This window comes from Clostridium sp. AM43-3BH (genome assembly GCF_003479985.1).
Lineage (GTDB): Bacteria > Bacillota > Clostridia > Lachnospirales > Lachnospiraceae > Otoolea > Otoolea fessa.
Map to the genome: position 1 here is coordinate 1 of NZ_QUIH01000010.1, position 108,976 is coordinate 108,976.

Genomic DNA, 108,976 nt, shown 5'->3' on the forward strand with positions numbered 1-108,976 from the left:
TAGCCGGTAAGATACAGGATACTCCACAGATTATCTTCGGAGGAATGGAGGTAATCATACGTCAGATTTTCTTCCACATGCTGAAGAATATAGCCTCCGGAAAGAAGCGCCTCCAGCTTCATCGTGATATTGCTTCCGGCATAGTCGATAAACGAACGGATGATCGCGTTATCGCTGGTATTTTTCCAGTAACCGATGGGTCTTGCATCTGGCTTTTTCTGGCAGTCGAGAAGATAATTCATTACATCCCACGGACAGTAGACATCCGAAGCACCGAAGTGATAGCCGTCATACCACGCCTTGATTTGCGAAGCCCGATCAAGCATATCAGCATCCAGAAGAAGCTTTTCCATGTCAGCCTGGGTAAATCCAAAATATTCATCCAGTGAAGAAGAGGAAATAGTGTCGGAAACAAAATTGTTGGTTCCCGTAAAGATACTTTCCTTTGCGATTTTCAGACAGCCGGTAATAGTGGCAAAACGCAGGGTACTGTTATCTTTCAGTGCTGTACTCATGAGAGATTTCATCAGTTCCAGCATCTGTGGATAATAACCATTTGCGCTGGCTTTGGCAAGCGGCACATCATATTCATCCAGAAGCAGAATGACGGGTTTCTGGAAATGTGCCTGCATCATACGCATCAAGAGCAGAATGCTGGTTTTTAACATAGTATCTGTCGGCTTTCCATCGACAATATCGGCAAGCTGTATAAATTCTTTTCGATCATTTTCATTAACTGAAGGGCTGTCTGCCAGATAGCTGTGTTCATTGCAGAGACGGGCAATCTGGGAGCGGAGCATATCCCTGGCAGAAGCATAATCCAGTCCGTCTACATCCTTAAAGGTCAGAAAGAGCGTTGGAAATTGATTCATCCATGCCTGGCATAGATCTGGGCGAGATTCGATTTGAAGTCCGGTAAAAAGATTCTGGCTTTTTTTTCGAATATCAAAAAAATTGGCAAGCATACTCATCGCCAGTGTTTTTCCAAAACGACGCGGGCGGGTAATCAGGGTGACTTCCGAGTTATTCGTCAGAAGATCAGCGATCAGCCCGCTTTTGTCAATATAATAATAGCCGTTTTCGCGCAGCTTTTTAAAATCAGAAATACCAACAGGGATTTTTAAGGGTGTCATCGACGATGCTCCTTTCGGAAGATACGGAATTGTTACGAATAACTTTATCATATCATGGGGGGAGGTGGTTGGCAAGATTTTAAAAGAAAGCGGGATGCGCTCATGTTCGGAAGAGGTGTATGGGTTTGGAAAATAGCTACTGACCCATTTGCTTCTCCCCCAGCTCCTCCGGCAGTGCCTCAAAGAAAATATCCTTCCAGGCACGTTTCAGCTGTTTTTCATGAACTACATAGGGCTGCACTCCAATATATTTAGGAACGTTATCACTGACCAGGGATTTGGCGACTGCAAGAGCGGCCGCTTTTCCCTGGTCATATGGTCTCTGGGTGCTGAGTCCTTTTACAAATCCTTGATTCATTTCTTCTGCAATCTCAAAATCCAGATCTGTGGTAAAGACAGCAATATCTGTCCGGTTCAAAGCTTTTAGGGCCTTGATGGCGAGCAGGGCGGGGCGGTCCCAGCTCACATAGAGCGCCTGAATATCCGGGTGCTCGTTTATCATCTCATAGCATACCTTGTAGGCATTTTCAATTTGAATAAATCCCTTTCTGGCAGTGATTTCAATGTCGGGATAGGATTCCCTTAATATTTTTTCGGCACAGTTATCACGCTCGGTAGTGCCATAAAACATGGCACCGTGGATGATGAAGCCGACTTTGGCGTGCGGTTTTTCTTTCAGATATTCACCGATCATGCGCCCTGTATTGGTGCCATTTTCCCGCTCATTGACGGAGATACAGGAGACGTAATTGTTCCGGCTGAAATTCTGCGGGACATTGCTTAAAAAGACCAGCCGCGTCATTTTGGACAATTCCTGAAATGCCGGACCCGTCTGGACATCGTCGGTGGGGATGGCGATGACGGCGTCTGGGTGCTGCATTTTGATGCTTTCGAGCTGCATATTCTGGAGGGCAGGATCAAAATGGGCGTCCATGGTGGAAATAATATCGATTCCGTACTGTTCCAGTTCATCCCGGATGCCTTTCTGATGCAGGGCAGCCCAGGCGGTTCCAGTGTAGTGGAAGGAGATGGCGACGCGGTAATTTCCAGTTCGCAAAAGCTGTTTTTCCTCCTTGGAGAGGCGGATGCTGTCCGGGGAGACGGCGTGTTCACCGAGCGGACCGTTGTCGATGATCCGGGTGGAATCACGCAAAATCAGCTCTACATCTGCATAGCGGGTCAAAGGCGCGCCGGAGAGGTGGTTGATCTCGTCAAAGAGTGCCTGCGAGGCGAGTTCTGCCATCTGGTCGATGTCCCGGTGGATGCAGGATAGCGGTGGGGCGGTCAGCTCGCACCAGAGCATATCGTCAAATCCGATGATGGAAATATCGCGCGGACAGTCTTTTCCCAGCTCCCGCAGCGCCTTGAGAAGAAACATAGTCAGCCGGTTTCCACCGGCGATGATAGCGGTGGGGAGATACCGGGTGATGCTTTTCTGAATATTCAGGCTGATGGTATCACTGGACTGATACAGATTGATCTCCGCGATGCAGGAACTGCTCAGGGTATGGTTGGCGGAGAGAAGCGCCCGCTCATATCCGGCAATCTTGTCCTGTTTGGCGAGGCTGTCTGTTTTTTCTACCAGAAACAGCACATTTTCGTGTCCGCTCTCAAAAAAATAGGAAGTAGCGGAGTGAAATGCTTTGGTGTAATCAAAAAGGATCCGTGGAGTGACATCGTCATCGATGAATCGTTCGACACAGACAAACGGGATACCGGATTCATAGAGAAATGAATAGGTAGCCGGATTGCTGCTTGCCGGGGAGAGAAAGATGCCGATGGTCTTGGCACTGGAGATTAAGTTTTGCAGGATGCTTTTCTCCTCTTCCAGGTTGTCGTTGGTGACGGCGGTGTAAAACTGATAGCCCTGGCTGGTCGCGTAGGACTGCAGCTGATTGCACAGATCGCAGTAGAGCGCGCTCTTGATATTTGGAAAGACAGCGACAATCTGTGAACTGCGTCCGCTGCGGATTTTACGCACCTTTTTTTTGATTTTTTCAGAATATCCACTTTCTTCAATAATAGCTTCGATTTTATCCACCAGTTCCGGGCTGACATAGCGCGTATGGTTGATAACATGGGAAACGGTGGCGATGGAGACGCCTGCCTTTGCGGCGATTTCTTTGATGGTCATAAAACTCCCCCTTGCTGGTACGGATTTAGTCCGGCTGTTCCTGCGCGGCTGGATTTGAATTTGCCGCAGTTTTGTGTTTCTTTTTTTGATTATAGCACAAAAATAGGAGCAAAACGATAAGGTAAATAAAATTTACGTAAAAAATTAGAAAGAGCGGTAGAAGTGCATAAATATCAATAAAACAGGATGAATATATCGCTGAAATTAGTGCAATATGCCAAAAGAGTATTGACGAAAGGGCATGGGATAGAGTAATATCTAGATATCAGACAGGGAGACTCCTTCCAGAGAGAAAAATTTTTACGTAAAAATAAAAAGAAAACTATAACAATCCGTTTGAAATGCACTAAACAGTGATGAAGTAAGAGGAGGATCAGATTTATGAAAAAAAGTCTTAGATTTACAGCAGCAGGTCTTTCAGTTTGCATGATGGCAGCAATGCTGGCAGGATGCAGCTCTTCCAGCAGTACCGATACAACAGCGGCAGCTGATGCTTCTGAGGCAGCGGCAGATACGCAGGAAGCTGAGGCAAAGACCAGCGATTTATCGTTTGCATTCTGTACGAATACTTTAAATAATACTTTCCAGAGTTCCATTGATGCAAAGCTCAGCGAGCTGTGCAAGGAAAACGGCATTTCCTACACCTGCCTGGATCCAGATTATGATTTAAACAAGCAGCTCAGCCAGTTATCTGACTGTGCAAACAGCGGTTACGATGCAGTGTTTGTTATCCCGGTTGACTCCGCAGGTATTACCTCCGGACTGGCTGAGATTGCAGACGCAGGCATTCCGATTTTCAACGTAGATACCGCAGTCATCGATGATGATATCGAACAGTTCGTGACACAGTTCGTTGGAACCAACGCATACATGGCAGGTCAGTTAGTGGGCGAGCAGATGACGAAAGATTATCCGGATGGCGCAAAGATTGCAGTTCTGGATTTCCCGTCCAATGAAAGCTGCGTGGATCGTGTCAATGGTTTCCTTGAGGGTCTTGGCGATCAGAAAGATAAATTTGAGATTGTAGCACAGCAGGATGGCGGTGCAGCGCTCGATCAGTCGATGGGACTGGCTGAGGATATCATCACAGCAAACCCGGATCTGGAAGCATTCTTCTGTATCAATGACCCGTCTGCCCTGGGTGCGGCAGCAGCTATCAAGGCAGCAAACAAGACCGGCGAGATCGGTGTATATAGCATCGATGCATCCCCGGATGGAAAACAGGCACTCTTAGACGGCGAGTTCACCGCAGTTGCATGCCAGGTTCCGCTTCAGATTGCAGAATATGCATTTGACGCAGCTGAGAAATATGTAGGCGGCGATACCGCAATCGATGAGAAGAAAGTATATCTGGATTCCCATCTGGTAGAGAAAGAAGAGGCAGAGAAGACTCTGAACGACTGGCAGTAATGAACTGCGAGGAAGCTTAACAGTTACGTGAAATAAAATAAAACATGGAAAATGCGGCGATGGGGTTCATTGCCGCATTTCTAAAAAACGGAGGGTTCTATGGGAAAAACAATTCTGGAAATGATAGATATCAAGAAAAGTTTTTCCGGGATCTATGCATTGTCAGGGATCAATTTTTCCCTGGAAATGGGCGAGGTTCATGCGCTTCTGGGAGAAAATGGAGCGGGTAAATCAACGCTTATCAAGGTCCTTGGAGGAATTTATAAACCGGACAGCGGGACAATCGAGATTAATGGTCAGGAAGTTGAGATAAATGGTGTTTCGGACGCCCAGGAGAAAGGAATCGGAATCATACATCAGGAGATCGTCCTGGTTCCGTATCTGACGGTCGCGCAGAACCTGTTCCTGGGACGGGAAATCAAGACGAAATTCGGCACCGTGGATATGCGGGAGACGAACCGCCGGGCAGGCGAGATGCTGGCAAACCTCGGGGTCAATATCCACCCGGATACGCTGGTAGAATCTTTGACGATCGCCCAGCAGCAGATGGTTGAGATTGTAAAGGCGGTATCCTTCGACGGACGGATCATCGTCATGGACGAGCCGACGTCCTCCCTTTCCAATGACGAGGTAGAACAGTTATTTGGAATCATTGAGAGATTAAAAGCAAAACAGGTAAGCATTATATATATTTCCCACCGTATGGAAGAACTGTTCCGGATCTCGGATCGGGTTACCATCATCCGCGATGGCGCCTATGTGGGAACGAAAAAAACATCGGAGACGAATGCGAACGAGCTGGTAGCCATGATGGTAGGACGGGAGTTAGAGAGCTTCTATGCCAGAGATTACAACGATCTGGGACATGCAGAAACGGCGTTGGAAGTGAAGAATTTAACCTGTGAGGGTGTGTTCTCAGATATCAGCTTCCGGGTAAGAAAGGGAGAGATCCTGGGATTTGCGGGTCTGGTCGGAGCCGGACGAAGCGAGATCATGGAATGTATCTTTGGAGCCAGAAAATACCAGAGCGGAACCATTCTTTTAAATGGAAAGGAAGTCCGCTTCACGACACCGATCCAGGCAATCAAGGCGGGCATCGGACTGGTGCCGGAGGATCGGAAAAAACAGGGACTTGTCCTTGGCAATACGGTCGGTTTTAACCTCACGCTGGCATCGATTGACTCTTATATTAACGGAATTGCCATCAGCGACCGGAAATGTCAGGAAGTGATTGATTATTATAAAGAAAAGCTTCATATCAAAGCAGTGGCAGACCGGGTGGAACTGGTGGAAGCGGGAAGTCTTTCCGGCGGAAACCAGCAGAAGATTGTCCTTGGAAAATGGCTGGCAATCAAGCCGGATGTCCTGATTCTGGACGAGCCGACGAGAGGTGTCGATGTCAATGCGAAGTTTGAGATTTATTCCGTTATTAATGAGCTGGCGAAAGCGGGTATCGCCGTTATCATGGTATCCAGCGAGCTGCCGGAGATCATCAATATGTGCGATAACGTATGTGTCATCAAGGCGGGAAGAATGACGGGAATACTCGGAAGAGAAGAACTGGATCAGGAGAGAATCATGCAGTATGCAGCAGGAGGCGAAGAGTGATGAACGGAAAGAAAAGTACAGCAGGCAATTCGGTACTCTCGGTATTTACCGGAAATACAGGAATTATTGGAGTGCTGGTTATCTTATGTGTGGTAGTCGCACTGGCAACCGATAAATTTTTGACACCGAGCAATATCATTTCAGTGCTCAGACAGATTTCCATTAATACATACATTGCACTGGGAATGACGTTGATTATTATTCTCGGACACATCGATCTGGCAGTTGGCGCGATCGTAGCGATGAGCGGAACTCTGACGGTAGGATTTGTAGTTAATCAGGGACTTCCGATTGGCGTAGCGATTGCGGCTGGCATCATCATCGGTGTTGTGGCTGGTCTGATTGATGGTATGGTTGTATCGAAATTCCGTGTTCCGGCATTTATCATTACGATGGCAATGATGAATGTCTGCAACGGTATCGCGTATGTATATTCGGGCGGACAGTCCACCCGTATTACGGATAAGTTTTTCATTGCAATCGGAACGGGTTATCTGTTTAACATTATTCCGCTGCCGGTTGTCTATATGATTATTTTAATTATCGTATTTAGTTTTCTGCTTTCTAAAACAAAATTTGGTACCTATGTGTATGCAATCGGCGGAAACCGTGAGGCGGCGCGTCTCTCAGGTGTTCCGATCAAGAAAGTCGAGATCATCGTGTTTACATTGTCGGGCGCTCTGGCGGCGTTTGCAGGTCTGGTTCTGGCATCGAGAATGTATTCCGGACAGCCGTCCGTCGGAAGTGGCTATGAGATGGATGCGATCGCAGCCTGTGTCCTCGGCGGAACCTCGATGGCAGGTGGACGCGGACGTATCAGCGGCACAGTATTCGGTGCGATGGTAATCGGTATTATTTCCAATGGTCTGAATCTGATCGGTGTCAGCTCCTACTGGCAGCTGATTGTAAAGGGTCTGATCATTGCCTGCGCGGTTGTACTGGATTCCCAGAAGGGCAATCTGGCACTCCTCAGAAAAAAGAAATGATTCCAAGAGCACATTTAGAAAGGCAAGGAGAGAAGAATGGACTTTTTCAGAAAAATGTCATTTGCGGATTCGACCGGTGACGCGATTCCGTTTTATCATGAAGGTAAATATCATATTTTTTCACTGACATCCCCGCCAGGAACCACGGTATATCCGGCGAGACTGCGTACTACATGGAGCCACTCTGTTTCGGAGGATCTGGTGCACTGGGAGGAGCTGCCGACAGCCCTGTATCCGGGCGAGGGCGATGAGCCGGATGCGTCCGGCGTGTGGACGGGCTCGGTTATCTACGGCGAAGGAAAATATCACGCATTCTATACGGGTTACTGCCTGACGGCAGAATATCAGCAGACGATCTGCCATGCGACGAGCGAGGATGGTATCACCTGGACGAAGGATGCGGCAAACCCGGTTATCACGCCGATGATAGAGTTATATGAAAAGCTGGACTGGCGTGATCCGTATGTATTTTATAATGAGGAAGATAAATGCTACTGGATTCTGATCTCGGCGAGACGGCTTGATATGCCGGTGACAAGACGCGGCTGTATTGTCCTGTACCGCTCGAAGGATCTGGTGAACTGGGAGTATTATGGTCCGTTGTATTCGGCAGGCAATACGAATTGTCCGGAATGCAGCGAGATGTACAAGATAGGCGATACCTGGTATCTTTCCTATTCCCGCTTTTCCGAGTTTGTCAACACGATTTACCGCACTTCCAAATCTCCGTTTGGACCGTGGAAAAAGCCGAAGAAAGACGGCATCGGCGGACGCCGCTTCTATGCAGCTAAATCCATGCAGGATGACAACGGGCGCCGTTTCTACTTTGCCTGGGCGCATGACCGTGCAGAAAACAGCGACCGCGGCGAGTGGTACTGGGGCGGCACGTTCTGTATTCCGCATGAGGTCGTTGCAACGGCAGATGGACAGCTGGACGTGAAGCTTCCGGAAGAATATGTAAACTGCTTTAAAGAGAAAGTTGACTGGAAATACCTTCCGGTCATGGGAGAATACAAGCTGTATGGAGATACAACGGTTGAGCTGGATGGATGCGGGACAACCGCGTATGGTTTCCTGGAGCAGCCGGAAGAAAAGTTCCTGTTTACCGGCACGGTGATCCCGAAAGAAGCGAATGATTCCTTCGGAATCCTGTTGAAATCCGACTGGGAGGCAAGCGGCTGCCTGTTCTTAGAGTTTGATGTGGCGATGCAGCGAGTGTCCCTTCTGTCCCTGCCGATGGGAGTTGACCCGTTCTGGGAGCAGTCCTGCCAGGCAGTTCCGAAGGCAACCGAACCGGGACCGGATGGCGTTCGGGTGGCTGAGAAGACCTTTGAGATTAAAGATGGACAGGCAATTGATGTAAAGATTTCGGTGGATCATGATATGGTTGAGGTGTTCGTGGGCGAGCAGGTGGCATTTACCTATCGTATTTTCCGGAAACCGGAGTACGAGATCGGTCTGCTGGCGCAGGACGCGAAAGTAGAATTTGCAAATATCGCGATTCGGAAGTAAAATTCCTTGTGAGAGACGAACGGATGTGGCTGTCCGCCTGTGAGAGGGCTGGATGGCGGCACCATTGATATAACTTGTAATACGGAGGATGATTCGTATGAGAATAAAAACAGACATCACAGCGCTGGGAGAGCTTCTGATTGATTTTACTCCAGCAGGTGTTTCACAGCAGGGAATGCGTCTGTTTGAGCAGAATCCGGGAGGTGCGCCGGCCAATCTGCTGGCGGCTGCTGCGAAATTTGGAAGGAAGACAGCATTTATTGGCAAGGTGGGTAAGGATATGCACGGCGATTTCCTGAAGGAAACCCTGATCCGGGCAGGTATCAATACGGACAACCTGATTCAGGATGAGAAGTATTTTACCACGCTTGCATTTGTAAGCCTGAAAGAAAACGGGGAGCGCGAATTTGCCTTTGCGAGAAAGCCGGGGGCAGATACGAATCTGTGCATGAAAGAGATCGATCCGGAGATCCTGGAAAATACGAGAGTATTTCATGTCGGTTCCCTGTCGCTGACCGATGATCCATCCCGGACGGCAACATATGAGGCGATCAATATTGCTAGAAACAGCGGTGCGGTGATTTCCTACGATCCGAACTACCGGGCGGCGCTCTGGAGTGATCCGGAGACCGCACAGCTTCGGATGCAGTCGCTGATTCCCTATGTAGATATGATGAAGATTTCGGATGAAGAAACCTCGCTTCTGACCCCGTATCAGGACCCGGAGGAAGCGATTCAGTATCTGCTCCGTCAGGGCGTGCACCTGGTGGCAGTGACGCTCGGAAGAGATGGCGCCCTGATCGGCAATGAAAATGGAATCATAAAAGCGGAGGGCTTTTCCTCCCATGCGGTCGATACAACCGGCGCTGGTGATTCCTTCTGGGGAGGTTTTCTCGCCTCCTATCTGCAGGAAGAAACCTCACCGGAACACCTGACCCGGGCGCAGATGATTCAGTTTGGCAGGGTCGGCAACGCAGTGGCAAGCCTGTGCGTCGAACGCCGCGGCGGAATCTCGGCAATTCCGGAGATGGAGGAGATTGAAGAGCGGCTGAGAGGCTAGAAGAAAAGATGGAGTAAGTAGTTGGTAACTAGCCTCAGATTGTTCATCTGTGAATGACACAAAACCCCAGAGAGTGGCAACTCTCTGGGGTTTTGTTGTGTGACCGTTTGGATATATTAATATTCCTCCACATGCAGCAAATGATGTGCACGATCGGATAACGGAGCTTCAAGATACTCGTCATACAGTGTCTGAACGGCCTGGTTTTCATGGCTGAAGCGGATTGCGCTGTTTACATCATAAGCACGCAGGCACTGGTCGCGGTCTGCGCAGTCCTTCGGCTTATTCTGGAAGGATGGGCGGATCGGCTGACCGCCGCCGTTGATGCATCCGCCCGGACATGCCATGACTTCAACGAAATCATAGTGGCATTCGCCGCGTTTCATCGCCTGAATGAGGCGTCTGGCTTCTCCTAGGCTGCTGAGTGCTGCACAGTGCAGTTTCACACCCTTGATATCGATTTCCAGTTCCTTAAAGGAACCGATCTGACGCAGAACCTTCAGCGGACTCTGTTCGCCGATCTCCGGATTTTCACCGGTTACGGTGTGGTAAGCGGTACGAAGCGCTGCTTCCAGTACGCCGCCGCTGGCACCGAAGATCACACCGGCTCCGGTTGCTTCACCGAGAGGATCGTCAAAATCACACTCCGGAAGTCTGGATACATCGATATGATCGGCCTTGATGAGACGGCATATCTCACGGGTGGTCAGAACATAATCAATATCTTGTCCGGTTCCGGCGCTGTCCATGCCCGGAAGAGTCAGTTCGCGCTTCTTGGACATACACGGCATGATGGAAACACAGGTGATATTTTTCGGTGCAAGGCCTTTTTTCTGTGCAAAATAAGTTTTGATGACAGCACCGAACATCTGCTGCGGGGACTTGGCAGTGGAAAGCTGCGGCAGAAGCTCCGGATACTGGCTCTTTGCAAAGCTGACCCAGCCAGGGCAGCAGGAGGTGAACATTGGCCAGCTGTATTTATCCGGCTGCTGTAAGCGGGCTAAAAGCTCGTTGCTTTCCTCCATGATGGTCAGATCGGCTGCAAAGTCAACATCGAATACATAGTCAAATCCAACGGATTTTAAGGTGGATACGAAACGTCTGTCAGTAGCAAATTCCGGGGAAAGACCAAATTCTTCACCCCATGCGGCCCGGACAGCCGGAGCGACAACCGCTACGGTTACCTTGTCATCATTTGCCAGTTCACCGTGGATACCATTGATGGCTTCCACATCATCCCGCTCCTGGAGAGCGGCAGTCGGGCAGTGGGTAACGCACTGTCCGCAGAGAGAACAGTCGGATTCTTTGATTTCCAGATTGTGGGAAACATCGACGGTTGTATGGGAACCGGTTCCGGACACATCCCAGATATTTAAGGTCTGGAGCTTGTCGCAGATCTGGACGCAGCGCATGCATTTGATACATTTTCCTGCATCACGGATCAGTGGGAAAGTAGAAGTCCAGATCATTTCCGGATATTCGTTTTTATAACGGTCAACGGTCAGGTTCAGATCACTTGCCACCTGTTTTAATTCACAGTTGGAACTGCGCACACAGGTGGGACAATTGGTGTGATGCTGGGAAAGAAGCAGTTCCACGTTGATCTTGCGGGCTTCGCGGACCCGCGGGGAGTTTGTGAGAATCTCCATGCCTTCCTGAACCTGGTTGTTGCAGGAGGTAACGAGATGGTGGATTCCCTTCACTTCTACAACGCAGACACGGCAGGCACCGATCTCATTGATATCTTTCAGATAGCAAAGATAAGGAACGTGAAAACCGTTGTCGCGACAGGCGTCCAGAATCCGGGTTCCTTCTGGAACCTGCAGTGGTATATTATTAATTTTGATGGATACAAGATTCGTATTTACCATGATGTGGTCCGCCCTCCTTTGAAGTTTCCATAACCGAAGTGATCACAGCGCAGGCAGCGTCTGGCTTCCTGGCCAGCCTCCTTGAGGCTCATGCCGCATTCGGTAAGTGTAAAGTCACATTTGCGTTCTCCGGCAGGACGCTCTGTCAGGTTGACACGTCCGCAAGGAGTACGGTCGGAGAGATCCGGTTCCGGAATCTTCACATCGCAGGTAATCTCGTGGTTGTAGCCGAGATACTGGTCGATGTTGGCTGCGGCTACCTTGCCGGCAGCGATTGCACGGATCACGGTTGCCGGTCCGGTTGCACAGTCGCCTCCGGCGAAAATACCCGGCATATTCTGAATGGAGGTCCATCCGGTTGCCTGGATGATGCCCCATTTTGCGTCGATACCCTGTTCTACGAAGTAACGGCTTTCGATGCCCTGCCCCACAGCTGCGATGACGATATCACATTCAACCGGGATAGAGTCGGTGCCGATAGCCTTCGGTGAAGGACGTCCGCCGCGGATTTCTCCCGGCATCTGCTGGCTTACCCAGAGAGCTTTTACCTGGCCGTCCTCGTCTGCTTCAATCCGCTCCGGTGCGTAAAGTTCCATGATCTCTACGCCTTCAGCCATGGCACTTTCAACCTCTTCCGGAAGAGCTGTCATATCAGCTTTGCGGCGTCTGTAGGCAACTGCCACCTTGTCTGCACCCAGGCGGACAGAAGAACGGGCTACGTCCATGGCTACGTTGCCGCCGCCGATGACACAGACCTTCTTTCCGGTAAGATCCGGATATTTGCCGTCGCCGATAGCACGGAGGAATTCGACAGCGGAGATAACACCGCCGGCATCTTCTCCCTCAATACCAATCTTTTTATCACTATGAGCGCCGATGGCGATGTAGATAGCATCATATTCTTTGCGGAGTTCATCCAGAGACAGCTGTCCTGGATCGTTTCCGACCGAAGTTTCAAGACGGACTTCCACACCGGTTTCCAGAATGACATTGATATCATCCTGCAGGCGCTCTCGTGGCAGGCGGTAGCTTGGAATTCCGTACAGCAGCATGCCGCCGAGTTTCTTGCGTTTTTCAAATACAGTGGTCTGATGTCCCATCAGCTGCAGATAATAAGCAGCGCTCAGGCCGCTGGGGCCGCCGCCGATGATCGCGATGCGCTTGCCGGTGGAGGTTGGACAGACCGGTGCCGGTACATATCCTGCCATATCCACAGCTACACGCTTGATACCGCGGATATTGATAGAATTATCCAGCATGTTGCGGCGGCAGCGGGACTCACATGGATGTTCGCATACCAGCGCACAGGCGGTTGGGAATGGGTTATCCTTGCGGATCAGGCGGACTGCATCGGCATAGCGTCCTTCACCGGTCAGGGCGATGTAACCCGGAATATCAACTCCGGCCGGGCACAGAGCTACACAGGGAACCGGCTGATCAAGATTACTGCGGCAGCGGTTGTGTAAGATATGTTCCATAAAATCCTCTTTGAAGCCGTCCAGTCCTTTTAAAACCATCTGGGCAGCGGTATAGCCGATGGCACAGTCAGCCGTGCTTTCGATGACACGGGCTGTTTCCTCCAGCATGGTTAAATGCTTCATGGTTCCTTTTCCGTTCAGGATGTCTTCCAGAAGATTGGAGAGCTGCGCGAGACCGATTCGGCAGGGAACACATTTGCCGCAGGTTTGTGCATGGCACATTTTTAAAAATGCAGCGGTCAGATCGACAGGACACAGGCCCGGCGGGCTGGCGATGATACGCCGCTCCAGATCCTTATAAAGTCCCTCTACGACATTCTGAGCCTCGCTGTTGGTTGGAATGACGAGTCTGCTCATAGGGTGTGTAACTCCTTTCATAAGTGTGAAAAAATAAACGATATATTTTCGATAAAATATTGGTTTTAGTATAACATAAATAAGAGATTAGATACAAGGGTTATGATAAATTATCTAAAAAGATACAATTCATAGTGAGAAAAACAGAAAAAATAGACAAGAAAACAGAGGCAGGGAGGGAGAAAAAGAAGAAAAAACGGAAAAGTAGAAAAATGAAATGATTTCATAATAGAAAAATAGAAGTTCATTTGCATATAAAAAATTAAATTAAAAATCATAAAAGTGAAAATGTTTTTTGACTGATGAAATGTCCAGGCGGGAAACGCGGGTGCAGCTTGGAATAGGTGTGCCTGCAAATTGAGAAATTCAAGTCGAACGTCCGTGAGACGTGGCGCGTGATTCTGGTCAGCGAAGCTGACATATTCCTATCAGAATCACTGCGCATCCTCGCGGAGCGTTTATCTCAGTCGGAGACCCAACTCCCACTGAGACAAATTTGCTATTACTTACCACCTGAAGAGGTGGGAGTCTTCTCGACTGAGATAAAAACGGCAGGAGCCGTCAAGCTGCGCTCCTGCCGTTATGTCCGCCGTGACCATTTTTATCCAGTCCACAGGCGTGTTCAAATTCGCGAAGTTTCTGTTCTGCCTCAGGGGTCAGATGGTTCGGAACATCGATCTGAACTGTCACGTACTGATCACCATGGATGGACGGATTCTTCATGGAAACAACGCCTTTTCCCTTTAATTTAATCTTGGTTCCCGACTGCGTCCCGGCTGCGATCTTGCACAGGACATTGCCGTACAGGGTGGAAACCAGCGCCTCACCGCCGAAGACTGCGGTGGTAAACGGAATGCGGACGGTCGAGTAAACGTCCATCTCCTTGCGCTCCCATCCCGGTTTTGCGGTGACGGTGATATTTAAAAGAAGATCGCCCGCCTCGCCGCCGCCCGTTCCCGGCATGCCCTTTCCTTTCAGACGGATAGATTTACCGGTATCGATGCCCGCTGGGATGTGAACCTGTAAAGACTGGCGCTTGCCGGTCTGTGGGTTCTGCAGGGTAATGATTTTCTCACAGCCGGATACTGCTTCATCGAAACTTACGGTTACTTCGGACGTGAGGTCAGAACCTTTCTCCTGAAAGCCAGCACCGTAAAAGCTCTGGCTGCCGCCGAAGCTAGAACCGCCGCCAAAATGAGCGCTGGAACCACCAAAATCGGAACCGCTGGTAAAATGAGCCCCAGATCCGCCCGTAAAATGGCGGCTGCGGGAGCTGCCACCCGAACTCTTGCCGCGGAACATACCGCCAAACATATCTCCGAAAATGTCACCCATATCGCCCATGTCATCCCCAGTGAAATGGTACTCTGCGTAACCGCCTGGACCACTCTGGTAATGCCAGGCACCACCTTGACCGGCACCGCCGAAGCCAGAGCCAAATGGATCTCCAGAAGCGCCGGAACCGCCAGTTGTGCCGTATGCGGCACTGTTCGGGTCAAACGCAGCGTGACCGAAGCGATCGTAGAGTTTTCGCTTCTCCGGATCACTTAAGATGGAGTAGGCTTCGTTGACATCCTTAAACATCTGCTCTGCCTGGGGATTACCGGCATTGGAATCCGGGTGATACTTTTTGGCAAGTTTCCGGAATGCTTTTTTGATCGTCTCCGCACTGGCATCCCGTTTTATCCCCAGTATGTCATAATAGTCTCTTTTCTCTGCCATCGATTATCACCTCCGTATGTGCAGTGATTTAGGTTTCAATTATTTAGGTTATGATAAAAGATTGGGTATGATAGAAGCTGCCGCATTCCTGCGACAGCTTCTAAACTGGCTGCTGATATTATCAGGTGTGAGCCACAGCCGTTTTTATATTAACCTTCGATGGAAACGAAATGTTTCTCTTCAGCTGCTTTCTTTTTCAGCTCTTTCGGGAAGGTCAGGGTCAGAGTGCCATTTTCAAATTTGGCATGGATATCCTTTTCCTCTAGGTTCTCGCCGACGTAGAAGCTTCTGCTTACGTTTCCGCTGTAACGTTCCTGACGGATGTATTTAACCGGCTTCTGCTCGGCTTTATCATCTTTCTTGGAAGCATCCGACTCTGTGGTTTTGGCATCCTTCTGATTTTCCTTCGGCTCTTCCGTGGAAGAAACTTCCTTCGAACCGCTGACGGTCAGATAACCATCTTTTAGTTCAATCTGGAGCTCTTCTTTCTTAAAGCCCGGCAGGTCGATGGAAACTTCATAATCCTTATCGGTTTCCTTGACATCCGTCTTCATCAGCTGGGAAGAGGAAGCACCATACAGTCTCTGGTTAAAGCTTGGGAAGGAAAAATCCATCCAGTTATCAAAGTTATCAAATACACTATTATTAAAAATACTCGGCATATACATAAGTCATCTCTCCTTTTCGTATTATCTTAACGTTACTGTTCACGCATACGTGCCCAGTAACATCTTAACATCTATGTGAAAACATCGGCGGCAACAAGCTTGTTCTCATTTCCTTGTTCCTCTCCTTTGTTCTAGCTGTAATATAACACACATAATTAGCACTGTCAAGAGGTGAGTGCTAATTTTCTGTGAAGATTTTGTGAACAGCGCAATTATTCAAGGATAGGCACTTTTGAAACCGAAAGTGCCGTGACGATAACAGGCAGACACCTTCGCTCTGAAAGTGCCTGCCTGTTACGGAGCAGTTCCTGTGTTTTTATATGATTTCTTCTACTGGCGGGTGCTGCTGTTTCCGGGTCCAGTAGATATAATATCCGATATTTAGTACAATGCCGACGATCGTAGAAACGGGGGCTGCGAGACCGATCTTGGTCAGGCTGGCATCCGGCTGGATACTCATGAAATACGCTAGCGGGAGACGCACCAGAAGTGTCTGGATGAGTCCCTGTGTCATAACCCAAAGTGTCTGGTTATTTCCGTTGAAATATCCGATCATGCTGAACAGAACCGCGGTCACGATGGACTCGAGTGCGAATCCTTTCAGGTAATCATAGCTGTTCTGGATGACCGCCGCATCCGTCGAGAAGAAGCCGGACAGGACATCGCCTTTTAGGAGAACCAGGGTAAAGACGATACAGCCGACGCACAGACCGACGCCGATTCCCGTAAAAAGGGTGTGCCTGGCACGTTTGACTTTCCCTGCCCCCACGTTTTGGGAGACGAAGGAAGCCATCGACTGCATCAGGGCGCTCGGGACAAGCATGGCGAAATTGACGATTTTGCATGCTACACCGTAACCGGAGGACGCTTCCAGTCCCAGTCGATTGACAAAGGCGCACAGGGCTAAGAAGGAAAGCTGGGTTAAAAATTCCTGAAGCGCCAGCGGCAGTCCGATGGAAAGAAATTTCGGACACTGGGTGTTGAAGCGGAAATCGTGCCGGGTGATCGTAAATGGCAGAGTTTTCTTAATTAAAAGAATAATCGCGAAAATAACGCTGAGCGCCTGCGCGGAGACGGTCGCGATGGCGGCACCGGCGGCGTCCATATGAAGACCAGCTACCAGTGCGAGGTCGCCGATCACATTGACGATGCAGGCAACCAGGACAAAGAGAAGCGGTGACTGGCTGTCACCGAGCCCGCGGAAGATGGAGGACAGCAGGTTGTAGGCGACGATGAAGAAAATGCCGCCTCCGCAGATGCGGATGTAGCTGGCGGTCTGATCCACCGCCGCCTCGGGTGCCTGCATGAGAATGGCGATCGGGCGGGCAAAAAAGACCATGACGACGAATAAAACGGCGGAAATGATCGTAAATACAATCGAAGCTCCGCCGACAACTGCGCCGATCTGCTGCGGTTTCTTTTCACCGAGATAGCGGGCGATCAAAACGGTGATACCCATAGCGAACTGAATTACGACGAAGGTGACGAGGTTTAAGACCTGGCTGCCCGTCGAAACGGCGGAAAGACCGGAGGTCGAACCGAACCGTCCAACCACCAGCAGATCGACCGCGCCGTATGCCGCCTGCAGAATCAGTGCACCGAGCACCGGAATCATGAAAGCGATCAGTTTTTTCAGGATACTGCCCTGTGTAAAATCAGCTTTATCATTATTCATGGGAATCCCTCCGTTTGCACATAATCTGATAAAATGTCTCCATCGTCTGAATCATCTGGCGGGCGTCCTCCTCAGTAATGGTGTCTAAAGACGGGGCGAGCGCGCTGAAGTATTCGGTGTCGTACGTCTGTGAGAGCGTCCTGCCCGCTTCGGTGATGGAAATGTAGGTAACACGCCCGTCGTTCTGCGAGGTTTTCTTTTGGAGATAACCGCCCGCTTCCATCTCCTTGACAGTCCGGGTCACGCCTGGGCGAGGCAGGTTCAGCGCATCGCTGATGTCCGATATTTTTACATGGATGCCGTTTCGCTCCAGCGACTGGATGACATCCAGATATTGAATATAGGAGGAAGTGACTCCCTTCGGCAGCGGCGGAAGCATATCCCGGATTCGTTTGCCCTGATAACAGGCGTCCAACATCCGCTTGATTGTTTCGATGGTCATATGGAAAGTCTCCTTATCAAATAGTTGCTTGCGATAATTACCATAGATAATTATATAGGGAAATGAGAAGTTGTCAAGAAAAAAATACCGCCAGCTCCCGGGATGGGCGCTGACGGCGCGTGTTGTTATAATGTAAGGGCAGTTGTGTTGCTGTTTGTATGTAGGTGGGCAGCAACACAGAATGCAGCGGCGTGGCATTTTATGAAGTATGAAAAATTTCCATAGCCGCAATGTGTTTGGATAGTACGTTCACTTTCCATGGTATTTACCATAAATTATATATGTCTTTTTGACTATCTTTTTATATCTTCTTAAATGTCCGCAAAGCCTTATTTTATCGGCTCTACGGGCATTTTTCTTTTGTGGTAAACCTCACATATCTAGGTCTATCTTCTTATATTTTCTCTATCAAACGTGGTTAAAATCGTGGTAAATACTTCTATGCAATTAGACGCTGAACCTCTGATTTTGCGGTATCTATGGACGCATGAGCGTACCAATTCATTGTGATACTAATGTTTGAATGCCCCATGATATACTGTAAATCTTTTGGGTTCATGTTCTTGCTTGCCAGCCTTGTGCAGAACGTATGGCGTAGCGTATGCGGTGTGATATGTGGCAAGGGATTGTCCTTGTGGTGCTTGTTGTATTTCTTTACCATACGGATAAATAAGGCGTTATAATCAATCGCAACTTTGGGCTTGCCTTTATGATTGACAAATAGGAAATTGCTCCGTCCGTCTATCACAAATGGTTCTGCCTTTGGGCGTTTTTTCATAACCCGTTGAAATGCCTGTATCGTTTCTCTGCTTAATGGTACTTGCCTTATTCCGCTTTTCGTCTTAGGCGTTTCAATATAATAGCCTTGTTCCTTGCTCTTTAGTAACTGGTGGTCGATAATCACAACTTCATTCTTGAAATCAATATCGGCTACTGTCAGTCCGCACAGTTCCGAGATACGAAGTCCTGTTTTTAACAGTATCAGCACATCATCATAATGCTTGTGATACACATTGTCCGTCTTAATAAATGACAATAAGGCTTGTTCCTGTTCCTCTGTCAATGCGACTTTCTCTTTGGTATCATTTTCTAGGACTTCATTTAACTTGAAATCAAAAGGGTTCTTCCTTACGCAATCGTCTTGTATAGCGATATAGAATGACGCTTTTAACGAGCGTTTATGGTTGTTAATGGTATTGTAGGAAAAGCCTTTGTCTTTCATGCGTAATGCCCATTCCTTAGCGTCAGAGGGCTTGATTGTATCAATGCTCCTAGCACCTAACTTATCCTCTTTCAATAACCGCATGAGTTGTTCCCGTTGTTTCATTGTGCTTTTCTTCACATTTGCCCTCTGTGCGTTCTGTTTGGCATAGAGTTGGCAAAGCGTCATTTTCTTGCCTGTGCTGTCGATACCGTCCTCAATATCCCGTCTTATCTGCTGTTCCAGTTCTCGAAGTGAGGGTTTTTCCCGTTTTCCCTTTGGTGTCGGGTCTGTGGGTGTCAATCTCCAAGCATACACATATTTTGTGTTTCCAAATGCGTCCACATATTTATATAAGTATTTTCCGTCTGTTCGTTGGCTCTCTCCAGTATGCAGGATACGTCCTTTGTTATCCCGTCTTTTTTCTTTCATGCTGTCTGCTCCTTTCCTTGTTGGAAAGAGCCTTGATATGACTTGTGTTCATCATAACACATACAAGGCTCATTTGCACTAGATAGCGTCCAATTTGTCAATGACCTGTTCAAACTGTCGGCGTTTAATCTGTATGCGGTTGCCATTCATAATGAGCCAGCCAGCGTCCTTGTTTTCCTCTGCCAATCGTCTTAACTTGTTTTCTCCGATACGGAAATACTTTGACGCTTCTTCAATGGTAAGGGTGTATTTTTCCCATACGGGAATATCGTTGTTATTCATCAGATACCCCCTTTCCCATGTTTCGTGTCATACTGGATATAGGGGATAAGGTCGGTGCGGTTTATCCTCTGTAAATGGGCGGTTAATTTACTGGAAAGGGAATTGCTGTATCTTGCCTTATCAAGCATAGTTCCTACTTTTTCCAGTCCACCTAATGCGTCATGTTCTTCTAAGAAATAAAAACTTTTGACAGCGGAAATCACGCCACCCTCTGTGAGCCATTGCTGTGTTTCCTCAAGGGAATTTTGCTGTTTTGGTACTTGCAGTTTCAAGACTTCCACAGCCCCTAAAAAGCGTTCCCAAAACCGACACGTTTTCCATCTGCTCTTATTACTTTCGTTTCTGTTTGGCACGACAAAGCGTAGGTTGTTTGCCAATAGCCCGAAAGCCAGTTCTCCAAGTTCCAGCGGTCTGTCCTTAAATGTCATGGCAAAAACATGAGCCTTATCATCACGCAGTTGCATTTCTGTTCGTTTCCAACTGCCGACTTCCTCAAGCGTCTTATTATGTTTTGAACAGACTTCCTTATCCTTATCATAAAAGCGGTAGGATAATCCAGATTTTCCAGCACCGATATAAACAGTCTTTGCGGTGTCGAAATCGTCAAACTTGCTTTCATCAAAGTGGTAGCCATCACTATTGGAGATAAATTCCTCTTTTTCGCATTTCTTCTTTATCTGCTCTATGGTAAAGAATGGCTTTTCGTTCCTATCATCAATGGCAATATCAAGTCTTGTGAAATGGAAATTATCCAGTCCGTATCTTCGCTCGCAACGTCGGAACATATCCCCAAAGGTATAATTCCTACTGTCGAGAATACGGAAAATATCATCACAACCTCTGCCAGTCATAACAAGATAACAGCCTAACCCTTGTGGGTTGTCCTCTGTTTTTCTTGCGTCCCCCGATACATAAATATCTCCAATCTGCCAGCGTGCTTGATAGGTCTTGAATTTAACGCTTGCCGAATAGACATTGAAAATGTCAGTCGGTAAACCTAAAATGTGCATGATAACATCTTCTGCGGTTGCAGTATCAAATACAATGCTGATGTAATCAATCTTAACGGATAAATTTTTGTGTGTAGTTATAGTGCATTACTCCTTTCGTATGCCCCGTTTTTTGCGGGGTAAAAATTGTGTTTTTTCCTTTATTTATCACAGTTTCTAGGTACTATGACATGTATGCGCAGGGCGGTGTTACATATACGCCCTTTACGAACGCCTAAAGGCGTTCCCTTTCTTCCTGTGTCTGTCCGTTCTTAACGCTCACGAGCCTTGTAAGGCTCGTGGCTAAACGGAACAGCCCCAGTCAGAAACCTTATTTTCGGTCTGATAGTCTATGCTTATTCATGCTATCAAAATGAAAATACATCTTTTCTTTGCTTGCTCAAGCGTGTGATTGACCCTAGCGTGCTTAATCACTCTATATGATACGATAATAACGCCATTAGAATTACTTGTCAAGAAGTTTTTGTTGACTTTTAGATATATATTAAGTATGATATGCTTATAAATACCAAGAAAAGCAATGAAAGGAGTGTTTATACTAAGTCATGGAGCATTACGAAAAGAAAATCAGTTTCTTAGGAGAGAACATACAGACCATAAGAAAGCATAGAGGAATGAAACAACAAGAACTTGCGGACAAAATCGGTATCAATATGCAGAGCCTTTCCAAGATTGAACGTGGCGTGAATTATCCTACCTTTGATACGCTGGAAAAGATAATGGACGTGCTGGGAGTAACACCCAATGAATTATTGTCGGGAGAATGGAAGTATATTGACCACACCGAGCCCTATATCATGGATATTATCAAACGGGAACAAGACTTCAATGTTTCCTTAGATTACCTGTCTGAAAATGAATTTTTCGATGATGAAAAAGAATGCACATTTTACAAGGCATATAAACTCATACAGTATATCCATAACTACATTACCAATGAGGTTACGGAGTTGGAAGAACTTATGGAAATCAAGCAGTTGATACAGCGTCAAAAACTGGAACGCATGATAAAAGTACATAAGGAAATGCGAGGGTTAGACCGATACAGAGAACAGCCCAAAGAGTATAAATACCATGACCCTTATGATGATTGGATATTTCGTCAGCTTGCGGATATAGACAACAGAAACAACATTCCCGACACTTCTCCACAAGTAGACTTCAATGAAGCAGACTATGAAGATTATCTAAAGGCGAAATGGAACAGAGGTCTTTAATTTCCTCTTGCATGGAAGATACAGCAAACAAAAAGCCCAGTAAAGAGTGCAAAGCACCACCAATGGTGGCAAGGCTCTTGACAGGGCTTTTTCTTTTCTGTTGTGGGGTAATCAAGAGGAAGAAAGAAAAAGTGTGCATTTTTGTTCCATAAATGCTAAGGGTATGCTGATTTTTATTGTGGCGGATATATGGAACTGTTATAATATGGATATGAAGAAAGCGACAAATTTGAAAGTGTTAATAATTTTCAAACAGCCTCATTGCATGGAAATAAGAAACAGACTATCCTTAAAGTAGGAGGTGGCACAAATGGCAAATGAAGATAAAAAAGATTTTAATGCTATGTTGCATGATAGTAAGGATATGCCAAAATTTCAAATTATCATAGACCAGAAAAGTATTGAGAAATATGGTGGAAACAAAATGTATTTTGCTCCCCCGATTGACTATGACAAAGTAATGAAAAAAGTTCCGTATGGTAAAGTGATTACGGTTGGAAAAATACGAGAACACTTTGCAAAATTGAGTGGTGCAGATTTTACAGAGCCGATTACAGCGGGTATATTTGTTTCTATTGTAGCGTGGGCGAGTTATCAGCGTTCCGAAGATGAAACACCCTATTGGAGAACATTAAAAGCAAACGGAGAATTAAATGCTAAATATCCAAATGGTATTGAAGCACAGAAAGAAAAATTAGAAGCAGAGGGACATACCATTATTCAAAAGGGGCGTAAAAATATACGATACTATGTAAAGGACTATGAAAATTCTCTTTTTGATTTGAAATAGGCAAATTCTATTTCACAATTTCATATCTCTATACACAAAGCAGTTAGTCTTAGGATTGACTGCTTTTTTCATACCTAAATTTCAGATTGGAGTGATGAAATGGTGTTTGTTAGAGCTGTTCAATAAGATTATCGGTGCATAAAATTTTATTGTGGTGCAGATATGAAAATGATATAATGTGGATATGAAGAAAGCGACAAACTTGAATTTATTTAGAGGTGTTAGACAATGGAATTAAAGAACATTTTAATTGTTGTTAAAGATATTGAGAAATCAAAACAATTTTACAATGACCTGTTCGGTCTTGATTTGGTACTTGACAATGACGGTAACATGATTTTAACGGAAGGACTTGTGCTTCAAGACGAAAAAATTTGGAAAAAGTTTTTAGGAAAGGATATTATCCCTAAAAGTAATTCTTGTGAATTATATTTTGAAGAACGAGATATAGAAGCATTTGTTGAAAAGTTGGAACGGTCTTATCCTTCAATTCAGTATGCTAATAAACTTATGACACATAGTTGGGGACAAAAAGTAGTTCGTTTTTATGATTTAGACGGTAATTTGATTGAAGTAGGAACACCGATGTAACACCAGAAATTTCAGTTTGAAAAGGGGAAATGAAAAAGTGGCAATTTCAAATATAAATACAATTATTAGTAATGATATTCAAAAAGTTTGGAACATTGTTTTAGCTGTTGATAAATATAACTCATGGCGAAGTGATTTGAGCAAAACAGAAATAATAAATGACAAACAATTTATTGAATACACAAAAAATGGATATGCTACTACATTTACCGTTACCGTTGCAGAACCATATAAACGCTGGGAATTTGATATGGAGAATAGCAACATGAAAGGTCATTGGATTGGTGTTTTTATAGACAAAGGGAATGAAACACAAATAGACTTTACAGAAAATGTGATACCTAAAAAGTGGTTTATGAAACCTTTTGTAAAAACCTATTTGAAAAAACAACAAAAGCAATTTGTTCTGGACTTAAAGAAAGCATTGGAATAATAAAATTCAAGATTGGAGGGTTGGAAATGGCTTCAAGTAAAGATTATTTACAATTTGTTTTAGAACAATTATCAGAATTACAAGAAATAACATATCGTGCAATGATGGGAGAATTTATTATTTATTATCGTGGAAAAATCGTTGGCGGTATATATGATGATAGGTTACTTGTAAAACCAACAAAGTCTGCAATTTCTTATATGCCGACAGTTACTTATGAAATTCCATACGAAAACGCCAAAGAAATGTTATTGGTGGAAGAAGTTGATAATAAAGATTTTCTGACGGGGTTATTTGATGTGATGTATGATGAACTACCAACGCCAAAACCTAAAAAGAAAAAATAAACAGCTTCTAGTTTACAATTTCATATCCATATACACAAAGCAGTTAGTTTTAGGATTGACTGCTTTTTAAAAAGACACCATTTAGGTGTAATGATGTCTTTTGGGTGTTATTTTATAGGTCATATCAAGGCTCATTCAATCGTGGTAAATTCGTGGTAAAATGAGTTTTTTCTATACTTCAAAATACTTGAAAGTATAGTGTTTATGCGGATAATCGAAAATTAGATATAAAATTTCCTATAAATAATAGTAATTACTTTACTTCAACTAATTCGATCTTGAAGTTCAGCTCCTTACCAGCCATCTCATGATTGGCGTCAAACGTGATATTTACCTCATCCTTTGCGATAACCTTTACCGGGAACGGCTGTCCCATCTGGTTGGTTAAGTAAACCTGCTGACCTACCTGCAGTTCCTCGGAACCCGGCAGTTTGGCAATCTCAAGCTCCAGAATTGCGTTCGGATCCGGCATGCCGTAAGCTTCCTCCGGTATCAGGTGGATCTCCTTTACCTCGCCGACTTCCATATCAGCGACAGCGGCGTCGAAGCCCTTGATCATCTGACCGGCGCCGCAGACAAACTCCAGCGGTTCGCCGCGATCGTAGGAAGAATCGAACTGTGTGCCATCGTTAAAAGTACCTCTGTAATGTGTGCGGCAGGTTTTGCCGACGTTGCGTCCTGTGATTTCAGACATTTTAAAATCCTCCAAATGATATTGATATGCGGTAATGGACAATCTTCCTCAAACGGACAATTTCCAGTGATTTCAGATGCATATTTATCAGTATACTAGAAAACAAGGCGAATGGAAAGAGAAAAGTTGTCTCTCCGGTACCGATATTGTCGTTTTTTTGCAACGAGGATGGGGCAAGTTGGAAGCAGAGAAGATCAGTTCTCCCATCGAATCTGCTCCCCCTGTACCAGCGGAAATCTTGAAAGAGTCTCCCCGTCCAGGTTCTCCCGGTTCATATCCACTGCCGTGATCTGATGGTTTTCATATGTCGTGTAGTAGTAAATCCCCTTATCCGCGTTGCAGCAGGAGGTGTAGAGTGTGATTTCATATTTTCCATCGGAGACCTCGCAGCATCCGCGCTGCTGGTCAACCGAACCTAGGATATGGAAAAACTGGCTGACACTTTCTAGTTCGGATGCGCCGGAGCGGGCATTTGATTTTGTAAAAGCGACCCGTGCAAACCGGGAAGCGGAGGAGAGGTCTCCCGGAAGTCCGAGAGCGCCCATGCCGCGGCTGTAGGTTGTAAGCGGCAGATCGGCAGAAAATGTATTCTGCGGCTGCTTCGGGGACAGGTTCATGTAATTGTTGAGGGAGAACAGCTGCTGCGGGAACGGCGGATTGTTTGTCAGGACACCCACCGGATTGTCGTAGATATGCAGTCCGTCCGCCATCGGCTCGATGACGATGCATTCATTTTTATCGGCAAGAATCCAGTGAAGCTGCGCCGGGACAAACTGCTCGTTGAATGGAGTGTCGGTCAGTACCATCTGGGCGAGGCGGACGCGAGCCTCTTTCACGGACGCGCACTGGCTGAGAATCCAGGGGATGAACTCAAACTGTGCGATGTTGTCATGATCCTCCTGCGGCTTCTGGTAGGAGGCATTGCCGACGAAATTTAGTCCCGCCATGCAAAGCCCCTTCTCATTAAAAGCATCATAATAAAGCGGATAATCCCCCGCCACATGTGCCATGCCGATGATGGCATAGTGGGTCGAAACCGCGCTTGCGTGGCGGAAAGTAAGTGGATAGTTGCGAGGTGTGACGGTTACTTCGTCCCCGTAAGAAAATTCATAATCTAAGGTTCGGCCGAAGTAGAAATCGGCAGTTTTGTAAATTGCAGCTGTACACATGGTCATTTCTCCTTTTTCTGTTTCAAAGTGTGTGGGGCAGATTGCGCCGGCCTATTTGTTGCATACTCTATATTCAACTGTATTACTGTAAAAGTGAAAGTGAATCTTGCTGTTTTTTAGTATATTTAGTATATCAAATTTTTGAGAAAAATATAGAAAAATTAAAAGTAAAATTAATCCGCTTCACAGATGTTTTGTCCGGGTATATAATAAGGGATAAAAACAGATAGAAATGATAGGCATATAAATTTTTCACAGGAGGATTCACTCATGACTGATACAGATAGAATCCAGATAAACGAAGCCCGCATCCGCGCTGAATTTGATGAGCTGGCGCGGATCGACTCAGAAAGTTTCGGGGAACGCGAGATGGCGGATCGCTTGAAGGAAAAGCTCGCAGAGCTGGGAATCCAGGCAAAGGAAGATGACACAGCCGAGAAAATCGGAGGCAATGCGGGAAATCTGTTTGGAACGTTAAAGGGCGGGATGTCTGGCACGCCGATCCTGCTGTCCGGGCATATGGACACGGTCGCGCCGGGAATCGGAAAGAAGCCGGTTTTTCATGAGGACGGAACCATCACTTCGGATGGAACCACCGTGCTTGGCGCGGACGATCTAACCGGGGTAATCGCCATCTTAGAAGGCATCCGTGCCGTGCAGGAGGCAGAAATCCCGCACCGGGATATCGAGATCCTCTTTGCGGCGGCGGAAGAGCCGTTTACAAGAGGAAGCTCGGAGTTCGATTTCAGCCAGATGAAAGCGAAGGAATCTTACGTTTTGGATGTAACTGGACCAGTCGGGACAGCGATCCTGCAGGCACCGACGATCCTTTCCTTTGAGGCGGCAGTCAAAGGGCGTGCAGCACACGCCGGATTCGAGCCGGAGAAAGGCATCCACGCGATTCAGACGGCGGCCCGCGCGATTGCCGCATTAAAGCTGGGGCACGTGGATGAGGAAACAACCCTGAATGTGGGCTTGATTTCGGGCGGTTCGGTTGTGAATGCCGTGCCGGAACTCTGCACCTGCCGGGGCGAGATCCGCAGCTACAGCCATGAAAAGGCAATGGAGACCCTGGAAGATGTCCGTGCGGTGTTTGAAACCGCTGTCAAAGAGGCGGGGGCAGAGCTTTCCTTCACACACCGCCTCCATGTCAAAGCCTTCCATCTGGAACCGGACGCGCCGGTGGCAGTTCATTTTGCCGAGGCCTGCCGCACCCTGGGAATCGAGCCGAAATTCGGCAGCACCTTCGGCGGCAGCGACGGAAACACGATGATGCAGCACGGAATCCCGTGCGCGGTACTTTCCTGCGGTATGTACGATGTTCATTCCGTGCGGGAGTACGCGAAAGTAGGGGACATTGTGAATGGGGCGAGATTGATCGCGGAACTGATTACGCAGGGGCAAGAAGCGAGTATAGAGTAAAACTGAAAAATGTTGACATAGCCGAACGGCTTTATTATTTCACCAAAACAATTATATAGCCGTTCGAACAAAAAATAGGGTGATTTGGAATGAAAATAACATCGACAAGCGCTGAATGAAATGTCCATCCAGCTTATGGAAGAAGGATATCCAAAGGCAAGGGATATTCGAGAGCAGATATTAAAAGAGGGCGGATATTCTCATTTATAAAAGTACCTTTCCATTTTGGTAGAGTTATTTTTGTAACTATTTTGTAAGAAAAGTAAGAAAATGTCTATATATTTTGGAACATAAATCTGATATTATTAGAATAAATAAGAGACATGTCTGGTTTTGCAAAAATAAAGAGAGGTTGCTGTTTTGTGAGATTTCAGCCCTGTCAGGATAGTGAATCTAGAGGTGATCGATATGAAGAAAAAATTCTGGCTGATATTATACCATTTAGGCGGTTCGGTGGTACTTTTATTGTTACTGTACACGTCTCTTCAAGGCTTGACAACGGTGACCTTATGTTTAGCGATACCGGTATTGGCAGCAAGTATTATAGAGGCAAAATTTGAACGGAAATTTTTACGAGAGAATCCGGAAATCAAAAAGGATACAACCTATCGGATCGCAAAAACACTCGAATATCTTTGTGGTCTTATTTTGGTGGTAGGAGTATGGCCTCGTCATTAGAACATTTTTGCTTAATAAAAGACTCTGTTACACTTGGATTGAATCGAGAGGTGATCAATATGAAGAAAAAATTCTGGCTGACATTATACAATATAGGCGTCTCTATTTTATTCTTACTGTCATTGTACAGTTATGCAAAAGGCATGGCAGGCTTTTCTTTATTTTTAGCGCTGGCAGTTTTTGGAGAAATTGCGGCAAGGGCTTTTATTGAATGCAAATACTTGCAGGAGAGTCCAGAGATAAAAGAGGATACAGCTTATCGAATCACGAAAGTATTGCGATTGCTTTGTGAAATTATCTTGATCATAGGAGTATGGCGGATTCGTTTTAAATAGCCACATTCTAAAAATAACACTTATGATATATTCCATATTCAATGAAAGAGGAGGCATCCGTCCATCAACCTCGGTTGCTTCCTCTTTCTCTATCTATTTCAATCAAAATCTATTTCATCATATCGCGTAAAACCGTCAATATCTCCATCGCCGCTGCTTCCTTGCTCATCTGCTCCAGATGGCGGGTCTGCTGCTTATCGATCAGCGTGATGACGTTTGTATCGGTGCCAAATCCGGCACCGGCTACCTTTAAGTTGTTGGCAGCGATCAGATCCAGGTTTTTGCGCTCCAGCTTGCCGCGGGCGCGTTCCTCGAGCTGGGAGGTCTCCATCGCGAAACCGCAGAGCAGCTGTCCCGGACGTTTGTGTGCGCCAAGGTAACTTAAGGTGTCCTCGGTGCGCTCCAGCGCCAGGCTCAAATCGCCGTCGGATTTCTTGACCTTTTCATCAGAAACGACTGCCGGACGGTAGTCAGCGACGGCTGCCGCCTTGATGATGATGTCCTGTTCCCCGCTCCGGGAGGTAACTGCCTCAAAGAGGTCGTGCGCGCTCTTAATGTGGATAGTATTGACAAACGGAGGTGGAGTCAGCGAGGTTTGGCCGGTGACGAGTGTCACATCGGCGCCGCGCAGCATCGCCATCCGTGCCAGGGCGTATCCCATTTTTCCGGTCGAATGGTTCGTGAGGTAGCGCACCGGATCGACAGCTTCCTGGGTCGGACCGGCGGTCACAAGGATCTTCTTTCCGGCGAGATCCTTCGGGTAGGCGATGGCGCGGAGAATATATTCCATAATCAGCCACTCATCCGGGAATTTGCCCTTTCCGGAATCACCGCAGGCGAGCAGACCGCTTGCTGGTTCGATGATGGTAAAGCCGTAGTGCTCTAACAGGCGCAGGTTGTCCTGTGTGATCGGATTCTCATACATCCGTGTGTTCATCGCCGGAGCAATGATGCGCGGGCACTGGCAGGCCAAGAGCGTGGTCGTCAGCATATCATCAGCGAGCCCGTGTGCCAGCTTGGCGCAGACATTGGCAGTCGTCGGGGCGATGATCGCGAGGTCGGCCTTCTTTGCCAGTTCCACGTGCTCTACTTCAAATTTAAAATTCCGGTCAAAGGTGTCGGTCAGGCACTTATTGACCGTCAGGGTTTCGAAGGTCAGCGGTGTGATAAACTCCATCGCATTTTTTGTCATGATGACATGCACATCGGCGTGCTGTTTCTTCAAAAGGCTGGCAAGGTTTGCCGCCTTGTATGCGGCGATTCCGCCGGTTACTCCCAAAATAATCGTTTTTCCGGTTAACATAATACATATCCTTTCGGTTTGCACTCTGGTTTTCTGGACCATTTTCGAACAGCATAGCATCTGGAGGAAAAATTGTAAACCTTTTTTGGCTTCCGTGCTCTACTGGGGTCTTTGGTAAGCGCACATAACAGGAGAGGAAAGAAACATGTATTTTGTGAAAAGACAATAAAAAACAGCACATATTCTGGTAGAATTGTTGGTTGTATGTTGAAAAGTGATGTGATATAGTGTGGAGGTGTCTGCTGGCTGACCTGGTTTTCACTGGATGTGAACAGGGACAGGCGGCAGCAGTTGTATTGTATCCCATAGAAAACAGGCACCGAACGTGCTGGCAGCAAATCTGCGGAAAGCGGCAGAAGAAAAAAACTTCTGCCGGAATGTGCATATCTGCATACGGATCTGTATCTGAGATGGAGAATCATACCGGAAGAGACGGGGGATTAAAATGCCCTGGCTCGCGGCTTTTCTGGATGGTATCGCCGGAAAGAACGGAATTTGTACGGATTTTAAGCACATGATGTTGGGGTCAAAAGCTTTTGACCCCTCTGATACCGAATTGCTCTGCACTGCGTGCTCCCGCAATTCTCAAAAACATTCGCAATTCGCTCATTTTTCTTTGAAAAATGGCTACTTACTCATGTTTTTGGCGGGTCCCAAGGTCAAAAATTCTCCTGCAAGCAAGCTTGCGTCGAACTTCTGACCTTTTGACCCTGGTATCATGCACATGATATTGGTGCAGGTGAGCGGCAGTCTGGTGAACAAAAGGTGCAGCAGGTTTTCAAATCGGGAATAATAACAAGGAGGAAAATTTCATGAACACAACAAACAACACATCTAAACTTGTCATCTTAGGTCTTATGACCGGCATTCTTCTGCTGATGGCGTACACTCCCCTCGGATATCTGAATATTGGGCCGCTGGCGATTACATTTAATGTGATTCCGGTTGCGATCGCGGCGATCACGCTGGGACCGGCAGGCGGCGCAGCGATCGGTGCAGTTTTCGGCATGACCAGCTTTTTACAGTGCATCGGCATCGGCGGCAGCAGTGCGATGGGCGCGATGCTTTTCAGCATTAACCCGTTTCTGGCATTTGTGCAGAGATTCGTTCCACGTATGCTGGATGGTCTTCTGTTAGGCTACATTTTCCAGTTTGTACGCCGCAGAACCGATGCGTACATGGCAAGTCTGGTAACCGGATTCTGTTCCGCGTTTTTAAATACAGTTTTCTTTATGACGGCTTTAGTCGTTCTGTTTGGCAATACCGAATATATGCAGGGGCTGATCGGCGGAAAAAATATCATCCTGTTCGTATGCGGTTTCGTAGGAATCAATGCAGTATGCGAGATGGTATCGTCCACAATCATCACCGGTGCAGTCGGCGCAGCGCTTTACCGGGCAAAATTTGTACCGGCTCTGGAAAAAAGCAGGGGGTAAGACAGTATGATTTTGGCATTGGATATCGGAAATACGAATGTGGTTCTCGGTTGTATTGCGGATGGGGAAATTCTCTTTACCGAGCGGATGGCGACAGACAGCGGGAAAACAGAGCTTGACTATGCGATTTCCCTGAAAATGGTGCTGGAGCTGCGGGAAATCAAGGTAAGTGAGATCACCGGCGCGATCATCGGTTCGGTAGTGCCGCCGGTTACATCCCTGATGCGGGAGGCGATCCGCAAGGTGACGGGGCAGGAAGCTCTGGTCGTCAATGTGGATATGAATATCGGTCTGGAAGTGCTGATGGACAATCCGTCCTCCGTCGGTACCGATCTGATCGTCGGTGCCGTCGCGGGAATCAACCGGTATCCGGTGCCGCTCATTCTGATCGATATGGGAACGGCAACCACCATTTGTGTGGTGAATGAGAACAAGCAGTACATCGGCGGCATGATTCTGCCGGGAATAGGTGTATCGATGAATTCTCTGACCAGCCGGACCGCCCAGCTTCCGCGCATCAGCCTTGACCCGCCAAAGCGCCTGATCGGCAAGAATACGGTTGAATGTATGCAGAGCGGCGCGCTCTATGGCAATGCGTCCTGCATCGACGGTATGGTAGACCGGATTGAAGAGGAACTCGGCCAGAAAGCCACCGTTGTAGCCACCGGCGGTCTTGCCAGAAAAATCATTCCGCTGTGTCGGCATCAGATAGAATTAGATGATGAATTGTTATTGCGGGGGTTGTGGATTATCTATAAGAAGAATAAATAAGATAAAAGCGGCTGGAAAAAATCTAGCCGCTTTTAAAATGCAATTAAAAAAGATGCAGAAGCACAAATATAGTGCGAGTGATTAATTTCTGTGTTATACTGATACAGCTACCACCCCTAGACAGGTGCGAAAAGGGGGTGTACTGTGTGGGAGGAATACTGTCATTCGTGCTCTCTGTGATAGCCAGCATTGTGGCTTACTATATTTGTAAGTGGCTGGATGGAGATGAGTAGGTAGCAAAGGTTTAAGCCTCCTTTTCAAAAAAGGCGAGCCCCCGGTGTCAGCACACACCGGGGGCTTTTTGTGTACTCTGTGAGTACTGTCATTCGTTTGCCTATTGGCATTATAGCATATGGAAAAATTGATTTCAATATGCATATAATATAATTTTAATAGGTAATCTCCCGTCCTTCTTTTCTCCACTCCCTAAACTGTGCCGCTGCGGAAAGCAGAAGATCGCAGGAAGAGTTGAGTGCTGTCTCGACCGAATCCTGTACTACACCGATGATAAATCCAACACCGATGACCTGCATGGCCACGTCGCTGGAGATGCCAAACAAGGAGCAGGCAAGCGGAATTAAAAGCAGGGAACCACCGGCAACACCGGATGCGCCGCAGGCGGAAAGTGCCGACAGGACGCTTAAAATGATGGCGGTCGGAATATCCACCGGAATTCCTAGCGTATTGGCTGCCGCCAGCGTCATGACGGTGATGGTAACAGCCGCACCGTTCATATTGATGGTCGCACCGAGCGGGATGGTAACAGAGTAGGTATTTTTGTCCAGTCCCATTTCCTCGCAGACTTCCATGTTGATCGGGATATTTGCCGCCGAGCTCCGGGTAAAGAAGGCGGTGACCGCGCTTCGTTTCAGACACTTGAAAATCAGCGGGAACGGGTTTTGGCGGATGCACCAGTATACGAGAATCGGGTTGGTCACGAAGTAGATAAACAGCATCGAGCCAACCAGCACGGCGAGAAGCCGTCCATATTCGGTAAATACCTGTAAACCGTTGGTGGATACAGTGTCAAACACAAGTCCGAGAATACCGAACGGGGCAAAGTTGATGATCCAGGTAACAACCTTGGACAGTGCCACCGCAAAATTGTCCATAATTTCTTTCGTGCGTTCGCTGGCGCCGCGCATCGCCACGCCGAAGAGAACCGCCCACGCCAGGATACCGATGTAGTTTGCCTCTGCGATGGAGGTGATCGGGTTCTTTACGACATTTAATAAAAGTGTCTGCAGGACTTCTGCGATTCCCTGCGGGGCAGAGGTTTCTTCTGCAGCCTGTGCAAGTGTCAGGGTGATCGGGAACAGTTTACTTGCGACGACCGCGATCACAGCGCCGAGCAGTGTGTTGAACAGGTAAAGGCAGACAACGGTGCGGATGATGCCGCCGTGGCTCTGCTTTGCCTGGCAGAGGGAACTGATAACAAGGAAAAATACGAGCAGGGGCGCGATGCCCTTTAATGCGTTGACAAATAGATTTCCAAGGATTGAGAGTCCGACTGCCTGCGGAATCATCATTCCCAGAACAGCGCCGAGAATCATGCCGCCCAGAATTCGTTTAGGCAGGCTGATGGCTGTCCAGCGTTCATAGAGTGCTTTCATAAAATACATACTTCCTTTGTGATGATGAAATGGGGTTGACGAGTGTCGGGGAGCTGAGTCAAATGTGCAAATGCAATATCTCCCGAATGATTCAACTGTCTGTGCAGCATCCGGCACAAAATCATGTAGATTCTATTATACAGGAGATAGAAAGAAAGGGAAAGTGCTTTTTTATGGCAGAGTGATAGAGAAATAGAGAAAAAATTTTTGCCCGTGTTCCGTGTGGCCAGTGGCAGAACTTGCAGTGGCGATAAGCGAAAAGAAAACTTGTATTTCTATCTGCTCTATGTTATACTCATACCCGTTGCAAAGCCCGCAAAAACAAGGTCTTACAGGGCTGCCGCCGATTTCCGGCGTAAAATGAATCGAGTGTTCGTGACCTTCCACTCGTAAAACAAAACTAAAGGAGAATTGAATATGAAAGAAAACAACCTGAAAAACACGTATTTTCTGGCGTATGGCGCGGCGATCGCGGCCATCTACGTAGCGCTGACGATGGCATTCCAGCCGATCAGCTTCGGACCGGTGCAGTTCCGTATTTCGGAAGCACTCTGTATCCTGCCGTTCTTTACCCCGGCAGCGATTCCGGGACTCTTTGTCGGATGCTTTTTATCCAATCTGTTCTGCGGGGCAGCCGGACTGGATATCGTATTCGGAAGCCTGGCAACCCTGATCGGGGCAGTCGGCTCCTATGCGCTTCGCAGAAGCAAGGTTTTAGTATGTGTACCGCCGATCCTGGCCAACACGATCATTGTACCGTGGGTGCTCCGGTTTGCATACGGCTCTGAGGATCTGATTCCGTTCATGATGCTGACCGTCGGGATCGGCGAGGTGCTGGCAATCGGCGTGCTGGGAAGCATTCTTCTGGCGGCGTTAAACCGTTATAAAACCATGCTGTTCGGCAAGTGTCTGGCAACGGGACGCTAAGAAAAAGACATAACTTAAATGATATAAAAGATGCATGTTACAGACGGATCGCAGTGCGATGGCTGGCGTGTATCTTTTATTTTTTTTTGCCTTATATTGACAATTTCATGTAAAAGAAGTTAAATTAAAAGGACGTGAAAACACAATGCCTCGCGGTTCCATATCGTTTTTCTATGGCGTCTGCGAAAACAAAAACCGCCTGCGGCGGGGAAGGAATGCACAAATATGAGTGAGAATGTATATCAGATTGATTTTAATAAACCAGAATCCGTCCATTTCATCGGAATCGGCGGTATCAGCATGAGCGGACTGGCAGAGATTTTGATGGACGAGGGATTCACTGTGTCCGGCTCGGACGCACACCGTTCGGAGCTGACCGATAACCTGGAGGCGCGCGGCGCGAAGGTATATATCGGACAGAAAGCGGAGAATATCCAGGATGGTATCGATGTGGTAGTCTACACGGCGGCGATTCACCCGGATAACCCGGAATTTCAGGAAGTAAAACGGCGCGGTATCCCGATGCTGACCCGTGCGGAACTCTTGGGCGAGATGATGCGGAACTATAAAAATGCGATCGCGATTGCCGGAACACACGGCAAAACGACAACCACTTCGATGGTGACGGAGATTTTCTTGCAGGCGAAAAATGACCCGACGATCTCGGTCGGCGGCATCCTTCCGGCGATCGGCGGCAACATCCGCGTCGGCGGACCGGAATTTTTCGTGACGGAGGCGTGTGAGTATACCAACAGCTTCCTATCCTTCTACCCGACGATGGCGGTCATTCTTAATATAGAAGAAGACCATCTCGATTTCTTCAAGGATCTAGCGGATATCCGTCATTCCTTCAAGCTGTTTGCCGAGCGCGTACCGGCTCAGGGCGCGATTGTCATCAACGGCGATATCGAGAACTATCAGGAGATCATAGAAGCGGCAAAAGGCAAGGTTATTACTTTTGGTCACAGCCGCGGCAACGATTACAGTGCCGGTGATATCCAGTATGACGATTACGCGCATCCGTCCTTCGATCTTTATATCGGCGGTGAGAAGAAAGAGCGCCTGACGCTCGGTGTGGCAGGTGAGCACAATGTATACAATGCGCTGGCAGCCATCGCTGTTTCCCTGGAAAATGGCATCTCCATGGACGCCATCCGCGTGGGACTGGCACATTTTACCGGAACCAACCGCCGGTTCGAAAAGAAGGGTGAGGTAAATGGATTTACCATCATCGACGACTACGCCCATCATCCGCATGAGATCGAGGCTACCTTAAAGACGGCGCAGAACTATCCACACAAGACACTCTGGTGCATCTTCCAGCCGCACACCTACACGCGGACGAAGGCATTTCTACCGCAGTTTGCCGAGGCGCTCTCACTGGCAGATAAAGTCATTCTGGCGGATATCTACGCGGCGCGCGAGACGGACACGCTCGGCATCAGCTCAGAGGATATCGTGAAACTTCTAAAAGAAAAAGGAAAAGAAGCATGGTATCTGCCGACGTTCGATGAAATAGAAAAATTTGTCATGGAACATTGTACACAGGGCGACCTGTTGATAACCATGGGCGCCGGAGACGTTGTAAATGTAGGGGAAAACCTCCTTGCGAAATAGATGCACTCCGAGTGTACCTATAGTTATCCACATTATCCACATAGTTTTCAACATATTATGTAAAGGAACTATGTGGATTTTTTGCGCCTAAATGCGGAAATGGGGAAATGCCGAAAATGTTGATAAAATAAGGATTTTGTCGGAGGAAAGGTTATTTTTTGAGGATTTTTGAAGGCTTTTTCCACATTATCCACATTATCCACAATCAAAATAGTGGAAAAATTGGTCTAAAAGTGTCGGCCGCGAACCATAATTAGGAGTATTTCTTTTTAAAAAAAGGTATGTTATGATAGGAACAGACGCAGTGAGCCTGTGATAAATGGATGAAAACTGTCTTGTCCGGAGCAAAATTGTGGAAAAGTCCGGAAACAAAATCAAAACGGTGTAAAAGTAAGAAAACAGGAAGATTTGGATGGAACAAATAGAGAATATTTCAAAATAAAAGTAAAATACAGCAGTTTGAATCCTTCACACAGCCGCAGGCTGCTGATAGATAAATGGTAACAGGAAATGTGAGGACACAGAATGGCTAAGAGGGAAGTTAGAAGATGGGAATAGGACTCAAAAACCGGCTGGCGGTGGGCGCAACGCCGGTTCCGGACGTATTTATTGATACATATATGGCGGGAGCCAGTGGAGAATATGTGAAGGTATATCTGTACCTGCTCCGCCACCAGCAGGAGGAAGTCTCGATCGGACAGATCGCGGACGCGCTCAACCACACGGAGGCGGACGTGCAGCGCGCGCTGGCATACTGGCAGAGAGCCGGGGTGCTGGGAACGGAAGTCGGTGAAGAGGCACAGCGATCGTTTCAGGAGATGCCGGGACAGCAAATTTCACCGGTTTTTGCTTCAATGGAATCCCTGGCAGGTGCTGGTTCCTTTGCGCCATCTGCAAAAACTGCCGCGCGGGAAGCCGCAGCCTGCGATATGTCACGCCTGACCTCGGATGAGTCGTTTAAGCAGCTCATTTATATTGCCCAGCAGTATTTAAACAAGCTGCTCACACCGACGGACTGCCAGATTCTTGGAAATCTCTATTCGAATCTGGGATTTTCCGGGGAATTGCTGGAATACCTGATTGAGTACTGCGTGCAGAACCACCACACCAGCCTGCGCTATATGGAAAAGGTGGCGCTCGGCTGGCATAAGCGCGGCATCAAGGATGTGGAACAGGCGAAAGCGAGCGGCAGAGGCTACACGAAGGGTTCATTCGCGGTTATGCGGGCGATGGGGCTTTCGGACCGGAGCCCGGCGGAGGTCGAGAGTGAATTTATCGAAAAATGGTTCTGGGAGTACGGTTTCACGCGCGAGCTGATCGTCGAGGCGTGCAGCCGCACGATCCGGCAGATACATAAACCGTCGTTTGACTATGCAGACAAGATCCTGCGGGATTGGAAAAATGCCGGGGTCAAGAGCTTCCGGGATGTGTCAGAGCTAGATAAAAAACGGAAGGAAGAAGGCGGGGCGAAGCGCCGGCAGGCGTCTGCAGGCAGCAGCCGTTCTTCCAACCGGTTCCACAATCTGGAGGAACACGGATATGATTACGACGAGATGGTATGGAGCATGATAAACGGAGCGCAGAAGACAGGAGGGGACGATGGCACTCAGTAATTCGCAGTATGAATCGATCATGCGTGTTTATAACCGGACACAGCTTCAGAAGAAACATGAGCTGGACGCGCGGGTTGACGAGGTCTATGAGAAAATACCGGCGGTCCGGGAGATGAACGACGCGATCGCCGCCGCGGCGGTCAAGAGCGCGAAAGAGCTTCTGGCGGGCGATGCGGACGCGGTGAAACGTTTGCGAGGGACAATCGCAGACCTGAAAGAGCAGCGCCAGGTGCTGATGAGCGCCTACGGCTATCCGGCGGACTATCTGGAGATGCAGTATAATTGTCCGGACTGTAAGGACACCGGGTACAAAGACGGCATAAAATGCCACTGTTTCCGTCAGCGGGAGATCGATCTGTTATACGCCCAGTCGAATATCCGGGAAGTGCTGGAGCGGGAGAATTTTTCTCATTTTTCCTATGATTATTTTGATGACACGAAGATCGATCCGCGTAGCGGCAAGACTGCCCGCGCGTATATGGAGCAGGTGACGGCGTTCTGCCACCGCTATGTGGACGGATTTAAAGAAGAAAAGGGAAATATCTTATTTACCGGAAAAACGGGGCTTGGAAAGACGTTTTTAAGCAACTGCATCGCGAAAGAGCTGATTGAGCGCTGTTTCAGCGTCGTGTATCTCCCAGCGGTGGAGATGTATGAGATATTTTCAAGGGACCGCTTCGCAAATGATGCGACCGATGAGGATCGCGACCGCTCCCAGTATTTATTAGAGTGCGATCTGCTGATCATCGACGATCTGGGGACGGAACTGGTGAATACGTTTACGACTTCCCAGCTCTTCTATGTGGTCAACGAGCGCTTAAACCGGAAGAAAGGCACGATCATTTCTACCAATCTGCCGGTCAATGAGATGCGCGACGAGTTTACCGATCGCGTCATGTCACGGATCATAAGCCAGTATCAGATCATTCCGCTCTACGGCGAGGATATCCGGATACGAAAAAAGCTGGAAAACCGGTAATGGGTTGACTTATAAGGGACATAATGATATAAAAGAGACGTTAGAATGCGCTAACATATGCAAAAAAAGCGAATTAACAGAGAGTAAACAGGCTGGAGGAAAATGGAAAATGCTGTACGAAGAGAAAATCATTGAGACGATACCGGTAGGTCCGCTGGGACTGATTCCATTAAAGGGATGTGAGGAACTGGTAGGCAAGGTAGACAAATATCTGGTGGACTGGAGAAATGAGCGCGAGAGCGAGCACAAGACGTCGATCGCATTTTCAGGTTATCAGAGAGACTCCTACATCATCGGGGCAAACACACCGAGATTTGGTTCCGGCGAGGCAAAGGGCGAGATCAAGGCGTCGGTGCGCGGCGATGATCTGTATCTGATCGTGGATGTCTGCAACTACAGCCAGACATATTCTCTGTGCGGCATGGTAAACCATATGTCCCCGGATGATCATTATCAGGATCTGAAACGTGTCATTGCGGCAGCAGGCGGAAAGGCACGCCGTATCAACGTAATCATGCCGTTCCTGTATGAGAGCCGCCAGCATAAGCGCTCCGGCCGTGAGTCCTTAGACTGCGCGCTGGCACTGGAAGAGCTGGTAGATATGGGCGTTGAGAATATCATTACCTTTGATGCACACGATCCGCGTGTCCAGAACGCAATTCCGCTCAAGGGTTTTGAGACCGTTCAGCCGATTTACCAGTTTATCAAATATCTGCTGAAAAATGAGAAAGAGCTGGAGATCGACAGCGATCACATGATGGTCATCAGCCCGGATGAGGGCGGTATGTCCCGCGCTGTCTTCTTCTCCAACGTGCTGGGACTCGACATGGGTATGTTCTACAAACGCCGCGATTACACCAGGATCGTCAACGGACGCAACCCGATCGTTGCCCATGAGTTCTTGGGATCCAGCGTAGAGGGCAAGGATGTCCTGATCATCGATGATATGATCTCCTCTGGCGAGAGCATGTTAGATGTAGCGAAGGAATTAAAGAGCCGCAAGGCGAGAAAGGTATTCGTATGTGCGACCTTCGGTCTGTTTACCAACGGACTGCAGAAGTTTGACGAGTACTATGAGAACGGTCTGATCGACCGCGTCCTGACCACCAACCTGGTATACCAGACACCGGAGCTTCTCTCCAGACCGTACTATATCAGCGTCGATATGAGCAAATACATCGCGCTCATCATCGATAACCTGAACCACGATGCCTCCTTAAGCGAGCTGTTAAATCCGACCGGACGTATCAATAAGCTGCTGGCGAAGTATCGGGCGGGAATACGGGACTAAAAATAGACCTTTAAAATAGAAACAAAAAGAACGTCATTTCCGGACCAATACATGTCAGAAAATGGCGTTCTTTTTAATGTCATAGGAAACAGGCAATGTCACGGTTATGTATGAAAAGAGTCCTACAACCGTACTTCATGCACCGCAGCTCCTTCTTCCTTCAGCACCCGCATCTCCCTCTCATGACAAGTAAATACAAGAATCTGCCCGGAATAGGCGGTTGGCAGCCATTTGAGGACGGTTCTCAGGCGCTCGTCGTCGTAGAGGACGAAGCTGTCGTCAAAGATGAGCGGCAGCCGGTCTGCATCGCCTTGGATAAAGTGGGCGGCGGCGAGGCGCAGCGCCAGATAGATCTGGTCGGCGGTGCCGCTGCTGACCTGTTCAAGCGGGATCAGCTTCCGGCGGGTGTTTAAAAACGCATTCAGGTTCTCATCGATGCTGATGCTGGAATAAATTCCGCCGGTAATTCCGGCGATCAGGTCGGACGCAGTCTTATTTAAGTACAGGCCGAAAGAATCCCGGATGGTGGTGGAAAGCTCTTTTAAGGTATCAAGCGCCAGATCCACGGAGGCGATCTCCTGATGGATGCGCTCATTTTCATTTAAAATGTGTTTGAGCGCCGCTGCCCGGTCTTTGCAGGCGGATAGGTGCTCCAGCTTTTTCTCTAACTCCCACTGGACGCGCTGTTGTTCCTCGATGACAAGGCTGCAGTCATTCTGCTTTGCCATCAGCGCCGAGATCTGTTCGGAACGTTTTACCAGTGAATCCTCCGAGTTTGTAACGGCGTGGCAGAGCGTGATGAAGCGGTCCAGCCGCTGGGACAAAAGCTTCATGGATTCATCCGAAATCTCGGATTCGCCCAGGTGGCGGCGCAAAATCTCCGATAAAACAGAGGCACTTTTCTCCGCCTCCTGCCTGCGGCGGCTCCGGTGCCGTGTGACGCAGATTCCCAGCATGAGAAGCACAAGAGCGGCGACGCCAAATATGAGGGCGGTGGGACCAGCTCCCAGCCACGGGGACGGAAGCGGGAAGAACGCCAGATATCCGCAGTATGCGGCGCAGATGGCGCAGATCGCCGCTGCGATAAAGAAAAACACCTGGAAAAACCGGGATCCCTTGCTGGAGGAAGACACCTGTGCATGCTGATAGTCCTGGTAGAGTGTTTCAGCCTGACTGCGGTACGCCTCGATGGACGCCTCATCCGTAAAGGAAAACTCATCCAGTACCTGACGGCTCTTCTGCAGCCGGTCGGATAAATCTTCTTTTTCTATTTTCTGATGTTCCAGTTCATTTCGAACCGAGTCACGTAGCTTTGAGTATTCCTGTAACTGATTCTCATATTTTGGCGAAGAAAGCTCGCGTTCCAGCGCGCGGATCTCGCTAAGAAGGGAGGTATAGTTGACCGAAGCCTCCGGGCTTAACTGGGATTCAAATTGTTTGCGCTGATTTTTCAGATAGGCGGTCGCCTTAGTGATATTGAGCGCCATATTGCCAGAGGTATTCATGTTAGCAATATAGTTTTTCAGTTCCGAAACCATACCTTCATCGGTCGCACTCTTTAACTGGCTGATGCTGATGGTGTTGTTGTACATGGTTTCACTCATGCTGCCCAAAATTTCCTGCAATACGGCGCGGCCGTCCGGTTCCTCGCGTCCGGTCGTCTCGTTGATGACGGTAAATTCCTTCTTGTTTTTCTGGAACGAGCGCTCGATCCGGTAAATGGTGCCGTCGTCGGATTCAAGCCGGAGCTGCCCCTCGTAGGTGCCGCTGTTTTCCCACGGCTCATATTTGCTGTAGATGTCGTTTCTGGCGGCGCGCCCCCTCTGACGCTCGATGCCGAAGAGCATGCCGCGGATAAAGGTGTGGATCGTGGATTTGCCGGCTTCATTTTTACCGTAAATGACGTTTAACCCGTCCTCAAAGGAGACGGCTGTGTCATGAAATTTTCCAAACCCACTGATATAAAGATCAAGAAAACGCATGGAAGCTAACTCCTTTCATCGGTGGTGAGAAGCAGGGCGTGGATGCCGTAAAACAGCGCCTTTTTCTCCACCGGACTCATGTCCGGTTTTTTCAGTGCCTGGATGTAAAAGCCGATCATATCGCTTGGATGCTCGGCAAACAGGGCGGAAAAATCGTATTGCGGTTCCGTCTCATCGATGATATCCGCGATGCGGAAACGCAGCTTTAAGGCGTCCAGATCGAAGGAAATATCGGGATCGCGCATGCCCTGCACCTTGAAGCGGAAAATATTGTCATTGCCGCGCTGTTCGATCTCATGGGCAATTTTTAAGTACAGCTCCGTGTTGGTCGTATCCGGCGTGACGCGGACGATGAGTGGGATGTAGCGGAGCTTCGCCATCGGAATAAAGTCCAGTGTCGTTACCTGACCGATTTCCGGGTCGATCTCGCCGTAAAGGATGCCGTGCCTGCCGGTCTCGGTCTTATCAAGCGGCTCCGGGGAACCGCAGTATGCCATCTTTTTGTCCAGTAGGATCTCTGGCCTGTGGATGTGCCCCAGTGCGATATACGAAAATCCGGAGGAAGCCAGCGCCGCCCGGTCGATCGGGACGTGGTTCGCGTCGCCGCCGTGCCCCAGCAGAATGTGGATTTTTCCATCCTCCGGCGCTTCAAGAGCATCGAGGCGCGGCTCCGGGATCTCCGCAGTATAGTAAGAAAAGCCGGTCACCTCGGTGTTGATATCCTCAAAATAGACGGATGAGACATCCTCACTTTCCAGAAACGTCACGTTGGAAGCCCAGGAAAAGCTTAAAACAGCTGAATTTTTGCGGATCCGGTCGTGATTGCCCGCGATGATGATAACCTGTGTCTGCGGGATCGTGGAAAACAGGTAATTGACCTCTTTCAGGTCGCGCAGCAGCGGCTGGCGGTGGAACAGATCCCCCGCGATGAACAGGCAGTCCACGCGCAGCTCCTTTGCCTTGGCGATGATGGCGGTAAACGTATCGCGGATATCGCGGCTGCGCTCCCGGCTCCACGGCTTGTCGCTGTCCGGGGACATGCCCCAGTGGATGTCGCCGGTATGGATAAATTTCACATTCTCTCCCCCTTTCAGGAGTCTGTCACTCCGTATGTACATATTGAAATAATAATAGAAAAGGGACTGCTGCAAATAGCAGAAAGCAGATTCCAGTATTTGCGACAGCCCCATAGTTGCTTATTGTTTACAGTTCACAGTTGTTTACGGTTCTCGGGAACGGAATGACATCGCGGATGTTGGAAACGCCGGTTAAGTACATCACGCAGCGCTCGAATCCAAGACCAAATCCGGAGTGTCTTGCGGAACCGTATTTACGCAGATCCAGATAGAAATTGTAGTCCTCCTTTTTGAGTCCAAGCTCGTCCATACGCGCCTCTAACTTCTCTAAGCTGTCCTCACGCTGGCTGCCGCCGATGATCTCGCCGATGCCCGGTACGAGACAGTCCATCGCTGCAACGGTCTTGCCGTCCTCGTTCATCTTCATGTAGAATGCCTTGATCTCCTTCGGATAATCGGTAACGAAGACCGGTTTCTGGAAGATCTTCTCGGTTAAGTAGCGCTCATGCTCGGTCTGTAAGTCACAGCCCCAGAATACCTTGTAGTCGAATTCGTCGTTGTGCTCTTCGAGGATGCGGACGGCCTCGGTGTAGGTTACATGACCGAACTCGGAATTTAATACGTGGTTTAAGCGGTCAAGGAGTCCCTTGTCGATGAACTGGTTGAAGAAATTCATCTCTTCCGGTGCGTGCTCTAAGACGTAGCGGATGACATATTTTAACATATCCTCGGCAACTTCCATGTTGTCGTTCAGATCCGCAAATGCCATCTCCGGCTCGATCATCCAGAACTCAGCTGCATGACGGGTCGTGTTGGAGTTCTCTGCGCGGAAGGTCGGTCCGAAGGTGTAGATATTGCGGAATGCCATCGCGTAGGTCTCGCCGTTTAACTGACCGCTGACAGTTAAGTTAGTTGGTTTTCCGAAGAAATCCTGGGAGTAGTCAACCGTGCCGTCGTCCTTTTTCGGAACATTGTTCAGATCCATCGTGGTAACCTGGAACATCTCACCGGCGCCCTCGCAGTCACTTGCGGTAATCAGTGGAGTGTGGACATACACGAAATCGCGCTCCTGGAAATACTGATGGATCGCGTAAGCTGCCAGGGAACGTACACGGAACACAGCCTGGAAGGTGTTAGTTCTCGGACGCAGGTGGGAGATGGTACGCAGATACTCAAGGCTGTGGCGTTTCTTCTGAAGCGGATAATCCGAAGCGGACGGTCCCTCAACGGCTACCTCGGTCGCCTGAATCTCGAACGGCTGCTTTGCCTCCGGGGTCGCAACCAGGGTACCTTTTACGATAATGGATGCGCCTACGTTTAACTTGGAGATCTCCGCAAAGTTCGGCATTGTATCATGGTAAACAACCTGAAGCGTCTCAAAGTAGCTGCCATCGCTCACAACGATGAAGCCAAAGTTCTTGGAACCGCGCACGCTTCGTACCCAGCCGCCGATCTGAACTTCTTTGTCCAGATACGTCTCTCTGGAACGGTAAATTTCTCTTACAGTGGTTAAATTCATCTCAGTAAACTCCTTATTTTGCAAAATAAACTTTCTCATGCGGACTGCCCTGCAGTGTGCAGACCGTGTTTAACTTTCATTATACTGTATTTTTCTTGTAGATTCAAGGGACGGAGGGAAATTTGCGGGGGGAAGAAACCTGCCCGTATAAAAAGTGACAGCTTTAAAAATTAACAGAAACAAATGCAAAAACAGAAGGAAAGGGCAGAAAACAAGCTGGGTATTGTGTCAACTCTGTGAATACTTGTTTTACAGAGACAAATGCCCGGTGTTAGAATGGGGATAAAGAAAGAAAACCGCGGAATACTTTCAAAGAGTCTATCAAACGGAAAGGGTGTAGACAGAAGAATTATGACTGAACTTGACGCAAATAAAAAAGCGGAAGAGCTTCTGAAAGGTGCGTACGATTTACATGTACATTCATCGCCCTCTGTTTTTCCGAGAGAATTGGATGGATTCCAGTTGATCCGGGAGGCAGACGCGGCAGGAATGGCGGGAGTGATGCTGAAAAGTCATTATGAATCAACGGCTTTACGGGCAGAACTGATCAACCGCTACAGCGGCTGTAAGGCGAAAGCGTATGGCGGGCTCTGCCTCAACTGCCCGGCGGGCGGCTTGAATGTATACGCGGTGAAAAATGCATTGCGGGCGGGGGCAAAAATTGTATGGATGCCGACCCGGGATGCGAAAAACAGCCTAGTATTCGGAAACATGGAGGGAGATTTCTTCGACCGCAGGGGTATTACCATTCTGGAACAGGATGGAACATTAAAAGAATGCGTCTACGACATCATGGATGCTATCAAGGAAAAAGACGCATTTCTGGCAACAGGACATATCAGCCCGGAGGAATCCCTGATTTTATGCAGGGAAGGACGGAAACGGGGGGTCAATATGATTTTGACACATCCAGAGTTTCCAAGGACGAGGATAGGAAGAGACGATCAGGCGGAACTGGCGAAGCTGGGGGTTGTGATTGAGAAGAACTGGTTTAATCTGGCACAGAAAAGTGTGATGCCGGAAGAGATGGCAGAGACGATTCGGACCGTTGGAAGTGGACACGTATATCTGGCAACGGACCGAGGGCAGAAAGGGGCGCCGACACCCGTTTCGGAATTGAAACGGTTTATCGCCGTGATGCTGACCTGTGGGATTGCGGAAGCACAGATACGGGACATGGTCCAGAAGGTACCGGAAGAAGTGGTATGCAGATAAATTTATATAAATGCACATTTTTTAGAAGGAGGATTTTACATTATGAGGAAAGACAGAGTATTGGCAGGGGCATTAGCAGCAGTGACAGCGCTCAGCATGACAGCGTGCGGCGGCGGACAGGCAGGTGGTACCACACAGGCAGCGGCGGCAGGAACACAGGCGGCAGCCGAGAACACCGCTAACCCGAATGCCGAGACAACACTCAGCATCGGTTATACGACCGCAGCAAACGCGGATGATCCGTATCACTTTACTGCAACCAAGTTCAAAGAGATCGTGGAAGAGAAATCCGAGGGTAGAATTGCAGTCAACCTGTATGCGAGCAGTCAGCTTGGTTCCGAGCCGGAGATGTGGGAAGGCATGCAGACCGGAACATGCGACATGGCAGTCATGACGAATGCATATGTTTCTTCTTATGTACCGGCAAACGGCGCACTGGATCTTCCGTTCATTTTTAGCGATCTGGCACAGGCACGTGAGATCGTAGACGGCGATTTCGGTCAGTCCCTGATCGACAATATGGACGGAACAGGCGTTACATGTCTTGCATTTTCTGAGGGCGGATTCCGTCAGTTGTGTACAAAGGACAAAGAAATCAAAGCACCGTCCGATTTGAATGGACTGAAGATCCGCTGCATGGAGACAAAGATTTATCTGTCTGCTTACAAGGCGCTGGGTGTAAATGCAACCCCGATGGCATGGGGCGAGCTTTTAACCGCTCTGCAGCAGGGTACCGTAGATGGCTGTGACGCACCGTTAAGTGTATTATATACCAACGGTTTCCCGGATATCTGCAAATACATTGATAATGTAAACCTGTTCTATTCTCCACTTCCGGTATGTATTTCTACCAGCGTATATGAGTCCTTATCTGAGGAAGATCAGGCGATTTTAAAAGAAGCAGCACAGGAAGCAGCCAAAGAAACACGTGAAAATAACGATGCAACCGCTGAAAAGATGGAGTCGGATCTGACGTCTCAGGGCATGACGATTGTATCCTCTGAGGATGTAGATACAGAGGCATTCCAGAGTGCCGTACAGCCGTGCTATGACGAGATGGAATCCTACATCGGTTCTGAGTGGGTGGATCAGATTAAATCCCTGACCGGCACGGAGAGGTGATTGCAGAAAGAGGGTTTGACAGCATGAAAAAATTACAGCAGGTTTCAGACATAATTAATAAGTGCGTCAGTTACATAGGAATGGTGATTTTTATTATCCTGATTGTTGCCTGTGTGGCACAGGTGTTTTTCCGCTTCATTCTGAATAATTCATTGTCCTGGAGCGAGGAACTTGCCCGGTACTGCTTTATCTGGATGCATATGCTGGGGGCTTCCTTGTTGATTGAGGGAAGCGGACATGCTACAGTAACAGCAATCCTGGATCTGATGCATGGAACACTTCGAAAAATTGTCGATATTATCATTGAATTAGTTATCTTTTTTGATGGAACCGTAATGCTGTACGCAGGCTTAAAGCTTGCGTACAGCTCCAGAACCAACTTGAGCACCGCGCTTTCTGTCCCGATGTGGTGTATCAATTCCTCCGTGGCAGTCGGCGGAATCCTTTTGATGTTCCAGGCATTTGTAGCGATTGCGATGATCGTATCAGCGACAGAGAGAAAGGAGGATAAACCGGTATTATGACACTTGTATTAGTAGTATTATTCGGTCTGATGCTTTTGGGTATTCCGGTTGCATTTGCAATCCTTTCTGCCGGAATGGCATATCTGGCGACAACGGGAGGGAGCATGCTGGTAGTCGCACAGCGGCTGATTTACGGTCTTAACTCCTTCACACTGCTTGCAGTCCCACTGTTTATCTTGGTAGGAAACCTGATGGATTTCGGTGGTATTTCCAAACGTCTGACCGATTGGGCGAAGAGTATTTTAGGCTGGCTTCCGGGCGGACTTGGAATTGTAACCGTATTCAGTTGTGCGATCTTTGCAGCGCTGACGGGCTCTGGTCCGGCGACGGTAGCAGCGATTGGTTCAATTATGCTTCCTTCCATGCTGAAGGCAGGTTATTCCAGAGAAACGAGCGCGGGGTTAGTTGCATCGGCAGGTGCATTGGGACCAATCATTCCTCCGAGTATTCCCATGATTATTTATGGAGTTACAATGAATCTTTCAATTCCGGCAATGTTTATGGCAGGGGTTGTCCCGGGACTTGTTATCGCACTGGCGTTATCGTTAGTCAATGTCGTATTCGCATACAGGAATCCGGAGGTTCTGAAACATGCGAAGACGATGAAGTTTGATTTTAAAGAATCCATGAAATTGTTCTGGAAAGCGCTGGGCGCTCTGGGACTTCCGGTTCTGATTCTAGGCGGTATTTATGGCGGTATCTTTACACCAACCGAATCCGCAGCGGTCGGCATTGTTTATGCGCTGATTCTGGGTTTTGCATTGAAAGAACTGAAAGTAAAAGATTTACCGAAGATCCTGATCAATTCCCTGAAAACATCGACAATGGTCAATTTCATCATCGCGGCGGCGTCCCTGTTCTCCTGGGTTGTATCGAAATCCCAGATCGGAATCGTGATTTCCAATGCATTTATCAGCTTCGTAGGTGGCAGCCAGGCACTTTATCTCTTCGTACTAGTTGTAGTGCTCTTAATTGTAGGCTGTCTGATGGATAACGTAGCGGCAACTCTGATTCTGGCACCAATTTTAATTCCGGTTGGAATTGCACTCGGATGTAATGAACTCCACATCGGTATGCTGTTCTGTATTTGCCTGGTAGTTGGATTCGTAACACCTCCGTTTGGATATAATCTGTTTACGGCGGTTTCGATTTCAGGCTTGAATTTCAAACAGATTGTAAAGGGAGCGCTTCCGTTCCTTTTGACGGAAATATTGCTTCTGTTTGTATTTGCATATGTACCGGGAATCATCACATGGCTTCCGAGACTAATGGGGTACGGATACTAAGTATTAGAAAAATACGTAAGAAAAAGGGGCTATGAAAAGACAGCAGAAGAGACTTGAAAGGTCAATGCGCTGTTTTTTTACGGCTCCTTTTGGTTAGAATAAGAAAATAGATAGAACTGAGAACTGGCGGAGGAAACAATGAAAATAGGATTCGAAGTTTTTTTGGTGGTAGCCAGAGAAATGAGTATTACAAAAGCTGCAAATGAGCTTCATATTACACAGCAGTGCGCCAGCGATCATATAAAGAGGCTGGAAAAAGAGTATAATGTCGTGTTGTTTGAGCGGCGTCCCAAATTCCGTCTGACGCAGGCTGGCGAGATCATGCTTCATAACCTGTTAAATATCCAGATTATGGAGACGAGTATGAGCCGGAGTCTGGCGGGGATAGCGGAGGGGACGGTGGGCGGTTTTACCTTGGGAATCAGTACATCCCGCGCGCCGATCATACTGCCCCGTGTGCTGCCGCGATATTACCAGTGTTACCCGAAGGTAAATATATCCTTTACGGAGGAGGACACACAGATCCTGGAGGAACGCCTGTTGAACGGACAGGTAGATTTATTTATCGGGGTCAATACGTCACCGCATCCGGATTATAAAATCCAGACCCTGACGACGGATGAGATCATCCTGGTTATCTCCGCCAAGCTTTTGAGGCGGGAATTTAGCAAGCAGGAGATCCGGCAGATGGAGGATGGGATTGATCTGAAACGGTTTTCCAACATTCCGTTTACGCAGAGTTTCAAGACCGGAAAAGTCAACCATGCGATTCAGGAATATCTGGACAGTTATAATGTAAAGCTTAATGTCATCTATAACATCAGTGATAGTGAGACGCAGATTCTGCTCTGCGCGTCCGGCATCTGTGCGGCGCTGTGCCCGAAAATGCTGCTGGCAGCTGCTTACCGTCACAATCAGACCTGTAAGCCAGAGGATGAACTCTATATGTTCCCGATCCGGAACCTGGGACGGGAGTTAAAGATTGAGCTGGTCAGCCACCGGAATGCGATGCATCCGATGTATATACAGGACTTTGTCCATATCTTACAGGAGGAGTTGCCGCGGATTGCAGATTCGATGAGTCTGGAAGAATTGAGAAAGAGTATACAGTAAAAAAGCCTTGAATCGGAAATGCTTTTGAGTCAAAAGTGTCTCAGATTCAGGGCTTTTTTTCAGTTCACGGGAGGTTCGCTCTTAGATTCCACATCCCGGAATTACGAAAATATTATGTAAAAGGAACGAAAAATGTCGGAAAATGTACAAAATTGGGACAAATTCTATTAAAAATTTGTTCACTATTTTCGTGAAGTATGTTATAATAAAAACAGGTTTAAAATACACATTATATGTGAGCATCGAGGGGTGATATCGTGATTAAAAAGGAAATGATAGCTATGCTGTTGGCAGGCGGACAGGGCAGTCGTCTGGGTGTCTTAACTCAAAAAGTAGCAAAACCTGCGGTTTCTTTCGGAGGAAAGTATCGAATCATCGATTTTCCGTTAAGTAACTGTATCAATTCGGGAGTGGACACGGTAGGCGTTCTGACCCAGTATCAGCCGCTGCGGCTGAATGCACATATTGGAATCGGTATTCCGTGGGATCTGGACCGCAACGTAGGTGGTGTGACGGTACTTCCGCCGTATGAGCGGAGCAAAGGAAGCGATTGGTACACCGGTACGGCGAACGCGATTTACCAGAACCTGGAATACATGGAAACGTACAATCCAGAGTATGTGCTGATTTTGTCCGGCGACCACATCTACAAGATGGACTACGAGGTAATGCTGGAATACCACAAAGCAAACAATGCGGATGTGACGATCGCGGCGATGCAGGTTCCGATGGAGGAGGCAAGCCGTTTCGGTATCGTTATAACCGATGACAACAACCGCATTACGGAGTTTGAGGAGAAACCGGCGAATCCGCGCAGCAATTTAGCTTCCATGGGTATTTACATATTCAGCTGGAAGGTGCTCAAAGAAGCGCTCATCAAGCTCTCGGACGAGCCTGGATGTGACTTTGGAAAGCACATTATCCCGTATTGCCATGCAGCTGGAAAACGTATCTTCGCATACGAGTACAACGGCTACTGGAAAGATGTCGGAACCCTTGGCTCCTACTGGGAGGCAAACATGGAACTGATCGACATCATTCCGGAGTTCAACCTGTATGAAGAATACTGGAAGATTTACACGAAGAGCGATATTATTCCCCCACAATTTATATCGGAGCAGTCCAAGATAGAGCGCAGTATCATCGGCGAGGGCACCGAGGTATACGGCGAAGTCATTAACTCGGTCATCGGAGCAGGCGTTACGATCGGAGAAGGTGCGGTGATCCGTGATTCGATCATCATGAAGGGCACGACGATCGGCGCTGGCACGGTTGTGGATAAGGCGATCGTGGCGGAGGACGTTACCATCGGTGAGAATGCCGAGGTCGGCGTCGGAGAATATGCCGAGAGCAAGTACGACAAGAAGGTATATCAGTTCGATCTGGTAACGATCGGAGAGCGCTCCGTGATACCGGATGGAGTGAAGATAGGACGGAACACAGCGATTTCCGGCGTGACGACGGCAGAAGATTATCACGGCGGCGAGCTGGAGAGCGGCGATTATATCATAAAGGCAGGTGGAATACAATGAGAGCGATCGGGATTGTTTTAGCTGGCGGCAACAGCAAGAGAATGAGAGAATTATCCAATAAGAGAGCCATCGCAGCGATGCCTATCGCAGGCAGCTACCGCAGTGTCGATTTTGCTCTGAGCAATATGAGCAATTCCCACATCCAGAGTGTGGCGGTACTGACGCAGTACAACTCCCGTTCCCTGAATGAGCACTTGAGTTCTTCCAAGTGGTGGGATTTCGGACGTAAGCAGGGCGGCATGTATGTATTCACACCGACGATCACGGCAGAGAGCAGCGACTGGTACCGCGGTACCGCAGATGCGCTGTATCAGAACCTCGATTTCTTAAAGAAAAGTCATGAGCCGTATGTGGTCATTGCAGGCGGCGACTGTGTCTATAAATTGGATTACGGCAAGGTACTGGAGTATCATATTGAAAAGAAAGCGGATATTACCGTAGTATGCAAGGAGATGCCTCCGGAGGAGGACGTTACCCGCTTCGGTCTGGTGAAGTTAAACGATGACGGACGTATCACAGATTTTGAGGAAAAACCGATGCTGGCGACCTCCAGCATGATCTCCTGCGGTATCTATGTAATCCGCCGCCGTCAGCTCATCGAACTTCTGGAGCGCTGTGCAGCAGAGGATCGGTATGATTTTGTTACCGATATTTTAGTCAGATATAAGAACCTCAAACGCATTTACGCGTATAAGTTAGGAACTTACTGGAGCAACATCGCTTCGGTTGATTCGTACTACAAGACGAACATGGATTTCCTAAAACCGGATGTACGCCACTATTTCTTCAAGGAATACCCGGAGATCTACTCCAAGGTAGATGATCTTCCGCCGGCAAAATACAATCCGGGTGCAAATGTCAAGAACAGCCTGGTATCCAGCGGCTGTATCTTAAATGGTACGGTGGAGAACTCGGTTCTGTTTAAGAAAGTATATGTAGGCAATAACTGTATCATCCGGAATTCTGTTATTTTAAATGATGTTTACATCGGGGACAATACAGTGATTGAGAATTGTATTGTAGAGAGCCGTGATACGATCCGTGCCAACACGACGCACATCGGTACGCCGGAAGATGTAAAGATTGTCATTGAGAAGAACGAGCGGTTTACATTATAGGGTACATCAAAGAACAGACGGAAGGGGTAAATGGGTATGCAGATTACAGACGTAAGAGTGCGGCGGATAGAGAAGGAAGGTAAGATGAAAGCCATCGTATCCATCACACTTGACAATGAATTTGTGGTTCATGATATCAAGGTTATTGAGGGAGAGAAAGGACTTTTTATTGCTATGCCGAGCCGTAAGGCTGCGGATGGAGAATACCGGGATATTGCCCACCCGATTAATTCGGAAACCAGAGACATGATTCAAAATGTCATTCTTGCCAAATACGAGGCGACAGCTCTGGAACTGGCAGAGCTGGAGAAAGCAGAGTAAAAAGCAGGAAAAGAAAGTAAAAAGAGAGAAAATATGAAAAAATGTCCCCGGACGCTGGACAAAGTGCCCGGGGACATTTATTATGTAGATATAGTGTGCTCAAAAACGGGCAGAATTTGCCCGAATGTGTACAGATAATCCATAAGGGGGTAATTATGAGCGGTACGATTTTTTCTTTAATACCGCCTATCGTAGCCATTGCGCTTGCATTGATTACGAAAGAGGTGTACCTGTCTCTGCTGATAGGTATTATGTCGGGCGCGTTTTTATTTACGGGTCCAAATCCGCTTCATGCGGTGGAAACAATGATCGCGATCATGGGCGAGAAGATCGGGGGCAATGTCAACATTCTGCTTTTCCTGGCATTTCTCGGCATCGTGGTAGCACTGATCACAAAGTCTGGTGCGTCGAAGGCTTATGGTGAGTGGGCGTCCCACGCGATCCGCACGAAGAAGGGCGCGCTGTTTGCAACCATGTTCCTCGGAATGCTGATTTTCGTGGATGACTATTTTAACTGCCTGACCGTCGGCACGGTTATGCGTCCGGTGACGGACAAGCACAAGATCACACGTGCGAAGTTAGCCTACATCATCGATGCGACGGCGGCGCCGATCTGTATCATCGCGCCGATCTCAAGCTGGGCGGCAGCGGTCGGTTCTTCGCTTCCGGAGGACAGCGGAGTGGACGGCTTCAGTCTGTTCCTTCACACGATTCCGTTTAATCTGTATGCGCTTCTCACGATCTGCTTCATGCTCTTTTTGGTAGCAGGCGATTTTGATTTCGCGGCGATGAAACGCTATGAAGAACAGGTGAAAAAGACCGGAAAAGAGACGACGGTCGAGGCGGAGGCGATGGAGATCTCCGGCAACGGAAAGGTTATCGATCTGATTCTTCCGATCCTGGTTCTGATTGCGTTCTGCGTCAGCGGTATGCTGTATACAGGCGGCATCCTGGACGGCGTTGGTCTGGTCGAGGCGTTCGCCAACTGTGATTCGGCACTGAGCCTGGTGCTTGGTTCCTTCTTCACACTGGTGTTTATCTTTGCATTTTACATGATCCGCCGTGTCATCCGGTTCAATGAGTTCTGTGAATCCTTCACGATCGGCGTCAAGGCGATGATCCCGGCGATCATGATTCTGTGCCTTGCCTGGACTCTGTCTGGTATCTGCAGTGCGGATTACTTAAACATCGGCGGCTATGTCAAAGAGGTAGTGGGCGGCAATGCGCTGGTCGGCTCCCTGATGCCGGCCCTGATGTTCGTCATCGCGGCGGGGCTGGCGTTCTCGACCGGTACGTCCTGGGGTACCTTCGGTATTCTGCTTCCGATTGCATTTGCGGTGGTTGGCGCTGAAAATATGAACAGCCTTACGATCGTGACGGCTTCGATTCTGGCAGGTGCGGTCTGCGGCGACCATGTTTCCCCGATCTCGGATACGACCATCCTTGCGTCGGCTGGCGCCCAGTGCCACCACATCAACCACGTATCGACCCAGATCCCGTATGTGCTGTGCGTAGCGGCGTGCTGTTTCCTCGGTTATCTGGCGGCCGGAATTACCGCCAATGGCTGGGTGGGAACCGGCGTGGGATTCGCAGCGCTGATTGTGGTTCTGGTTATTCTGGATCGAAAGAATAAAGGGACGAAAGAGGCGTAAAAGCATCGGCAGTAAACGAAAATTGGTTCGTTTACTGCCGATTTTTGCGTTTATGCTATATCTATACAACCGCCGGCTCCAGGAGGAGCTTGCCGGTTTTGTAGCGTTCTTTGCTGAATAACTTGATATCCATGCTGTCCTCCTGCCCGGCGAGATGGTTTGCCATGAGAATGGCGATGCGGGGGGAGACCATGAAACCGTGACCAGAGAACCCACAGACGCTGTAAAATCCTTTTGCCTCAGCCGCCTCGTCGATGACAGGGTTGCAGTCCGGGCTTAAATCGTACTGTCCAGCCCACTGGCGGACCACTTTCAGTTTCCGCAGAATCGGAAGTGCTTCACACATGACAGCGCAGTTCTTTTCCAGAAACTGCCAGGAAGAATTGAAATTGTAGCTGGGGGCTTCGTGGGGGCCGATGCCCATGACGAAGCTTCCATGCGGTGTCTGCTGGACATAATAGGAACGGTGGAAGGACATGACCATGCAGTCGATGAGAGGTGCAACCGGCTCGGTTACCAGCGCCTGATGGCGTTCCGAGGTAACAGGAATATCCTCACCAACCATTTTAGCCAGCTCTGGCGCATGGACGTTGGCACAGTTGATGACGGTTCTGGCTTCAAAGGTTCCGTTTGTTGTCTCAACGGCGTGGATGCGTCCGGCTTTCGTTTGAAGCCCGGTGACCTCGGTGTAGGTCAGAAATTCAACACCCATCCGTTTGGCACCCTGTGCGTAGGCCTGTGTACACTGGAACGGATCTGCGTGACCATCCTTCTGGCAGAAGGTAGCGCCAAACATACCGTCGGTATTCAGGTATGGAACAATCTCTTTTGCTTCTTTTAAATCGACGGCGCGGGAATCAATGCCGAGCTTATGCTGGACTTTGAGGTTTTCCTGAAATTGTGCCCATTCTTTTTCTGTATAAGCAACCAGAAGATAGCCGCCCTGATGGAGACCGCAGCTGCGCGTATAGCCGGTATATTCTTCCAGATGTTCAAAGATATGGGTACTTTCCAGAGCGATCCGCGCGTTCAGCTCGGATCCCCACTGCTGGCGGATACCGGCGCCGCAGCGGCCCGTTGCGCCGGAGGTCAGAAAGCGTTTCTCAATCAGGAGGATGTCTGTGATTCCACGCTTGGCGAGTTCAAATGCGGTGGCACATCCAATAATGCCTCCGCCGATAATGATGACATCGTAGGCTTTTTTCATTCGCAGCCACCTCCTTTTGTAGCAGATGGATCGTAGGATCCGTAAGAACCTTCATCCCCGTCCTGGACGGTTTCTTCCCAGGCGTCTGCCAGAGCGCCCATGCTGATAGGTTTGACAGGAGGGCGGAAGGTTGGCATCAGGACCTCTTCCAGAGGAAGTTTATAATAGGAAGAGAGTTCCTGTGCGATCAACATCCGGCAGGTACGTCCCTGACAGGGACCCATTCCAGCACGGGTTACACGTTTAATTTCGTCGATGGTGCGGTAACCATCCTGAATACATTTTAAAATGTCCTCGCGGGTTAAATCTTCACATCGGCAGAGGATTGTGTTTTTATCATCCATTTTGATACCCCCCTACTTTGATTGCCCGAACGTCCATGGCAAGTTCCTTCGGAACCGCCAGACAGACAATGTTGGTTTTATTTTTAGCGCCGCCCTGGATGATCTGTACGACCGGGAACCAGCCGAGTGCTTCGCCGGAGCGGTTCAGACCGCAGGCAAGCTCTCCTTTTTTAGGAAGCGGCAGAAATTCAAACGGAAGCTTTACGAGGGCTTCGGTCGGGCTGTATGTTTTATCAACGATGAAAATGGCAAGACCCGGGCACTTCAGCATACAGGCACCGCAGCCATTGCAGACATCAAAATCAATTTCGGGTGTCTCGTTGATATCTGGCTCAATGTGGATTGCTTTTTTTACACAGGCCTTTGTACAGGGATTGCAGGGGATTTTCTGAAAACACTCTGCGATGGCAACGGCGCCCTTTAAAAAACGTGTTTCATCCGGCGTAACTGCTTCAATGGCTTCTTTATCCGGGATTCCTGTCTGAATTAACATACGGATGCGCCTCCTTTCCTGCATATGTCATGCTCCAGGCGAAGTTTACGGGCTTTTTCCAGACCGCTTAAAATTCTGGCACCGGCAGGACCGGAGCGCAGTTCAGAAAGCTCCGAACGGGCAGCTTCCTTTTCGGCTGCCGCCCGGACAGGCTCATAGCCGAGGCTTTCGGCAGCGGCACATCCGGCGAGACGGCCTTCCACCATAGCGGAAGAGGCTTCTTCGATTCCGGAAACATCGCCGGCTGCATAGACGCCCGGAACCGAGGTTTCCAGGTTTTCATCGGTCAGCGGGATATGCCCGGATAATTCGCGGATAAATGCCATATCACAGCCAGCCTGCCAGCAAAGCTCGGTCAGCGGAGCCAGTCCGACTGCCAGACAGAGCGTATCGCAGGGAATCGTCTCTTCCGTGCCGGGGACAGGCTGGAACTGGGAGTCAACCTGTACGATGACAACGCCCTCAAGGGCATCAGTTCCATACGCTTTTTCGATCGTATAACCAGTCCGGATAGGAACACCGGCGCGGCGGATTTTCGAGGCATGGACCAGATAACCGCCGATTTTTGGGGCGGCTTCAATAATGCCGGCAACCTCAACCCCTGCCTGCATTAGCTGATAGGAGACAATCAGACCGATATTGCCTGCACCGACCATTAAAACACGTTCAGCCGGTTTGACGCCGGCGACATTCATGAGGGTCTGCACGGCACCGGCACCGTAGATACCGGGAAGATCATTGCCGGGAAATTCCAGAAACTTTTCAGAAGCGCCGGTGGCGAGAATGATTTTGGATGGGCGGATTTTCATGTGTTTTCCGTGATAAAAAACAGTAACGATGCCGTCCTCATAGATTCCCAGCACGGTTGCTTCTGTCAAAATTTCAATATTTGGATGGTGTTTCGCTTTTTCTATCAGCAGGTTTCCGATGTGGATGCCGCGTTCTCCGGCATATTGTTTTTCGGAACCAAAAAATTTGTGCGTCTGTTTGACTAACTGACCGCCGGGGAGGTAATCGCGCTCACATAAGAGGACGCTGGCTCCCAGCTCGGCGGCGGCACAGGCAGCAGAGAGACCCGCCGGTCCGCCTCCGATGACGAGAATTTCGGTCTGTTTGATCATAGGACAACCCCCTTTCCGTGCTGTTCTTCCACTTTCATGCCGGCCTTTACGCGGGTCACGCAGACGCGGACATTTGGCTCACCGTCTACAGTCATGAAACAAGAGGAACAGTTGCCGATGGCACAAAAAAGACCTCTTGGACGGTGCAGATGGGGACTGTGTCCCAGTGTGCGGATGCCAGCCGCATGCAGGGCGGCGGCGATGGTTTCGTGGGTAAAGCCGGTGATGGGCTGACCGTTATAGTAAAAAACGACCTCTTCTCCCCGGTCAAAATCCAGGACAGGATGTTCTTCCAGTCGCATACAGATCTCCTCCTCATATAATCAAGTGTTTTTTATTGAAAATTCAAGGTTTTTCAACCTTTCATATCTCAGTGAATAAGCCACAGCTATGAGCATTTCGATGTATCAGGTACTGAAATAGCGGTTGAATGGTATACGAAATAAAACGTCATTGATTTTCGCTTTACTGGTCTTGCGTATGCCCTTCCCTCTATGGTAGCTAACCTCCTATATCCACCAGGATCATCTCTGTCTCCAGAGGTCCTAACTTCCTTCGTTCTGCCTACCCATAACCAGGGTGTCAGCTATGCTCCTTTACGGGGTCATGCCCCTTGGTGATGATTTCTGCCGACTACTGGCTCATTCTTTGTATTATTGATTACTGACTCGCTTCCTGTTCCAGCACTGTGATCAGTGGACGTTATCTGTTACATTCCGCTTGATTCAGTGGCTGTCCACATGACAGCCTCCATTACAGTTACTTATCTTTCTTACGCAGCCTGTAGATAAACTGCTGGTCTCTTGATGTCACTGACCATCTTTTTCGGATCATAATCCACACCTTTCGTCAGAATGGCATAAAAGACTCGTATCAGCTTAGCTGCAATTGCCATAAGTGACTGCATTTTCTTCAATGGATTTAGTCTTCTGGTTGTGTAATAATTATGGAGTTCCCTGAACTCCTGGTTCTTCGACACAAGTGACATTGCAACCTCAAAGAGTAGATATATAAGTCTCTTTCGACCTCGTCTGCTTATTGTTGTCTCGCCCTTGTGCTTTCCCAAACTATTTTCAACCAATGCCAATCCTGCAAGTTTCTGCAGTTCCTTCGGATTGTTGAAGCGGCTGATATCACCTACTTCTGCAAGGAATCCTGACACTGTCCTGATTCCCACACCTTTGATCTCTAACAGCTTTTCAGTCATCGGAATCTTTCTTACCAGTTCTTCAATTAGAACCATAACTTCCTGTAGACGCGTATTTCTGGATTCATAGTCCTCCAGAAGCATTCGAATTTCCATTTTTCCAGACACCGCACCTTCTTTGCTTCCAACGCTGTGCTCAGCAGCTTCTATCAGGGTCTTCGCCCTCGCCTTTCCAACTGCTCTTAACTTCGCATCACGCCAGATTTGGTTCACTCCATCGATACCTAACGTCAGGATATCTTCAGGGAGTGGTGCTGTTTTAAGGATTAGCATTCCGCTCTTGGCATCCGACTTTCCGTATACCGTCTTATATTCAGGAAAATATATATTGAACCAACGACTGATCCTGTTTTGAATTCTTGTAAGTTCCGCCTGTAACTGGAATCTTATGTTTGATGCTGTTCTAAGATCAGCATAAACACCATCCGGCAGATATGGGATCATGTAACGTCCCTCTCTAACTAATCCTGCTATAACTTTCGGATCCTTACGGTCATTTTTAGTCGGATTATTGTCGTCGAGTTCTTTTGATTTTTTCACATGGTGAGGATTTACAAGCACCGGTTTCATTTCATTATCCTGTAGAAACTTTCCAAGATTGAACCAGTAATGCCCGGTCGGTTCCATACCTGGAATCACCTTATCCTTCTCATGTCTTTCTTTGAGGTCCAGGATCCATTCCTTAAATGTCACAAATCCGGCCTCTGTGTTGCTAAACTTAAATGGCTTCTTCGAATACTCGATTCCTCTGTAATCAAAAGCTCTGGCATAGTGCATTTCACTTCCGACATCAATTCCGAGTACCAAAGTTTTTTCTGTAATAGCTTCAATTTTTGCGTTCTGTGTGTTAGACTTCATTGTAGATACCTCTCTGTATAATAAGATTTTTACTAACCTGCCAGTCAGTAGTCTTATTGTACTCTGAGGTATTTTCAATTTTCAACGTCTACGCTTTTTATTATACAGGAAGCTCCTTTCCTCTGTTATAAGGTTAATGACTATGGATTAATATCCTTCAACTCCCATCTGCTTGCAGATTTCAGCAAGTTGCGGATCCACATATTTTCCGTTTTCCTCAATTGTCACGCCATCTACGATAATTGTAGGTTTCGATACTACACCGTCTGTGTGAGAAGCTGCTGTCCAGTAGCTTCCGCGAATCATTTTACCCTGACTTCCAATACCAAATTCCATGCATCCAAAAATTCGTTCATCTTCTACGATACGTCCGGTTGGTTTCATAACGCCCGGATTGAATCCGAGTGAATAGTGTGCCAAACGGAACATATTCGGATCGTTGAACGAATGCAGCCATGCGCTGAAACGTTCGGCCTCTTTTCCGCCTTCAATCTTAGTTACACGTCCATTTTCCAAGGTGAGTTTCACATTTTCAGAAATTGCACCCATGTCGGTCGGCGGGAAAATCGCAACATCGAATACAAGGGTTCCATTAATCGTTTCCTCTATTGGACACCAGCTAATCTGGCCAGCCATCATGAACGGATACCCCTTAAAGGTTGCCAGCTGACCGGAGTGACGAACTTTTCTTCCCTCATTTTGGGCTGTTAAATAAGTTCCATTATTATCTTTAATGATAATATCGTTTCCTGCCTCTAATTTAGCCTTTAAAGCCTCTCCCAGCTCTACTACCTTGTTAACATCGACTCTTCCGATACAATTCACGATCATGGTTGCATCCATACCGGTAAGATTAATGTAACGGCAGCCAAAATCAATTGCTCTCTTCCATGCATCACTCAGGAAGATGGAACCGTATGATAACTCAATCCAGACATCGGAAACAGCAACTGCATTTCCAAGCGGAGCCGCCGGTTCTGAATAGGTACTTAAATTGGTCGGTGCGAAAACAAGCAGCGGATTGGCTCCAACAGTATAAGCTGCGCTCATGAGAGCTTCCAGTACACGTTTATCCGTAGAGGTATCTCCGGTAATTACTACGTTCTCTCCCGGCTGCACCAGCATAACATCGTGCACCAACTTGTACGCAGCCTTACTGACCTCATACGATAAATAGTCCTTCGACATCTCAATTCCAATCGGGTATTCCATAGTTCCTCCTTTCCCTAACATTCATAATTTTAAGTATACTATTTTGAAATTCGCGAAAAATATTTTTCTTTGTCTTGATCTTAGCATATAAATCAAATAAAATGAAATTATGTTATTTTATAAAGTGATAAATCTGTATTATACAGACTTTAGTCTGAATTTTGGTCTACAAATTCAAGAATACCAAGGCATTCTTGCTACTAAATGTGCGTTATTTCACATTTGATATAGCCACCCCCCCACTAAACGCCTTATACAGATATTCACGCAGAAAGGAGAGAGTATATCTGTGTTAAATTATAAGCTCAGTACCTTTTTAGAGCTCTGTGAAACGAAAAATTATACCAAAACCGCTGAAAAGCTTCATATGACTCAACCAGCCGTAACTCAGCACATCAAATATCTGGAACAGTATTACGGAACAAAACTATTTTATTATGATGAGAAAAAAAGACTTCACCTAACCGATCAAGGACGTCTCCTCCGCTCATATGCCCAATCTGTACAGGCTGATTCAGAAATCATAAAAAACCGGCTTTCTGTCCCCATCAACGAACCTGACGTTTTCAAACTGGGTTCCCTGACCGGATTCGGAGAAACATTTGCTGCAAAAGTAATGGGAAAATATTTGGACAAATACCCTGAAAAAAAGGTCAGCATCTATATGGGAGAATCTGATGACTTGTTAGTTCAATTAGCAAACGGAAGAATCCAGGCTTGTATTGTGGATACCTACTGTCCACCGGAAGAATATGAATGTCACGAATTATTCGAGTCTGAAACCATCTGCATCTGCGCTCCCACTCATCCGCTGGCCGGAAAAACCGTAGATTTTAAAGAATTAAATCCCTATCGGTTGATTTTCAGAGAAGAAGGTTCAAAATCCTATCTCAATCTGCGTTCTATTCTTCACGGTTACAATCAGGACATACATAATTTCGCCTCTTTTGTAGAAGTCGGAACCATCAATACCATTCACAATCTTGTCATTGAAAATGTTGGTCTCTCATTTGTATACAAGTTTGTCGTACAGAAAAAACTGGATCGCGGTGTTATGAGCCAGATTTTTATTAACGATTTTAAAAACAAAACCTTCATTAATTATGTATGGATGAAGAACAGCTTTTTCGCTGAAAAAAACAGGGAATTCCTGGATATATGCAAACATTATCTTTCCAGTCTGGGAGATCTGAATTTATAAGAAGGAATGTGCCATGGCACATAGAACGAGGTTTCCTATGGCAGAAAACAGCCGCTCCGCAATCTTATTGATCGCGAAGCGGCTGTCGACACTTATGTTTTTGATAGTGGGTCTACGCAGATGCCAGCAGTCTTGATAAGAATGCCTTGGTCCGTTTATGCTGCGGGGCGGTAAAGATCTGCTCTGGCTTTCCTTCCTCAACCACATAGCCGTCTGCCATAAAGAGCACCCGGTCAGAAACATCACGGGCAAAGCCCATCTCATGGGTGACAATGACCATCGTCATTCCCGATTTTGCCAGCTCCTTCATGACGTTTAAAACCTCTCCGACCAGCTCTGGATCGAGTGCGGAGGTTGGTTCGTCAAAGAGGAGCGCTTTTGGCTGCATCGCCAGTGCTCTGGCGATGGCAACCCGCTGCTTCTGTCCGCCGGAGAGAGTGACGGGCTTTACATCGGCTTTATCTGCCAGACCTACCTTGTCAAGCAGCTCCATTCCCAGCTTTTCAGCCTCCGGTTTCTTCATATGACCGGTCAGAATCGGTGCGAGCGTAATATTATCCAGCACACTCATCATGGGAAATAAATTAAAGCTCTGAAATATCATGCCGACTTCTTCCCGGAATCTCCGGATATCTGCCTTTGGTTCCAGCATATTTTTGCCTTCGTATTCAATAACACCGCTGGTGGCTACCTACAGCTGATTGATGCATCGGAGAAATGTACTTTTCCCGGAACCGGATGGTCCGATGATACAGACAACCTCACCTTCGTTTACATCCAGGTTAATGTCCTTTAATACTTCCAGATCTCCAAATTTTTTTGAAAGATGTTCTATATGAATCATGCAATTCTCCCCCTTTTCCCGGCTAGATTGATAGGCGTTTTTACGAGCTATGAAGCCTTTAAAATCCGGTTGCTTGGCTTTCCGCGAAGCTTTTTCTCGATATATTTCTGGAGCAGGATCAAAATAGAGATCAGCACCAGATAGAAAATTGCTCCGGTTGTATAACCCTCGATTACCTTAAAGTTGAGCGCGGTGTAGTTATTAATCTGTTTTGTAATCTCGTTGACTACAATGACGGATAAAAGAGCGGTATCTTTCACGGATGTGATAAACTGGTTAAACAGCGGAGGCAGGACAATCCGGAACGCCTGCGGTATGATGATATGGACCAGCGTCTGTCTGTATGTAAGTCCCAGTGAAAAACCAGCTTCCTTCTGTCCGACGTCGATGCTTTCCAATGCGCCACGGACGATTTCTGAAATAAATGCGCCCGAGTTCATCATGATTGTGACAATACCGGCGGTATTGCTTGAAAGTTCGATGCCGGTTATCTTAGGAATGACAAAGTAGATATATAAGGCCTGCACAATCAGCGGCGTACCGCGGATGATCCAGATATATACATTGGCGATAATTTTTGCAATCTTGTTGTGGGACTGAAGCGCATATCCAGAAAGGCATCCGATGATGAAGCCAAGTGTAATACCGACACCCGCAATCATCAGGGTAACCTTCAGACCACGGAACAGCATCGGTAAAAGTACTGTTAAAAAACTAAAATCCATCAAATCTCTCCTGTCTTTGTGTTATTCACACCATTTCGCTTCCAGTTCTGCGATGGTTCCGTCCTCTTCCAGTGCATCGATAGCCGCATCAAAAGCATCTTTGACGGTCGGGTTTTCTTTGCAGAAATCAAAGGAAAGTGCAATCGCGTATGGAGACTGTCCCTGATTGAAATCATCACCGGCAATTGCAAGCTTGGTGCCGTCGGTTGTCTTAACGTAGTAGGCAGCTCCGGCGAGATCCTGTAAGCAGGCATCTACCTTACCCTGTTCCAGGGATTCATAACAGGAGTGATGGTATCGTGTACCCCGATGCAGGATTCTGGGAAATTTGCCTGTGCGTACATGTGGGAGGCAGTTCCTTTTTCAACTGCTACCTTGTAGTCACCGCTTCGGAGTGCTTCTTCGCCGGTAATCTCTTTCGGACTGCTTTCGGTATTGACCATGACAACCTGACCTGCGTCATAATATGTCTTGGAGAAGTTCATGACCTCTTTTCTCTGGTCGGTTGCACACAGGGCAGCCATGCCTATATCCAGCTTTCCCTCTGCCAGGGAGGCAGTCAGTGCGGAATAATCCATAACCTGGATATCACCGTCCAGCTCAAATCCCAGATAATCTTTCAGGGCGTTCATCATATCGATATCAAACCCAATCAATGTGGTTCCGTCTGTGTCGTAGTAAGTAAACGGCGCGAACAGTGCGGTGGTACCGAATTTAAGCTTTACGCCTTTCAGCGCGTCCTTGGCGCCAGCGCTGGTTTCTTTCGTTTCATCGGAGGAAGCGGTCGTATCTTCCGCTGGGGCATCGGTAGCAGCTGCGGTTGTTTCTGCCGGAGCAGAAGACTGTCCGCATCCTGCCATTGCCATAGCTGCTAAAGCCATCATTGCCGTTGCTGTTATCACCTTTTTTTCATAATGGTTCCTCCTCTTTTTCAGCTGTGCCCGCGGTAAGCCGGCACGTGATCAGTTGCCATATAAATAAAAACAAGGACGCATTCATCGTAAAAGAGATGCGCCCTTGCAATTATTTTCTGTTATGTTTATTCTGCTTTTCCTGAATTGATGCCAATTATACGTGCGGTTTTTCGATATGTCAACTGAAAAATCTGCCATTTGTGTTATATATTAAAAATTTTGTGTAATTTATATTAAAAAACGATATTGAAAGTAATTTACTGGAAAAATTAAACGGAATGCGGTAATGTATAAAAAAATATTCAATATACGATAAATAAACGAGGCGATTTTTCGCTAAAATGAAAAAAACTGCGCGCGTATTAGGGGGAACGAAATACGCACGCAGTTATCCGCTATAGGAATTGGATAAATGTCAAATAAGAACACCCTCTTTGTAGACACTGCACAGATGGTCGGTAAACGCGTGCAGGTCATCGAGCGGGTTAGCATCCAGAATCAGGATATCCGCCAGTTTGCCAGCCTCGATCGAGCCGCGCTGTGTGCCGATGCCGAGTTCGTTGGCAGCTGCGATGGTCGCACACCGGATGACATCTGCGTTTGGCATGCCGTATTCGTGCATGGTAAACATTTCCAGGTAGGCGGACGGGTGCGGACCAAAGTTGGCAGAGCCGGCGTCACTTCCGAGAATGATTTTCACACCGATTTCCATTGCCTTTTTAAAGGATTTCCGCTGGTTTTCAGCGACTACCTTTGCTTTTTCTACAATCACATCAGCGATGATGCCCTCGCTCTCTACAAGACTCTTGTAAACGGCTACCGTCGGTACCCAGCACTGTCCCTGTTCCTTCATTTTTAGAAGGATTTCTTCGGTCATTTCAGCGCCGTGCTCGATCGTATCGATGCCAGCGTCCACGCATTTGGAGATGGCGTCATAGGAGAGCGCATGGGCGGCTACCTTCATATTCAGGCGGTGCGCCTCATACACCAGTGTTTCCAGTTCTTTCGGCGAATACATACACGGACCGACATCTTCCAGACCGGCAGCTCCGCCGCTCGCCATGATTTTTGCCCAGTGGATCGGCGGGATTGACATTTCGATATCATAGCCCTTTAAGCGCTTGATGCGATCGATCAGCTGTGCCTCCGTATTTGCGATAAAACCAATCATCGGGCAGTGTCCGTAGGAACCCTGGATGGCGCTTCCGGCAGGGAGAATATTGGCGCCCTGGATAATTCCACGGTTGATCGCGCTTGCCAGCGGAATGGAGGCGTCATCGTGGGAGCCGACATCTCGGACGGTGGTAACACCCGCTTTCAGGGAATCCATTGCGCCGCGGACACCCTTTGCAAAGCAGACATAGTTGCCGTCTTTGATGGTATCCCCCATCGGATCCGGGGAAGTACCATCCCAGACAAGGTGGACATGGGCGTCCATGACGCCAGGAGTCAGATATTTGCCGGTACAGTCGACCGCGTCCGCTCCGTCCGGGGCTTTTTCGTCCAGTGAAACGATTTTTTTGTTTTCAATTTTAACATCAGCTGAGAAAAAGGTTCCTTTTTCTACATCCAGCACGTGTGCATTTTTCAGATAAAAAGCCATGAAATCCCTTCTTTCTTAATGGAAACGGCAGTTCCAAACGCGGTGGAAAATTGCAGTCGCGCCGGGACTGCCGGTTAAACACAATGAGTATTATTTATGCAGCTTCGCCTGCCAGTGTTTTCTGTGTGCAGGCAGATACGATAACGAGTACCAGGATAGAGATAGGAGCTGCAATCAGAGCACTCTGATATCCGCCCGGGCATCCGAGGAGTTCCCAGGTAAGTGTTGCAATCGCGCCGCAAAGCATGGACAGGAAGCCAGCCGGACGGGTTACTTTCTTAGAGAACATGGAGCCGAGGACTGCTGGTGTGATGCTGGCGCCGATCATGGTGTAGGACCAGTTCTGAAGCGCCAGAATTGTCGGGAAGAAGTTTAAAATAATCAGGGCGATGATACCGATTAAAGCAGTACCGATCCGGTTTACCCAGAGTGTCTGGGAGTCGTCCGGAGTTTTATTGATATACTGTTTGTAGAAGTCATACGTAACACTGGTTCCACAGGTCAGCAGGTAAGAAGTACCGGTTGTGATGATGAATGCGGTGGAAGCTGCTAACAGCATGCCGCCGATGAATGCCGGAATAATCGTCGTGGTAGACAGGAAGGACATACCTGCGTCAATGTTGGTACCAAATAAAACGCTTCCGGTGAAGGCGATGATGCCGACGCACGGCATAACGATGAGCGCCATAACGCCCCATCCGATGATGGCGTTTCTGGCTGTCTTATCAGTCTTGGCAGCGGTCAGACGGGTATAGAAGTTCTGGTCGCCGGTCTCAAGAAGGATAAGCGGCAGGAAAGAACCGATCCAGATGATGATGTTGCGTCCGCCGAAGAAGGAAAGCTTATTCGGGTCGATTGCAGCTGCGGTGGCGGTGATGGACTCCCAGCCGCCTCCGGCTTTGAGGACAAACGGAACACCGACGATACAACAGGCAACGATTAGGAATGCGCTGACTGCATCTGTCCATGCAACGGAGAAAAGACCGCCGGTAACAGAGAGGATAATAATGATAATAGTTGCGATCACGGTAGAGGTTTTCGGATCAATACCGGTTGTAATATTTAAAACGTATCCAAATCCTTTGTACTGTGAAGCAATGATACCAGCCATACCGAAGAGGTTGATGACAGAACCTAGGATCCGGGTCTCAGCGCCGTATTTCTGCTGGAGAATCTGCGGTACGGTAAAACAATTGCTCTTTCGAATCTGCTTGTATACACACATATAGATGATACAGAAAACGATGAACGGGATAACCCACTGGATACCAGCCCAGTAGCCGTAGTTGTAAGCGAGCGAGTTGCCGCCGCCGGTGATGGTTCCGCTTCCGACGGAAGTCGCGAGCAGTGTTCCCATTAAGACGAACGGACCTAAGCTTCGACCGGCGAGTGCATAGTCTTCACTGCTTTTTATTTTTTTTGATGCCCAGGCGCCGATTCCAATCATAACACCAAAATAAACAATAACGAAAATCAACAGGTGAGGGGCAGTTTTAAGTTCCATAAATGTCATAGTCATTTCCTCCTTGCTGTAATGGTTCAGAATGCGTTTTATTTATTCTACATTCAGATAACTTTTCGCTTCATAGACGGTGCCCTCTTTCATGACAAAGGAGCAGTCGCGCAAGGCATCCTTGTCGGTGAGAAGATCCCGCTTCCATCCGGCGATATCGGCGTATTTGCCTTTTTCGATAGTGCCGGTGATGGAGTCAATTTCACAGATTTCTGCGTTATTTTTCGTGGCAGCCTGTAAGATACGGAAAGCATCCATGCCGCTCTCCATCATGCAGCGGAATTCCATGCCGCTTTCATAATTCTGGTAGGCAGCGACGAAATCGGTGCCGTAGCCCAGCTTGATGTGGCTGTCCACGATGATTTTCCGACCTTTCTGCATCCGTTCCTGATAAATTCCCAGCTTGCGCTGAAATTCCGGGGACTTCTGTGCCATTTTTTTCGGATCCGGATAAATCGCTTCATGGAACGGGCTGAAGGTAGGAACCAGATAGGTTCCGGTCTGTTCAAACATTTCGGCGGATTCTTCATCCATGAGGGAGCCGTGCTCGATTCCCGTGATACCGAAGCCCATCAGTTTTTTCATGAGGCGCGGTCCGTAGGCGTGAGCCGTGACCGGAATTCGGAGTTCTCTGGCGGTATCGAAAATCGCTTTAAATTCCGCATCATTTAACTGGATGTCGTCCGGATCATCATACGGAGTGGCAAATCCGCCGGTTGCCATGATTTTGATAAAATCGGCGCCGAGCTTTTTCTCCCGCCGGACCGCTGCCGTGAAGAAATCCGGTCCATTTCCAAGCCCGGAATACTGGTGTTCCATGAAATCGCAGAGAACCGGGTTGCTCCGGACGGTCTGCGTCATGTCCGCATGGCTTCCGGTTGTACCGAGAAGATGCGGGGCAACAACCAGGCGGGCGCCAGGGAGATATCCCTCGTTGATTGCCCGTTTGACGTCGAGTTCATAGGATTCCCGGAACCATCCCATTGAGCGGATAGTTGTGAAACCGCCGTGCAGGGCACGTTCGGCGGTGCAATAGGTGGCGAGTGTGCGGTAACCGTCGGAGTTGTAGATGGTATCGCTGTAGACATCGCGCCAGTTGAAAAATTCCGGGTGCATATGAGCGTCGATCATGCCGGGAGTCACGGTCAGGTGGCTTAAATCCAAGATTTCAGTTCCCTCCGGACATGGGAGGTTGCTGCCGACTTCTTCAATGTATTGGCCGTGGACCAGAATTTCTGCGTGTTCAAGAAAACGAGCTTCCAGTCCGGTATATAATTTTCCGCATAGAATTTTAATCCATTTATCCGACATGTACCTACCTCCTGTGTGTTCAATTTTGTAAAACAATTTTTAGATGAATGCACTCACTGAATATGTTCACTAAAAAAATACCACAGGTTCAGAGCAAAAGTCAATAATTAATCTGATAATTTGCTAATTTCATTTATTATAACAGAAATAGTTGAAAGAAAATGTAATATATGAATCAATATAGACAGAATACAGGATGTACAGAAGTCTGAACGATAGTTTATAGACAAAACACCGGAATGGAATTGTGATGAATGCCCAGCAGTTCCATTCCGGTATCTAAAAAGAAATTTCACGAAATTAAATCGGTTTTCTAATATATGAAAAGATGATTTCCCACCATTTTAATGCCTGGGTATCGATATCAAACTGTCTGCGCCGCAGCAGCCAGTCCAGAAGCATTCCGCGGCTCGACTGGAGCATCAGATCATAGAAATCATATTCGTCTAAATCTGCCCGGATGGAATCTTCCTTCTGGCAGGCTTCAAACAGGGAATGATAAATCTGGTAGAGAGCGCGGCTTCCATCCGTCAGGGTGGATTCCTCCTGCTGATTCCGGAGGTTGTAGATATAGAGGCTCCGCAGGTTGCTGTAGCTGGAAACGGCTTTCTGGACGAAGAAATAAAAGCGGGCAAGCTTGTCCATGGCGGACAGATCCCTGTATTTTGCATGGGTACTCAGCTGCTCATAGAAGTTGACGTAGAGATCGTCCAACGGTTCCGCATTCTGCGCCGCCATCTCTTCTTTATTTTTAAAATAGCGGTAGATGGAGCCGACCGAGGTCTGAGCCGCATCCGCAATATCCTGGATGGTGACATCCTCAAATCCCTTTGTTTCAAAGAGATCAAGCGCACAGGTCAGGATGCGTTTCCGCGTTTCCAGCGCCTGCTGTTTTCGTTTGGTTAAATTTTCGCTCATATATGTCCATGCAGAAGCGCACCGTCTTCTGCCCCCTTCCTGAAATTCATGGTAAATAAGTATCCTGATTTTATTATATCGGATTTTGTGTAAATATGCCAATGAAAAAAGTGTAAAGTCAATTGAATTTATAGGATAAAATTCATATTTATGAAATAGCGGTGGCATGGAAACTTTGGAAAAACGCATCCCCCACCAGCGATAAACTCCGTTCTTTCCGTTTGACCAGACAGATACTTGAATGGATCTGCGGCTGGGTGATGATCCGGCGGATCAGGGCGGGATCGGAATTTAAACAGAGGGCAGATTCAGGCGCGAGCGCGATGCCCAGCCCTTCGGACGCCCATAAAAGGGCGGTTCTGGCATCGTCGGCAATGCAGACGATGTTCGGTTCCAGCGCCTGTTCTTCAAAATATCCCAGAATCAGCGGCTGCCAGCGGCGGTAAAGGATGAGCGGCGCGCGGGTGAGGGCGGAGAGAGGGAGAGACGCGGGTGTATGGCTTTTTTGTGGTTCGGATGCAGGAATATCAGTCAGGAGGGCATTCGGGCATTCCTGGTAATGGCTCCAGATCATTTCGCGCCCGATCGCCAGAAACGCCTCCGGCGGCAGTGTCTGCATCTCCAGCCCGGCTTTGGCAAATGGCGTCCGGATCACGGCGAGGTCGATCTGGTTGGAGTGAAGCAGATCGAGCAGGTGGTAGGAATTGGACTCATGGAGTTCAAACAGGGCTTTGGGATAGGATCGCCGGAATGGGGCAAGATAATGCCGGGTCACAAATTCGACGGCGGAGGAGATGATGCCAAGGCGCACAACGCCCTGAATCTCCTGTTTCTGTGCAGTCAGCTCCGTGCGGGCAGCCTGGCTCAGATCGAGGATCGCAAGCGCCCGGTCATAGAACGTCTTTCCAGCAGGTGTCAGTCGGATGCGGCGGGAACCGCGCTCAAACAGCGTCACACCCAGTTCTGCCTCCAGAAGCTTCATCTGGTGGCTGAGCGGCGGTTGTGAGATATTCAGTTTTTTGGCTGCCTGGGAAATATTTCCCTCGTTGACGATGGTGGTGAAGTAGGATAACTGGCGAAGTTCCATAAATGCTCCTTCCTGTTCGGATTCGTTGTAAAACTGTGTATACGGCAGATATATTATATAACAAAATCCGATAGAATAACAGGCGAACTATATTTTTTCGATATATATTCTATATTCGAATGGTATTTTTCAGGCTCCTTGAATTCTGGTATGATACATAAGCAGGTATATACTGGAAATTCCAGAGAAATAAAAGTGTAGCAATAATACGGAAGGGAGTGGGCAGAAATGAAAGAACTGCTGGATATGTTTCTGACGTTTGCCAGAATTGGAGGGTTTACCTTCGGCGGCGGATATGCGATGCTGCCGATGCTGCAGAAAGAGGTAGTCAATGGACGCCATTGGGCGACGGATGAAGAATTGATGGATTACTACGCGATTGGTCAGTGTACACCGGGTATCATCGCGGTCAACACGGCGACGTTTGTCGGTTATAAAAATCGGGGGATTCCGGGGGCAATTGCGGCGACACTGGGAGTCATTGCACCGTCGCTTGTCATCATTATGATTATCGCGGCGTTTATCTCGAACTTTATTGAACTTAGCTTTGTGAGCAGCGCCTTTGCAGGCATCCGCGCCTGCGTCTGTGTGCTGATCGGCAGTGCGGTTGTCAAACTGGCAAAGAAATCGCTGGTTGATAAAGGCGCGATCGCGATTGCGGCGGTTGTGTTTGTACTGTCACTGTTTACATCGGTTTCCCCGGCGCTTCTTGTTGTCGTGGCGGGTGCGATCGGGATTGTACTGAAGGGCGGAAAGGGGGAGAAGAAATGATGCTGATACTTGAATTATGCTTCCGCTTCTTCTGCTGCGGACTGTTTGCGATTGGAGGCGGACTGGCGACCCTCCCGTTCCTTTACAATATTTCCAAGGAGACGGGATGGTATACCTTTAATGATATTTCCAACATGATCGCTGTCTCCGAGTCCACACCGGGACCGATGGGAGTCAATATGGCGACCTACGTCGGCTTCCATATTAAGGGGATTCTCGGCGGACTGGCAGCGCCACTCTCACTGGTGCTTCCGTCGGTCATCATCATTGTGATTATCTCGAAGATTCTCGATAAATTTAAATCATCCGCGATCGTACAGAATGCGCTCTATGGACTTCGCGCGGCATCTACCGCCCTGATTGCGGCAGCCGGTATCGGCGTGGCAAAGATAGCGTTCCTCCATGTCGGCGAGGATGGCAGCCTGGTGCTTTCCAAGCTGTTTTCCATCATCAACTGGAAGGCGATCGTACTGGCGCTTGCGATCTGGTACGGCTTAGTCAAATGGAAAAAGCACCCGATCTTCTACATCGTGGCGGCGGCTGTGATTGGAATCGTGTTCCAGTTCCACTAGGGAAGATAGAAGAAAATAGAACCATTTCCAGAAGGGGTAGTGCAGTATCTGTATACTCTTTTGGGGTGGTTCTTTTTTTGTCATAGGAGGCTTCGACCTATGACAAAAAATGCTCCGTGGGATGCGCCAAGGCACATTTTTTGCTTATGGGACTTTCTTTATAAGAAAGCATGACAATAAAGTGAAATAATGATTAGAAACAGAATGAATAAAACTGAATTACACAACAATTACAAAAATATAATCAGATAAATAAAGAATAATATGGAAAATAATTAGAAATAATACTTGACAAAACAGAAATTATCTAGTAAAATAAAACCATCAAAAGAAACAGAGATAACCCCAACAAACGGTTACCATAGTTTCTAGGACGAAATAAGGAACAAGGAGGACGGTCCAATGGGATAGTTAGTTACTAAAAAACATGATCATGGTTTTAAAAACCGAATTTATCCAATAAATAAAAAGATAAAAATCGGTATCGATGGAATCCATCATCATACAATCTCTAAAAGAGTTTACATAGATACATGTAATCAAAGGAGGAGATTCATATGAAAGGAAGAGGTCCATAGCACATTTAAAACAAAATATAAAAGAAAGAGAGGTTATATAGTGAAACTTCGGGATATTTCATAAAAGAGCTGTCTGATGACGAGAAAGTCGGACAGCTCTTTTTTTGTTTCATAGAAAATCGAAGCAAGCGCAGCAGAAAGGTTGACGAATGAAGTCAAAAAGGATATTCTGGAGAATGAAAATTATATACATTACAAAATGAAGGGAATTGTTGGAGGTATCTATTTAAAATGAATGAAAACAACATGGTCATTAAAGACGCCAGAACACTGGGTCTGCCGAAGATGCTGCTTTTAGGTTTGCAGCATATGTTCGCGATGTTCGGCGCAACGATCCTGGTGCCGATTCTGGTCAATACCTATTTTGAGGGAGAGGGACTTTCGATTCAGGTAACGCTGATGTGTGCGGGTCTGGGAACACTGTTTTTCCATGCCTGCTCTAAGTTAAAGGTCCCGGCGTTCCTCGGTTCCTCGTTCGCATTCCTCGGTGGATTTGCGACGGTGGCAAACTTGGACAGCGGTATTTTTGCAGATATGACGATGGGTGAGAAATTGCCATATGCCTGCGGCGGTATCGTGGTAGCTGGTGCGCTGTACCTGATTCTGGCGCTGATCATCAAGCTGGCAGGCGTGGAGCGTGTCATGCACTATCTGCCGCCGGTTGTGACAGGTCCGATCATCATATGTATCGGTCTTTCGCTGGCGCCGTCCGCAATTGCCAACGCATCGACAAACTGGCTGATTGCGTTGATTGCGCTGGGAACCATCATCATTTTTAATATCTGGGGCAAGGGAATGTTCAAGATCATTCCGATTCTGATGGGCGTTGTGATCTCCTATGCAGCGGCGGCAGTTTTCCAGATGATGGGAATGACAAACCCGGACGGAAGTGCGATCCTGAATTTCTCAGAGGTAGCGACGGCTTCCTGGGTCGGACTTCCTCCGTTCCAGCTGTGCAAATTTGACCCGACGGCGGTCATGGTAATGGCGCCGATCGCGCTTGCGACGATGATGGAACATATCGGCGATATGTCGGCGATCTCCGCGACGGTCGGAGAAAATTTCCTTGCGGATCCGGGACTGCACCGGACGCTGGTCGGCGATGGTATCGCAACATCTCTGTCGGCACTCGTTGGCGGTCCTGCCAATACGACTTACGGTGAAAATACGGGCGTTCTGGAATTAAGCCGTGTTCATGACCCGCGTGTCATCCGGATTGCAGCTGTCTTTGCTGTGATTCTGAGCTTTATTCCGAAGATGGCAGAGGTCATCGGTTCGATGCCGTCTGCTATCATCGGCGGCGTTAGTTTCATGCTATACGGTATGATCTCCGCGATCGGTGTCCGCAACGTGGTCGAAAACCAGGTGGATTTAACCAAATCCCGGAATCTGGTAATCGCTGCGGTAATTCTGGTCTGCGGGCTGGGATTCTCCGACGGTCTGACCTTTGAGGCGGCAGGAACTTCGGTTACTCTGACAGGTCTTGCGATCGCAGCGATTGCGGGCGTTCTGCTCAACGTGATTCTTCCGGGTAATGATTACCAGTTCGGCAAGAATTTACAGGGCGACATCAACCGCGGTGTGGCGATCAATCCGAATCCGAAGAAACGGCAGGAATAAAAAATATAAAAATTTTCAGTCCTAAAATTGGGACGAACCATTTCAGATGTATAATCCGCCTGCATTTCCACATACTACCCATAAGACACACGATATGGCAAACGTGGTATGCAGGAGGAAGAATCATGAAAGCTACAGGAATTGTGAGAAGAATCGATGATCTGGGTCGCGTTGTCATCCCGAAAGAGATACGCCGGACGCTGCGCCTTCGGGAAGGGACGCCGCTTGAGATATTCACGGACCGCGAGGGCGAAATCATATTGAAAAAATATTCACCGATGGTGGAGCTGGCGGCATTTGCCGTGCAGTACGCGGAGGCGATGGCGCAGTCCACGGGGCTGATGGTCTGCATCGCGGACCGGGATCAGATCATCGCGGTATCCGGGGGACCAAAGAAGGAATATTACCAGAAGACGATCAGCCGGGCGCTGGAGCTGGCAGTCTCCGAACGTCAGAATATCTGTGCGGCGCGGGGAGAAAAAGCATTTATCCCGATTACCTCGGATGAGATGGAGGAGAGCAGCGCCGAGGTGATTGTGCCGATTTTGAGCGAGGGCGATGCGATCGGGGCGGTGATTCTCCTCAGCCGGGAGGCAAAGCAGGCGCTTGGAGGGGCGGAGATGAAGCTGGCGGCGACGGCAGCCGGATTTCTGGGACGTCAGATGGAAGGATAAAAAAGATAAATGAGATAAATCTGCCTGGAAACAGGCGGTGAGAGAAAAAAGAAGACGGGATCGATGGAAAACGTAAAGAGAGATAAAACTCCTGGGCGGTTGTCCATCGATCCTGTTTTTGATAGTCCTGTATTTGATAAAAACTGGTATTCGATATAACAGATATATCGAAAAACAGACGAAAGCGCAAGGAAGTTCACAGATACTCCATGATTTTTCACAGAAAAAACACAGCAAGGCGCACGACAAACGCATGAGTAAATAAATTGTGAACACGCCCCTTTTTTGTTAAAATTAAGAAAGAGAGGTTATATAGTGAAACTTCGAGATATTTCATAAAAGAGCTGTCTGATGACGAGAAAGTCGGACAGCTCTTCTTATGTTTAGCTTTTTATGTGTGCAGTGGAAAGGGTTCCGCTGTTATTTTTTTGCTTTGACACGGTCTCCGCGCTCTGGAAGCAGAAAGATACAGATTAAAGAACTGATAAACAGCATGCTTGGATAGAACAGAAGCGGCATGACCTCAAAGGCAGACAGTTCATAGCCCAGCTCATGAACCGCCGATAATGCTACCAGCATCTGAGCACCGTAAGGCAGGATTCCCTGGGAGATACAGGAAAAGGTATCCAGAAGGGAGGCTGTCTTTCTGGCACTGATGCCATAATCTTCAGAAATTTCCTTTGCAATAGGGTTGGCCATAACGATAGCTACTGTGTTATTGGCAGTTGCGATATCCAGCAGGGTAACTAAAAGGCCGACACCAAACTGACCGCCGCGTTTTCCGCGGAAGATGCGATGAATAACGTTAAGAAGAACATCGAAGCCACCGTTTTCACGGATCAGTGCGCACATAGCTGCAACTAAGATGGCAACCATACTGGTCTCAAACATGCCGGAAGTGCCGGAACCCATGTTGGTAAGCATTTCCCAGGGAGTAGTCTGGCCGGAGCCCAGCATAATGATGGCACCGGATACGATTCCGACTAACAGAACGACAAATACCTGAATACCGGCAATGCCGCCTGCTAATACCAGAAGATAGGGGATCAGCTGAATCAGGTTGTATGGTTTTATGATGGCAGCTCCCGGATCCTGATGGAAGGAAACGACCAGGATAAGTGCCAGGGAAGCGATGGCAGCCGGAAGTGCGATGCCGAAGTTCTCACGGAATTTATCCTTCATAGCACATCCCTGACCGTTGCAGGCTGCGATGGTTGTATCGGAGATGAAAGAGAGATTATCTCCAAACATGGCACCGCCGATGACAGATGCGACGCAAAGGGCCAGAGAGAAACCAGAGGTCTCAGATACGGCAGCGGCAATCGGAACGATCAGGGTGATGGTTCCAACGGAGGTTCCCATGGAGGTAGAGACAAAGCACGCTACCACAAAGAGAACAGCAACGGAAAAACGGGCCGGGATAAGAGACAGCATCAGATAAGCAACGCTTTCAGCACTGCTTCGTCCTACGACACCGACAAAGGTTCCGGCTGTCAGGAAGATGAGAAGCATGGTGATGATGTTCTTATCTCCGATGCCTTGCCCCATCAGCTCCAGTTTCCGGTCAAAGGAAAGAGAACGGTTCTGGAAACAGGCCGTCAGGATCGCAAGCATAAATGCGACAACAATCGGAATGTTGTAAAAGCCCATCGGGATCTTCATGATATATTCTGACCAGATTCCTAGCCCCAGATAAAAGATCAGAAATACAGCGATAGGCAGAAGGGAAGATAGTTTTTGCTTTTTCATAATAATTTTCAGCCTTTCTATATGTTTGCCGTAATAGGCCGGATATACATTATTTGATCTTACCATAAGAATGGGATTCAGGCAAGTAAAGAAGACAGTGTAACTGTAACGAAAAGGTTGACGAAAGCCTGTAAAAACAATATTCTGAAAGACGGAGAAAAGCATGCAAAAACGATAGAAAACATGATCGGAAAAGAGAAGTATGCTGAATAAGATGGAGGTATATCGGAAATGATATAAAAGCACAAGGGATTTCACAGATACTACACGGGTTTTCACCAAAAAATCACAGTGTGAAGTGCTTGCGTGTGCTTCAAACTATGATTTTGGCGATGCTTCGCATTTAAAATCGGAAAAATCTGCTGCCTAAACGGCATCGTACGGAATTTTCAGTTTAGAAAATTCCTATTTGCGAGTCGTAACGATTGTCGGTTCGGAATGTGAGGAAAAGTGCAAAAAACCTTGACAAAGCAAGGAGAAATGTATATAAATGTAAAGTAAGATTTGCGGGCATGTACGAAGAAAACTAAGAGGATTCATGTGCAAAGATATAAGCTAGGAGGAATATACGATGAACAAGACAGAATTAATCGCAGTTGTAGCTGAGAAAGCAGAGCTTTCCAAGAAAGACGCAGAGAAGGCAATCAAGGCTTTCACAGATGCAGTATCCGAGGAACTGGTTAAGGGCGGAAAGATTCAGCTGGTTGGCTTTGGTACTTTTGAGGTAGCTGAGAGAGCAGCTAGAGAGGGAAGAAACCCGAAGACCGGCGAGACCATGCCGATCGCAGCTTCCAAGACTCCGAAGTTCAAAGCTGGTAAAGCATTAAAGGATATGGTAAACGCATAATTATCTCAGACATATATGTGTGACAGACAGCCCTTCGTGATAAAATATCATGGAGGGCTTTAGTATTATAGGAGCGAAGGGATTCCGCCAGGATGAAAGTGCCCTGCAAGGGGCTATGGAAAGGAAAAATATGAGGCTAGATAAGTATTTGAAAGTGTCCCGCATCATCAAGAGAAGAACCGTAGCCAATGAAGCGTGTGACAGCGGACGAGTGATGCTGAATGATAAAGTGGCAAGAGCCAGCGCGGAGGTCAAGGTTGGGGATGTGATTGAAATTGCCTTCGGCAATAAATCGGTGAAGGTCCGCATTACAAGCGTACAGGAGACCATCCGCAAGGAAGATGCCAAAGAAATGTTTGAATACCTGTAAAAATCCAAGAGACGTCAGTAAAAGGCGCGGAGGACGAAATGCCAAGAAATATAGAGCGGGATGAAAAAGAGGCGATGCGCCGGAAAGAACAGCTGATGGAAGCTGGATTCAGGCTGTTTTCGCAATATGGGATCGAGAATGTCAGCTTACAAAGAGTGGCGGACGCTGCGGAAGTGGGCGTTGCGACCCTATATAACTATTATCAGACGAAGGTCAAGCTTGTGATAGCGATCAGCGGAAAAATCTGGGGCGATCTCTGGAAGAAGATTCTGGAAGAAAAGGGACCGGAGATATTTGAATCATTCACGGCGTATCAGTACATTGAGTTTTATACGGACCAGATCATCCGGATTTACCGGGAACGCCCGGAAATACTCCGGTTCAGTAATAACTATAAAAACTTTATCTCCCGGGAGAAAGTCAAGGGGGAAGCGCTGGCTGAACATCTGGATGTTTTGAAGCCGGCAGGAGCGCTGTATCATAAGTTCTATGAGCAGGCGAGGAGCGATAAAAGCATCCGGACCGATATCCCGGAGCAGCAGTTATTTACAAGCGTTGCGATTGCGATGCTGGCGGTGGCTGAGCGCTATGCACAGGGAATTGTGTGGGCGGACGATCACAAGGAAGACCACACGCAGGAACTGGAATTTTTAAAAGGAATGCTCCTGACATGGTGCAGAACCCCGGAGAACCTGGGAAAACAATGATATAAAGAAGGGAAATAAAAAAAGAAGTCAAGAGAATGAGGTGCCCCCTCAAAGTTAGACTTTTACGAGACGACTTCGGTCGTCTCGTTTTTCTTTATGCGCTTAAAAGAACAGATTCTGTCTTGAATTTGTGAGAGTTGATTATTATAATATAAATATAGTGACGACTCATTTGTGTATACACACTTTATGACGGATAATCAACATTTCGAGAATGAGAGGAAAAAGCGTATGAGAAGGAGAAAAAGAAGAATCCTGGCAGCAGGAATGGTGGTAGTGATAACGTGCAGTTCATATGGCTCTGTGCCTAGAGTTTATGCGAACACGAATTTTTATCAGATCCGGGAGATCGAGAGTTTATCGGAACAGGTTCTGTATCAGAAAGTTCCCTATGGCACCCGGTATCAGGATCTGGAGATGCCGGACAGCATAGACGTTTTTGTCAGCGGGGGGGGGGGGGCAAACCGAAGATGTGCCTGACGCAGGGAGCGATGAGAATGTAGCAGCGTTTGCCAACCGCACAAATGATGATGCCGTGCTGGAAAAGACGGACAGTGAAGAGAATGGAGAAAAAGAAGATACCGAAGGAAAAGATACCGAAGGAAAAGATGCCGGAGAGAATAGCAAAGACAAAAGCGAAGGTGGAGAGGGCTTAGAGAAAGCGGAATCCGGTTCAGGTGAACAGGGAGATTCTGGGAAAGATGGAAATTCGGCGGAAAATGGGGACTCTCAGGATGAAAATGCAAATCCGGGGAACGGTGAATCCGATGAGAAAGACGATTCCGGTAAGACAGATTCCGGTTCTTCGGGTGGAAATGCAGATTTGAATGAAGATGCCGATTCTTCGAATGGAAAAACGGATGAATCGAAGGAAGATGTCAAGACGGATGAGAAAACCGAGGAAGAGATTGACGAAAAGGAAGGTTTCTGGCGAAAAGTAAGGGTGCGCTGGGTTCTGGATGAAGAAGAGAGCCAGGCATCCCGTTATGATGGGGAAAATCCGGGCATCTACCTGTTCCGTGCAGAGCTGAAAAGCAGCAATTATGAGGTAGATGAGGACGAACTTCCGGTGATCCAGATCACGGTCCTGGAAGAAGAGCAGGTGAAAACAACGCTGGAATTTGTACCGTTGGAAGAATCGATCACCGATCAGATTCTCCCGCTTGGAAGCAAAGAATCCGATATCCAGTTCCCGGAGACTCTTACCGTGCGTGAGACGATGGGAGAAGAAACCACCGAGCGGACTTTGTCGGGTATCACGTGGAAACTGGATGCAGAAAACAGCGACTATTCTGAATTTCGGGGCGGACTGGCACCGGAGGACTATTTTGACCGCTTCGATGAGGACGGTGAACCAGAAGAAACTGAAGAAAAGACCTGGGAGGGCTACGATAAAGCCAATGAAGAATACAATGGGGCGATCTATACCTATATTCCGGTGATTCCGGAAAGCGAAGAGATACCGGAAGACACTGCTTTGCCGGAGATCCATGTGCAGGTGGGAGACGCGGGGATTGCGTTGTATGCAGATGAAGGAATCACGGGAAAAGGTACGAAAGAGTATCCCTATGTGATTTGTAATGTAAAACAGTGGTTTACTGTTATGGGTGAAAACCAAAAGAATCAATATAATGGAAATCAATCCTCTGGTGTAAGTAAATATATTAGATTGGGGGCTGATATCGATCTAAGCGGTGAGTCGTGGGAGTCAAGAACACTAACGGCTGGTTTAGATGGTAATGGATATGAGCTGAGTGGAATTTCGCAGCCGTTGTTTAATGTTTTGGCGGGAACTGTTAAAAATTTGATTTTGTCCAATGTGACCATTACGGGAGATGGAAAGCATGTAGGAGCGATTGCGAGAACTGTAGGTGCTGATTCGCAGATTGAAAATTGTTATATCAGTGGCAGTCTTGCTACTACAGGAAATTGTGCCGCAGGTGGATTAATTGGACAGGTTCAGTCGGGGACGCTGGAAATTCAAAATTGTATTGTTAATGCAGAGATTGAAAACAAAGATAATAATAATAGGGAGTCTTTAGCTGGAGGCTTGGTTGGTTCGGTTAAAGTGAAAAATGGCACGCAGTTGAATATTATGAACTGTATTGCAATGGGAAGTGTTTCGACAAATTCAGGTCGCGGTGCAGGTGGATTAGTTGGTGGACAAGGAAAAACAGTTACAATTAATAAGAGCGCAGCATTGCAAGAAGAGATTTCCACAAACAGTTCGCAATACTATGTAGATAGAATTTTTGGCTATTTCGGTGATTATCAAGTTCATGTAGTTGGTGGACGAAATTTCGCCTATCAGGGTATGAGGGTTAAATGTGGTGAAACCCTTCTTGATAAAGAGAATGATAAAGATAGAAAATGGCCAGAGTTGCATCGTAGCGAGAGTGTTTTCAAACCAGACCTTTTAACAACCAATTTCTGGAAAAACACGATTGGCTGGGGAAGTGATGCGGAAAACTGGGAATTTGCCGCTAATCAGCTTCCGACGCTAAAGATGCAAAGAGATAATAAAGAAGTAATTATATTCTCCGGCACAGACATACCAGAGTATCTTGAGGCAACCGAGATAAAAACAGGCTCAGTAAAGTCTGGAGAAACCGGAATCGCAGACGCGGAGATTACTTTTAAGAAGGGCAGCAGCGAGAAAAAGGTGAAAACGGATTCAGAAGGAACCTTTTGCATTGATCTTGCCAATGGAGACTATGACGTAACGATCAAAAAGACTGGATATCTTACGGTTAAGAAAAAAGTTACGATTTCGGATGCCGATCCAGAAGCTCTTGATTTCACCATGGAAACAAACCCGGTTTCCATGATTTCGGGACAAACGGTGACAGGAACTTTCCAGACAACAGATGCGGACACCGCCATGGCAGATGGAGAGATTGCGCTTACGTATACCGGAAATGAAGATTTACGGTTGGAGGATTTTAAACTTTCATCCGAGGAAGATGGAACGGCATATGACGGAGTTACACTTCTTGCAGTGAATACTGAAAATGGAACTAGCAGTATTAAGATTCAATTTGCTAAATCGCTGAATCTTGGCAATACGAATGAAATAACCTTATATGTCCATTACAAGGGAAGTTCGATTGGTTCGATTGTGCTGAAAAAAGAGGTAAACCTTGTTCGGCTTGCGGCACCTGAGAATGTCAAATGGGATGAGATAGTAAAAGGAAAGGCCGTCTGGCGTCCGGTTACGAATGCATTGGGTTATAAAGTACAGCTCTATAAGGATGGTTCAGCACTGGGGGGTCCGGTAACACTTGGGGCGGATACAGCTGGTTACGATTTTACCGCCCAGATTGCAGAGGGCGGAATCTATACGTTTGGAGTTCAAGCAACGGGAGATGGTTCAACCTATGGTGACAGCGAGGAGACGAAGAGTGGAAATTATGAATTTTCAGAGCAGACCTTAGAGGATGTCAAAACAGCGGCACGGGCAGCGCTGCAGGCGATGACAGTGACAAATGAGACAACAGCGAATGAAATTTTGCAGGTTGTACAGAACGTTATCACAAATCAAAAAATTCATGCGGACTGGTCCGCTGAAGAAGGGTTCCATCTAACACCAGCAACGGATGGCAAAGAACCGGGACAAAACGGAAGTATCACGGGAATGATTGTTTTGAGCGATACCTCTGAGGGCGCGTCAACAGAAACAATCGAAATAAATCTTCCAATCGCGGCGAAGTATGCAATTACCTTTGCATCCGGACGCCAGGATTCACAGGGAGATGCGCCGACCCTGGGAAATGCCGCAGCCGGAACTGTGATTACGCTTCCGGAGAATACCTTTAAGGTATATGGCATGAATTTTAAAGGCTGGAGTGACGGAAGTACTACATATGCCAGCGGTGCAGATTATACAATGCCAAATAGAAATGTAGCATTTAAGGCGGTATGGGTGCAGGATCAGTGGGATGGAATAACGGCTGTGGAACCGACCAAAGACGAACATGGTTATTATCAAATTAGTACAGGGGCAGAGCTTGCGTATTTTAGAAATACGAAGATTTCAAACTGGAAAGCGAAACTGATGTGCGATATTGATATGGGCGGTCACGAGTTTACTTCGATTCCTAATGCCGGAGCTGAATTTGATGGATGCGGACATATGATTCGAGGCTTGAATGCGGTCGGCGAAGTTTATGTGGGATTGTTTCGAGCAATTTCTTCGAATTGTGAAATTAAGAATCTGACCATAGAAAATGCGGTGGTTAAAGCTTCCCGCGATGGGGCGAGAGTCGGCATCCTGGTTGGTGATGTATATGGTTCTCTGACGGTAGAAAATTGTTACGTCAGTGGAACAATCGAAACTGCAGATGGAACGAATAAGATTGAATCGGCAGGTGGTTTGATTGGAAATGTAAGGGGGAAGTATAATTATTCGGTAAATATTAAGTCCTGCTATGCAGATGCTGAAATCAAGGGAACCGCCAGCAGTGGCTTTGCAGGTGGTTTGGTTGGTTGGACCGGTGGAAGTACAACAATTGACAACAGCTATGCAGTTGTGGATATGGACGTTGAAGCGGGAAATTCTATTGGCGGACTGGTAGGATGCGGAAATGACAGTAAAGTAAAGATCTCCCACAGCTACGCGGCAGGCGAAGCTCTGCCCAAAAATCCCATTGGCGCATCCGTGGCAGGCATTTCCGCCAACGGTTCGATTTCCTCTTGTGTCAGCATTTTCCCGGAGATGCGATCGCTCAACCGGATTGGCGGAACAACGGGAAGCTGCCGGGATAACTACGGCTTTGCCGGCACAGTTGCGAGAAAATCAGATGGAACGATTTTGACCCCGGATCCAGATACGATGGGGGCAGACAAGCTATATGGAGCGGACGCAACGGCGGAAGACCTGAAAGATCCGGAATTTTATAAAAAGCTGGGCTGGAATTTTGATTCTACCTGGACGATGGATTCAACCGGCGAGTATGCTTTCCCGATTCTGAAAAACCAGACTTTACGTCCGGATCTGACGCTGGATCTGACACCTTCGGTTACCGGAATTACGCTGGATAAGACCAATGAGACGATTTACCCGAGAGGAAGCGTCCGGCTCACTGCGACCGTCGATGTGGTAAACGGAGCGTCCAGAGATGTGGTGTGGAAAAGCAGTAATCCGGCAGTCAAGGTAGAGGATGGACTGGTAACTGCTGCGGATGTGGCAGAAGCGGGAACCTATACGATCACAGCCACCAGCGCGGCGGATCCTTCCAAGCAGGCAGAATGCCAGCTGACAGTTGATACGGCGGAACACACAGTTACAGTAGAACGGGAGAATACGATAAACTCTCCGAATGCAGTCGTGAAAGCCTATGCATCTCTGGAAGATGCAACAAATGGAATAAATCCGATTTCTACGACAGGTAGTGAAACTGGTACATTTACATTTCCACGGAAAGCCGGAGAAAAAGTTTACCTTGCATTTACGGGTCTGGATTCAGGAGATGTCGTAAGCGAAGTAACAATTACCGATGCAAATGGTTCAAAGGTGAATGCGACAATTTGCAATCTGGAGAATCCGACGGTGTATTGCTTTACGATGCCGTGTTCAGATGCCTCTGTACAGGTTTCCTATGCGGAAAATATGAACGCATACCAGTATACCTGGTTCGTAGGACAGGAGTGGGGTACATGGGGAACAACGGCAGCCTTTGAAACCAGAGAGTGGAGCGGAGGGGAACATATTGGCTCTCTGAAAGTAACAAATATTATCAGTGGCAAGCTGTTTAAAGAATTTAATATAAAGTCGATGTCGATCTATAAGAAAGGTTCATTTACACCGAACCAAGTAGCTAGCCGATCAGACCTTAAGGAAAACGGTGATTATTGTGTTGAATGCGATGATGCAACCGGTCTCCCGACTCTCTATGTATACTTAGAGGGACCGGGTATGGTAGTTGTGGATATCGAGGTTCAGGATGATCCGAATGCAGTATTTTCAATTACGCAGAAGCCGGAAAGCAGTTCTTATTATACGCTGGACAAGACTCAGGCAAAAGCCGGGGAGCTGGTAACGGCGACCCTGACAGATGCAGGTGTTGAGCGGATGAAGGGGATGCAGAACAAGAATGCATGCTTAACATACAGCGGTGGTTTACTTATAGTTGTTTACCCGCCGAAATTTACCGAATCCGGCGGCAAATGGACCGCTTCCTTTAAGATGCCGGCGCAGGATGTTGAGACACATGTGTATTTTGGGGACAAAGATAAGGTTACACTGAATGGTACGGATAAAGAGGTTGATTACGATGGAACGCCGAAGTCTGTGGGGGATGGAATTCAGGCAACGATAGGTGAATATGATCTTTCGGAACAGTTTCAGGGTCAGTATGAGGTTCACTATGAAGGTGTGAACGGAACCGTTTATTCCAGCATGACACCGCCGACCAATGCGGGAACGTATTCCTGTAGGATTAAGATTCCGGACAGTAACGTAAATTATATGAGTGATCCGATTACAGTGCGCCTGACGATCAAAAAAATAGGAACAAAGACCCCGAAAGCACCCCAGGCAGCAGCGTGGACAGACACCAGCGTGACCCTGAAAGCACCGTCTGCATTTGTGGATGGAACTGCGATTCCGGCGGGATATGAACTGGAATACTGCGCGGATCAGGGAGAATGGCAGGATTCACCGGTATTTACCGGGCTGACACCGGAAACAACTTACAAGTTCTATGTGAGACTCAAAGAGGGTGTCAATACGACGGCATCCGCAGCCAGCGAGGCGGTCGCGGTCCAGACAAAGAAAGCATCGTCTGCCCCGTCCAATCCGACGAAACCGGATCCATCGAATCCGACCCCGTCTACTCCAGGCAATCCGCAGGGAACGGCCACTTCCAGCCGCGACAGAAGTACCAGCACATGGGTAAAAGAGAGTGCCGGATGGCGCTACCGCCTGTCAAACGGCACGTATCTGTCCGGAAGTCTGGTTCTGGATCCGGTGACCGGCAGACAGGTTGAACAGGTTGTGTGGAAACAGCTCCGGGGCGCATGGTGGGCGTTTGGAGCCGATGGATATATCCGGACGGGCTGGGTCTATGATTACAGCGCAGGCAAATGGTACTATGTGGACGAAAACACAGGCATGCGGACGGGCTGGTATCTGGATCCGCAGGACGGCAGATGGTATTATCTGGATCCGACAACGGGAGAGATGCTGACGGAGTGGCAGCTGATTCCGGATTTAGGCTATGTATACTTAAATCCGTATGCACCGCAGCCGACCTGGGCGTATAGTGAAGAATTAAAAACCTGGGTTTACATGGAGGACGCAGGACGTCCATACGGCTCCCTTTATATGGCTGAGTGGACACCGGACGGCTATTATGTAAATGCAGACGGTGTCTGGGAACCGGCCAGATAATCATTCATAAACCTGAAAACCTCCCAATATATTTAACAGTAGGCAGCTATAGGTTGGAAATATTGGGAGGTTTTTTGCATGGAAGAAAAATTGAATGCCAGACCTCACAAGCTGGAGCTTCTGAACCGGGAAAAGGGGAGTGTGACGGGGATCCAGGATGTGGTGTCATTTGATGAGAACCAGATGATTCTCGATACAGACATGGGGCTTCTGACGGTGCGTGGGAAGGCGCTGCATGTGAGTCGTCTGACACTGGAAAAGGGCGAAGTGGATATTGAGGGCGAGTTTGAGAGCTTTTCGTATTCTTCCAACGAGTCCCGCCGGAAATCGCAGGAGTCGTTCTTTGGACGGCTGTTCCGTTAGGCGGTGGCGGATGAGCGGGACGGTAAGAGGGGAAATATGGCTGCTTGGCGGCAGTGTGTGTACGGGAATCGCGCTGATGATGATGTATGACGGGCTTAGGATCTTCCGGTGGCTGGTACGGCACAGCTCATTTTGGACAGGCATGGAGGATGCGGCGTATTGGCTCTTTGCCAGCTTTGCGACGTTCCGGCTTTTGTTCGGGCAGAATGACGGAGTTCTGCGCGGCTATGCGGTGGCGGGCGTGCTGGGCGGCATGGTGTTTTATGACCGGACGGGCAGCCGTCTTTTGTTTGCGGTATTGAAAAAATGCAGCAGATGGATTAGAATAAAAGGAAGAGGCAAAAAAAGCCAGAAGACCGGAAAGGAACATACAACAAGGGGACAGGCAGAGAATCTGGAAAGGAAGTGAGATGAAGGTGCGTAGACAGATGTCAGAAGGCAGACCGGGTGGAAATGCACGGAAAAAGAAAAAGGACAATTTAAACAACCGGATGGCGCTTGTGGGCGTTACGATGGTAGTGCTGAGTCTGGCGGCTGCCGTGCACATCAAGGGCATCGATCTCAAGGAAAAGGATAAGAGCTATTCAATTCGAGAGGAAAATCTGGAGGCGCAGGTTGCGAAAGAAGAAGAACGTGCCAAACAGCTTGAGGAATACCGGGTATACGTGCAGACCAAGCAGTATATCGAGAAGGTAGCGAAGGAGAAGCTGGGACTTGTAAACCGCAATGAGATCCTGCTCAAACCGTCCAATTCGAATTAGGCTTGCGGTGCATCATAGAATGTCCGGGGCATGCCACACAGGGGAGCAGCATTCCTGGATGTGTCGGAAAATGTCGAAGTTTTCCCTGATTTTGCTCCGTCCGTTTGACAAATATTTCCCTCCAGCCTGTATATAATGGCGTTATACAGGTTAGGAGGGATTTTTGTGCTTAAACGGAGAACTTTACATAGAGATATGGCGGATGTCAACGTCTACACGGCAAGACGTTTAAAGAGCATGGCACTGTCACTGGGTGGTCTGGCGCAGGCGTTTGCGGATGAGATCGGCGGGCAGGGGCATCTGACGAAGGAGGACGGACTGGCGGCAATGCAGACGGCGGCGTCGGCGGTATGCGGCGATTGTACACGGTGCAACCTGTATTATGGCAGCCGCCGGGACGACAGTTATTATCTCTATTATCTGCTTCGGACGTTCGAGCAGAAAGGGAAAATCGACCTGGAGGACATGCCTCGCCTGTTTCATGAGATCTGTTCCCAGAGAGAGGCATATTTGCGGGAATTGAACCGGAGCCTCGGCCGGGCGACGATGAATCTGGGGTGGAAAAACCGTTTTCTGGAAAGCCGGGATGCGGTGATCGTCCAGTTCCGGGAGCTGGCGGCGATTTTGGAGGAATTTTCCAACCAGATGGAGCAGGCGTCGGATGTGACGGCATCCTGGGAGGAGATGCTTTCGGGGATACTTCGCAGAAGCCATCTGCGCGTGGACAACATGCTGGTGCTTCAATATGAAAATCAGCAGAAGGAGGCGTTTCTCACACTCCGCAGCGTCAATGGGCGATGTATGACGGCGCGGGATGTGGCGGAACTTCTGGGACGCGCGATCGCCGGAAGCCACTGGAGTGTGGCGAAGGACAGCAAAAGCCTTATCACCCGCAATGCGGCGACCTTCCGTTTTGTGGAAGAAGGTAAATACCGGATGGTGTACGGCATGGCGTGCAGCCCCAGGGAGGGAGAACCGATTTCAGGCGACACATGCACGGTGCAGACCGGGCTTCCGGGGCAGGTGATTATGAGCCTGTCGGACGGCATGGGAAGCGGCAGAAGCGCCAGCGAGGACAGCGAGAAGGTCATTGAGCTGACCCAGCGCCTGCTGGAGACGGGATTTTCGGCGCGATCGGCGCTCAAATTGGTAAATACGGTGCTTCTGCTGGCGGGTACGGAGCAGAATCCGGCAACAATCGATCTATGTTGTATCGATCTGGGGACAGGTGTGCTGGAAGCGATGAAGCTGGGCGCGGTGCCGACCTTTATTCTGGGGCGTGAGGGTGTTGAGTTTCTGGAAGCAGGCGGGCTGCCGATGGGAATTGTACAGAACGCGGAGCCGGTTCTGATGTCGCGGAAAATGTGGGACGGCGAAAAAATCATTATGATAAGCGACGGTATTCTCGAAGCGATGCCGGGGGAACACAAGGAAGAGACGTTCATGGAATTTATATCAAACCTTTCCGGCGGCAACCCGCAGGAATTGGCAGAACAGATCCTGGCGTTTGCGTCCGGGCTTTCGGACGGGGGTGTGGTGGATGACTGCACCGTGTTGGTCGGGACGGTGCTGGAACGTGGGTAGTTACTGTTTACGGGTAGGCACTTTTGGAACCGAAAGTGCCGTAAGAAAACGTGGTGGCAGCAGGAATTTGCCGTATTTAAATGCGAAGCCACGGCAAATTCCGTTACTGGGCACGTATGCGTGAACAGTAACGTAGAATCTGGCAGGTTGAGAAATAAGAGGAGATCCGTTATACTGTGAAGGTACGGAACAGTAGTTACGAGTGGATGTTAAGAGGGATAAAAAGAAATATAAAAGAATGCAGAAACAAACAGAAATTTATATGAGACAAAATCATATGGCCAGGCCGGGGGATGGCGTTCTGGTCGGTTTATCCGGGGGAGCGGATTCCGTCGGTCTTTTGCTGGTGCTCTGGAAGCTGCGGGAGACGTTTCAGATTTCCCTGCGGGCGCTCCATGTCCATCACGGGCTGCGCGGCGCGGAGGCGGATAGAGATGCGGCATTTTCACGGATGCTGTGTGAACGGCTGGAAGTTCCTTTTTATGAGTTCCGTATCGATGCGGCGAAAGAGGCGCTTGACCGGAAATGTTCCGTCGAGGAGGCGGGACGGCAGGCGCGGTACCGCCTGTATGAGGAGACGGCGCTTGCGTGGGAGAAAGAGATGTGTCCGGATTTGACATCGGAGAATGCGGGGGGGAAAGAGGCGGTAGCCGCCCGGGTTCATATCGCCACCGCCCACCATGCGGATGATAACGCGGAAACGGTTCTTTTTAACCTGTTCCGCGGAAGCGGTCTGACCGGGCTTTCCGGCATTGCTCCGGTGCGGGGGCGCATCATCCGTCCTCTTCTCTGGGCGCAGCGAAGCGAGATTCAGACCTGGCTGCGGCAGCAGGGACAGGACTGGGTCGAGGACTCGACGAACCAGGAGAGTGAATACAGCCGCAATTGGCTTCGGAATGAACTGCTTCCGGCGGTAGAAGAGCGCCTGAATGCACAGGCAGTCCGTCATATCGACCAGGCGGGCAGACGCATCCGGCAGGCAGATGCCTATCTGGAAGAGGTGGCAGAGGAATGGCTTCAAAAGCATGCACCGGACGGAAAAGCGGATGCAGGAGCGCTGGCAGAGCAGGCGGAGATTGTGCAGGGTTATATCGTGCGGCGGCTGTTTTTAAAGAGCAAAATGCCGCTCCGGGACGTGACGGAGACGCATGTGCAGGCGGTTCGGGAACTTCTGTACCAGGGAACCGGAAAGAGTATTTCGCTGCCGCATGGGTTCCGGGCGGTAAATATATATGGATTTCTTGAAGTGCGCCCGCTTAGTCATCCAGGGGAAAGAAAAGGGGGTTTGCTTCCGGGCATCCAGAATGAGAATCTTTTGCAGATGCATACTTTCCCCTGTGAAAATGGGGATGAATTTCCGAAAAACCAGTATACGAAATGGTTTGACTATGATAAAATAAAAGGTACCTTATCGCTGAGACACCGGCAGCCGGGGGACTACCTGACACTGCCGTCCGGCGGTCGGAAGACGCTGAAATCCTGGATGATCGATGAGAAAATTCCGAGACAGGAGCGGGAGGAAATCTGGCTTCTGGCGGAAGAAAAACATATCCTGTGGATAGTGGGGCACCGGATCAGCGCATATTATAAGATAACAGAACAGACAAAAACCATCCTTGAGGTGGAATTTAACGGAGGAAAAAGCAGTGGCTGATAAGATTCGTGTATTATTAACGGAAGAAGAAGTAAACAAGAAGATCAGTGAAGTGGCAGCACAGATCAACAAAGATTATGAGGGAAAGGAAGTCCACCTGATCTGTATCTTAAAGGGCGGCGTATTCTTTACCTGCGAACTGGCAAAACGCCTGACTATTCCGGTTTCCCTGGATTTCATGTCTGTATCCAGCTATGGTTCTGACACCAAGTCAAGCGGTGTGGTAAAGATTATCAAGGATCTGGACGAGCCGCTGGAGGGCAAGAATGTCATCATCGTGGAGGATATCATCGATTCCGGACGCACCCTGGCATATCTGATCGAGGTATTAAAACAGAGAAATCCGAAAAATATCGAGCTGTGCACCCTGCTTGACAAGCCGGAGCGCCGTGTAAAAAAACAGGTTCAGGTTAAATATACCTGCTTTACAATCCCGGATGAGTTTGTCGTAGGTTACGGCCTGGATTACGATCAGAAATACCGCAACCTGCCGTACATCGGTGTTGTGGAAGTATAAGGAGGAAGCCAGTTGAAACAACGTCAGTCGATGGGAGGCGTGGGGCTTCTGATCCTCATGCTGCTTGTTATCATGTTTTTCTCGTTGAAGGTTCCTGGAATGGCGACGGAGCGGGAATTAAGCTATCCGGAGTTCATGGTATATCTGGAAAATAAGACCGTAGAGAGCGCACAGATCCGCCCGAACCGCGAGGTGCCGACCGGTGAGGTTGTTTTTGAGACAACCTCCGGTGACCGGGAGGAGTTCAATGTGCTGGATGTGAAGGAAGTAGAGATGGCGCTGCGCAAGGCGGGGGTTCCGTACACGACCACCAGCGTCCGCCAGGACAGCTATTTTATGACGGTGATCTTGCCGATCGCTTTGTCCGCAGGCGTCCTGATCTTCCTGTTTATGTTTATCAATTCCCGTTCCGGCGGCGGGGCAAATGCCAAGATGATGAATTTTGGACGCAGCCGTGCCCGGATGGTATCGACCAGCAAGGTCAACTTTACCAAAGTTGCCGGTCTGGAAGAGGAGAAAGAGGAACTGGAGGAGATCGTAGATTTCCTGAAAAACCCGCAGAAATACACCGGTGTCGGAGCGCGCATCCCGAAGGGCGTGATCCTAGTCGGACCTCCGGGAACTGGTAAAACCTTGCTTGCTAAGGCCGTAGCGGGCGAGGCGGGTGTCCCGTTCTTCTCGATTTCCGGTTCGGATTTTGTTGAAATGTTCGTCGGTGTTGGCGCATCCCGTGTCCGCGACCTGTTTGAGGAAGCCAAAAAAAATGCCCCGTGTATCGTCTTTATCGATGAGATCGATGCGGTTGCCAGACAGCGTGGTACCGGCATGGGTGGCGGTCACGACGAGCGCGAGCAGACGCTCAATCAGCTTTTAGTTGAGATGGATGGTTTCGGCGTCAATGAGGGCATCATTGTCATGGCGGCGACGAACCGTGTGGATATTCTCGATCCGGCGATTCTGCGGCCGGGCAGATTTGACCGAAAGGTGGCAGTCGGACGACCAGACGTCAAGGGTCGCGAGGAGATTCTCGGCGTCCATACGAAGGAAAAACCGCTGGGCGAGGATGTGGATTTACACCGCATCGCGCAGACAACCGCTGGATTTACCGGAGCCGATCTGGAAAACCTGATGAATGAGGCGGCGATCAATACCGCAAAAGAGGGACGTAAGTTCCTGACCCAGACGGATATTGAGAAAGCCTTTATTAAAGTGGGAATCGGCGCTGAGAAGCGCAGCAAGGTGATTTCCGAGAAAGATAAGAAGATTACCGCATACCATGAGGCGGGTCATGCGATTCTGTTCCATGTCCTCCCGGATGTGGGACCGGTTCATACCGTTTCGATCATTCCGACCGGCGTTGGTGCGGCAGGCTATACGATGCCGCTTCCGGAGCAGGATGAGCTTCATATGACGAAGGGCAGAATGCTTCAAAATATCATGGTTTCGCTGGGCGGACGAATCGCCGAGGAGATTATCTTTGACGACATCACGACCGGCGCTTCCCAGGATATCAAGCAGGCGACCTCGATGGCGCGCGCGATGGTAACCGAGTACGGTATGTCAGAGAAGCTGGGCATGATCAACTACGGCGGCGACAACAACGAGGTCTTTATTGGCCGCGACCTGGCGCATACGAGAACCTACAGCGAGGAAGTGGCGAGCGAGATCGACAGCGAGGTAAAGCGCATCATCGATGAGTGCTACGCCAAGGCAAAACGGATCATTCTCGATCACGAGGATGTCCTTCATTCCTGCTGTGCCCTGCTGATGGAGAAAGAGAAGATCGGTCAGGCTGAGTTTGAAGCGCTGTTCCAGGATGGAGAAAAGCCGTCAGGGGAAGTTGAAACTCCGGTGATAGAAGCATAAAAAGTTCAAAGCATGAAACAGGTCTGCAAATAAGCCTGAAAAAAGGTGCCAGTCAGCTGCCAGAATGTGCGGGAGACATCCCGGACAGCCATCGGATAGATGGAAATGGCAGTGGTGGCACCTTCTTTTATGCAAATTTCAGGCGGATTTTGCTGGACATTTCGGGAGAGAGTGTTGATTTGCACAAAAAAGAAATCGAAATAAAACGATGTTTGTGCACACTTATTTCCGCTCCTATGCTATTATAATAGACGTAACCCCCCCCCCAATACATTATATAGTTTTTGCTACACCCCATAAAACGAAATACCTTCTCCTAAAAAGGTCAGCTACCCCGCTGACCTTTTTTATTTCATAGGAAATTACGTCCTATGAAACAAAAAACGCTCCGCGAGGATGCACACTCGCGCGAAGCAGAAACATGTCGCAAGCGACCGCGCGAGACGCCCGAATGTGCCAAGGCACATTCTTTTTTATTACCTAAAATTAGGGGCGTGAAAATAACTTGTGTAATTTGGGGAAATCCTGTAAAATATGGGCAGAAAATAACATGATTGTGAAAGCGGCGAAACCGCTGGAAAGGGAAACAGATGGAGCAGATCAATCGCGACGCGCTATTTTGCGACGAGACAGAGGATTACCGTTGTCCTTCGGAGGCAGATGCGGGTGAAGTCGTTACATTTTATTTCAGAACAGAGAAAAATGGAGCAGATGCGGTTGTACTGCTGGAATGTGACCCGGAGACCGGGGCGCTTTTGCAGGAGTGGCAGATGAAACGGCTTTCGTGGGAGTGCTGTGCTGGCAGCGTTGGGAACGGTGCAGATACAAATCGAGGCATAGATGGTAGCGGTATGGCTGACAAGTCAGACAGCCGTTTTGATTACTACAGCTGTGCGCTGACTCTGGGAACGAAAACATTTTCGTATGTATTTCAGGTAACCTGGGGCGAGAACGTCTGTCTTTACAACCGGATCGGGCTGACAGAGGATGCGGCGGCGCACCCGTTCCGCCTGATTCCGGGGTTTCATGTGCCGGAGTGGAGCAAGGGCGCGCTGATGTATCAGATCTATGTGGATCGGTTCTGCAACGGCGATCCTACAAACGATACGGAAACCAATGAATATATTTATCTGAAAAAGCCGGTCACCCGGGTGACGGACTGGAAGGAACCGATCGGTACACTCGATGTGGGACGGTTTTACGGCGGCGATCTTCAGGGTGTTTTAGATAAACTTGATTATTTAAAGAGTCTCAAGATAGAGGCAATTTACTTAAATCCGGTATTTGTATCACCGTCGAACCATAAGTATGACTGTCAGGACTACGACCATATCGATCCGCATTATGGAGTGATTCTGGAGGACGCAGACGGGCTGGTGTGCCCGGAAGATACGGACAATGACCGCGCACATAAATATATGACGCGGACGGCGGATGAGCAGAACCTGGAGGCGAGCGATGCCTTTTTTGCCCGCCTGATTGAGGAAGCGCACAAGCGGGGAATCCGGGTGCTGGTGGACGGTGTGTTCAACCATTGTGGTTCTTTCAATAAATGGCTGGATGCGGAACTTCTGTACCAGCACGCGGGCGGCTATCCGCAGGGGGCATATGTCTCGGAGGACAGCCCGTATCGCTATTTCTTCCAGTTTCACAATGAAAATGCCTGGCCGTTTAATGACAGCTACGATGGCTGGTGGGGACACGCGACGCTTCCGAAGCTCAATTACGAGGAATCGCCGGAATTGTACCAGTACATTCTGGGGATTGCGAAAAAATGGGTATCGGCGCCGTTTGGAGCAGATGGCTGGCGGCTGGATGTGGCGGCAGATCTGGGGCGGAGCGCCGGGATGAACCATCAGTTCTGGCGTGATTTCCGCGCGGCAGTCAAGGAGGCAAATCCGGAGGCGGTCATGATCGCGGAACATTACGGCAGCCCGTATGACTGGCTGAAGGGCGATCAGTGGGATACGGTCATGAATTATGATGCGTTTATGGAGCCGCTGTCATGGTTTCTGACCGGGATGGAGAAGCACAGTGACGAAGAAAATCCGGCTCTGTTTGGGGATGGATGCGCCTTTTTTGAGGCGATGCGCTACCATATGAGTGAAATGCCGACGGCTTCCGTGCAGTGTGCGATGAACGAGCTGTCCAACCACGATCACTCCCGCTTTATGACGCGGACAAACCGCCGGGTGGGTCGTCTTGCGTCGGCAGGTGCAAAAGCAGCGGAGGAAGGCATCAGCTATGGCATTTTCCGCCAGGGTGTTGTCATGCAGATGACCTGGCCGGGCGCACCGACGATCTATTACGGCGACGAAGCGGGCGTCTGTGGATGGACCGATCCGGACAGCCGCCGGACGTACCCGTGGGGCGGGGAAAATCTGGAGCTGATCGAGTTCCACCGCTACATGAGCGGCATCCGGAAACGCTGTCCGGCATTTAGAAATGGTTCCCTGAAAGCGCTGGCGGCGGGAGATGGCTATATTGCCTATGGACGTTTTCAGAGTGCTCAGAGAGCTGGCGGCGCGTGCTGCGGCGTGACGGCGGTCAATACAGGTGATGACTGGCTGACGCTCAAGATTCCGGTCTGGCAGATCGGGGCGCGCGACGGGGCGCTCCTGCGCCGGGAAATGATGACCTATGAGGACGGTTACAACGCCGGACAGGTTGAACATGAGGTAAAGGACGGCTATATCGAGGTGAAAATCCCACCGGTCGGAAGTATCGTTTTGACGGGAAATGATACGGCATTGTAGGAAATGTGGCTTCGACAAGATATATGATTTCTGGCAGTTGAGCGAGAAGAATCAAAAGCAGGAAAAAATGGAAATAAAAATATTAAATAAAATATATAAAAACACTTGCTTTTTTGAGACAGCCATGTTATAATCTTCAACTGTCAGAGCAATTTTGGATGGGTTCCCGAGTGGCCAAAGGGGGCAGACTGTAAATCTGTTGCGTCTCGCTTCGGTGGTTCGAATCCACCTCCATCCATTTGGCTTTGTGCCAGTCATGAGTAATCATGATGCCGGCGTGGCGGAACTGGCAGACGCACAGGACTTAAAATCCTGCGAGGGTTAAACTTCGTACCGGTTCGATTCCGGTCGCCGGCAGTATCGGGAACAGTTTTTAACTGTTCCCGATTTTGCGTTATACGGACGTATTTGCAGCGTTGGTTTATATCAGGATATAGAAATCCTGTCATAAACCGGCGCTTCTTTTGCATATAATACAAAGCAAAGGAGTGAAAACATGTCTGCATATCATCGGTTAATATCATATATCTATGCATACGAAGGCGGAATCAAAGGGAAAAATACGGGATTTGCGAAATTGGAGACGCGGGGAACTTCCTGCCGGATTCAGGTCAGCGTCCGCCGTGTCTTTGCGGGCGGCAGCCCGATCGGCGTATACCTTCTGGCAGGGCAGGAGGAGATCCGTATCGGCACCCTGTTTGTCCGTGGCGGAAATGGGGAGTTCCGTGCCGTCGTCAATTGTGAAAATATTGAAGGAAGCGGCTGCAATATGGAAGAGTGCTGTGGTCTGACTCTTCATGAGACGGACAGCGCATGGCGTGCCTATACGACGATCTGGGAAGATGCCGTCGCGCATGCGGCAGAGGTTGAGCTGGCGGATGTGACTGCTGAGAAAGTGCGGGAGCAGGAAGCGGAGAAGGAAGAGGCAACGCGGAAACTGGCAGAGAATGTATCTGGGGAAGTGAACAGCGCGTCTGTAGGGAAAGAAAAATTGGATGAGGCGTCAGAACTTACCCGGTCGGGAGAAATGGAGAATCAGGACACATCCACGGAGACAGAGAAGAAAGAAGCTGTGAATATAAACGAAACGGACTTCGGAATCAGCCAGCCCCAGCCAGAAAAGCTGGAGGATTCAAACCTGGAGATTTTCGAGGACACGGAAACCATGGAAGCGGTTCCAGATATCTCAGAAACATCCGATCATCAAGAGGCAGAAGTTGTTCAGGAAACGCAAACGGAAACACCGCAAGAAAGTTTTCAGGAATCCAATCAGGAAACGCAAACGGAGACACCGCAAGAAAGTTTTCAGGAATCCAATCAGGAAGCGCAAACGGAGACACCGCAGGAAAGTTTTCAGGAATCCAATCAGGAAGCGCAGACAGAGGCGCGACGGAAAGATTCTCAAGAATCCACCCGGGAAGTCCAGAAAGAAATGCCTCCAGATTCTCCACCAGACCATCAAGAGGCATTTCAGTCAGACTCTCAAAATCAAAAACAACCGCAACCAGATTCATCCAAGGAATTTCCGAAAGAAGATCCCGCCGAGTCCCTCTGGAACCGTCTGCGTGCTGCCTATCCCAAAGTAACCGCCTTCGAATGCGCCGACGGCTGCGAGATTCTGGTAATCAAACCGCAGGATATCGGGCTTCTGCCGCGGGAAAACTGGGTGTATGGAAATAACAGCTTTCTTCTGCACGGTTACTACAACTACCGATATCTGATTCTGGCGAGACTGGGGAAACCCGGCGAACGGGGGCGCTACATTCTGGGCGTGCCGGGACATTATGGAAACAATGAAAAATATATGGCGGCGATGTTCGGCTTTGACCGCTTTGTCCGTTCCACCCGCCAGCCGCCGCGCGACAGCCGGTTCGGGTATTGGTATACGGATTTGAATTTTACATAAAAGCCGGTTGATCCTTTTGGAGAACTCTTGACAAAGGATAGCTTTTCTGGGTAGGATGGACACGGGTCAAATGCTTTCAGGTGTTTGGTTGGTAGCGGATCAAACTTGTCGGGAAACTGGGATAAGGATGTCTGTTGTTGGAAGCGGATGAATTTGAACGGAGGAAAAAACAGTGGCAGCAAAATTGACACGGGAAGAGAAATATATGAAAGCGGCGATCCGCGAGGCGAAGAAAGCCTGGGCGCTCGGAGAAGTGCCGATCGGCTGCGTGATCGTGTATGAGGACAAAATCATCGGCAGGGGTTACAACCGTCGGATGGTCGATCATAGCGCGCTGGCACATGCGGAGATCGCGGCAATCAAAAAAGCGTGCAAGCGCATGGGCGACTGGCGCCTGGAAGAATGTGAGCTGTACGTGACGTTGGAACCATGCCCGATGTGCGCAGGGGCGATCGTGCAGGCGCGGATTCCAAAAGTTTACATCGGTTCCATGAACCCGAAAGCCGGTTGCGCCGGTTCGGTACTGAATCTTCTGGATGAAAAAGGATTCAATCATCAGGTGGAGACAGAAGAAGGACTTTTGGGCGAGGAATGTTCGATGATGTTGAAAGAATTTTTCAAAGAATTGCGTGAAAAGAGAAAAAAGAAGAAAGAAGAAAAAGCTGGCAAATAAACCTCTGCCAGCTTTTTTAATTTCATATTTTCCGTTCAAACTGAAAGGTACAGTCCTTATTTGATTACGTGGATCCAGCCCTCCGGAGCTTTGATGTGACCCATCTGGATGCCGGTCAGTGTCTCATAGAGTTTCTGGGTAACCGGACCCATCTTCTCCATACCTGCCGGGAAGCAGATTTCCTTGCCGTGGTCAACGATCTTGCCAACCGGGGAGATAACAGCTGCGGTACCGCACAGACCGCACTCTGCGAAATCCTTTACCTCGTCTAAGTATACTTCACGCTCTTCGGTCTCCATGCCGAGGTAATCTCTTGCAACCTGCAGGATAGAACGGCGTGTGATAGACGGAAGGATGCTGTTGGACCTCGGAGTTACCAACTTGCCGTCTTTGGTGATAAAGATAACGTTTGCGCCGCCGGTCTCCTCGATCTTGGTACGTGTCTGCGGATCCAGGTAGATGTTCTCATCGAAACCGTTCTTATGAGCATCGACGATCGCATGCAGGCTCATCGCGTAGTTTAATCCGGCTTTGATGTGACCGGTTCCGTGAGGTGCTGCACGGTCGAAATCGCTGACGCGGATGGTGATCGGTTTAGCGCCGCCCTTGAAGTACGGGCCAACCGGTGTACAGAATACACGGAACTGATAGATGTTTGCCGGTTTAACGCCGATGATGGAATCATAACCGAACATATACGGGCGGATGTACAGGGTTGCACCGGAACCATACGGCGGTACGAATGCTGCGTTGGCTTCTACTACTTTTGTGATGGCGTCTACGAAGCGCTCCTTCGGGAATGGCGGCATTTCAAGACCTTTTGCGGAATTCTCCATACGCTCGCCGTTTAAGTCGGGACGGAACGTAACGATATGGCCGTCCTCGGTCGTATACGCTTTCAGACCCTCGAAGCAAGTCTGTGCATACTGCAGAACACAGGCACATTCATTCAGGGTAATATTCGGGTCGGAGGTAAGGACGCCTTCGTCCCAGGAACCATTCTGGTACATGGAAACATAGCGGTAATCCGTTGGCATATAGCCGAAACCGATGTTGCTCCAGTCGATGTTTTTCTTCTCCATAATCGTTGCTCCAATCTTACAGAATTTTATGATTTAGTAACTGTTTGACTTTTTGCAGTCGCTAGATTTATACCTATTATAATGATTTCTTTCTTCTGTTGCAAGATTCTGGGATAAAAAATGATAAAAAAACAATAAAATGTATTCTTGTGTATTTTTATACAATGCTTGTTAGTCAAGCTCCGGCTTGACAAAACGGCGGCTGCCATGTATACTAAACAGGCTGACGGTCTGCAGGTCATTCCGTCATATAAGATCAAGTCATAAAGTTTCCGCACAGCCGGGGAGTTAGCGGTGCCCTGTACCTGCAATCCGCTATAGCAGGGGTGTTGTCCGACCGAGGGCGTTTTTACTGTGGGGCTGCCCCTGAAAAGTGGCGTTGAAGTCTGGGTCTTGCGCAACAGAAATCTGTGAACCGTGTCAGGGCAGGAATGCAGCAGCACTAAGCAGAACCTTCTGTGTGCCGCAAGGCAGCCTGGACCGAGTTAACTGTCAGGGTAACGTCCATGGCATACGTTCGAAGCCGGGCGTGCGGATTTTTTTATTTCATAGGAAATTGCTTCCTATGAAATAAAAAATAGAAAATAATAGATACAGAAACAAGCATTTTTGCAGGTGTGTGAATATAGCCGGGATATGTGGAATTTGATTTGCCAAGGGGGAGGAATACCGTGCCGGAGCAGATTAAAAGCGCGTATCCCGGTATTTTTATGTCTATGATATTTGTAAGGAATTTTTTCTTGCCCGCGGGATATGATTGTATTATAATTACAAAATGGGTGTAGTTTATCCTGATATGGGGGTTGTTGGAAACTTAGAATAAGGGTAACTGTGAAGGTACTGGACGGTTATGAAGAAAGGGAAAGCGCTCATGAGAAGAATCGGTATGTTAACCAGCGGCGGCGACTGCCAGAGCTTAAATGCGACGATGCGAGGCGTGGCAAAATCGCTGTACAAGATGTTCGATGACATAGAGATAGTTGGATTTGAAGACGGCTATAAAGGTCTTATGTATGCAGACTACCGGATTATGAAACAGTCGGATTTTTCCGGGATTCTGACACGCGGAGGTACGATTCTGGGAACTTCCAGACAGCCTTTCAAGCTGATGCGGACGCCGGACGAGAACGGTCTGGATAAAGTGGAAGCGATGAAACACACCTATTACAAGCTGAAACTGGAATGCCTCGTCATTTTAGGCGGCAACGGCAGCCAGAAGACGGCAAATCTGCTGCGGGAGGAAGGACTCAATATCGTTTCTCTTCCGAAGACCATAGACAACGATCTCTGGGGCAGCGATCTTACGTTTGGATTCCATAGTGCGGTTGATGTGGCGACCAATGCCATCGACTGTATTCATACGACGGCGGCGTCTCATGGCAGAGTCTTCATCGTGGAGATCATGGGCCACAAGGTGGGATGGCTGGCGCTCTATGCAGGCATCGCGGGCGGAGCTGACATCATTCTCCTGCCGGAGATCCCGTATGATATTGATGTGGTGGTAAATGCGATCCGCAGCCGTACTAAAAATGGCAAGAATTTCACGATTCTGGCGGTCGCAGAGGGCGCGATTTCCAAGGAAAATGCAGCCCTGACCAAGAAAGAATTAAAAGACAAGAAGAAAAATGGACCGGTTTATCCGTCGGTCGCTTACGAGCTGGGCGCCCAGATTTCCGAGCGGACGGGGCAGGAGATCCGTGTGACGGTTCCGGGGCATATGCAGCGCGGAGGCGAGCCATGTCCGTATGACCGCGTGATTGCGACGCGCCTCGGCGCGGAGGCAGCAGAGATGATCCACCGCAAAGAATACGGCTATATGGTCGCTTTAAACAACAATAAGATTGAAAAAATTCCGCTCGCGGACATTGCCGGTAAATTAAAGATGGTCGATCCGAAGAGCGATATTATCCGGGAAGCTAAGGATGTAGGCATCAGCTTCGGCGACGAATAGTAAGGAAGTAGTAGTTTATGTCATATACAGCACTGTACAGAAAATGGCGTCCGACGTCCTTTGAAGAGGTCCGGGGTCAGGACCATATCGTAAAGACCCTGAAAAATCAGATCAACTCCGGGCGGATCGGGCACGCGTACCTCTTCTGCGGGACGCGCGGAACCGGTAAGACGAGTATTGCCAAGATCTTTGCACGGGCAGTCAACTGTGAACATCCGGTGGACGGCAGCCCCTGCGGCGAGTGCAGTATGTGCCGCCAGATTGCGGAAGGAGCTTCCCTCAATGTGGTGGAGATCGATGCGGCATCCAACAATGGTGTGGAAAATATCCGCGATATCCGGGAGCAGGTGCAGTACCCGCCGACGGATGGGCGCTACCGCGTCTACATCATTGACGAGGTTCATATGCTTTCGATCGGCGCGTTCAATGCGCTCTTAAAGACGCTGGAAGAACCGCCGTCCTACGTTATATTTATCTTGGCGACGACGGAGGTCCACAAGATCCCGATCACGATCCTGTCCCGGTGCCAGAGATATGATTTCAAGCGGATCTCGATCGATACCATTGCGGGACGACTGGCGGAGCTGACGCAGGCGGAGCAGATCGATGTAGATGACCGGGCACTTAGGTATGTGGCACGTGCGGCGGATGGCTCGATGCGAGATGCGTTAAGTCTTCTCGATCAGTGCGTGGCGTTCCATTTCGGGGAAAAGCTGACGTATGACAATGTGCTCGAGGTGTTGGGCGCGGTCGATAACCGCGTGTTCAGCAAGCTGTTTCAGGCGGTGCTTGCAAGTGATACGAAGGCGTGCATCCGTGAGATTGAGGAAATGATCATCCAGGGGCGCGATCTTTCGCAGCTTGTCAACGATTTCGTCTGGTATATGCGAAATCTCCTGATTGCCAAGACGACCGACGAACCGGGCGATATGCTAGATATGTCGGAGGAAAATCTGGCAGTTTTAAAGGAAGAGGCGGCAGGTGTTGATGCGGAAACGCTGATGCGTTACATCCGTATTTTCTCGGAGCTTTCCGGGCAGCTGCGCTACGCGTCGCAGAAGCGGATTCTGGTGGAGATTGCCTTTATCAAGCTGACGACGCCGTCGATGGAACAGAATCTTGATTCCATTTTACAGCGGATTACGCTATTAGAGCAGAAAATGCAGGAAATGCCGGACAATCTACAGAAACTGGCGTCCCTTGCACCGGCAGCGGGGCAGGCGGCATCCTCCAAAACGGCTGTGGTGGAAACGCCGCCTGAGCCGAAGACGGTATCCCTTCCGCCGGCACAGTACGAGGATCTGATGCTGATGCGGAAAGAATGGGGACGGATTGCGTCCCTGAGCCAGCTTGTGGGTTCGATTAGACTCAGTCTTCCCAAGACAAGTGTAGAACCGGCGGGCGAAGGCTGCCTTTGCATTGTGTGTACAGATGAAAATACGTTTGGAATTATCAATCGGGAGCCTGAGCTTAAGAATTTGCAGGAAGTAGTGCAAGAAAAATACAAAAAGACTCTGCAATTTAAAGTCCGTTTAGAATCATCTGCTGTGCCGCAAAGAACGGTTTATGTCAGTGATGAGGATTTAAAGAACGCAATCCATACCGATGTGATTGTCGAAGAGGATGATTCCGTGTAGTGGAGCTTGCCAAAGATGAGCCTTGTTTTGTAATGCAAGAAGCTGTGATTAAATACAGATAAATGATATTAGTGGGTTTATATGATATATAGAACCGGCTGCAATCGGCAGCCAGTCTGAATATAAATAAAAAGAAGTGAAAGAGAGGAATGACACCATGGCAAAACGTGGCGGTTTCCCAGGCGGTATGCCGGGCAATATGAACAATTTAATGAAGCAGGCGCAGAGAATGCAGCGCCAGATGGAAGAGAAGCAGAAAGAGCTGGAGGAGAAGCAGTACAGCGCATCCGCGGGCGGCGGCGCTGTAACCGTGACCGTATCTGGTAAAAAAGAGGTTCTTTCCGTGAAACTGTCTGAGGAAGTAGTGGATCCGGATGATATCGAGATGTTAGAGGATCTGATCGTGGCGGCGACCAACGAGGCATTCCGTCAGGCGGAAGAGGACAGCAGCCAGATGATGTCCCAGTTGACCGGTGGCCTTGGCGGTCTGGGAGGCGGATTCCCGTTTTAAGCGATGGATTATTACAGCAGTCAGATTAGCAAGCTAATCGAAGAATTGTCAAAACTTCCCGGAATCGGAAGTAAATCGGCGCAGCGTCTTGCATTTCATATCATCAATATGCCGGAAGAACAGGTCAGGCACTTGTCCGGCGCGATTCTGGAAGCCAAGCAGAATGTGCGTTACTGCAAGGAGTGCTGCACATTGACGGATAAGGAACTGTGCCCGATCTGCAGCAGCGACCGGCGAGATCATGAGACGATCATGGTGGTGGAAAATACGCGCGATCTGGCGGCATATGAAAAGACAGGAAAATACAACGGGGTCTATCATGTGCTGCATGGGGCGATCTCCCCGATGCTGGGGATCGGGCCGGGCGACATCCGGCTCAAGGAGCTGATGACTCGCCTGCAGAAAGAGGAGGTTCGTGAGGTCATTATCGCAACCAACTCAAGCCTGGAGGGCGAGACGACCGCGATGTATTTGAGCAAGCTGATTAAGCCGACAGGGATCCGGGTGACGCGAATCGCCAGCGGCGTTCCGGTCGGGGGCGACTTGGAATATATTGATGAGGTAACGCTTCTACGCGCGCTGGATGGGCGTACAGAGCTGTAGCCGGTGAGCAAATAAAATGTTACTGGGCACGTATGCGTGAACAGTAACAATAAAACTTCTGCCGCGGCAGGAAGTTAGGAGATGCATAAGATGGATAAATACGAGTTTAACATCAAGGTAGAGCAGATTAAGAAACTGGTCAACAAGGGAGATTTCGAGACGGCGATGAAGATCGCCGATACCATCGACTGGCGTCGTGTACGCAGCACCAGCCTGCTTACGATGATTTCCCAGATTTATGAGAAAAATGCAGAGTATCAGGATGCCAAGGATATTTTATTGCTGGCATATGAGAGAGCGCCGCTTGGAAAGGGGCTTTTATATAAGCTGACTGACCTTGCATTGCGTGAAAATAATATTCAGGAGGCAGAGGCATATTACCGGGAGTTCTGTGAGCTGTCCGGCGATGACCCGCGCCAGTATCTGCTTCGTTTCCTGATTCTGGAGGCGAAGGATGCGCCGTTAGAGCAGCAGATCAATTCTCTGGAGAGATATTGTCAGGAAGAGCTGGATGAGAAATGGCTGTACCACCTGGCAGAGCTTTATCATCAGGCGAACCAGGCGGACGACTGTGTGCGGATCTGCGACAAGATCATGCTGATGTTCGGTCTTGGCAAATATGTGGACAAGGCAATGGAACTGAAACTTCAGTATGCGCCGCTGACGAAATATCAGATGGATCTGGTGGAAAACCGCGAGAAGTACGAAGAGAAGCTGCGTGCGGTGGAAGAAGAGTACAAGAACGGTACATACCGCAAGCCGGAGCCGGAAGAAGAGTATCTGGATACGGATGAGCCGGAGGCAGAGCTGGACGACGAACCGGAGAATGAGCCGGAGGGACAGCCAGAGCAGGCAGAGCCAGAAGAGAAGGCTGGAAAACCGAAAGCTGAGACAAAACCGGCGGACGAGAAGGTAGAAAAGGCTGCGCTGGACGAGGATGTAGTAGCAAGCCTTCATGAAGCACAGGCGGAAGAAGCGCTGGCAAAAGAAGTGTCCAAGATCAAGCCTTACGATGAGGAAGAGGGCGCATCCGAAGGGGAGACACGTGTTTTCAGGAATCTCCGCGACCTGGAACCGGCAGAGGCAGAGGAAAAGAGCGAGGAAGCTCCGATTCATGAATTTGAAGAGGAAGAGGAAACCATAGTGGAAGACTGGGATTTCGAACCGGAAGAGGAAGAAGAGGAGATCAAGGAATCGAATCATCTGATGATCGAGGCGGAAGATCCGGCAGCCGGTCTTGCGATGGCACTTGATTCCCTGAAAAAGATTCACCGTGAGCTGGGGACCAAGCATCCGGTTGCCAAGATCAGCGGCGCAAACCTTTCCCATCGCGGCATCGCATCGGTGGCGGAGCGCCTGGCAGGCAAGGATCTGGTGGTCGAGCATGCAGCCGATCTGGACGATTTGACGGTGGAAGAGCTGGAAGAACTGATGACACAGGATGAAACCGGCATGGTCGTTGTTCTGATTGATACGCAGGCACGTTTAGAGCAGATGCACCGCGCATATCCGGCATTAGCAGAGCGTTTCCAGTATATCGGCTGTGAAAACCAGAAAGACGATGCGGCGAAGCTGGCACAGGCACGCGAGGAAGAGCTGAAACGCCAGCAGGCGCAGCAGGAAGCAGAAGCAGCCAGAAAACGTCAGGCAGAGCGTGAAGCGGAGATCCGCCGTCAGGCAGAAAAAGAGGCAGAGGAAAAACGCAGACAGCAGGAAGCAGCAGCCCGCCGTGAGGAAGAAGAGCGCGCCAAGGCAGAAGCACAGGCGCTGGCAGCCAAAGAGGCAGAAGAAGCGCGTAAAGCGGAGGAAGATCGCCGTCTGGCAGAGCGGCAGAGAGAAGAACTGCGCCGTCAGGAAGAGGCAAGACGCGATGACGAGCCGGAGTATGAAGACGAAGAAGATCACTACGAGAAGGACGAGTATGAGCCGGAGGATGATTATGCGCGTGGCGGCTATCGTGATGATTATAAGGACGATTACAAAGACAGCTATAAAGACGAACGCGAGGACGACGAGTATTCCAATTATCCAGAGGATGAGTCGGAAGAGAAACCGTCCAAAAAGTCCGGCGATATGGATGTAGAGGAGTTTGTTCAGTACGCCTGCAAATATGCATCGGAGATCGACTGCAGTATTTCGGGAAAGAGCATGCTGGCTCTGTACGAGCGCGCTGAGATGATGGAGGAGGACGGAGAACCGCTTACCAAGACAAGTGCCGAAGATTTGATTGAGGAAGCTGCAGATAAGGCGGAAAAGAAATCCTTCAGCGGACTGTTCTCATCGAAATATGATAAGGATGGACTTCTGATTCTGAAAGAGAAACATTTCTTTGATTAATTAAAACAATTCGAGAAATTTTAAAATTAAAACTAATTAGTAAAAGAGAGCGCTGCGGGGGAATGCTTCCCGGCAGCGTTTTCTGGTAGTGGACAGTAAAAAGAGATACGGGAGAGAAAGATGGGAACACGGTTAATAGCCCTCGATTTAGATGGGACACTGTTAAATGAAAAAATGCACGTGTCGGAAAAAACAAGACAGGTGATGGAACTGTGCGCGCAGCGGGGGATTGAGATTGTCCCGGCGACTGGGCGCGCGCTCCCGGCAGTGCCAGAGGAGGTTTTGAGCCTGCCGGGCGTCCACTATGGCATATTTACAAATGGGGCGGTCGTCCGGGATTTCGGGAAAAATATCTGGGTGTCGGAAAGCTGCCTGAGCTGGGAAGAGACGATCCGGGTGATTGAGGTGCTGCGCCGGCATCCGGTTATTTACGATATGTATGTATCGGAGGGCGGCGTCAGCGAGACGCGATTGCTGGCACAGCTGGAAGAATACGGGATACCGGAACGTGAATGCGCCTATATCCGGGCGACGCGCCGGGCAGTTACTGACATGGTGGAGTATCTGCGGGAGAAAAAATGCCCGGTGCAGAAGATGAATTTAAATTTTAAGGACCGGGAGAGCAAGCAGGCAGTCCGGGCAAAGCTGGAAGCGATGCCGGAGGTTCTGGTGACCTCCTCGCTTCCGTGGAATCTGGAACTCAACGCGGCGGGCATCACAAAGGGGAGCGGGCTGCGGAATCTCTGTCAGTATCTGGGAATTGAAGCGGAGGAGACGATGGCATTTGGAGACGGCGAAAACGACTGGCCCATGCTGGAGGCAGCAGGAATCGGCGTGGCGATGGAAAATGGCGCCCCATTTTTAAAGGAACGCGCAGACCGGATTGCCGCTTCGAACCGGGAAGAGGGCGTAGCGGAGGCGATCAGACAATGGGTGCTTATATAAAAGAAAACTGGCTGTTCGTGGTGGTGGCAGTCTATCTGGTTTCCATGGTACTGTACGGGCATTACCGCGGATTTGTCCGCCTGGCAGTCTCGGCCGTTTCACTGGTGCTGTCGTTGGGGGTGGTTCATTTTGGTGCGCCGTCTGTCGCGAACCTGCTTCGCAGCAATGAGGTGGTCTATCAGGCGGTGGAGGACAGCGTGACGAAATTTATCCAAAAGGACGATGAGGCGGAAAATGAGGCAGCTGACGCGGCGCCGCCATCCGTACAGCGCAGTATTATTGAAGAAATGGAGCTTCCGGAACAGTTAAAGGATGCGCTTCTGGAGAATAATAACAGCGAAGTTTACGAGGCGCTGGGTGTAAGCAGCTTTACCCACTACGTCAGCCGTTATCTGGCAAACAGCCTGATCAATATTATAAGTTTTTTTCTGCTGTTTGCAGCCGTGTTCGGCGGATTGCGTGTTCTGTCCGTATCGCTCAATGTGGTCTCCCGGCTGCCGATCATATCGGGGCTGAACCGTCTGGCAGGTGCCGCGCTGGGGGGTGCGGAAGGGATCTTTTTCGTCTGGATTGCAGCACTGCTTATTACACTGTTCTCGGCAACGGCGATTGGTGAACTTTTCCTGAACCAGATAGAAAGCAATATCTGGCTGACCTGGCTGTATGACCACAATATGCTTGGAAGCATCCTGATGGGTGTTGTGAAACGGATTATTTAAAAGCTTATAGAGAAAAACTGTGATATTGAAAAACGGCACACCGCATTCTCGCTACTTAGTGATGAGTTAGGTGTGCCGAATTTTTTATCTCAGTCGAGAAGACTCCCACCTCTTTAGGTGGCGAGTAATAGCAAATTTGTCTCAGTGGGAGTTGGGTCTTCGGCTGAGATAAACGCTCCGCGAGGATGCGCAATGATTCTGTATGGAATATGTCAGCGAAAAAACAAGTGAAAATCCCTTGACAAGTTAATGCTGAAATGGTAAACTCTAACTCTAACGTGTTTTGACGTTGGTCTGCATATGCAGGGAAAATCGAATATCACAGGTTTTCTTATTTGCGAAAATGTTTTGAAAATTAAGAAAAAATAGTTGACAACGACAACTGCCTATGATATGATATTCAAGCTGTTGAGCGAAAGCTCAGCTGCGAAAAATAAAATAAAAAAGTTGTTGACAAAGATAACTGATTGTGGTAATATAAATGAGCTGTCAATGAGACAACAACAAAGAACCTTGAAAACTGAACAGTATGTAAAACCCTGAAAATTCTAAGAACAAAGGCTTTTGGTTAAGCCTTGAAGTTCAAGAGAACATTCAGAACAAAACCA

93 protein-coding genes, 2 tRNA genes, 1 other RNA gene and 1 pseudogene are annotated in these 108,976 nt (G+C 48.6%); 61 read left to right on the forward strand and 36 right to left on the reverse strand.

The features are described 5' to 3' along the window. Window positions 1–1,133: AAA family ATPase (locus DW931_RS14210; protein WP_118626999.1), on the reverse strand; the 1,133-nt coding region annotated here is incomplete at its 3' end. 136 nt (window positions 1,134–1,269) lie between these two features. Further along, entirely contained in the window at window positions 1,270–3,267 is a 1,998-nt protein-coding gene (locus DW931_RS14215; protein ID WP_118481779.1) for a LacI family DNA-binding transcriptional regulator, read from the reverse strand. Between the two features lie 381 nt (window positions 3,268–3,648). Here DW931_RS14215 and DW931_RS14220 point away from each other — a divergent pair, with 381 nt between their 5' ends. The 5 genes from DW931_RS14220 to DW931_RS14240 all read left to right on the forward strand — a co-directional run bounded on the left by DW931_RS14220 (window position 3,649) and on the right by DW931_RS14240 (window position 9,843). Next, window positions 3,649–4,677 (forward strand): sugar ABC transporter substrate-binding protein, encoded by a 1,029-nt coding sequence (locus DW931_RS14220; protein WP_118481780.1) that lies wholly within the window; start codon window positions 3,649–3,651, stop codon window positions 4,675–4,677. Window positions 4,678–4,776: 99 nt separating this feature from the next. Next, entirely contained in the window at window positions 4,777–6,285 is a 1,509-nt protein-coding gene (locus tag DW931_RS14225) for a sugar ABC transporter ATP-binding protein (protein WP_118481781.1), read from the forward strand. Beyond that, window positions 6,285–7,271: an ABC transporter permease gene (locus DW931_RS14230; RefSeq protein WP_118473019.1), complete on the forward strand. Its 987-nt coding sequence runs from the start codon at window positions 6,285–6,287 to the stop codon at window positions 7,269–7,271. Before DW931_RS14225 ends, DW931_RS14230 begins: the two co-directional genes overlap by 1 nt. A gap of 36 nt (window positions 7,272–7,307) precedes the next feature. After that, on the forward strand, window positions 7,308–8,783 hold the full coding sequence (locus DW931_RS14235; RefSeq protein ID WP_118481782.1) for a glycoside hydrolase family 32 protein: 1,476 nt from the start codon (window positions 7,308–7,310) through the stop codon (window positions 8,781–8,783). Window positions 8,784–8,880: 97 nt separating this feature from the next. Next, on the forward strand, window positions 8,881–9,843 hold the full coding sequence (locus DW931_RS14240) for a carbohydrate kinase (protein ID WP_022360666.1): 963 nt from the start codon (window positions 8,881–8,883) through the stop codon (window positions 9,841–9,843). 116 nt (window positions 9,844–9,959) lie between these two features. Here the strand turns inward: DW931_RS14240 and DW931_RS14245 are convergent, their stop codons facing one another. The 9 genes from DW931_RS14245 to DW931_RS14290 all read right to left on the reverse strand — a co-directional run bounded on the left by DW931_RS14245 (window position 9,960) and on the right by DW931_RS14290 (window position 21,032). Continuing rightward, window positions 9,960–11,714, reverse strand: coding sequence for a [FeFe] hydrogenase, group A (locus tag DW931_RS14245; RefSeq protein WP_118627000.1), 1,755 nt, complete (start codon window positions 11,712–11,714; stop codon window positions 9,960–9,962). After that, the gene (locus tag DW931_RS14250) at window positions 11,708–13,549 is read right to left on the reverse strand and encodes an NAD(P)-binding protein (protein WP_107001723.1); all 1,842 of its coding nucleotides are present in this window, start codon (window positions 13,547–13,549) and stop codon (window positions 11,708–11,710) included. Before DW931_RS14250 ends, DW931_RS14245 begins: the two co-directional genes overlap by 7 nt. 561 nt (window positions 13,550–14,110) lie before the next feature. Then, window positions 14,111–15,271, reverse strand: a complete 1,161-nt coding sequence (locus DW931_RS14255) for a J domain-containing protein (protein WP_117796631.1) — start codon at window positions 15,269–15,271, stop codon at window positions 14,111–14,113. Between the two features lie 149 nt (window positions 15,272–15,420). Next, on the reverse strand, window positions 15,421–15,939 hold the full coding sequence (locus DW931_RS14260) for an Hsp20/alpha crystallin family protein (RefSeq protein WP_117796632.1): 519 nt from the start codon (window positions 15,937–15,939) through the stop codon (window positions 15,421–15,423). A 316-nt stretch (window positions 15,940–16,255) separates the two neighbouring features. After that, window positions 16,256–17,614 carry an MATE family efflux transporter gene (locus DW931_RS14265; RefSeq protein ID WP_117796633.1) on the reverse strand — a complete coding sequence of 453 codons (1,359 nt, stop codon included), beginning with the start codon at window positions 17,612–17,614 and terminating at the stop codon, window positions 16,256–16,258. Further along, window positions 17,607–18,056, reverse strand: a complete 450-nt coding sequence (locus DW931_RS14270) for a MarR family transcriptional regulator (protein WP_117796634.1) — start codon at window positions 18,054–18,056, stop codon at window positions 17,607–17,609. The genes DW931_RS14265 and DW931_RS14270 overlap by 8 nt, the downstream gene beginning before the upstream one ends. Window positions 18,057–18,495: 439 nt before the next feature. Beyond that, on the reverse strand, window positions 18,496–19,689 hold the full coding sequence (locus DW931_RS14280) for a tyrosine-type recombinase/integrase (protein WP_117628204.1): 1,194 nt from the start codon (window positions 19,687–19,689) through the stop codon (window positions 18,496–18,498). A 78-nt stretch (window positions 19,690–19,767) separates the two neighbouring features. Continuing rightward, a complete protein-coding gene (locus tag DW931_RS14285; protein WP_002607397.1) occupies window positions 19,768–19,971 on the reverse strand; it encodes an excisionase in 204 nt (67 codons plus the stop codon). Then, the gene (locus DW931_RS14290; RefSeq protein WP_278278231.1) at window positions 19,971–21,032 is read right to left on the reverse strand and encodes a replication initiation factor domain-containing protein; all 1,062 of its coding nucleotides are present in this window, start codon (window positions 21,030–21,032) and stop codon (window positions 19,971–19,973) included. The genes DW931_RS14285 and DW931_RS14290 overlap by 1 nt, the downstream gene beginning before the upstream one ends. A gap of 494 nt (window positions 21,033–21,526) precedes the next feature. Between DW931_RS14290 and DW931_RS14295 the strand changes: the two genes are divergently transcribed. The 6 genes from DW931_RS14295 to DW931_RS14320 all read left to right on the forward strand — a co-directional run bounded on the left by DW931_RS14295 (window position 21,527) and on the right by DW931_RS14320 (window position 24,359). After that, the gene (locus DW931_RS14295) at window positions 21,527–22,198 is read left to right on the forward strand and encodes a helix-turn-helix transcriptional regulator (RefSeq protein ID WP_002322214.1); all 672 of its coding nucleotides are present in this window, start codon (window positions 21,527–21,529) and stop codon (window positions 22,196–22,198) included. A gap of 11 nt (window positions 22,199–22,209) precedes the next feature. Then, window positions 22,210–22,350: a hypothetical protein gene (locus DW931_RS16115; protein ID WP_171042677.1), complete on the forward strand. Its 141-nt coding sequence runs from the start codon at window positions 22,210–22,212 to the stop codon at window positions 22,348–22,350. 158 nt (window positions 22,351–22,508) lie between these two features. Beyond that, entirely contained in the window at window positions 22,509–22,988 is a 480-nt protein-coding gene (locus DW931_RS14305) for an MGMT family protein (protein ID WP_002322212.1), read from the forward strand. A 228-nt stretch (window positions 22,989–23,216) separates the two neighbouring features. Next, on the forward strand, window positions 23,217–23,579 hold the full coding sequence (locus DW931_RS14310; protein WP_117628206.1) for a VOC family protein: 363 nt from the start codon (window positions 23,217–23,219) through the stop codon (window positions 23,577–23,579). A 37-nt stretch (window positions 23,580–23,616) separates the two neighbouring features. Further along, entirely contained in the window at window positions 23,617–24,012 is a 396-nt protein-coding gene (locus tag DW931_RS14315) for an SRPBCC family protein (protein ID WP_010775277.1), read from the forward strand. A gap of 26 nt (window positions 24,013–24,038) precedes the next feature. After that, window positions 24,039–24,359, forward strand: a complete 321-nt coding sequence (locus DW931_RS14320; protein WP_004612621.1) for a TfoX/Sxy family protein — start codon at window positions 24,039–24,041, stop codon at window positions 24,357–24,359. A gap of 253 nt (window positions 24,360–24,612) precedes the next feature. Here the strand turns inward: DW931_RS14320 and DW931_RS14330 are convergent, their stop codons facing one another. Beyond that, the gene (locus tag DW931_RS14330) at window positions 24,613–25,053 is read right to left on the reverse strand and encodes an FKBP-type peptidyl-prolyl cis-trans isomerase (protein WP_118482226.1); all 441 of its coding nucleotides are present in this window, start codon (window positions 25,051–25,053) and stop codon (window positions 24,613–24,615) included. A gap of 194 nt (window positions 25,054–25,247) precedes the next feature. Beyond that, window positions 25,248–26,222 (reverse strand): choloylglycine hydrolase, encoded by a 975-nt coding sequence (gene bsh, locus DW931_RS14335; protein ID WP_118482227.1) that lies wholly within the window; start codon window positions 26,220–26,222, stop codon window positions 25,248–25,250. A 270-nt stretch (window positions 26,223–26,492) separates the two neighbouring features. Between bsh and DW931_RS14340 the strand changes: the two genes are divergently transcribed. From DW931_RS14340 to DW931_RS14350, 3 genes are all read left to right on the forward strand, one after another. Beyond that, the gene (locus DW931_RS14340) at window positions 26,493–27,644 is read left to right on the forward strand and encodes a M20/M25/M40 family metallo-hydrolase (protein ID WP_118627001.1); all 1,152 of its coding nucleotides are present in this window, start codon (window positions 26,493–26,495) and stop codon (window positions 27,642–27,644) included. Window positions 27,645–28,052: 408 nt separating this feature from the next. Further along, window positions 28,053–28,322 carry a hypothetical protein gene (locus DW931_RS14345; RefSeq protein WP_118482229.1) on the forward strand — a complete coding sequence of 90 codons (270 nt, stop codon included), beginning with the start codon at window positions 28,053–28,055 and terminating at the stop codon, window positions 28,320–28,322. 59 nt (window positions 28,323–28,381) lie between these two features. Further along, the gene (locus DW931_RS14350) at window positions 28,382–28,657 is read left to right on the forward strand and encodes a hypothetical protein (protein WP_022359589.1); all 276 of its coding nucleotides are present in this window, start codon (window positions 28,382–28,384) and stop codon (window positions 28,655–28,657) included. A 109-nt stretch (window positions 28,658–28,766) separates the two neighbouring features. Here the strand turns inward: DW931_RS14350 and coaBC are convergent, their stop codons facing one another. Next, window positions 28,767–29,960 (reverse strand): bifunctional phosphopantothenoylcysteine decarboxylase/phosphopantothenate--cysteine ligase CoaBC, encoded by a 1,194-nt coding sequence (gene coaBC / locus DW931_RS14355; protein ID WP_182429151.1) that lies wholly within the window; start codon window positions 29,958–29,960, stop codon window positions 28,767–28,769. 445 nt (window positions 29,961–30,405) lie between these two features. On the opposite strand from coaBC, the gene DW931_RS14360 reads away from it, so the two are divergent. The 3 genes from DW931_RS14360 to DW931_RS14370 all read left to right on the forward strand — a co-directional run bounded on the left by DW931_RS14360 (window position 30,406) and on the right by DW931_RS14370 (window position 32,167). Continuing rightward, on the forward strand, window positions 30,406–30,660 hold the full coding sequence (locus DW931_RS14360; RefSeq protein WP_118482230.1) for a hypothetical protein: 255 nt from the start codon (window positions 30,406–30,408) through the stop codon (window positions 30,658–30,660). A gap of 112 nt (window positions 30,661–30,772) precedes the next feature. Further along, entirely contained in the window at window positions 30,773–31,396 is a 624-nt protein-coding gene (locus DW931_RS14365; protein WP_107001715.1) for an ECF transporter S component, read from the forward strand. 6 nt (window positions 31,397–31,402) lie between these two features. Further along, window positions 31,403–32,167, forward strand: coding sequence for a type III pantothenate kinase (locus tag DW931_RS14370; RefSeq protein WP_107001714.1), 765 nt, complete (start codon window positions 31,403–31,405; stop codon window positions 32,165–32,167). 389 nt (window positions 32,168–32,556) lie between these two features. On the opposite strand, the gene sstT is transcribed toward DW931_RS14370, so the two are convergent. Beyond that, a complete protein-coding gene (gene sstT / locus DW931_RS14375) occupies window positions 32,557–33,780 on the reverse strand; it encodes a serine/threonine transporter SstT (protein ID WP_118482231.1) in 1,224 nt (407 codons plus the stop codon). A gap of 417 nt (window positions 33,781–34,197) precedes the next feature. Between sstT and DW931_RS14380 the strand changes: the two genes are divergently transcribed. From DW931_RS14380 to DW931_RS14400, 5 genes are all read left to right on the forward strand, one after another. Then, window positions 34,198–34,707 (forward strand): QueT transporter family protein, encoded by a 510-nt coding sequence (locus tag DW931_RS14380; protein ID WP_107001712.1) that lies wholly within the window; start codon window positions 34,198–34,200, stop codon window positions 34,705–34,707. 225 nt (window positions 34,708–34,932) lie between these two features. After that, entirely contained in the window at window positions 34,933–36,324 is a 1,392-nt protein-coding gene (gene murC / locus DW931_RS14385) for a UDP-N-acetylmuramate--L-alanine ligase (protein ID WP_118466999.1), read from the forward strand. Window positions 36,325–36,872: 548 nt separating this feature from the next. Further along, a complete protein-coding gene (locus tag DW931_RS14390) occupies window positions 36,873–37,937 on the forward strand; it encodes a DnaD domain protein (RefSeq protein WP_118482232.1) in 1,065 nt (354 codons plus the stop codon). Continuing rightward, on the forward strand, window positions 37,924–38,916 hold the full coding sequence (locus DW931_RS14395; RefSeq protein WP_118482233.1) for an ATP-binding protein: 993 nt from the start codon (window positions 37,924–37,926) through the stop codon (window positions 38,914–38,916). The genes DW931_RS14390 and DW931_RS14395 overlap by 14 nt, the downstream gene beginning before the upstream one ends. A gap of 109 nt (window positions 38,917–39,025) precedes the next feature. Then, complete coding sequence (locus DW931_RS14400) at window positions 39,026–40,207, forward strand: ribose-phosphate pyrophosphokinase (protein ID WP_022359580.1); 1,182 nt, start codon at window positions 39,026–39,028, stop codon at window positions 40,205–40,207. 122 nt (window positions 40,208–40,329) lie between these two features. Here the strand turns inward: DW931_RS14400 and DW931_RS14405 are convergent, their stop codons facing one another. From DW931_RS14405 to asnS, 3 genes are all read right to left on the reverse strand, one after another. Beyond that, window positions 40,330–42,189 (reverse strand): AAA family ATPase, encoded by a 1,860-nt coding sequence (locus tag DW931_RS14405; RefSeq protein WP_118482234.1) that lies wholly within the window; start codon window positions 42,187–42,189, stop codon window positions 40,330–40,332. Between the two features lie 5 nt (window positions 42,190–42,194). Beyond that, window positions 42,195–43,265 (reverse strand): DNA repair exonuclease, encoded by a 1,071-nt coding sequence (locus tag DW931_RS14410; RefSeq protein WP_118482235.1) that lies wholly within the window; start codon window positions 43,263–43,265, stop codon window positions 42,195–42,197. 127 nt (window positions 43,266–43,392) lie between these two features. Continuing rightward, window positions 43,393–44,784, reverse strand: a complete 1,392-nt coding sequence (gene asnS / locus DW931_RS14415; protein ID WP_118482236.1) for an asparagine--tRNA ligase — start codon at window positions 44,782–44,784, stop codon at window positions 43,393–43,395. A 351-nt stretch (window positions 44,785–45,135) separates the two neighbouring features. Between asnS and DW931_RS14420 the strand changes: the two genes are divergently transcribed. The 9 genes from DW931_RS14420 (at window position 45,136) to DW931_RS14460 (ending at window position 54,667) form a co-directional block, all read left to right on the forward strand. Next, window positions 45,136–45,999: a DUF6282 family protein gene (locus DW931_RS14420; RefSeq protein ID WP_107001705.1), complete on the forward strand. Its 864-nt coding sequence runs from the start codon at window positions 45,136–45,138 to the stop codon at window positions 45,997–45,999. A gap of 42 nt (window positions 46,000–46,041) precedes the next feature. Further along, window positions 46,042–47,121, forward strand: a complete 1,080-nt coding sequence (locus tag DW931_RS14425; RefSeq protein ID WP_118482237.1) for a TRAP transporter substrate-binding protein — start codon at window positions 46,042–46,044, stop codon at window positions 47,119–47,121. A gap of 23 nt (window positions 47,122–47,144) precedes the next feature. Next, window positions 47,145–47,645, forward strand: coding sequence for a TRAP transporter small permease (locus tag DW931_RS14430; protein WP_118482238.1), 501 nt, complete (start codon window positions 47,145–47,147; stop codon window positions 47,643–47,645). Then, window positions 47,642–48,931 (forward strand): TRAP transporter large permease, encoded by a 1,290-nt coding sequence (locus tag DW931_RS14435; protein ID WP_207722853.1) that lies wholly within the window; start codon window positions 47,642–47,644, stop codon window positions 48,929–48,931. Before DW931_RS14430 ends, DW931_RS14435 begins: the two co-directional genes overlap by 4 nt. 138 nt (window positions 48,932–49,069) lie before the next feature. Beyond that, entirely contained in the window at window positions 49,070–50,044 is a 975-nt protein-coding gene (locus DW931_RS14440; RefSeq protein WP_118524749.1) for a LysR family transcriptional regulator, read from the forward strand. A 257-nt stretch (window positions 50,045–50,301) separates the two neighbouring features. Next, complete coding sequence (locus DW931_RS14445; RefSeq protein ID WP_107001700.1) at window positions 50,302–51,576, forward strand: glucose-1-phosphate adenylyltransferase; 1,275 nt, start codon at window positions 50,302–50,304, stop codon at window positions 51,574–51,576. After that, the gene (glgD, locus tag DW931_RS14450) at window positions 51,573–52,694 is read left to right on the forward strand and encodes a glucose-1-phosphate adenylyltransferase subunit GlgD (protein WP_022359575.1); all 1,122 of its coding nucleotides are present in this window, start codon (window positions 51,573–51,575) and stop codon (window positions 52,692–52,694) included. Before DW931_RS14445 ends, glgD begins: the two co-directional genes overlap by 4 nt. A 36-nt stretch (window positions 52,695–52,730) precedes the next feature. After that, the gene (spoVG, locus tag DW931_RS14455; protein WP_107001781.1) at window positions 52,731–53,015 is read left to right on the forward strand and encodes a septation regulator SpoVG; all 285 of its coding nucleotides are present in this window, start codon (window positions 52,731–52,733) and stop codon (window positions 53,013–53,015) included. A 155-nt stretch (window positions 53,016–53,170) separates the two neighbouring features. Next, a complete protein-coding gene (locus tag DW931_RS14460) occupies window positions 53,171–54,667 on the forward strand; it encodes a Na+/H+ antiporter NhaC family protein (RefSeq protein WP_107001699.1) in 1,497 nt (498 codons plus the stop codon). Between the two features lie 61 nt (window positions 54,668–54,728). Here DW931_RS14460 and DW931_RS14465 read toward each other — a convergent pair whose 3' ends face one another. The 7 genes from DW931_RS14465 to DW931_RS14495 all read right to left on the reverse strand — a co-directional run bounded on the left by DW931_RS14465 (window position 54,729) and on the right by DW931_RS14495 (window position 61,109). Then, window positions 54,729–55,874 (reverse strand): FAD-binding oxidoreductase, encoded by a 1,146-nt coding sequence (locus DW931_RS14465; RefSeq protein WP_022359572.1) that lies wholly within the window; start codon window positions 55,872–55,874, stop codon window positions 54,729–54,731. Next, on the reverse strand, window positions 55,871–56,218 hold the full coding sequence (locus tag DW931_RS14470; RefSeq protein WP_118466984.1) for a (2Fe-2S)-binding protein: 348 nt from the start codon (window positions 56,216–56,218) through the stop codon (window positions 55,871–55,873). The genes DW931_RS14465 and DW931_RS14470 overlap by 4 nt, the downstream gene beginning before the upstream one ends. After that, window positions 56,211–56,711, reverse strand: coding sequence for a 4Fe-4S binding protein (locus DW931_RS14475; RefSeq protein WP_118466982.1), 501 nt, complete (start codon window positions 56,709–56,711; stop codon window positions 56,211–56,213). The genes DW931_RS14470 and DW931_RS14475 overlap by 8 nt, the downstream gene beginning before the upstream one ends. Beyond that, window positions 56,705–57,829 carry an NAD(P)/FAD-dependent oxidoreductase gene (locus tag DW931_RS14480; RefSeq protein ID WP_118467738.1) on the reverse strand — a complete coding sequence of 375 codons (1,125 nt, stop codon included), beginning with the start codon at window positions 57,827–57,829 and terminating at the stop codon, window positions 56,705–56,707. The genes DW931_RS14475 and DW931_RS14480 overlap by 7 nt, the downstream gene beginning before the upstream one ends. Next, complete coding sequence (locus DW931_RS14485; RefSeq protein WP_022359568.1) at window positions 57,829–58,134, reverse strand: (2Fe-2S)-binding protein; 306 nt, start codon at window positions 58,132–58,134, stop codon at window positions 57,829–57,831. The genes DW931_RS14480 and DW931_RS14485 overlap by 1 nt, the downstream gene beginning before the upstream one ends. Before the next feature lie 470 nt (window positions 58,135–58,604). Then, a complete protein-coding gene (locus DW931_RS14490; protein ID WP_118482241.1) occupies window positions 58,605–59,897 on the reverse strand; it encodes an IS110 family transposase in 1,293 nt (430 codons plus the stop codon). 147 nt (window positions 59,898–60,044) lie between these two features. Beyond that, window positions 60,045–61,109, reverse strand: a complete 1,065-nt coding sequence (locus DW931_RS14495) for a hypothetical protein (RefSeq protein WP_118466978.1) — start codon at window positions 61,107–61,109, stop codon at window positions 60,045–60,047. Between the two features lie 289 nt (window positions 61,110–61,398). Here DW931_RS14495 and DW931_RS14500 point away from each other — a divergent pair, with 289 nt between their 5' ends. After that, the gene (locus tag DW931_RS14500; protein ID WP_118627002.1) at window positions 61,399–62,310 is read left to right on the forward strand and encodes a LysR family transcriptional regulator; all 912 of its coding nucleotides are present in this window, start codon (window positions 61,399–61,401) and stop codon (window positions 62,308–62,310) included. A 112-nt stretch (window positions 62,311–62,422) separates the two neighbouring features. On the opposite strand, the pseudogene DW931_RS14505 reads toward DW931_RS14500, so the two are convergent. The 9 genes and pseudogenes from DW931_RS14505 to DW931_RS14540 all read right to left on the reverse strand — a co-directional run bounded on the left by DW931_RS14505 (window position 62,423) and on the right by DW931_RS14540 (window position 71,225). Next, window positions 62,423–63,154: pseudogene (locus DW931_RS14505) on the reverse strand (amino acid ABC transporter ATP-binding protein). A gap of 47 nt (window positions 63,155–63,201) precedes the next feature. After that, a complete protein-coding gene (locus DW931_RS14510; RefSeq protein WP_118469429.1) occupies window positions 63,202–63,879 on the reverse strand; it encodes an amino acid ABC transporter permease in 678 nt (225 codons plus the stop codon). A gap of 21 nt (window positions 63,880–63,900) precedes the next feature. Then, on the reverse strand, window positions 63,901–64,197 hold the full coding sequence (locus tag DW931_RS16425) for a transporter substrate-binding domain-containing protein (protein ID WP_333491458.1): 297 nt from the start codon (window positions 64,195–64,197) through the stop codon (window positions 63,901–63,903). Further along, window positions 64,134–64,781 carry a transporter substrate-binding domain-containing protein gene (locus DW931_RS14515; protein ID WP_243036962.1) on the reverse strand — a complete coding sequence of 216 codons (648 nt, stop codon included), beginning with the start codon at window positions 64,779–64,781 and terminating at the stop codon, window positions 64,134–64,136. Before DW931_RS14515 ends, DW931_RS16425 begins: the two co-directional genes overlap by 64 nt. A gap of 427 nt (window positions 64,782–65,208) precedes the next feature. Beyond that, the gene (locus tag DW931_RS14520; RefSeq protein WP_118469430.1) at window positions 65,209–66,396 is read right to left on the reverse strand and encodes an amidohydrolase family protein; all 1,188 of its coding nucleotides are present in this window, start codon (window positions 66,394–66,396) and stop codon (window positions 65,209–65,211) included. Between the two features lie 94 nt (window positions 66,397–66,490). After that, on the reverse strand, window positions 66,491–67,909 hold the full coding sequence (locus DW931_RS14525; RefSeq protein WP_182429154.1) for a sodium:solute symporter family protein: 1,419 nt from the start codon (window positions 67,907–67,909) through the stop codon (window positions 66,491–66,493). Window positions 67,910–67,951: 42 nt separating this feature from the next. After that, on the reverse strand, window positions 67,952–69,220 hold the full coding sequence (locus DW931_RS14530; RefSeq protein ID WP_118469432.1) for an amidohydrolase family protein: 1,269 nt from the start codon (window positions 69,218–69,220) through the stop codon (window positions 67,952–67,954). A 300-nt stretch (window positions 69,221–69,520) separates the two neighbouring features. Then, window positions 69,521–70,138, reverse strand: a complete 618-nt coding sequence (locus DW931_RS14535; protein ID WP_182426683.1) for a TetR/AcrR family transcriptional regulator — start codon at window positions 70,136–70,138, stop codon at window positions 69,521–69,523. Between the two features lie 148 nt (window positions 70,139–70,286). Continuing rightward, on the reverse strand, window positions 70,287–71,225 hold the full coding sequence (locus DW931_RS14540; RefSeq protein WP_118469434.1) for a LysR family transcriptional regulator: 939 nt from the start codon (window positions 71,223–71,225) through the stop codon (window positions 70,287–70,289). Between the two features lie 228 nt (window positions 71,226–71,453). On the opposite strand from DW931_RS14540, the gene DW931_RS14545 reads away from it, so the two are divergent. The 4 genes from DW931_RS14545 (at window position 71,454) to spoVT (ending at window position 75,440) form a co-directional block, all read left to right on the forward strand. Continuing rightward, window positions 71,454–71,996, forward strand: a complete 543-nt coding sequence (locus tag DW931_RS14545) for a chromate transporter (protein ID WP_118469435.1) — start codon at window positions 71,454–71,456, stop codon at window positions 71,994–71,996. Continuing rightward, entirely contained in the window at window positions 71,993–72,568 is a 576-nt protein-coding gene (locus tag DW931_RS14550; RefSeq protein WP_227589736.1) for a chromate transporter, read from the forward strand. The genes DW931_RS14545 and DW931_RS14550 overlap by 4 nt, the downstream gene beginning before the upstream one ends. A gap of 809 nt (window positions 72,569–73,377) precedes the next feature. Then, window positions 73,378–74,766 carry a uracil-xanthine permease family protein gene (locus DW931_RS14555; RefSeq protein ID WP_118469436.1) on the forward strand — a complete coding sequence of 463 codons (1,389 nt, stop codon included), beginning with the start codon at window positions 73,378–73,380 and terminating at the stop codon, window positions 74,764–74,766. Window positions 74,767–74,891: 125 nt separating this feature from the next. Continuing rightward, window positions 74,892–75,440 (forward strand): stage V sporulation protein T, encoded by a 549-nt coding sequence (gene spoVT, locus DW931_RS14560; RefSeq protein WP_118469437.1) that lies wholly within the window; start codon window positions 74,892–74,894, stop codon window positions 75,438–75,440. 420 nt (window positions 75,441–75,860) lie between these two features. Here the strand turns inward: spoVT and DW931_RS14565 are convergent, their stop codons facing one another. Beyond that, window positions 75,861–77,189 (reverse strand): Na+/H+ antiporter NhaC family protein, encoded by a 1,329-nt coding sequence (locus DW931_RS14565; protein ID WP_118469438.1) that lies wholly within the window; start codon window positions 77,187–77,189, stop codon window positions 75,861–75,863. A 571-nt stretch (window positions 77,190–77,760) separates the two neighbouring features. Between DW931_RS14565 and DW931_RS14570 the strand changes: the two genes are divergently transcribed. The 17 genes from DW931_RS14570 (at window position 77,761) to tadA (ending at window position 98,583) form a co-directional block, all read left to right on the forward strand. Continuing rightward, complete coding sequence (locus DW931_RS14570) at window positions 77,761–78,036, forward strand: HU family DNA-binding protein (protein WP_022360642.1); 276 nt, start codon at window positions 77,761–77,763, stop codon at window positions 78,034–78,036. Window positions 78,037–78,166: 130 nt separating this feature from the next. Next, complete coding sequence (locus DW931_RS14575) at window positions 78,167–78,406, forward strand: RNA-binding S4 domain-containing protein (protein WP_022346712.1); 240 nt, start codon at window positions 78,167–78,169, stop codon at window positions 78,404–78,406. Window positions 78,407–78,444: 38 nt separating this feature from the next. After that, complete coding sequence (locus DW931_RS14580; protein WP_118469439.1) at window positions 78,445–79,113, forward strand: TetR/AcrR family transcriptional regulator; 669 nt, start codon at window positions 78,445–78,447, stop codon at window positions 79,111–79,113. 231 nt (window positions 79,114–79,344) lie between these two features. Beyond that, window positions 79,345–79,593: a hypothetical protein gene (locus DW931_RS14585; RefSeq protein WP_118627003.1), complete on the forward strand. Its 249-nt coding sequence runs from the start codon at window positions 79,345–79,347 to the stop codon at window positions 79,591–79,593. Beyond that, on the forward strand, window positions 79,586–86,503 hold the full coding sequence (locus DW931_RS14590; protein WP_118469440.1) for a carboxypeptidase regulatory-like domain-containing protein: 6,918 nt from the start codon (window positions 79,586–79,588) through the stop codon (window positions 86,501–86,503). Before DW931_RS14585 ends, DW931_RS14590 begins: the two co-directional genes overlap by 8 nt. 78 nt (window positions 86,504–86,581) lie before the next feature. Next, the gene (gene yabP, locus DW931_RS14595) at window positions 86,582–86,866 is read left to right on the forward strand and encodes a sporulation protein YabP (RefSeq protein WP_118469441.1); all 285 of its coding nucleotides are present in this window, start codon (window positions 86,582–86,584) and stop codon (window positions 86,864–86,866) included. A 10-nt stretch (window positions 86,867–86,876) separates the two neighbouring features. Beyond that, window positions 86,877–87,275 (forward strand): spore cortex biosynthesis protein YabQ, encoded by a 399-nt coding sequence (gene yabQ / locus DW931_RS14600; protein WP_118469442.1) that lies wholly within the window; start codon window positions 86,877–86,879, stop codon window positions 87,273–87,275. Between the two features lies 1 nt (window position 87,276). Then, a complete protein-coding gene (locus tag DW931_RS14605) occupies window positions 87,277–87,627 on the forward strand; it encodes a septum formation initiator (RefSeq protein WP_243015316.1) in 351 nt (116 codons plus the stop codon). Window positions 87,628–87,792: 165 nt separating this feature from the next. Continuing rightward, a complete protein-coding gene (locus DW931_RS14610; protein WP_118482247.1) occupies window positions 87,793–89,211 on the forward strand; it encodes a SpoIIE family protein phosphatase in 1,419 nt (472 codons plus the stop codon). 262 nt (window positions 89,212–89,473) lie between these two features. Beyond that, entirely contained in the window at window positions 89,474–90,865 is a 1,392-nt protein-coding gene (tilS, locus tag DW931_RS14615; RefSeq protein ID WP_227589734.1) for a tRNA lysidine(34) synthetase TilS, read from the forward strand. Then, a complete protein-coding gene (hpt, locus tag DW931_RS14620; RefSeq protein ID WP_022360393.1) occupies window positions 90,858–91,382 on the forward strand; it encodes a hypoxanthine phosphoribosyltransferase in 525 nt (174 codons plus the stop codon). Before tilS ends, hpt begins: the two co-directional genes overlap by 8 nt. Before the next feature lie 57 nt (window positions 91,383–91,439). Then, entirely contained in the window at window positions 91,440–93,248 is a 1,809-nt protein-coding gene (ftsH, locus tag DW931_RS14625) for an ATP-dependent zinc metalloprotease FtsH (protein ID WP_333491459.1), read from the forward strand. Window positions 93,249–93,838: 590 nt separating this feature from the next. After that, window positions 93,839–96,004, forward strand: a complete 2,166-nt coding sequence (locus tag DW931_RS14630; RefSeq protein WP_118469445.1) for a glycoside hydrolase family 13 protein — start codon at window positions 93,839–93,841, stop codon at window positions 96,002–96,004. Window positions 96,005–96,160: 156 nt separating this feature from the next. Further along, window positions 96,161–96,242, forward strand: a tRNA-Tyr gene (locus DW931_RS14635). Window positions 96,243–96,275: 33 nt separating this feature from the next. Then, a tRNA-Leu gene (locus DW931_RS14640) sits at window positions 96,276–96,361 on the forward strand. Window positions 96,362–96,500: 139 nt separating this feature from the next. After that, a complete protein-coding gene (locus tag DW931_RS14645) occupies window positions 96,501–97,910 on the forward strand; it encodes a DUF6128 domain-containing protein (protein ID WP_118469446.1) in 1,410 nt (469 codons plus the stop codon). A gap of 184 nt (window positions 97,911–98,094) precedes the next feature. Then, on the forward strand, window positions 98,095–98,583 hold the full coding sequence (gene tadA / locus DW931_RS14650; RefSeq protein WP_118293780.1) for a tRNA adenosine(34) deaminase TadA: 489 nt from the start codon (window positions 98,095–98,097) through the stop codon (window positions 98,581–98,583). 56 nt (window positions 98,584–98,639) lie between these two features. On the opposite strand, the gene DW931_RS14655 is transcribed toward tadA, so the two are convergent. Continuing rightward, window positions 98,640–99,665 (reverse strand): branched-chain amino acid aminotransferase, encoded by a 1,026-nt coding sequence (locus DW931_RS14655; protein WP_118469447.1) that lies wholly within the window; start codon window positions 99,663–99,665, stop codon window positions 98,640–98,642. Window positions 99,666–99,937: 272 nt separating this feature from the next. Between DW931_RS14655 and ffs the strand changes: the two genes are divergently transcribed. The 8 genes from ffs to DW931_RS14695 all read left to right on the forward strand — a co-directional run bounded on the left by ffs (window position 99,938) and on the right by DW931_RS14695 (window position 108,368). Beyond that, an RNA gene (gene ffs, locus DW931_RS14660) (signal recognition particle sRNA large type) lies at window positions 99,938–100,200 on the forward strand. A gap of 336 nt (window positions 100,201–100,536) precedes the next feature. Further along, window positions 100,537–101,616: an ATP-dependent 6-phosphofructokinase gene (locus tag DW931_RS14665; protein WP_118469454.1), complete on the forward strand. Its 1,080-nt coding sequence runs from the start codon at window positions 100,537–100,539 to the stop codon at window positions 101,614–101,616. A gap of 17 nt (window positions 101,617–101,633) precedes the next feature. Further along, a complete protein-coding gene (gene dnaX / locus DW931_RS14670; RefSeq protein WP_118469448.1) occupies window positions 101,634–103,253 on the forward strand; it encodes a DNA polymerase III subunit gamma/tau in 1,620 nt (539 codons plus the stop codon). A 157-nt stretch (window positions 103,254–103,410) separates the two neighbouring features. Then, entirely contained in the window at window positions 103,411–103,764 is a 354-nt protein-coding gene (locus DW931_RS14675) for a YbaB/EbfC family nucleoid-associated protein (protein ID WP_022359050.1), read from the forward strand. Window positions 103,765–103,767: 3 nt separating this feature from the next. Then, window positions 103,768–104,367 (forward strand): recombination mediator RecR, encoded by a 600-nt coding sequence (recR, locus tag DW931_RS14680; RefSeq protein ID WP_022359051.1) that lies wholly within the window; start codon window positions 103,768–103,770, stop codon window positions 104,365–104,367. Window positions 104,368–104,457: 90 nt separating this feature from the next. After that, entirely contained in the window at window positions 104,458–106,704 is a 2,247-nt protein-coding gene (locus tag DW931_RS14685; RefSeq protein WP_118482249.1) for a hypothetical protein, read from the forward strand. A gap of 120 nt (window positions 106,705–106,824) precedes the next feature. After that, a complete protein-coding gene (locus tag DW931_RS14690; protein ID WP_117796670.1) occupies window positions 106,825–107,649 on the forward strand; it encodes an HAD family hydrolase in 825 nt (274 codons plus the stop codon). Then, window positions 107,634–108,368 (forward strand): CvpA family protein, encoded by a 735-nt coding sequence (locus DW931_RS14695; protein ID WP_118482250.1) that lies wholly within the window; start codon window positions 107,634–107,636, stop codon window positions 108,366–108,368. Before DW931_RS14690 ends, DW931_RS14695 begins: the two co-directional genes overlap by 16 nt. The last annotated feature ends 608 nt before the right edge of the window (window positions 108,369–108,976 follow it).

What these genes read in the sequence shown, in the direction of transcription:
- DW931_RS14215 (WP_118481779.1), bottom strand. Translation starts at nt 3,267, where the DNA reads ATGACCATCAAAGAAATCGCCGCAAAGGCAGGCGTCTCCATCGCCACC.
- DW931_RS14220 (WP_118481780.1), top strand. Translation starts at nt 3,649, where the DNA reads ATGAAAAAAAGTCTTAGATTTACAGCAGCAGGTCTTTCAGTTTGCATG.
- DW931_RS14225 (WP_118481781.1), top strand. Translation starts at nt 4,777, where the DNA reads ATGGGAAAAACAATTCTGGAAATGATAGATATCAAGAAAAGTTTTTCC.
- DW931_RS14230 (WP_118473019.1), top strand. Translation starts at nt 6,285, where the DNA reads ATGAACGGAAAGAAAAGTACAGCAGGCAATTCGGTACTCTCGGTATTT.
- DW931_RS14235 (WP_118481782.1), top strand. Translation starts at nt 7,308, where the DNA reads ATGGACTTTTTCAGAAAAATGTCATTTGCGGATTCGACCGGTGACGCG.
- DW931_RS14240 (WP_022360666.1), top strand. Translation starts at nt 8,881, where the DNA reads ATGAGAATAAAAACAGACATCACAGCGCTGGGAGAGCTTCTGATTGAT.
- DW931_RS14245 (WP_118627000.1), bottom strand. Translation starts at nt 11,714, where the DNA reads ATGGTAAATACGAATCTTGTATCCATCAAAATTAATAATATACCACTG.
- DW931_RS14250 (WP_107001723.1), bottom strand. Translation starts at nt 13,549, where the DNA reads ATGAGCAGACTCGTCATTCCAACCAACAGCGAGGCTCAGAATGTCGTA.
- DW931_RS14255 (WP_117796631.1), bottom strand. Translation starts at nt 15,271, where the DNA reads ATGGCAGAGAAAAGAGACTATTATGACATACTGGGGATAAAACGGGAT.
- DW931_RS14260 (WP_117796632.1), bottom strand. Translation starts at nt 15,939, where the DNA reads ATGTATATGCCGAGTATTTTTAATAATAGTGTATTTGATAACTTTGAT.
- DW931_RS14265 (WP_117796633.1), bottom strand. Translation starts at nt 17,614, where the DNA reads ATGAATAATGATAAAGCTGATTTTACACAGGGCAGTATCCTGAAAAAA.
- DW931_RS14270 (WP_117796634.1), bottom strand. Translation starts at nt 18,056, where the DNA reads ATGACCATCGAAACAATCAAGCGGATGTTGGACGCCTGTTATCAGGGC.
- DW931_RS14280 (WP_117628204.1), bottom strand. Translation starts at nt 19,689, where the DNA reads ATGAAAGAAAAAAGACGGGATAACAAAGGACGTATCCTGCATACTGGA.
- DW931_RS14285 (WP_002607397.1), bottom strand. Translation starts at nt 19,971, where the DNA reads ATGAATAACAACGATATTCCCGTATGGGAAAAATACACCCTTACCATT.
- DW931_RS14295 (WP_002322214.1), top strand. Translation starts at nt 21,527, where the DNA reads ATGGAGCATTACGAAAAGAAAATCAGTTTCTTAGGAGAGAACATACAG.
- DW931_RS16115 (WP_171042677.1), top strand. Translation starts at nt 22,210, where the DNA reads ATGGAAGATACAGCAAACAAAAAGCCCAGTAAAGAGTGCAAAGCACCA.
- DW931_RS14305 (WP_002322212.1), top strand. Translation starts at nt 22,509, where the DNA reads ATGGCAAATGAAGATAAAAAAGATTTTAATGCTATGTTGCATGATAGT.
- DW931_RS14310 (WP_117628206.1), top strand. Translation starts at nt 23,217, where the DNA reads ATGGAATTAAAGAACATTTTAATTGTTGTTAAAGATATTGAGAAATCA.
- DW931_RS14320 (WP_004612621.1), top strand. Translation starts at nt 24,039, where the DNA reads ATGGCTTCAAGTAAAGATTATTTACAATTTGTTTTAGAACAATTATCA.
- DW931_RS14330 (WP_118482226.1), bottom strand. Translation starts at nt 25,053, where the DNA reads ATGTCTGAAATCACAGGACGCAACGTCGGCAAAACCTGCCGCACACAT.
- bsh (WP_118482227.1), bottom strand. Translation starts at nt 26,222, where the DNA reads ATGTGTACAGCTGCAATTTACAAAACTGCCGATTTCTACTTCGGCCGA.
- DW931_RS14340 (WP_118627001.1), top strand. Translation starts at nt 26,493, where the DNA reads ATGACTGATACAGATAGAATCCAGATAAACGAAGCCCGCATCCGCGCT.
- DW931_RS14345 (WP_118482229.1), top strand. Translation starts at nt 28,053, where the DNA reads ATGAAGAAAAAATTCTGGCTGATATTATACCATTTAGGCGGTTCGGTG.
- DW931_RS14350 (WP_022359589.1), top strand. Translation starts at nt 28,382, where the DNA reads ATGAAGAAAAAATTCTGGCTGACATTATACAATATAGGCGTCTCTATT.
- coaBC (WP_182429151.1), bottom strand. Translation starts at nt 29,960, where the DNA reads ATGTTAACCGGAAAAACGATTATTTTGGGAGTAACCGGCGGAATCGCC.
- DW931_RS14360 (WP_118482230.1), top strand. Translation starts at nt 30,406, where the DNA reads ATGCCCTGGCTCGCGGCTTTTCTGGATGGTATCGCCGGAAAGAACGGA.
- DW931_RS14365 (WP_107001715.1), top strand. Translation starts at nt 30,773, where the DNA reads ATGAACACAACAAACAACACATCTAAACTTGTCATCTTAGGTCTTATG.
- DW931_RS14370 (WP_107001714.1), top strand. Translation starts at nt 31,403, where the DNA reads ATGATTTTGGCATTGGATATCGGAAATACGAATGTGGTTCTCGGTTGT.
- sstT (WP_118482231.1), bottom strand. Translation starts at nt 33,780, where the DNA reads ATGAAAGCACTCTATGAACGCTGGACAGCCATCAGCCTGCCTAAACGA.
- DW931_RS14380 (WP_107001712.1), top strand. Translation starts at nt 34,198, where the DNA reads ATGAAAGAAAACAACCTGAAAAACACGTATTTTCTGGCGTATGGCGCG.
- murC (WP_118466999.1), top strand. Translation starts at nt 34,933, where the DNA reads ATGAGTGAGAATGTATATCAGATTGATTTTAATAAACCAGAATCCGTC.
- DW931_RS14390 (WP_118482232.1), top strand. Translation starts at nt 36,873, where the DNA reads ATGGGAATAGGACTCAAAAACCGGCTGGCGGTGGGCGCAACGCCGGTT.
- DW931_RS14395 (WP_118482233.1), top strand. Translation starts at nt 37,924, where the DNA reads ATGGCACTCAGTAATTCGCAGTATGAATCGATCATGCGTGTTTATAAC.
- DW931_RS14400 (WP_022359580.1), top strand. Translation starts at nt 39,026, where the DNA reads ATGCTGTACGAAGAGAAAATCATTGAGACGATACCGGTAGGTCCGCTG.
- DW931_RS14405 (WP_118482234.1), bottom strand. Translation starts at nt 42,189, where the DNA reads ATGCGTTTTCTTGATCTTTATATCAGTGGGTTTGGAAAATTTCATGAC.
- asnS (WP_118482236.1), bottom strand. Translation starts at nt 44,784, where the DNA reads ATGAATTTAACCACTGTAAGAGAAATTTACCGTTCCAGAGAGACGTAT.
- DW931_RS14420 (WP_107001705.1), top strand. Translation starts at nt 45,136, where the DNA reads ATGACTGAACTTGACGCAAATAAAAAAGCGGAAGAGCTTCTGAAAGGT.
- DW931_RS14425 (WP_118482237.1), top strand. Translation starts at nt 46,042, where the DNA reads ATGAGGAAAGACAGAGTATTGGCAGGGGCATTAGCAGCAGTGACAGCG.
- DW931_RS14430 (WP_118482238.1), top strand. Translation starts at nt 47,145, where the DNA reads ATGAAAAAATTACAGCAGGTTTCAGACATAATTAATAAGTGCGTCAGT.
- DW931_RS14435 (WP_207722853.1), top strand. Translation starts at nt 47,642, where the DNA reads ATGACACTTGTATTAGTAGTATTATTCGGTCTGATGCTTTTGGGTATT.
- DW931_RS14440 (WP_118524749.1), top strand. Translation starts at nt 49,070, where the DNA reads ATGAAAATAGGATTCGAAGTTTTTTTGGTGGTAGCCAGAGAAATGAGT.
- glgD (WP_022359575.1), top strand. Translation starts at nt 51,573, where the DNA reads ATGAGAGCGATCGGGATTGTTTTAGCTGGCGGCAACAGCAAGAGAATG.
- spoVG (WP_107001781.1), top strand. Translation starts at nt 52,731, where the DNA reads ATGCAGATTACAGACGTAAGAGTGCGGCGGATAGAGAAGGAAGGTAAG.
- DW931_RS14460 (WP_107001699.1), top strand. Translation starts at nt 53,171, where the DNA reads ATGAGCGGTACGATTTTTTCTTTAATACCGCCTATCGTAGCCATTGCG.
- DW931_RS14465 (WP_022359572.1), bottom strand. Translation starts at nt 55,874, where the DNA reads ATGAAAAAAGCCTACGATGTCATCATTATCGGCGGAGGCATTATTGGA.
- DW931_RS14470 (WP_118466984.1), bottom strand. Translation starts at nt 56,218, where the DNA reads ATGGATGATAAAAACACAATCCTCTGCCGATGTGAAGATTTAACCCGC.
- DW931_RS14475 (WP_118466982.1), bottom strand. Translation starts at nt 56,711, where the DNA reads ATGTTAATTCAGACAGGAATCCCGGATAAAGAAGCCATTGAAGCAGTT.
- DW931_RS14485 (WP_022359568.1), bottom strand. Translation starts at nt 58,134, where the DNA reads ATGCGACTGGAAGAACATCCTGTCCTGGATTTTGACCGGGGAGAAGAG.
- DW931_RS14490 (WP_118482241.1), bottom strand. Translation starts at nt 59,897, where the DNA reads ATGAAGTCTAACACACAGAACGCAAAAATTGAAGCTATTACAGAAAAA.
- DW931_RS14495 (WP_118466978.1), bottom strand. Translation starts at nt 61,109, where the DNA reads ATGGAATACCCGATTGGAATTGAGATGTCGAAGGACTATTTATCGTAT.
- DW931_RS14510 (WP_118469429.1), bottom strand. Translation starts at nt 63,879, where the DNA reads ATGGATTTTAGTTTTTTAACAGTACTTTTACCGATGCTGTTCCGTGGT.
- DW931_RS14520 (WP_118469430.1), bottom strand. Translation starts at nt 66,396, where the DNA reads ATGGCTTTTTATCTGAAAAATGCACACGTGCTGGATGTAGAAAAAGGA.
- DW931_RS14525 (WP_182429154.1), bottom strand. Translation starts at nt 67,909, where the DNA reads ATGACATTTATGGAACTTAAAACTGCCCCTCACCTGTTGATTTTCGTT.
- DW931_RS14530 (WP_118469432.1), bottom strand. Translation starts at nt 69,220, where the DNA reads ATGTCGGATAAATGGATTAAAATTCTATGCGGAAAATTATATACCGGA.
- DW931_RS14535 (WP_182426683.1), bottom strand. Translation starts at nt 70,138, where the DNA reads ATGAGCGAAAATTTAACCAAACGAAAACAGCAGGCGCTGGAAACGCGG.
- DW931_RS14540 (WP_118469434.1), bottom strand. Translation starts at nt 71,225, where the DNA reads ATGGAACTTCGCCAGTTATCCTACTTCACCACCATCGTCAACGAGGGA.
- DW931_RS14545 (WP_118469435.1), top strand. Translation starts at nt 71,454, where the DNA reads ATGAAAGAACTGCTGGATATGTTTCTGACGTTTGCCAGAATTGGAGGG.
- DW931_RS14550 (WP_227589736.1), top strand. Translation starts at nt 71,993, where the DNA reads ATGATGCTGATACTTGAATTATGCTTCCGCTTCTTCTGCTGCGGACTG.
- DW931_RS14555 (WP_118469436.1), top strand. Translation starts at nt 73,378, where the DNA reads ATGAATGAAAACAACATGGTCATTAAAGACGCCAGAACACTGGGTCTG.
- spoVT (WP_118469437.1), top strand. Translation starts at nt 74,892, where the DNA reads ATGAAAGCTACAGGAATTGTGAGAAGAATCGATGATCTGGGTCGCGTT.
- DW931_RS14565 (WP_118469438.1), bottom strand. Translation starts at nt 77,189, where the DNA reads ATGAAAAAGCAAAAACTATCTTCCCTTCTGCCTATCGCTGTATTTCTG.
- DW931_RS14570 (WP_022360642.1), top strand. Translation starts at nt 77,761, where the DNA reads ATGAACAAGACAGAATTAATCGCAGTTGTAGCTGAGAAAGCAGAGCTT.
- DW931_RS14575 (WP_022346712.1), top strand. Translation starts at nt 78,167, where the DNA reads ATGAGGCTAGATAAGTATTTGAAAGTGTCCCGCATCATCAAGAGAAGA.
- DW931_RS14580 (WP_118469439.1), top strand. Translation starts at nt 78,445, where the DNA reads ATGCCAAGAAATATAGAGCGGGATGAAAAAGAGGCGATGCGCCGGAAA.
- DW931_RS14585 (WP_118627003.1), top strand. Translation starts at nt 79,345, where the DNA reads ATGAGAAGGAGAAAAAGAAGAATCCTGGCAGCAGGAATGGTGGTAGTG.
- yabP (WP_118469441.1), top strand. Translation starts at nt 86,582, where the DNA reads ATGGAAGAAAAATTGAATGCCAGACCTCACAAGCTGGAGCTTCTGAAC.
- yabQ (WP_118469442.1), top strand. Translation starts at nt 86,877, where the DNA reads ATGAGCGGGACGGTAAGAGGGGAAATATGGCTGCTTGGCGGCAGTGTG.
- DW931_RS14605 (WP_243015316.1), top strand. Translation starts at nt 87,277, where the DNA reads ATGAAGGTGCGTAGACAGATGTCAGAAGGCAGACCGGGTGGAAATGCA.
- tilS (WP_227589734.1), top strand. Translation starts at nt 89,474, where the DNA reads ATGAGACAAAATCATATGGCCAGGCCGGGGGATGGCGTTCTGGTCGGT.
- ftsH (WP_333491459.1), top strand. Translation starts at nt 91,440, where the DNA reads ATGCTGCTTGTTATCATGTTTTTCTCGTTGAAGGTTCCTGGAATGGCG.
- DW931_RS14630 (WP_118469445.1), top strand. Translation starts at nt 93,839, where the DNA reads ATGGAGCAGATCAATCGCGACGCGCTATTTTGCGACGAGACAGAGGAT.
- DW931_RS14645 (WP_118469446.1), top strand. Translation starts at nt 96,501, where the DNA reads ATGTCTGCATATCATCGGTTAATATCATATATCTATGCATACGAAGGC.
- DW931_RS14655 (WP_118469447.1), bottom strand. Translation starts at nt 99,665, where the DNA reads ATGGAGAAGAAAAACATCGACTGGAGCAACATCGGTTTCGGCTATATG.
- DW931_RS14665 (WP_118469454.1), top strand. Translation starts at nt 100,537, where the DNA reads ATGAGAAGAATCGGTATGTTAACCAGCGGCGGCGACTGCCAGAGCTTA.
- dnaX (WP_118469448.1), top strand. Translation starts at nt 101,634, where the DNA reads ATGTCATATACAGCACTGTACAGAAAATGGCGTCCGACGTCCTTTGAA.
- DW931_RS14675 (WP_022359050.1), top strand. Translation starts at nt 103,411, where the DNA reads ATGGCAAAACGTGGCGGTTTCCCAGGCGGTATGCCGGGCAATATGAAC.
- recR (WP_022359051.1), top strand. Translation starts at nt 103,768, where the DNA reads ATGGATTATTACAGCAGTCAGATTAGCAAGCTAATCGAAGAATTGTCA.
- DW931_RS14685 (WP_118482249.1), top strand. Translation starts at nt 104,458, where the DNA reads ATGGATAAATACGAGTTTAACATCAAGGTAGAGCAGATTAAGAAACTG.
- DW931_RS14690 (WP_117796670.1), top strand. Translation starts at nt 106,825, where the DNA reads ATGGGAACACGGTTAATAGCCCTCGATTTAGATGGGACACTGTTAAAT.
- DW931_RS14695 (WP_118482250.1), top strand. Translation starts at nt 107,634, where the DNA reads ATGGGTGCTTATATAAAAGAAAACTGGCTGTTCGTGGTGGTGGCAGTC.